This is a genomic window from Pseudidiomarina tainanensis (assembly GCF_900115255.1).
Classification (GTDB): Bacteria; Pseudomonadota; Gammaproteobacteria; order Enterobacterales; family Alteromonadaceae; genus Pseudidiomarina; species Pseudidiomarina tainanensis.
In genome coordinates, this window is record NZ_FOYU01000001.1 from 1,153,038 (window position 1) to 1,268,380 (window position 115,343).

Here is a 115,343-nt window from a genome sequence, read left to right on the forward strand (position 1 = left end):
CACAAAATAAGCAATCAGCACTCGTCGCAATTGCATGGATAACCGGCCATCGTTTGTCTTTTACGCGACGCATAACTAAAGCCGTAGGTGGTTGCTCTGGTGGTGTTAAAATCATCGGTAAAATCATAATCTTCCGATCATATAAGTGCCAAATCTCATTCAACCACTTTAAAAACAGAAATTCAGTCCAAAGCAACCCAATGAAAACAGATATTAACCAAACACTTGGTTGATAAATGACTCCAAGCGCAAAATAAACGGTAAATAAAACGATTGCTGTTGGAGCGACTAAAAACAAAGTCGTTAACAAAAAATTGGTACCAAGACCCATATCACGATGCAACAGCCGTTGCTGCCAACGAGGCAATGCCTTACGTTCCCAAATACTGTATCGAATGTGCCCTTTTGGTATTTTATCCTTTGCCACCGTCGCTGTGCTATCGACCTCAAGAGCGTCGATTTCCAAAACCCGAACAGTTTCAGGCTTAGAAACCTTACCCGTTAGATAAAACTTGAATCCATTATCAATTGCCACTTCGTTGAAGCTCTCAGCCCAGCTCTCGAGGATGTCACCAAACTCGGAAAATATTTTATTAGCTTGGCTACCAGAATCATGATCTTTTTCAGAATCATAGATTTCCTTTGCTATGAACGAGGACACAGTACCATCGCTATTAATAATCGCAGTACAAACCTTATCTAAAATCTTGTGCTTGCGCTGACTGGCACCTTTTCGCTTAGCTTGAATCTCCAACCACTTCAAGCCGCAACGCGCCGCCTCCACAAGCCTTTGTTTATCTGAATCCATAAAGACTCCCTGTGATTCCCTCTCACTCTCTCGTTTTACGCATGCCATTCGCGAATGATGACTTGCACTAAGTTACACCGAATGAAGGTAGAAAGTCATGCACGAAGCCATCTGTGTTCAAACGCAAGTGTTAACACATGTCAGCCACACTAAACCAAACAGCCAATACGTTTGCAGTGTATGCCGAAGCCAAGTATTCGCTGTTCGGGGAAAGCATAAAGCCCACCACTTCCGACATAAGGCGGGTACACCAAAACACGGCTCATTCATAAACGAGACAGAAGTTCACAAATTCGCAAAGTTATATATCAAGGATGCGGGGCATCTGATATCGCCTAATGGAGCGCTGCTAATTTTCGATAGAGTAGAACTTGAAAAGGAAGTCGTCGGTCTGCGAATCGACGCCGTGGGATATGTTGGAAATAAAGGTTATTTCATTGAGGTGTGCGTTAACAACCCTGTCGGTAGAAGTAAGCTTGAAAAGCTTCGGCAACTTAATATTGATGTGATTGAGATTCACCTTGAACACTGGGTGATGAATCCAAGGCACCTTACTGGCGGAAGAGAGTTCGCGCGAGATGTGCTATTTGAAGCAGAGCGCAAGTGGTTAGCACGCTCAGGATGGGATTTTTGGAAGAGAAAGCTCATTGACTGGATAGAATGTCTGATGAAAGCAAGGAACTCGCAGTTAAACTACGACGACACTACGGGCCAAGCGAACTTTGATTTTTATTAGCCCGTTGCTCCAAGTTAGAGAAAGTTATTTTCGAACTCGATCGCCACTGCCTTTACCGGCAACCGTCATAAAGATGTATTTGAAATAATTTTTCAAATTCAATGACTGAAGCATTCGAGCATCTGTTTCAGCCAGAAGTAACGGAGTAGACATGTCAATTTCATTCACTTGCGCCAATCCTGTAATTCCAGGGCGTGCTTCAAGAACCCCACGAGAACGGCGCTCTTCAATCAATTCTTCCTGATTAAACAAGCACGGTCGAGGGCCAACGAGGCTCATCTCGCCTTTAAGTACATTCCACAGTTGCGGGAGCTCGTCGAGTTTGGTGCGACGCAAGAAATGTCCGAAGCGAGTAATTGCGGCAGAGCTCGCAAGGTGAGAAGCGACGGAGGCTGTGTCAACACGCATAGTACGGAATTTAACCAAAGTAAACGCCCGCTCATGACGTCCTACGCGCTGTTGGCGAAACAGTGGCGAACCGGTATCAAACAGTCCAATAACAAACAAAATTGCCAAAACAGGAAAACCGACAATTAATCCTACCAACGAAAAAAAGAAATCAAATAACCGAATCACGTACCATCTCCTTGAGTACATCATCAAGCTTAACGCGCGGCGCCCAGCCTAAAACCTGTTTGGTATGTTCTATATCAACTTGTAACGAGCCTAAAAGTCTCTCAGCAACAGCGCGCTTGCCGAGTAGGCTGGCACCTAACGAAAGTATTGAAGGTGGACATGGCAACAGTCGCGGCTTTTTATCATATGCTCTGGTCATCGCCGACAACAATTCTGGTGTCGACACATCCGCGTCATCACTGACCATAAACGTTTGATTTCCTGCGAGAGGATGGGTGATGCATGTTGAAATCAAATCGATTAAGTTGTCCAAAGCAACCATACTTCGCTTATTACGGATCGAAGCTAGTGGTAGCGGTAAGTTGCGCCCAGCAAGGCGCATCATTGCAGCGAAGTTAGCCTTCACCCCGCGGCCATACACCAACGGCGGACGAATAATTGTGACTTCCATACCTGTCCGTGCTGCAATGTCACGAAGGCCATCTTCGGCGCGGGCCTTAGAAACGCCGTAATCATCTTCTGGTGCTAACGGTGAATCATAGGCAAATGGCTTTCCTATTCGTGTTGACTCACCCAACGCCTTAACTGAACTCAAATAGATAAACCGCTTAACGCCAGCAGCGGCGGCTTGTGAAGCCAAGCGTAACGTAGAATCAGTATTGAACTGGAGGTATGCGTCCAATGGCTTCTCTAAGGTTTCATCCATTACGTGCGCGCGAGCTGCACAATGAATTAAAACGTCAATCTCACGCAACGATCCCTGAACGTCAAACGAAGTATCTCCAAGATCAAAGAACGCATGCTCCATTACAGAGCCAATACCACATGATCGCCCCATATTTAATACCGATAGTTCTTCAGAGCACAAACGCTCCAGCAAATTCGATCCAACAAATCCCGTGCCACCGGTGAGTGCAATACGCGAAATCGAGTCAGTCACGTTGGTCGCCTCTCATAAAAGAAAGGATATCATCGGCCATCTCATTCATTATCTGCGTGCGTGCAAATCGTTCTACAAATTCAATTCGAGGCTCTTCACGCATACTCAGTTGCTCAAAACCCCTAACAGCACCAGCAACATCACCAGGCTCAAAAACTGCGGCGTTCGATACATGTTCACGTATAAAATCAGCGGCATAGCCACCTACGCCCGCTAAAATCGGTTTACCTAAGGCTGCATATTCAAAAATCTTCGATGGTAGAACTTTTTTAAACGCGTCATAGTCATTCAAGTGTAAAAACAACACGTCTGCCTTACGATAGGCGTCAATCAATGCAGAGCGAGATACAGGAGGTAATAACGAAACATTTTCAACGTCAGAACAAGCATCCTTCAATTGCTCTAATCTACCGCCTGCGCCAATAACTTCGACCTTGGCTTTGCCAGCAAGCTCTAACGCCAAAGTTGGTACAATCTTATGCAACCCCTGCCCCTCACCGATATTCCCAGCATAGAGAATAGTTAGCTGATTACCGCTACCTAAATTACGCGAGTCAACCGGGGCAGCGCTCAAAAACTCTTGATCAATTCCGTTCGTGAACCAACTATAACCTGCATTCGGATAGCGAGACCTGAAATATTCAGCAAAGCCTGCTGATACCAAATTAATTCGGCCTGCACGGCTAAACGTATAGCGCTCAACTAAGTTTAAAACCGGTGACGCTGCCCAAGTAACTTTCTTTGGTAACACATCGTTTAGTGTATCGACAAAAATATCTCGAATATCCAAATACAAAGGTACATTCAAGGAACGCGCAATACGTGCGCCAAGAAATGCTGTAAACAGCCGAGAGGAGGTAGCAAATACGCCATCAAAGCGACGTTCTCGAACAAGTCGGCGAGCAGCTCGATAGAAAGCTCCGAAAGCGCGTGCTTGATCAGCCATACCACTATCATGGGCAGGTAATGCCACACGATGAATCGTCACGTTGCCGTCTTGCTCAAACTTAGGTGCCTCCGCACTAAATCCGGCATAACGATTCGGTAATGTAGTGATTACTTCGATTTCAATATCACGCTTACGCAGTTCTTCAACTAATGCTGTGCACCGAAACGAGCCCGCACACAAATCGGGGGCGTAATAAAACGATAAAATTAATAACTTCAATTTAAGATCCGAGAGTTAATTCGCAAGTAAGGTAAGAGCCCGGAATAACGAGCACAAGTCTAGTAGAAGGAATCGATTTCCCGAACTCGGGATGCCACGTTGTATTCTCGATTTTTATCGGTACGTCAGCATGGAATAGCAGAAACTCATCCGAAGACAACTTTAAACGAACCGAATTATCATCAACAATTTCAGTATGTATATCTGGATGTAAATGAAAATGAGCCATAACGGTTTTAGAGCAACGTGCCCCTATCTCATCTTCAATAAGCACCCTATCTGCAGAGACTGAGCAGGTACGCGAATGTGTAAACCCCTTTACCAGATGTGTAAAACCATCATGCTCAGCTCGCACAACGACGGTATCTTCATTTTCACAGTACTGAGGCTCAGAAACGTGCGCACGTTGACCTACGCGGAATCCTGCCCAAACATCCGAAGAGTTTTCACCATTAATAAATACGGTGTTGTGTGCTGCGGTAGAACGTTGTCGCTGTCGTTCAGCTCCAGTTCCATATTCAGAAGTGCCTGAATTAACGAATACACGGTGTCGACCATAAGAGAGCTCAACGCTTAAAGTATCGGCATGCGCATGACCTGGTAGATAACTAGGGCCAACTTCAGCATGATCAAAGAATAATGTGAACGGGCCGCGCACCAACCGTGAGTAACCCGACTCAGGCAACATAACTGACGATGACACCGAATCAGATTGATTGGTTATTCCGACCGATCGAGCAAAGCGAAAAATTTCATGAGGTGCTGGAGCAATCCCAAATGCTGCGTCATTAAAGAAACTAATATCGCCATCTGGATGACACATTTTCGAAAGCCACGAGAGCCCACGCTCAATTACGTCCGCCCATTCATCTCGATAGCGATTTATTTGAATATTGTTACTAGCTACAGCCAAGTTTAAAAGATCAATCAAATCCCAAAGTAAAATACAGTGGTACATTGGGCTTAATTCGAAATGACCGCCATCTTCTAAGAACTGTTCAGAGACTTCACGTTCCAGTAGTGCGAGCCCTTTCGTAAGGTAATCGGCAGAACGGGAGCTGTTAAGGAAACAACCCACAAATACAAGTGCTTTAGCATTAGCAAACAGATGATTACCTAGTATGTGAAATTCTAGCTGCGCCATAAGAGCATCAGCTTGTTGTTCCATGCTACGAAGTATTTCAACATCGTATTCTTGATTAAATTGGCACCATTTTATCCAGTTCACTAGCCTTAAAGAGATTGGATAAGGCTCCCAACCGTTTCCATGCGGCGCTGGATTTTCGTCGATCCATTTCAAGATAAAATGCTTTTGTAGCAGAGAACGGTTTTCTGAATCTGGAGAGTTAAGATCGTCAAAGTAGTGCAAGTTGTATAGCCAAAGCTTTGAATGTGTTGTCTCGTCATTCCAATCTGGCGGCGTTTTTATAACTGCAAATTTATTCAAAAAACGAACTTCGTGGTTTTCAAAAAGGCTTTGTTCACCAACCTTTGGCGTGTAAAGTGGCCAACTATTTGCTGAAATCTCTTGTGTGGAAGAATAAGATTTTGGTTTAAATGGAAACAGTCGATATATGAGCCGATAGAAGACCTGCTCAAATTTCAGCGGTCTGACCGTGTGATAAAAGCGAACGATTTTTTTCATTGAGTAATAGGTTAACGACTACCTAGGAAGTCACAAATACGCGAGCATGCCTGCCCGTCCCCATAAGGGTTATGCGCATGCGACATTGTTGAATACTCGTCCGAGTTAGTTAGTAACGATGATACTGATGAAACAATGGCGTCAACGGAGGTGCCGACAAGGCGCACGGTGCCTGCTTCAACGGCCTCAGGGCGCTCGGTTGTATCACGCATGACGAGTACCGGCTTGCCGAGGCCCGGAGCTTCTTCTTGCACGCCGCCACTATCGGTTAATACTAAATGACAACCTTGCATGAGCCAAACGAACGGTTCATAGCCAAGGGGCTCAATCAGATGCACATTAGTAAGCCCACCTAGCAGTGAGCGCACAGGCTTTTGCACATTCGGATTTAAGTGAACAGGGTAGACAAAATGCACATCAGGGTGCGCTACAGCCAGCGAACGAAGAGCAGCACAAATATTCTCAAACCCTTGGCCAAAGTTCTCGCGACGATGCCCTGTAATCAACACGTAGCGTGATGATGCCAAATCAATAGTCAACCCTGCGGCAGTCAAAGTCGACGAAATCGAAGAGCGCAACTCAGTAGAGTCCTCGATTTTCGCAGTTACCCACTGCAGGGCATCAATGACCGTGTTACCGGTGACCAAGATAGAAGAATCAGAAACACCCTCTGCCAATAAATCACGACGATTACGCTCAGTCGGAGCGAAATGCCACTGCGCTAAGCGCCCGGTTAATTGGCGATTGGCTTCTTCCGGCCATGGTGAATAGAGATCATGCGTGCGCAATCCAGCCTCAACGTGCCCCACTGGAATTTGAGCATAGAATGCCGCCAACGAAGCCGCAAAGGTAGTCGCTGTGTCTCCGTGTACCAGCACTATATCGGGCGACGACTCAGTCAATACTGACCGCATGCCTAGTAAAACAGAAGACGTTACGTCATACAGGTCTTGTCCTGCTTTCATGATATTTAAATCATAGTCTGGCGTAATTTCGAACAATGCTAGCACTTGGTCGAGCATCTCACGGTGTTGTGCAGTTACTGCAACAACAACTTCAAAACGCGAGTCAGCTTGCAACGCTTTTACTAGTGGTGCCATTTTGATCGCTTCAGGTCGCGTACCAAAGGCTAATAAAACTTTCATGAGCAACGAATACCTATCACAAATCAGAAATAATTAAGCGCGAGTTACGCCACAGAAATCCAAAACCTGACCGTTCACGGATAGGTGCTTAAACTCATTGTGCGCAACCAAGTACACGACGATATCGGCAGATGTTGTAACCTCATGATAATCATGCAAAACGATACTCTGATGGCGTTTTAAGTTCGGCTCAACAGCTAACGCTTGCACATTTTCCATAACTAGCGACTGGAATACGGAAAGCGCTGGTGATTCACGCAAATCATCAATATTTGGTTTGAAAGAAAGACCCATGCACGCAACGGTAGGCTCACGTCCTTCCTTTTCTCGGAAAGCCTTAATGTCAGTTAGAATTCGCTCGACTACCCAAGACGTTTTATAATCGTTGACTTCACGTGCCGCACGAATGATGCGCGCATCTTTGCCGCCGGCGTGCACGATAAACCATGGATCAACAGCAATACAATGGCCGCCGACACCGGTTCCGGGCTGCAAAATATTCACACGTGGATGACGGTTGGCTAAACGAATAAGTTCCCAAACATCGATGCCAAACTTGTCACACAAAATAGAAAGTTCGTTCGCGAATGCGATGTTAACGTCACGGAAGCTGTTCTCTGTAAGTTTAGCCATTTCTGCAGTACGAGCGTCGGTGGTTAAAACCTCACCAGAGACAAACGAACGGTAGAAGTCGGCGACAATTTCTGTCGCTTCAGGCGTAATCCCGCCAACAATACGGTCATTTTCAACTAGCTCACGCATAATATGACCAGGTAATACACGTTCGGGACAGTGAGCGATATGAATTGATTCGATATCAACACCCTCTTCACGTAACACTTCTGCGACGCGATCTGTCGTACCTACCGGGGAGGTTGATTCTAGAATTACCATATTGCCAGCTTTAATTACCGGCGCAATTGATCGAGTTGCGGCCTCAACGTAATCAATGTTTGGTACATGGCCGTCATGAAATGGTGTCGGTACCGCCAAAACGAAAACATCTGAAGGTCGCGGTTGTAGCGCTGCCGTAAGCGTTTTCAGCTTCACTGCTTTGGCTACATATGCATCAAGCTCGGGCTCAACAATGTGAATATCCCCTTTATTTACGATATTTACTACGTTTTCTGAAACGTCAACCCCGAGTACTTGGTAGCCTTGATTAGCAAGAAGTGCGGCGGTGGGGAGCCCTATATAACCTAAACCTACAATACAAATATCCTTTGTCACACTACGTCCTTCCTCTTTATTCATCACACGCGTTTGCCAATAAAAATAGCACCGCTTGGTGCCTCATCGAGTTTGATTTTTAACTTCCCAGAATCTGTCAGCACCGGTTGACTTAACGCATAAAGTGTAAAGCCTAAACCGACGTTCTTAAAATCCAATTTATCAATCAATTCAGAGTTAACTTGGTGAGATTTCGGTACAATGTATAATGAAATTAATCCCGGTTCTTCCTGCAATACTTGTAACGAATAAATATCTTCAAAGATTTTGTGATGGCGACCGAATATTAGAGCGGTTAATTGAATTTTATTTTTATCTAGATCTAAGACAAAGTCTGAAGCGCGCCCTTCATCAAACGCAAAGCAATCTATTATTGTTGTATTGGAGTCACTAAAAGCTCTAATGCGATCTCCTGTGTTGTATCGTATAAACGGAAATGCAACATTGTGGAAAGATGTAGCCACTAATTCATCTTCAACAGACTCAGTCAATCCGTAACTCGAACTGGCTTCATATATGTATGAGTTCTCCTCAGTTTCTTGGGCAATACAAGCTCTCTCACTGTGCCCATAAAAACAAAAACAACTACTCCCAAGCGTCGCACTAATTTCATTTCGAATATGTAATGGCGCAAATTCAGAACATAGAAGCACACCACAGATCCGTTCCCTCAGAACTTCAATTTCATATCCATGGTTCAACTCATTCACGACTTCGTATACTAAACTAGGATATCCATGCAAAATAAATGCTTGATTAGGGTTACGGTGAAAGATTTCTAGTAAGCTTTCTATTTGCTGACTTATGTTTTTATATGTATTGATAAAATACGCATCACGAATAACATCGTACTCTAAATCGCTCCTTAAGTTTACCTGACCAACAAAGCAAATACGTGTAGTGTTCCATTTTAATCCCCAGCGCTTGAAAAAAAAGTGAAGATTTGCCCATTCAACACCTAGTTGATTGCTGCTAATTGAAAATGATAGAGGTGTACCAGAGGTGCCCCCTGTATTGACTCTCAAACTAGTCTTCGTATTTTGGCATTTGACGCTATTAAATGAAGCGCTTTGAAGCATTCCTTTGGTCACAATTGGCAAACTACGAACATCGTGAAGTTTCTGAATTGAGTCTAAAGAAAGTCCATTCGCTCTATATAGACACCGATAAAAGTCAGAGTATTGAAACGCATAAGATGCTATTTCCTTCGTTTCAGACAGTCTCCACTTAGTCAAGTCGCTCTTCGTCATATTATCCAGTTTTTCCAAGCGCTTTGTTTCTCGAATATAGCTTCTAGCTATGCCGGGACGAAGAGAATATGGAATATTTTTTAATACATAACCAACAGAAGGTGAACGAAGGATTCTCCGACTATTATTCTTTAAATAAAAGGCAAGTTTACTCACTTAACACCAATTTTTACTAGCAAATTAATCAATGACGTACGAAAGAAGTTAAATATATCTTTAAAAAAAAGAGAATTTCGAGACTCTTTGGTTCTATAAATGGGTAAAAATTTAGTTTTGACTCGGTTCTTTTTAAAATAAGCATCGTATTTTTGGTCTGTTATTTCTTCAAATTCACCGAAACCAATTAATTTATTGAGCTCTTCAACTGAGTATTTACCTATATATAGGGTTTTACAATTTCTTTTTTCGTACAAATGTACTATGAATTCTAAATCATGAGTAATTTCAAACATAATTTGCAAACTACAATAATCTGGAAATCGAAGTTTACCCGAAAAAAAATAACTCTCTTTGAAAAACCAGTTACCAAGACTATAAACTATTACCCCGTGCTTGTATCTTTCGATTGGCTGCACACAGTGAGGATGACAACCAATAATAAAGTCACAACCTAAATCTACAAGCGAGTGCGCAAGTGTACGATGATATGGTAACGGTATGACCTCTAATTCATAGCACCAGTGCATTAGAACAACAAACTTAGAGTTTGGAAATTGCTTTTTTTCCTTAGCAAACTCACTCAGAACCCACGAAGCATTCAGAGGGTTCACTCCTGAACGGTTGCGACGAGCTTTATTGCACTCAATAACGTCCCACCCAAAAGACATAAATATATAATCCGTCTCACCAATCAAGCAGTGTTTAACTTGAGAAGCTTCAGACAAATTATCGCCGGCTCCTATTGTGATGTGACCTTTTTCTTCAATCGCCCTTTTCGTTCTATTAATTGTACCGACATCATCAATATGGTTGTTTGCTAGATTAAATAGTAAATATGAATCACGGAATAGACTATTCAATAGGTTAACACTATTGAATACAGACTTAGTTTTTCGATAGGAGTTTAACTCTTCTTCTCTGGCTAGCCCGCCTTCAAAGTTAAGTACGACAAGTTGTTTCGCTAAACTAGTGTGATGGTGTTTTTCAGTGTAATCATCAATACTCGCTACATCGCCAACAAAAAAAACGGAGGTCACTTTACTTAAATTGTGTTTAGACTCGAAGAACTGCGTTTCTATCATTATTGTTCCTTAATTTTTGACAGAAAAATGTTTAGCACCCTTTCGGACTCAAAATTTGCTAGAAAAAAGCACCTTGCTCGCTCTCCCATTCGCTCTTTTTCGCTAGAATTTAAGTTCTCGAAATTAATAATTGCGTGAAAAAGGGAGCTCAAAGAGCCAACCTCTGTAAGATAACCGGTAACACCTTCTTCGACGATCTCTGGAATGCTCCTCCAGCGAGTAGTGATCACTGGGAGGCCTATCGAGTAAGCTTCTAGTATGACGCCAGGATATCCTTCACCGAAGTGTTTTGTTGGTAAAATTAAACAAGACGCCCCTGATAGAAACTTATAGATATTGTTTGAATCTACCACTCCATAATAGTTGCAATTATCGGCATTTTGGATAAGCTTTAATAAGTCCTGCTCAATAATAGGTCCCGCAAACGAAAAGTGTGCTTGTGGAAAATCCTTGGCTACTTCCAGCAAGTCTAATACTCCCTTCGACCGCTTAATTGCACCGACGAAAACGTACCTACTCATTATACTATAGTCGCACTTCAGCTTCGATTTTGGTCTAGAATTAGGGAGTTTGACTATTTTAGTGTTTGGGAACCTATCCCTAAAATAATTAACAACAAGATCTGTCTCAAAAAACAACGTATCGGATCGGTTTAGTAACCCATTCATTATCTCTCTTTTGAATACGCCATATTTCTTGTAAGTATCATTAAAAATCCCGCCAAACATACGAAGCATAAATCTTTTACGAAACAATCTAACAAAAAATAATAGGATCGGACCAAAATATAGAGCGCCATTTGCGCTTGTATTCAACACCGTAACTTCAGAAATCGAGCAATAATATAAGCATCTAACAAAATAATAGACCTTTTTGAGCAGACCAGCCTTCTTAAATTGTGTTGTATCTGACACGGACAAATCTATAGTGTTATGATTTCGCAACTCGGAAACTAGCTGCTCAAACAAAACTGTGGTCCCACCAAGAGGCCCAGGTAAAGCGCCTATTACATGCAATTTCAATTTTCCCATTCCCTAGTAATCTATTCTTAATATAAAGGATCATGCAGAGCGAAGCGTTGGAGGATAACTTTTTCTTGGTTGATATCTTGGATTTTAACTAATGACTATCATAATTTACTGCGTAACCTGCGTGTGAATTGACATTCAACTTCTTAAATTCACGCATAAACACTAATTACATCAAACTACTCATTGAGATGAAATCTTACCAAATGTATAACTTTTTAAATTAGTGATTAAGTCACAAACCGAAGTGTTAACTCATATTAAATCGTATATACTTTCTATGTTTTTAACTTTCTTCGCGGGAATGCCGGCATAAACAGAATTAGAATCAACTGTAGTCAGTACAACCGAATTAGGTGCGATAATAGAATTTGAACCAATTTTTATAGGCCCGAGTACCTTAGCACCACTCCCAACATATATATCATCACCCAATACTGGAACGTTAAATTTCTTCGATCTTCCTCCGATTGTCACTCCTGTTCCTATAGTGCAATTGGCTCCAATAACAACTCTACCATGTATCACTACACCATTTCCCCCATAAGCGAACTTTACATTCTTTCCGAGTTGTACTGTCGGGGGAAGGTAAATCCCCCATATAACTCTATTCAAAATAGTGAAGAAAGACGGTAAAAGTGGGATTTTTAACTTATGGAACGTATAAGCTAACTTAAAGAGAATCAGTGGAGCCTGGGCCAGTGACATTTAAATCCTCCAGTTTCGACTTTCAATAACTAAAAAGTCTCTAGTTTTCTATATTCTCTTGATACCCAAAGAGCACCAAAGATCATTCTCTAGAACCAAAAAAACAGGCCCTAGTTTAGAATTTTACAAGTAAATAATTGACAAAATTAATTTGATAATCGATGCATGTACGCTACCAAGTAAGCTCTGAAGCAGCATCAAATAGCGCCGAATACGAACGGGCATTCAATAAGTCTTTCAACCTATTAAAATCTAACTTTACCTCTTCATCTTCAACTATATACATTAATCGAGCAAAGTCTTGAGAGTAATCGCCAATATATCGCGTTCCAATGGGAATCACACCTCGAGATATATATTCTGCGAATTTGAGGGGTGAAGCCGTAGTATTTACGATATTATTATCTCTAAGAATGAATCCGAAATCGACCTCATCCAGAGACGATATAACAACCTCTCTCGGGAGCGAGTTGCATTCGTAGTTAACTACACCGTAGTCATACAAAATCTTTTCAGCAGCAGCTTTATCGGGCGTAAAGACTTTAAGCACAGTGTTCTCGGACTCAATGCTCTTATAAAGGCAACAAACACGTTCGAAACACTGCCACACGGACATTGATCCAACATATCCAAATCTTAATACGCTTCGCCGTGAATTCGTTACCTCTCTATTTTTAAGAAGATCAGCTCTGATTTTACACGGCTCTACTATGACCGGTCTTTCGTGAAAAACTTTCTTCAAATACTCTTTCATATTTTGAGAGACACAATATATTTCGTCGGCGTTTCTATATACAAACGACTCTATAACTTGAATTAAATACCGGCGTACAACGGACTTGTTTCGAAGATAACTCTCTTCGGATGGTAAGCCGCGGAAATCAAATTGGATATAAAAGTCATTAAATGGTAACTTATCCAAAAACCAGACCAATAAAAAGTCGAATATCGATCTTGTATAAACCGTTGCCTTCCCTTTGAGATGTTTATTTATGAAAAATGCTCTCAAGAACTTAAATTTTGACTCACTTTGCTGCTCAATTATAGTCACATCCTTTTTAAAGTTGAATTTATCTCTTATTTGTGAATCGACAATCCCTTTATGCAAGCCATATGGCACTATAACTAAATATTTTTTCATAAACCCCTCAATAATTGACTCTAACTTTAAGCTTCTTTACATCCTGAATCATGAGGTTGATACAAATACAGTAGTGTAGTGAATAACACAAAATCAAACTTCCCAAGAAAAAAGCCAATATCAAAAGCTGCTCTCACGACAATTATTAACATGAGAGAGCCTATGAAATATCGACCTACAATAAAGGAATATAAAACGGAAAAAGAAAGAAATAAAAACCAAATAAAGGCTGCAAACCCAAACATAGAGTGTGCATATATATATGAATTGTGTGGATTATTATTAAAACTACTGATTAAGGGAAGCCTATCTAAATTGACTCCAATAAAAAAACTCTCGAAATCTATACTTTGTATATACTCACGCCACATTTCATATCGTATCGATTGCAACCCTTCGGAAAGTCTAGTCCCACTCAAATACGAATACCAAACCTCTGTTGATAAAGTCGTCAGGCCCACTAGAAGCAAAGCACAAAAGAAAGCTAATTTTCGAATTCTATAATTTCTTGTATTATAGATAAATACCATCACTGTCAATACAAAGGATAGAATCAATGCTGTTCGGCTATTAGCCAACAACGCAATTGAAAGCAAAGATGCGGGGTAAAAGTAATTTATCTTTGCTTCAGCCCTCTCTGAAAGTAGGCAAATAAATACGAATAAATAAATTGCAATACCGCTCACTACATTTCGGCTTGCTCCATCGATAATGACATTAATACCATTAACACCAACCGCTAAGCTTTCTAGATTTAGAAAAATTAAGAGCAAATATAATACATATGCAACTTTTACAACAGAAAGAAGGCTTGTAAATTTCGAATGATAAAAGAAAAATCCGACCAAGTATGTTATGAATAAATTCCAGAGAACAAATAAAGATAAAGGTTTGTTATAGGAAAAAAGAAAAATGAAGATACTTGTGAAAACGAAAAGTAAGAATATAAAAAACTCAAAGGAGCTAAATTTAAGACCATTATTTGAAATCCTACATTTCAAATAAAAAACCATAAAAAAAATAAGACTTAATGAAGAAACTATAAAGTTAGCAAGATTACTAAAGAAGAAAGAACCGAAAGAAAAAATCAATGATAATGCAAAACCTAAAAATACAAATAGGTCTTTCTTATTCATTAGATAAACTCTCAGCAATGACAATTTTGCGAGACGCGAGGTTTCTTACGACAATATCATCTTCAAATCCATATCTTGTTAACTTACAAATTAGCTTTGCCACTAATTCAGACTCTCTGCCTTCTAATGGTGTACCAAATGTGTCACTGTAATATTGAATCGAATTTTTGTTTATTTTCAAATTTCGGATACCGTTTATAAGCGTCAACAATTCTTTCTGATCACTAACTGCGTATGCAAGGCCTGATTTAACAAACCCATAATAGTCCTTAATTTTAGAGTCAAATGATTCATTGTAATAAACAGGATATACTCCAGATAAAGCCGCTTCAAGGTGTATACCGCTATCACCTGCCACAATTATAGAAACTTTCTCAAGATAATCTGATATATTATCTTGGTATGGATCGCTTAGTTTAACACATGAATTATTTTCGCCTAATTCTAATATCTTTTTTACATCTGATTTGGACTGGTTTGGATGCCATCGAACTATCAAACTAAGTCCACTTCTAGTGAGAAATATAATTAATGAAATGTAGCTATCCAAATTATCAAGTTTGTTTATAGCTATTCCTATAGATTTCTGTCTTCTAGATTTTGAAAATTTTAGTTTTTTTTGTTGCCCTGTTAAATAGACTTCTGTAGAAAATTCTCGTTTCAAATAAGGCGAAATATTATTGACACAAGTTTTATAGATATCAAAAGAGTGCTGTCCATCTAAAAAAGCATAATCGACAGTTAAAGCGGGGAAAAATTCACTAACAGATGCATGCTGAACATAAGCCGTTCTAACTCCTAAATATCGAGATACAGCGATTAAACATCTATTTGGAACGTTATGATCATTTGAGATCAAAACCATTTTTGGATTGATCTTCGGTAATACTCTTAGAAAATAGATTAAATAGATATGAGACGCGATAAATAGATTGAAGTGCCGATTTGGCGATAATACCGGATGTTTTGATAGCGTCCGATATAATTTTGGACCTCTAAAGATAAGTAAATATAAAGCTTTTAGTGCATCGCTAATTGAAAAAGTTACTCTCGTTATCTGTTTTTCTCTTAATCTATTTACAGTTGTAATGCATATTGTTTTTTTATTTAGTCTAACAAGGTGCGTAAAAATTTCGTCAATTGCCCGTTGCTGATTCAATGAACTTGAAAAAAACAAAAAATTATTTTCACATGAATCATCAGTTTTCTTACTAAAAGAGATAAGACGGAATATGTATCTAACGTAGGCAAATATCCGAATAAATGTATTGTAGTGCTTGTGATCTGTTATTTTTTTCGAAGGTAATTTACCAGTTTGTTGTCCGTCCAAATAATTTAGCCATAACTCGGACTCTTCATTTAATATAGAGATAGCATCTTTTACCGATTTCATTTATTTATTCTCAGTTACTTTTCTCTTTTATTAGCTAAATTTCAACTCAGCTTTTTCGAATAAAAATTCATCTGATTTATGATTGATTTTATATCTCTACACAAGACACACATTGTTATTGTGATTTATAAGTATAACCGTAGTGGTAATTATAGCCATATCCATAATACGAGCTCGCTTTACGCTCCACACTATTAAGAATAACGCCCTTCACTTCAACACCGTTCTGATTGAAGCGTTTTACCGTGTGAATCATTTCTTTTGCTGGAGTTAAGCCAAATCGGGCAACAAGTAAAGTAGTACCAGCGTAACTCCCAACAATTGCGGCATCTGTTACTGCAAGAATTGGTGGGGTATCAATTAATACATAATCGTATTCTTTCGATACTTGCTCCATGAAGTTATTCATTCTTGGATGCATCAAGAGTTCAGCTGGGTTTGGTGCAGCTGTGCCTCGCGGGATGAAATCGAGGTTCTCTATGTAGCCGGATTGAACATACTGGGCATAGTCAACATCACGTGAATTCTCAACATTAACGGCTTCGCCACCCGTCGTGGAACGACGGGCTATTAATAGGTCAGCTAGGCCCTTCTCATTGTTGGCTTGGAGCATGCTGTGCAAGTAGCCGCGACGAATGTCGCCGTCAATAAGTAATACTCGCTGACCTGCTTGGGCTAGAACGGCTGCTAGGTTGGCGGTTACGAAACTCTTACCAACTGCAGGGCTAGGGCCTGAAATCATGATGACATTGTTACGCGCCTCTAACATGGCAAAATGCAAGCTGGTTCGCAAACCACGCAAGGCTTCGATCGCTAAGTCTGTTGGATCTTCTTTTGCTAATAACGGCGCTTTAATCACTTCATGCGTTTTTCGTTTAGCCATTCTTACCAAACGCTGATCCATAGTCTCTTGCACGTCTGATTTTGGCACCGACGCGTAAACATTAATACCTTCGTTCTCTAACTGCTCGGCGCTCTCAACGCCGCGGTTGAGAGCCGCTTTCACAAAAACAAGGGCAATCGATAACATACCGCCAAGCATTGTAGCCAAAACAACAATTAGAGATTTCTTAGGTGCAACAGCGCCTGGCTTGGTTGCCGCATAATCAAGGATACGAACATTCCCTACGGTGCCGGCCTTTAAGACATTGAGTTCTTGCATACGGTTGAGTAGTTGTAAGTAAATCTCTTGATTCACTTCAACATCGCGTGTGTAACGCAATACCTGTTGTTGTGTTTCAGGTAATTCTTGAATCTGTGAGCTCAAACGTTTTTGGTCTGCTTCTAAGTTTGCTTTTTGTTCAATCAACGCCTGATAGCTAGGGTGCTGTTTGGTATATAAACGGCTGATTTCAGCTTCTTTGAGCGTCAAGTCATTAATGCGCTTCTCTAATTCAACCAATTGCTCAAGTAACCCTTGCGTCTCTAGGCTTAAATCGACTGACTGACTCTGTAACCGATAAGAATTTAGCTTCTCTTCCGCATCATTCAAGTTTTCTTTAATCGTCGGAATTTGGCGTTGCAAGAATTCCAAACTGTTTTCGGCTTCAGCGGCATTGCGGCGGATATTTTGTAGCATGTACTCAGTAGCAATCGCATCAAGCACGCGCTCAGCAAACGTAGGTTCCTGATGTTGAATATTTGCGCTCAAAATTCCTGTTTGTTTTCCACGTTCACTGACAGTTAATGCCTCCTGCCAATTATTAATGGCTTTCAGGCGGTTTAGTTTCACCAACGTAAAGCTATTGGTGTTTTCTGTGACTGCATCTGAAATGTGAACTACCCAGTTTCCGTTTTCGGCTGGCGTTCCCACCACACCAGAGACAACTTCCTTGCCGTCAGTATCAATTAACGTGAACACGTTGTCTTCAATACGAAGTTCAAGTGCTTTACCTACTTGGCTTTCAGGTACTTGCAGTGCTTCTAGCACTACTTGATCAGTTTCACCTGAACGGCGTGCTAAAAACTCACCAATAAATGGCATGTAGTTTGGCTTAACCACATTGGTGAGCTCGAGTTGGTCAACAACGGCGCCAATCACCATCCGTGATTTCATGATTTCGATTTCAGTCGCAGCTTGGCTCTCGGTTGCGAACATTTCACTCATTTCACCAAGCGCAGGCATGCCCGAAGACTTCTCTTCAACCTGAAGCAAGGCATCCGCTTGATAAATCGGTGTGGCAAGCATCGCATACACAACGCCAGCAAACATGAAAATCGCGGTGATAACAGCAATCAGCCATTTGTGATCAATCAGTAAACCAAAAAGTCTGCCGAGATCGATCTCATCATCGTCGTTACGTTGCGGTTGGTTATTCGGGGTCGGCATTGTCACAGTTTTGTTTTCCATTGATCACAACTCTTATTAATTAATTCGAAGACATGCTGATACACCTCTTCGCTTTTTTTGTATGGGTCCGGAATTTCTTTTCCGCTTTGCTGAAGCCACTGACCTAACAGCATGGTTTTGGCATGCGCTTCGGGGTAACGGTTTGCAATATGGCTACGATTTTTATTTTCCATCACTAAAATTAAATCATAGTGGCCGATGAGTTCGCGTGTTAGCTGTTGCGCTTCATGCTTTGGAAACTCAAAGCCATTTTTTGCCGCAATTTCGCGTGCGGTTTTATCCATGTCATGGCCTTTGCCATCACGCACCATGGCAGTTATGCCGGCGCTGTGGATGGTTTTGTTTGGCAAGTGATGCTGCAGCAGGAATTGGGCTGTTGGGCTGCGGCAGATGTTGCCTAAACAAACTACGAGTATTTTATTGAACAAATTTGTAAACCTCGGATATTAACAGCGCTTTGCGCTACCCGGCGTGCAACGCCGGGCTACAACAAAGGGCGCGTAAGCGACCAACATTAGTTTCGTACGTCATCTTGGAATCTACCCAGTGAGTAGAGGCCGGTGATGGACGGGAGTAGTTGGCTGATGACGCGGTTCCAGCGGGCGACTGGGGCTGCGGTGACGTAAACGATGTCGCGTTGTTGCAGCTTGAACTGTTCCGCCAGTACCAATGCGGTCGCGTTTTTGGCGTTGAGTTGGTACACCTCTGCGACACGTCCTGTCGCAGGGTTGGCTGCGCGAATGACGAAAACGCCTTCGGCATCGGCGGTTGCTTCGAACCAGCCGCCTGCATCAGCAAGCGCTTCGGCTAACGTCATGCCGCTGCGGCCCATCATGTAGCTCTTCGGTTGGCGTACTTCGCCTAGCACAAATACTTTATTCTGATCATTGCGGGCAACGTGCAACACATCGTTTGGTTGCAGCAAAATGTTCTGGTCGGTGTTGCCCTGCTGGTATAGCTCTCGCAGGTTAAAATCGAATTCTTGGTTGTTACGTGTGAGAGTTACCGTTGTCCAATCGGCTTCCGGCGTTAAGCCGCCTGACGCGCTGACGGCTTCAATAAGGGTCATGGGTACGTTGGTGACTGGCAACACCCCCGGTTTTTGTACTTCACCGGTAATGTAAACGCGCTGGCTACGGAAGCTCGCCACAGTGACATCCACTTGTGGGCTTTCAATATAGGTAGCAAGGCGCTTCGCAATAATGTCGCGGATTTCACTCACCCGCATACCTTCCACTTCGACTTTGCCAATGTACGGATAAAAAATAGTACCGTCGTTGTGAACCCAGTTACCCGATTCTTGTGCGCTGCGCATAGAGCCCGCTGGAATAGTCAGCTCGGGGTGGTTGTATACAGTGATATTTAAGATGTCGCCTTTACCCACACGGTAGTCGTACTGTTGGCGTTGGTTTTCCAGTTCGTTGTTAAATTCGGGTTTGGGTGTTGCAGCGTTCAGTTCAGCCAGAAGCATTGGGCTAATGGTGTAGGTGCTGACTAACTTGCTGAAATCGGCTTCACTAAATTCTTGTTGGCTGGCGTTGCGGTTATTGTCGCTAAAGAGGTTGCCATCGGTTGGAATGTGGCCGCCTGGGGCGAAGGCGCAACTTGTTGTTAGTAGTGAGGCTGTGAATACTGTTATTAATTTTAGGTTCATTTTTTGAGCTTCTGTTTTGAATTCTAGAATTACAGCGCTTTGCGCTACCCGCCGTGGAACGGCGGGCTACCATAAATCCGCTACCTTCCTTCGGTCATGGGGTAGAGTTGGCGGCTGCGGTTGAGCATTTGGCCGCCATCACGGGTGATTGGGTTCCAACCCACGGTACCACGCATTTTTGTATGTTTTACAAAGAATAAATCAAAAGGAATGTTTAAGTAAAAGCCTTTTGTGAAACCACCTTCACCGTAATCTTCTGAACTCACGTTGGTAAAGGCGGCATAGGCGCCAGCAATTACGCCGGAATCGAATTCATGAGCGAAGTTAATTTGCACGCCCTTGTCTCCTGCTAAGAAGCGCCCCGCTTTTAACGTAAGCAACGTATCATCGATAAATGGCAGTTGCCAATACATAGCGGCGTGACCGGTCAGCACATCGTAATCTTCTAATGCCGTGTAACTATCTGGCTCGCGTTGCTTCACGTAATTTAAATCGAAGCCAAAAGCGATATCGCTATTATGCGGACGATACAAAATTTCGCCGCCAACACCTGCGAACATGCGCTCTAAATACCCACCGTAGGCTAACCCATACCAGTTACGACTAAATTGATGCGTGTAGGTTGCTTGTAGGTTTTGCAGCCAGATGTCGTTCGCAACTGAGTACTCGCGAATGCGGGTACGTACTCGGGGTATCGGCGTATCGAGGTTATCCACCAAGAAGTTAAACTCATCGTAGTTGTTGATGAGGTTTAAACCCACCGAGCTGTTGATACTGAAATTGGCGCTAGGTTGCCAGTCGGCGGTGCCAAACAAACTCAGTTGGTATAAGTAAAATGTTTCTGGGTTACCGAACGCTTGATCTAAATCGGGGCGTACGGCGAATTTCCATTTATCTTGCTTTGATGTTGCCGCTTCACGGGTGTAGAGGCGTTGAGTTGAATCAGCTGAGCTATATCGTACATCAGATTCACTGAGCGCTTGTTCGGTGGTTGCAAAGAACCGCTCACCGCGAGCCGCTTGTTTGAAGCGTATGGCATCAACGTTGTGTTGGGTTAATGCCAAACCGTTATCGGTTTGCGCCAGTTCATAACGCGCAACATTTTCAGGCAAATTATTAGCGAGAATACGCGCACCTTTTTCGGCGGCCTGCTCGCTATTTCTGTAGCGTGTTTGCGTGGTATAGAGCGTTACGCGTTGCTCATTTTTATCAGCTTCAACCGCATGCACTTTATAGCCAGCTTCGCGCAATAAGTCTTGGCTTAACCTTTCGTAATCAACTTGGTTGAGTTCGCGCGTTTCGCTGTAACCGACTTTTTGTGGCGCTGGCTCGTACTTGGCTTGGTTAATCGTCGCCAAGTTGAAATGGAAAGTTGCCCCAAACATGAACGTGTTACCGCGTTGATAACTGAGTTTTAAGTTCAGGTTTTCGGATACTGCGTAATTTGCGCCGAAATTCCATGGGCTATCGACTTGAATGGGGAACTCGACTTGCTCGTTTTCGTAATTATTGCCTTCGTACTCGGCGACAAAGTTCAATGCATCAATTGGTGTTTGGTACTTAATGCCTCCGAATACTGCAGCTGGACCACGAAACATTTCTTTGATTTCAAACTCGCCACCACTTCCAGTAGTACCAACTGGGCGTTCACAAAATTTATCGGTTATCTTGCAAAAAGGATTCGCTATATTGTTGCGCTTTCCAATATATCCCCAACCTAAACCCAAACTGATGTCAAAATCACCAAAGCGCTTATTCGCAACGACATATTCAGCCGCAAAGTGTCCAGTACCACCCATATCACGCAATCCAAGCGCCACCTGCGGTAAGTACTCACTTTCTTGCCACATCCTGAATTTGGCGTCGAAGCCTTTGTCTTTATTGGTTTGGTTGTTACTAAAGTCGGGGCCACCGCCCCACTTCACTTCGCGCTCATCCGTATATCTAGCCGTCGCTTCCAACCAAGGAAACACCTGCAAGCTCACCGACATTCGACGAAACTGCTCGTTATCCACATAGTTTAACGAGAACTCACCTTCATCATGCATGCGCGCAGTTGGAGTTTGCATTAAACCAACACCACCAAAATCACTCTGATTGACTGTCTCGGGCTGAAAGCTCATAGGCTGCCAAGCGCTACTTGCCAATATCACCAATGCCGAGCTAGTTAATGCCATTTAGTGCTGCCCTGCTACTTCGGTGAAGTGCCAGTATTGCATGAACAACCGTAGTTGCTGATTCACATCACGAAAGCCTTTCGGTAATTCATGATCAGCAATTGGTAATGTCGGCAACTGCGTTTGGTCGTAGTGCGCGCTTAGCGTAATAGTGTAATGCGGCTCATTGTTTAAACGGTGCTCACCAACCTGCGCGTGATTTAGCAGCGGATTCTGCGACAAATCCTGTCGCGCCTTAGCGCGCGAGAAATCTGTGACGTAACTTGGCTTTAATGGCCAGGTCAAAAAGTCACCAGCTAGTGCGTCAGATTTTGACGCAAGTTCTGTTTGGCCATCATATCGGTATGTTTGCGCCAACATTTTTAAGCGAACATACATACCTTGCTTACGTGCTTCAAATTGCTGATTCAGCGCAGGGCTGCTGATCTTCGTTTGCGGCCACATTACCGATTGCGCTGTTGGCACGGTATCAAGTAACTGACTTATGCGTGGCTCACCATCGGTGACGATATCTACTTTGGTGCCATTACTGCGCTCAAGGCGCACCCACAGTTGCTGATTGGTTAGTTGAGGTGGTTCGCTGAATAGCTGATCTTGCGAAAACATGTCATTTGACAGGTTTTTAGAGTCATTTGACACATCTTGCTCTTGAGATATGTCTTTTGATTCTTTTTCGTCACTATTTGCGTCATTTGACTGCATCAACCTGTCATTTGACAGGTATTCGCCATATGCCTTGACTTCTTGCTGCTGCAACATACCCAATTCAGGACTAATCCATTGGGTTGACTCTACCGGTCGGAAGGTGTCGTTATACTCGGCATATTCGAAGGTATTCGAAATTGAAATCGTCTTTGGCTCTATCGTGTCAGCGTTCGGTGACACGAGCACTGCGGTGCCGTTCTCACGAACGAAGCGATTCGCTTGCGTTTCTTCAACTTGAAATGTGGTATCTACCAGCCACTGACGTAATTGCCCATTGTGCTCGGTAGTAATCGTACGTTGCCAAGCATTGTTGCATTGCTGTGCTAGCTCAAGCGAAGGCGCGAACTGAATGCAGCTCAGTGAGTCTGATTCTGAGTCAGCAACATGTTCAAGATTGCTCAGCAAACTATCGGTGCGAATGACGCGCCCTGCGAAACTGGTGGTCAGTACCTCGCTATTCGCCGATACCCATTGCAACGAATGATTATCGTCATAGCCCAGTACAATCAGCGCGCGCGCCTGATCATCAAATTGCACATAGTTGGCTGCGTATGGCAGCTCGGCAATTTCTTGCTCCGTCAGTTCAACGTCAGGTTGACCAGCAATTGCATAGTACAAACTTTGTGAGGCAGCACTGGCAGATTCATCCAGCACCTGGGTTGAACGCATTAAGCTACAACCTGAAAGAGTGGTCATAGCAGCCAACGCGAAACAACCATAAAAAAGGCCACTTAAAGAAGTGGCCGTTTTGAATTGCTTTATCACAGTTTAGTTGTTCGTCACCGTGGTTGGTGTTTCGTCATCATCATCTGATGCAACGCTGGCGACAACGCCAACAGCTACAACCGTTGCAACAACTGCAGCAACAGTGACGCCACCGATGGCGCCACCAGCGGCTGCGCCACCCGCAGCAGCACCTGTTTGTGGTGCAGGCGCTGGAGCCGGTGCTGGCTTCGGTGCCGGTTCAGGATTTGCTAATGCGATTGGTGTTGCTGTCAAAGCAACGGCTGCCATCACAGCAGCGAAAGACGAAGTCAATTTTGTCATCTGTTGTTGTCCCTAAATGAATTTGAATGTTGCAGAAAGAATAGCAGGCTGTAGGAAATTAGCAAAAGAAATTGTGCGAAATTTATTCAGCACTATTGCCCGGAATTCGAACACGCTACCGCCCTTAGGTTACAGCTCCCACTTTGCTCCCTGGTCAAAGGCTCTTCATTATTGTGTTATTTAGCGCTTTGAATTGTTGTATTTTTATTAGCGACATTGGAGCATTTTAATTAAATTTTTACAACTGGAAAATTAAATTAAATTTATGTGAATGGCTTGTACGGTGCGGGGTTGCGGGGAGTATTCTTTGTCTAAAATGTAAACAGTTATTGCTTAAAGTAAGGTTAAATTTTCTTCACTTCCGTATACGAAAACGAGGCTTGTACGTCTTTTTGTAGCCAGTCGAGTAGAACAATACAACGAGAATCACCCTCTAAATCAATGATCTTCGCGATAAACCCGGCAAACGGGCCACTTGCAATTTCAACTTGATCACCAACTTGCGGCGATGACTGATGTTCCGCTGTCGCCTGAGTAATTGGGTCGTGTTCAAGTGTTTTTAATTCCTCAATTAGTGCGTCAGGAATTGTCGCAGGCTTATCACCAAACATTAACAACTTCTGTACTCCAAACGTGCTACGTATTTTATGGAAGCGTCCAGCAAAATCATCTAGCTGCGCAAAGATATAGCCAGGAAACAACGCCTCGGTTACCGGCACACGCTTGCCACGACGCACTTTGCCGACAGTAATTTGCGGCAGATAAGCCGCAATATCCTGATTCTCGAGATTCACCAACGCGCGCTGTTCTTGCCGCGGTTTGGTGCGGATGACGTACCATTTCATTAAAGTAGACCTACTTTAAACCTAGCTTTTTCATTTTTTCGATGCAAAGCCATATGCATGTTACTAGAAAAGGATAACTCATCAATAAATCATACTTCCGACTCAGTTGAATGTCTTTTCTGTTATTTAATTCCAATTCGATAATATGGCACCAATGCCTAATAACAGATATTTTTTTTGTTTTTAAGGCAGTAGCCAAAGTCGCTTGATACAGTCTTTTTAACACTGAGAGGTATACAGAATACGAATCTTCGTTTAAGCGAGCTTGAATATCTTTTTCTAAGCCTTTCGCTGAGTAAAAGTACCCTTCAATATTTCTACTCGATATCGAGGTCGTCGTGATCGAGCCTTCCCTGACACGCCGTTTGTATAATTGATTATCAAGTAATTTTATTTTATCTGCTAAAAGTAACAATGCAGGGGTAAAATGATTATCTTCGTGAATAATGCCATTAATAAAACGCAACGAAACTGCTAACTCACGTTTAAATGCGTACAGACAAGCAGATACAATAAATCTATTCGTCGCCAAAACGCGATCTAAATAGTCGACACCTCGTAAATTTTCTGGATAGTCATTTGCATGTCGAGAATATGCATCCATATTAAATTTCAAGCGCGTCGAATCGACTCCATCCTCAAAGATTCCAGCGGAATAGAGAATCACATCGGCTATACTGTCTTCGATGATTGACGAGAGTACTTCGATTGCGTTTGTCGACAGCATATCGTCCGAATCAAGAAACAGCACATACTCCCCTGTTGCCTTCTCAAGCCCTGTATTCCTCGCTGCCGATAAACCTCCATTAGGTTGGTTTATAACCATGACATTTGTCATCTGCGCGATCCATTGCTGCGCTTTAGCCATAGACTGATCTTGGCTACCGTCGTTTACGATAATAAGTTCGAAGTTTTGGTTTGACTGTTGAGCGAGCGACTCTAGACAATCATCAATATATTTTTCAACATTATATACAGGTACGATTACACTAATCATTGAAACTCTTTAAATATAAAGGTTGAACACGACTCAGTAATTCTCTTTGAGCTGAACTTAGAACAATATTTCGTTCAAACTCAGGCAGTGGCAGTCTATAAACCGTCGATTCGGTTAAATATGGTAGGGTGAGAAGCGCACTCGATAAGAATGATATAAATTCGTTACGAGGATTATTTACTCCAAACTCTTCGATAACACCATCAAAATCTAATGCAGAAAAGTTATTGGCGAAATACCAGTCAACATCTTCAGCTGGATGCGGTTTAACTAAAAATGCTAGTCGTTTTTCTCTAGCCCTCTGTTCTAGATGTTTTAATAGTTCTAAGTATCTTTCTTCAGTTAAAACACCCAATTTAACAAGTGGTTGCGATATAAATATTAAATGATTTACAAGTTCGTCGTCTTTCGAGCACCTTAATTCTGTCATACTTATTTTGAATTGCTCGACAAAAGATTTATCAAGTTTAAGAGATGCCTTATCAAAAATCATGTAGCTATGAACACTTGAAAAACGCTCAGCGACATTACTCATCAGCATATAGTTAAATATTTTCCGCTTTTCATTTAAGGTTGGTTTACCTCGCTCGCGAGTCACGGCGTTGATTTTCGAAGCGCAATTAACGTAGGTACCAAGGCCATCAGCAATTAAAACGACTCTATCCTGTCGGCGCAACAATACACTCTTAAGGCTCACATTATTCACGTAGAATCTTAATAACTTACACCCAGCTTCTTTAATAGCTTTAGAGTTTGGAAGAGCTCCAGCAGTTTTCACAAAAATAACATTATATTTTTCACAGTAGTTTGTATAACGGGATGGTATCTGGTTTGCGTGCCAGTACGGATCGAGAAACACATATGTAGCTTTGATCTCATTATGGTTCGCGCGAACATAACTCAAGAGAGACAACAACTGATACGAAGAGGCTATTTTAGGTGCGACGGCAATAAACTTAGTCATAAAAATAGCCTTGAATGCATTCTCAGTAATAACTATCAGTTTTTACTGGAGTGTTAGCAGCAATATCTGTACTCACTCGCTTTCCAAGAATCGACTCTAAATATTTAGGAGGCAAACCAAATCCAGGACGAACACTGCGTATACAATCAGGAGTAATGATATCACCAGCTCGTAGGTCTTTAACGAAATATAATGAACGTCTAAATTGTGCATTTCCTTGCTCACTAGATTTACGACCATAATCGATGCTTCCCAGAGCTTTCCAAGCTGTTTTACTATCTCGACACAATGCTGCTAACTCAGGTGGTTCCAAGGAAAATGAATCATCCGGACCGCCGCCTTGTCGATTTAAAGTGAAGTGTTTTTCGATAATAGACGCACCCAATACGACACTTGCAATTGCTGTGGTATTGTCCAAAGTATGATCTGACAAACCGGTAACTAAACCAAACCGCTCTATCATATCTGGTATAGTGCGCAGATTATAATCTTCTGCCGGTGCGGGATAACCACTCACACAATGTAGTATCGCCAGCTCTTTACAGCCGCCGTCTTTCGCCGCTTGAATCGCTTCAGCAATCTCTTCGGCATCAGCCATTCCAGTTGAAATAATCATTGGCTTACCTGTCGAGGCAACATATTTTATTAATGGAATGTCGACTGCTTCAAAGGATGCGATTTTGTATGCCGGTGCATTAAGATCTTCAAGTAGATCAACTGCTGTCGTATCAAATGGTGAGCTAAAAATAGTGATGCCAATTTGTTTAGCATGCTCAAATAGAGGTTTGTGCCACTCCCAAGGCATATGCGCTTCTTCGTACAGCTCATACAATGTGCGGCCATCCCACAACCCACCTTTTATTCTGAAATCATCATTATCTGAATTTAGTGTAATAGTGTCTGGACGATAGGTTTGAATCTTAACTGCATCGGCTCCAGCTTTGGCAGCTTCTTCGATTATTTTCTTCGCAGTTTCAAGCTTGCCATTATGATTCGCCGATAACTCAGCAATGATATATGGAGATTCCAAACTTGAGATTTCTTTTCCAGCAATGTTTATTTTAGGCTGTCGCATCTATCCACCTAGTTATTTAAATTAATATTCTGTGCGTCTCTGCTTAACAAGCCAAAGCAAATGACATCATGAAACTTGGAACCGTCAAAATGCTGCTCTCTCAACTGTCCTTCTTCGACAAAACCTAGCGAACGATGAAATTTTACTGAACGTTCATTAAACGCTAATGCCTCACCGCAAATTTTATGCAGTTTTAATTGGTTAAATCCAAATGAAATAGCCGATTTCCCAAATCGATGACCGGTTCCCTTTGGCGCTTCAGGATTCAAATAGAAACCCCAATTCGCAACGTCCTCAGTTCGAGTCGATGTAAAATTGAGAAAGCCTAGAGGCTTTCCATTTTCTTCATAAATGAATATCTTGATACTCGGATCGGACACGATTCGGTTGTACCAGTCCACGTGTTCCTTTTCGCTAATTTCATGCGTTGTATACATAAACCGACGAACACTAATATCATTACGCCAACTGCGAATCATCGGTAAATCATCAATTTTGACATCTCGAAGTTTAGACTCGATTAACTCAACCATTAAAACATTCCAACATCAAAGTTTCAGTTACCTTCCGTACACCGTTACCGTCCGTTATAGAACGCGCAACCTCTGAAATTCTTTTTAGCTCATCAGTCTTCATTAGATCGTTTACGATTGGAGTGATTCGATTTCTGAGAGACTGTCGCTCTGAAAGCACTATGGCTATTTCTTCTCTTGCCAAGGCTGCTGCCCCTGCCTTTTGATTCTCGGCTAAGACAATCACTAAACTCGGTAAACCTAAACAACACCTTTCCCAGGCACTTCCTCCAGCGGCTCCAATCGCAAAATCCGCAAGATGCATTCGCTCTGCCATATTTTTAACATTAACCGAAACAGTCGTATTGAATCGTAAATTAGCGATGCGCTCCCTGATTTTGTCAACATGTGGAGCAGAAGAACCCATTACGATATCAAGTTCTACGAATGAAGGTAATTCTGAAAAGTCGAGAGCATCAATAACGTCAGCTGTTACGTTATCTATATCGACCCCTCCCAGAGAAATCAGAATACGCTGTATTTTGGGAGAAACTCTTCGAGCTAAACTTGCCTCTCGAAGTTCCGTGAATTCTGATCGTAATAACGCATAACTGGGACCTACTAATCTAATACAATTTGAAGGTACTAGTTTTTCATAATGGATAGCCTTTCGACCCAAATTTTGGTCCAGTAAGACATCACAATCCAAAAATCGATTAGCTAAATCGTCTATAACCATAATGTTGTTGGTAGCTTTCCTTAAATCTCGGTGCCACCTATGATCAAGCGCATAATGATCGACAACTAGCCAATCAACGACTCTATTACCTAGGGACTGTCGCGTTTGTTGAGCATCTATGTCCCAAGGAACAGCCAACCAGTCGTGTACTCCCTCATTCGATTCTTTATGGAGATCTTCGTTTCGGTAACCTGGAGTCGTTAACAAATGAACAAAAAAATCTTCACTCTCAACTAATGACCGTAAGTTTCCAATATGATCTCGACAGACAAATTCACAGTCATGTCCTCTTTCCCGTAGAAACTTTGCTAACGTCAAACAGCGCATAATATGACCTGAACCAATTACTAGCGAGGCATCGGCTCTAAATACGAATAGCATCAGTCAATACCATTTGGGTTCATAATTTTGAAAAGAAGTTCAGCACGCGTCCAGTCTTCTGGCGTGTCGATATCTTGCACACGATGTCGTGGTAATACAATTGGGGCTGAACTCGTTCCAAAAATTGGTTTGTTTTCTTTCCAAGCTAGAGAAGTTCCCCAATAGAATTGACCAGCATCATGCCATGCTTCCTCAAGGTCTTGAGAGCGAACATTAAATAATTCGGGATGAAACATCTCAACGCGATTAGTTGACGAGATCTTTATTGCTCGCTGAATCGGAAACGCATAGCTCGTAACTGTGAATGCAAAGTCCAGAGATTCTGACTCCATCACATTGAGACCAGTTTTGATATCGTCAGCAGACACAAACGGTGCCGTCGCATAGATACAACACGCTAAATCAACATTTTCATTCTGTGCTTCAAACCATTCTATAGCATGAGCAATAACCGGCATAGTACCCGTGTAGTCATCCGAGAGCTCTCTAGGTCGTAAGAACGGAATTTCTGCACCGTAATCTTTTGCAACTTCGGCTATTTCCTGATCGTCGGTAGAAACGATAACTTTATCAAAACATCCGCTTTCATATGCTGCTTCGATGGAGCGAGCAATCATTGGTTTACCGCAAAATTCTTTAATATTCTTTCGCGGAATTCGCTTACTTCCGCCGCGCGCCGGTATAACTGCGATTTTCACCGAATAACCTCATGCAAGATTTCGATGACTTTAGACTGCTCTTCAAAAGTCATTCCATGGAACATTGGAATGCTAATTGCCTCACTGTAGTATCGATTCGCTTCAGGGAAGTCACCTGGTTGAAAGCCCATCGCTTGATAATACGGCTGAGTATGAACAGGTATATAATGTAAATTAACTCCTACTCCAAACGCTCGTAGTTCATCAAACACCTGCTTGTGACTTTTCGAAATATCATTCAAACGTAAACGAATCACGAACAAATGTAACCCTGAATAACTATCTGGATGCTGGTACGGGAGTACAATTGGTAAATCAGATAACTCATCATAATAGCGTGCTGCTATTTTATGACGAGCGACAATAAAGTCATCAAGGCGGTGCATTTGACTTACCCCTAATGCCGCTTGGAGCTCTGTCATACGATAGTTATAACCCAATTCGATTTGCTGATAATACCAGCCACCATCCGACTCTTTGGTCATTTGCTGAGGATCTCGAGTAATTCCATGACTTCTCAAGAGCGCCATTTTATTAGCTAAATCATCAGAATTAGTTACTGCCATCCCACCTTCAGCAGTGGTGATGATTTTTACAGGATGAAAACTAAAAACTGTGATATCGCTGTACTGACAATTTCCGATAAATTCGTTCTTATACTTCCCGCCAATTGCATGTGAAGCATCTTCAATTATTTTAAACCCATATTTCTTCCCAAGATTATAGATTGCTTCCATGTCACATGATTGGCCACACAAATGCACTGGAACAACTATTTTCGGAAGCTTACCCAATCGTTCTGCTTCAATTAATTTGGCTTCTAACTTCTCAGGACATAAATTGTAGGTTCTTGGATCGATATCAACGAAGTCAACTTGCGCACCACAATAGAGTGCGCAGTTTGATGAAGCCACAAAAGTAACTGGAGTCGTCCATAACCAATCACCAGGCCCTAAACCAAGTGCCAAACATGCGATATGAAGCGCAGATGTTGCACTATTTACTGCTAACGCATGTTTGACACCAACATGGTTTGCAACGGCTGACTCGAACTCAGGAACCTTGGGCCCTTGAGTTAAAAAGTCCGACTTCAATACATTGATGACTTCATCAATGTCCGCTTGTGTAATTGATTGGCGACCGTACGGAATCATTTTAGATTTTTCCAATTTGGTTGTAGTTACTTTCTATCCATGCTTGGAGGGCTTCGTCGGTCATCCACTCGGTGTTATTGTCACTTGAGTATATAAAACCATCGGCCACCTTTTTCCCGTCTTTTATGCGTTCAGGACTTGCGCCCCAGTCATTAATATTCGGCAAAATTTTAAAGTGTTCCGGATATTCGTAGGTAAACGGCGAGTCTTCTGCACCAATCATCTGTTCATGAAGCTTCTCACCCGGTCTGATACCCACAATTTCCTGCTTCGCTTCTGGTGCCACTACACGAGCAAGATCGGTAACTTTCATTGATGGAATTTTCTTAACGTAAATCTCGCCACCTACCATGTCTTCGAATGCATGCCAGACAAGTTCGACTCCCTCTTCTAAGGAAATCATGAAGCGTGTCATACGTTCATCAGTAATTGGAAGTACACCCTTTTCTTTAATCGACATAAAGAACGGAATAACACTGCCGCGTGAACCCATAACGTTTCCGTAACGAACTACTGAAAACTTCGTTGTATGCCCGCCTGAGTATGAGTTGCCTGCAACAAAAAGCTTGTCTGATGCCAGTTTGGTAGCGCCATATAGGTTAATTGGGCTACTTGCTTTATCTGTAGATAAAGCAACCACCCCCTTTACGCCTTTATCAATTGCCGCGTCAATGACGTTCATGGCACCATGAATATTCGTCTTGACGCACTCAAATGGGTTGTATTCTGCGGTAGGAACAATTTTCGTGGCTGCTGCGTGAACAACATAATCAACACCGTCTAGAGCTCGGTAAAGTCGGTCTTTATCACGAACATCGCCGATGAAGAACCTTAGTCGGTCATCTCCTTGAAAAAGTTTCGCCATTTCCCATTGCTTCATTTCATCACGAGAAAACACAATAATTTTCTTAGGATTATATTTTTCGAGGGTCATCGGGATGAACTTGTGGCCAAATGAACCAGTTCCGCCTGTCACAAGTATTGTTGAATTTTCAAACATTTATATTCCTTTAATTCCTAAAATCAAACCAAGGCATTGGGTGCTTCAGCTGAGCGACAACCCATGTAAATAAGAATCGGACACCCATGGCAATACAAAATGCGAGTGCAGCTCCTTGCAAGCCCCATATCTTAACAAAATTTAAAAGTAAAATAACATTAAAAAGCCCAGATAAAATCGTTACTGTCGACAAGAGGCCCGTTTGTTTCGAGTAAAAAATATAGTTGGTCACCATTAAATACATGCCGACAAACACATTGCCTAATACGAGTAAGCCTATTATTTCGCCTGAGCGAGCAAATTTTTCGCCTGTTAAAAAAATTAATAATGGAGGTCCAGCAACGAACGATAAAGCGGCACCGAATAGAATTACTGCGAACCACTTGTAAGTTGTTCTCACAATAAACTTATTTTGCTGCAAATTATCTTGCTTTAACCTCTCGAACAACCATGGAACAAACGCTTGATTAATTGCTGTAAAAATAAGCATTAATGCTCCGGCGGCTTGAGCAGCAACGGAATATATCCCGGTTTCTTCAAGTCCAAGTTCAGTTGTAATAACGAAACGGTCAATTGAAGAAAGCAAATAAATGCCGGCTATATGAGGAATTAACGGAATACCAAAATTGAGCACTTCAGAAAAATATTCTCGCTTAACATGCTTCAAATTAATTAAACTATCTTTTAGCAGCAGCGCAACGGCTATCAAGCCAAACAGAATGATAACCGCAACTTGAGCCCCAATTCTTCCGAAAGCTCCATACGCAAATACCACAACCAGTATAAGAGACAAACTTCCGTTTGCTAGGCTCTGAGTTATTTGAAATGCGCCATAGTTCGATGCTTTCTTGCGAATTTGCCACTGCCCGAGACGTATATTAATAGCCATAGTTCCAGCAGAGACAATTAATGAATAGAATATATATGGCTCAGGTATGCTCAACCAATGCGCTAGATAATTAGAGAAAAAAGCAAGAATGAATAGGGTTACTACGAATGAACCGAAAAGTACAATAAAGCAAGTAGCAATGAACCCAGCCATTTGTTCTTTGGATTGATCATTATCGTAAAATTTTCGGTTTGCCGCACCGGCAACACTAAGACCCACAATTGACGAAAAAAAACCGACTAAAACTTGAAACATTGCGACTTCACCGTACTCTCCTGGAGATAGGTAACGCGTCATAATCGGTAATAGAATAAATGGAATTGCTGCGACAATAATATTAGATAACATGTAAATTGCAGCGCCAGCTGCAAATGAACCTTTTAAACGATTACTTAAATTCATCGCCGTACACGTCTAACTAAATCGTCAGTTGATGCGTCAAATTCTGTCGCAGAATTGCCATCTAGAACTTGCAGAACTTCTTTCGCAAGCTTCTTACCTTTCTCCACACCCGGCTGATCAAAGCTATTCAAATTCCAAATCACGCCTTGCGTAAAAACCTTATGCTCATAAGCAGCAATTAACGCCCCAAAGCTTTGCGGCGTCAGTTCGTCTACGAATAACAAGTTTGATGGGTGATTACCAATATAATGGTTACGCGCTTCACCGTTTTCAGCCCCGAACCACATGAGGCGTCGGTGCGCTAAGCAATTCGCCACAGCAAGGCGCTGCTGTTCTGCTAGACCTTCTTGAACAGCCGGTTCAAAGTCAGGCGCGGCACGTTTTAATACTGCCACGAAGTCAGCGCAGAACTTGTCATAGCCTTGGTGTAAGTGTTGGAAGAACGCATGTTGACCATTGGGTCCAAAACCACCCCAAATAATTGGCCCGGTTGGGTAATCAATAGCATTGCCTTCAAAATCAACCTGCTTGCCGTTACTTTCCATATCGAGCTGTTGCAGGTAGCTCGGTAAGTAACGTAAGCGGCCATCGTATGGCAAAACAGCAAGGTTATTAATCTCGCGTACTTCACGGTTATAAACGCCCAACAGCGCCATTTGCAGTGGAATGTTTTGCTCGAGCGGTTCGTTGGCAAAATGATCGTCCATGGCTTTTGCGCCTTCAAGCATACGTCCAAACTGGTTCGACCCAACGGTTAGCGCAATCGGCAAACCAATCGCTGACCACAGCGAGAAACGGCCACCAACTGATTCTGCAAAACTTAGTTGTTGTGCTGGCGGAATACCAAAGTCGGTCATGGCTTGGTTGTTTGCTGAAACACCAATGACATGTCGGCTAAGCCACTGCTCTTGGTTGAGCGTTGGCTCAATCCATTTCCGAACGGTATCTACGTTCGCTAAGGTATCAATGGTACCGAAGCTTTTCGATGCAATAATGAATAACGTGGTTTCTGGGTCAACAATCGGTAGCACCGCATACAGCTGACCGCCGTCCATTGAGCTGACAAAGTGGACACTCAAGTGGTGAAGGCTGTTGTCGTCAGCGAACTCTTTCAGGGCAAAGCTACCCATCATAGGGCCTAAGTCAGAACCACCTACGCCAATGTTCACTACATCTTTAATGGGTTTACCTGTAGCGCCGAGCCATTTGCCTGCGCGCAGTTCACGTACTATGGTGCAGAACCGATTTTTACCGTTACCTGCAGTGACAACGTTATGGATTGAACGATTCAAACAGTGACTGACATGTCTATCTTCGGTTGCGTTATAAAACTCGCCACGCAGTAATTGCGTACGCAACTTGTCGAAGTTTTCCGGTAAACGCTTTGCAGCAAAGTCACGCAAGGCGTCGATATCGACGCCTTGGTAAGTGGTATCCAAGTTTAGAAAATCACTTTCTATAATCATTGTTCATCCATGTCTACTAGATAGCAGTTAGTGCAGCCAATGCGACGCCAATCTGATACAGAATCTGGGTTGCATCACGCCATAGTTCCATGTTGTTGGTGTACTCGGTATCGAGTGGCACCACAATGGTATCACCAGGCTCAAGACGGTTGTCTGATGCCAAGCTGAACCATCCGCCGAGCTCCACCATTTCAACGGAACCGTTTGCTTTCACGATAAAGATACGTTCTTCGTCGGCTTTCTTACGCGTACCGCCGGCACGACGTAGATAGTCTTCAACATTCAAGCTTCCGTCATACAAGAACGAGCTTGCCAGCTGAACTTCACCAATCACATTGATTGTGTTGCGCTGTGCAGGAATAACCAAGCGGTCACCGTCTTTCAACTGAATATCGGCATTCATACTGCCGCTCATCACGTAAGGCAGATCAATGACCAAGCGGCCTACTGGCTCCACTTCCATCAGATCTTGTAATAACTGACGCGTTTGCGAGTAACTCATACTGCTTTGGTTGTTACCCGTAATACTGTTAGTTGCAACTTCGTGCTGCAGTTCACGAGCTAATGTTTGCATACGCTGACGCTCAAGCTCTTTCAATTCTTCACGCGTAAAAATAGCACCTCGAGGGAACGCATATTGCGTAAGTCCGCCCGCACGTTCAATCAATGCGGTTAGCGTTTCGCCACGGCGAATGGTGTATTTACCAGGGAATCGAACCTCACCTTCAAGGGTAACTTCTAAGGTATTTTGCCAATCTGGAATCGCGAAGATATTTAAACTATCGCGACCTTTTACTGGCACGTTTTGCTTACCCATTAAGGCATCAAACAAATTAAAGCTTAAGTAATCCGTGACCGTTTCGCCGCCTTTTACTTGTGTACGCGTGATTTCAGCCCGAGCCAAATAAGCTGATTCTTTCAAGCCACCAGCCGCTGCGACAAGATCTGACGCATCCGCATTTTCAACTAACGGGTAGACGCCAGGATACTTCACTTCACCAGCCACATACACTAACGGCAGGTTACCGCTTTCGCTGAACTGATGGCGCAGTTTAGTGAGAATTGGCTCAAGCAGATTATTACGCGAATATTCAGCGTACTCCTGAATTTTCATCGCATTCATTTCATCGTCTAACGTGCGCTGGGTAAACAAACCTTGCAGCTCTTGCTGTGCTTCAGATTCACCCGTTTCAGCATCTTCATCAGCGAAGTCGCGTTGCTGTTGAATTACTAAGCCACGCAGATAATTCTGACGATAATCTTTCAGCAACTGCTCACGTTCTTTGCGTTGCTTCTCGGTTTCGCTCACAATCCAGTCTGTTAACTGCAGCTCTTGCAGTTTTTTATCTTCGTAGCGCGAAAAAATAACCAATTGGTCATGCGCTTTTAGTTGTTTGTTATGTTCAGCGTCACCCTCAACCGCAGCCGCCACATCAAATTGGTGCAACTCGATATTGCCGCGGTTATCACGTTCACGCACAATCAGGCCGTAGCCTAAATCAGCGTAGCTCAGCAAACTGGTTTTAACGTCAGTGATAACGTCTGACACTCTCATGCCAGCATTGAATTCATAGTAGCCAGGACGTGCAACCGCACCGACTAACATGATTGAATCGACAATTTCATTGGATACTTGTGGCACTTCAACAATGTCACCATTGCCTACGCTCAGCGATTTTGCGTTGGCAAGATCAACGGTGCTGACTAAACGACGTCCATCGCGTACTCGCTCGATGCGCGTCGCTTTCTTATATGCGGTTGGTAACACTCCACCGGCAAGCTCAAGCACTTCGGCTAAGCTATCTTCATCTTTTAATTCATAAATTGCAGGGCGAACCACTTCACCCTGAACAGTCACCATGTCGCCGCGCGATGGAATGAATACCATATCGCCGGATTGTAATAAGCGGTCGTTACCCATGTTGCCATGAATGAGAAAATCGTAGAGGTCGAGCGTTGCAATGGTCTCCCCATCGCGTTTCAGCTGTACATTACGCAACGAAGCGATATCTGAAACACCACCACTGACAAACAAGGCTTGAGTAATGGTGGTGAGTGAACTTACCGTATATGCACCTGGTTTGTGTGCTTCACCCATCACAAAAATTTGAATAGAGCGCAGTTCGCCCATGCTTACCGCGGCTTGCATACCAATAAGGCGCTGTGATACTTCTTGTTGAACCAGTTCGCGCATTTTGTCGAACGTTAAACCTGCGACCTGAATAGGGCCGAGATCAGGCACAGTGATTAGGCCTTGGCGGTCGACTTTTAACTGATGTGATTTAGATTCTTTGCCATATAGCTGTACCGAAATGGTATCGCCTACACCAATAATGTAGTTGCTTGGAACAGGTGCACCCGTTACTTGCGCAAACGTACTTGGCTCACCGGCAAATAGTTTATAACCGAATGGCTTCGGTACGCCTTCTTCTTCGGCAAACTGACTACGAATATCTTCAGGAATAATCGGGGCGCCATTTACATCGAACGTGGTACCACGCGGAAACACAGTTTGCGGATCTTCGTTCGTGCGACTGCCCGTGGTACTACCTTGTGAATCGAGTAACGACAGATCAAAACCATATTGACGCGCCAGCATTTCCTGCTGAGCGCGAGGCAATTGCTTGAATTGCTCGAGCTGCTGCGGGGTAACGCCGGCAACCTGTGCCTGCGCAGAATAAGAAAATGCAAAAAGGCCTGTCCATAGCATGACCATGGCTAGGCCAGTAATTGAGAGAATGCGGCGCACTACCGTCTCCTTCCTATATGTTTGTACTGCGATTATTTTTCTAGTTGAGCTTCGCTTAATGCGCGGGCTTTGCGTTTTAACATCTTAAACTGACGACAATATACCGCATATGCGCCTAAGAACAAGAGTAATGACGCCCATTCTGGGGTCTGAAGCTGATTCAATACAACGCCAATTGCCGCCAATACAATCGCTTGACCGCATAGAATGACTAAGGTTTGACGTGGACAATATCCGGCACGCATGTAGAAGTGATGAATGTGGTCACGGTCTGGCGTTGTTGGGTTGACGCCATTTTTCGCGCGACGCACCATGATGGTTACCATGTCCATGATTGGAACGGCCACTAACCACAATGAGGTCACGGGACTGATAACTGCTGTTTCAGCACTTGTGAATTGCGATTGCGTAGCTAGAGTAAGTAACCAAACAACGGCCAAACCGACGAACATAGAGCCAGCGTCGCCCATAAATACTTTACGGTAGCGTTTAGAAATCGAAAGGTTGCAGAATAAAAATGGTACTAACGCAAATCCTGCTAATGTCGCGATAAGTTGCAACTCGGCGTGACCATTTAAGAAAGCTAGAGAACCAATTCCAAAGAATGAGATTATGCCCATTGAGCCAAGCAGACCGTCAATGCCGTCAATCATGTTGTAGGCATTCATTGCTGCTAACACGGCAAGATAGGTGAAAACGATACCGGCCATGCCCATATTAACTGGTCCGTAACCGAACAAGTTACCTAAGTTTGAAATATATAAATCGCCACCGAAGATAATAACGCTGGCGGCAATAATTTGACCAATTAGGCGAAGGCGCACACTTAAATCGTATTTATCGTCTAGCATTCCGATAAATACCATCATGGCCGCACTTACCAAAAATAAGCGGCTGTGCAGGGCTAGTTCTGCAGAAAATAGCATCGCGACCGCAAGCCCACCAAACACGGCAATACCGCCAATAAGCGGTACTGAGCCGGTGTGCTGCTTGCGATTGCATGGTTTGTCCAATAAATCGATCAATACGGCTACAGGATGCATAAGCCGCAACATTAGAGCCGTTGCTGCTAACACGATCAGAATCGGTAAAACGGACATATTTTAAGCCATCTCCAGCGCACAATCTTTTTTTAACATTTTAACCAGCTGATGATCTTACCGCATGGTACGCTTTCATGCAAAGTTGTAATAATTATAGATAAAATCTCAGCAGATTTGAATCGAGACGTATTGTATATCAATTTCTGTACTTGAGTAGCCCATTTACACAGTAAGTTACAAAATAGTAACACGAGCGCAAGAGGGGTAATTTCTCGACCTGTCGGTAGACGTACCATTGATATCTTGCTGCTTTGAATTTGTTCTGCGATAGAGAGCCGCCACCAATACTATATTGCGCAAGCACCTCTTGAATACCATGGCACTCGCCACCCTTTCTAAGGAGTTCTAACCAAAGCCCATAATCTTGCCGACGTTTAATTAAAGGCATCATGACTTTGCCAAATACTTGGGTGTCGTACATTGCCGTCAAGCAGCCGACTGAGCAGGTTCTGAGCAAATCGTAATAACTTGCACGTTTTGGCGGCATAAATTCTGCGATTTTAGTGCCATCAACATTCACCACATCGTATCCGGAGCATACGAAAGCGACGTTGTTGTTTTCCATATATCCAAGCTGCGTCTCAAGCTTTTTCGGCAACCAGCGGTCATCGCTATCTAAAAATGCAATATAGCGACCTTTCGCTTGCTCGATGGCGAAGTTTCTTGCGGCTGCAGCACCTTGATTAGTTTTTAGTTGATGTACTTTTATACGCTCGTCTTGTTGAGATAAATCCAGCGCTAACTGATAGGTTCCATCTTTCGAGCAATCATCAACAATAATCATTTCCCAATCTGAGTAACTCTGAGCTTGCACACTGGCAACAGTTTTAGCTATTGATTTGCTTGCATTGAATGCTGGAGTAACAATTGAAACTAACGCCATAAAATATTTCTCGTGAACCTTAATAAGCTTCGATTTTTGATAACTATCGGCAATTTCTTTACCCAAAATAATAAGCGGTATATGTAGTGCGACTTAGGAAAGCAGCGCACGAACATTTCTCGCTTAGCAATTGTTTTATTCGGCGTACTAAAGAAATCATGACCAGACACTTCATCAGGGTGATATGCGAGAGTGATAGGATAATATTTTACTCGCAGTCCTGCTTTCAGTGCATCGTTGATAAAAATATACTCTTCACCACTTGGCAGTTCAGTACCCAGCCCAAATCGCTCATCAAAGAAAACGTCGTGTTCTCTAATCGCCTTCACGTCTAAAACCATATCAACGGAAGAAACACTTGCCGCGGAAATTTTGTTTAGTATGAACGACTCAGACTTGTAGCTTTTAGCCATTTGACCAGAAAAAAACTGATGTCGGCCCGAGGCAACTTGGATGCTCTCTTTGGACATTCTCTCGACCATTTCAAATATACCTGAGTAGTTGAATTGAATGTCATCATCAGCAATCAATGCATACTTATTTCGACTAGCTTTAATCGCACGGTTTCTGCTTTTAGATAGCCCTTTTTCTATTACCTTCAGGTAGCTTATATCTTCACGCTGCTCTAATAGTTGACTTGCTTCGAGAGCGTTATGAGAGAGTACAAAATCGGGAAAAACTTGGTGCACAATAACATAGTGCACGTTGTCTAGTGGTCTCAAGTCAGCTAAAGCAATAATACGATCATTACTCGTAGAAATTAAAATGTCTATCATACTAGTCACGTTTTAAATCGCTCTCTTGGTTCACCCAGACGACTCTTGTTAGCATTGCCGAAACGAGCGGTATCAAGACGAAAAGCAATGGGAATCGGTGTCGAACTGCCCCGCCGATATAAAATTCCCAGAGCGAGAATAATACTAAACCTGCCAATACCATCATGACGATGCCGCGAGCCTGTTTAAACATGACTATTGCCGCCAGATATATAGGTAAACAATACAATAAATCAAGCACTAAAGCCTTCATCTGTAAGGGAGGATTACTGTGAAGAACTGGCAGCGGTGCTAATATGAACTGCAAAAATAATAACGGTAGTGATAGTGCCATTTCCAAAAAACTTGTCCATGCGAAATCACCGCCATACACCATTCCCGACTCACCATATCGTTCAAAAGCCGCAGCACGAACACCTGCGAAAAACTCAGGTGTAATTGGGTACCCGGTTAACGCGCCAAATAAAGCGATAGCAATGCCGCCAGCAATTGGAAGAGCAAGAATTATTGCTAGCCATCTTACAGGAGTTGGCTTATTGAAAAAGAATCTATAAACAACAAAGAAGATCGGAAAAACCAGGATCAGTTGAGGTCGTACACATACAGATAGGACGACTCCGACGAAGATGAGCCACCAACCTTTACCATTAATACTTTTTGCGAGCCCGAGCATAAAAATCGATATAGCGAAGATGAGTAAAAACTCTCGCAACGGTATGGTTATAAATAGCAATGCAGATGGGTAAACAACGACTAACCAAATAAATCCACTAAACCTTCCTGTGACGATTTCCTTCTCTTTGCAGTAGAGTTGCCATGCTCGCCAAAGTATCAGTGCCGCACACAGATACAGGGTTCCCTGCAGTACTAAAAATGCGAAGACCCCATTCCAAGCTAATATTCTCAATGGCGCCGAGACATATTGATATAAGACGACGCCCAATGAGGGATGCGTTGCACCATCTAGTTTTATAATCTCAACGAATAAGGCTGTATCTGGGAAAGTTGGTAATAGTGAAATAAAAGGAGAAATCAGTATAAAACCCAAGAAAAAAAGGTAAGCAAGCCCGAAATGAATAACACTCTCCTGATCATAACGATTATGTTTCGTCATATAACCAAGCAACAGCGCTAAGGAAACCGCCCCCCAAAACAGACCGATTAATAAATCGTGTGAAGTAAAGTAGGCAGCGGCTTTAGGAAACTCTGTGGTTACTAAGTCAGCGCGCATAAACCCACTTCACCAGATTCTTAGAGGATTGAAATAGACTTTTTACAAAAATTCGTAGTGGTACTTCGGTTAAATTCTTGAAGTACAATTTTAATGCCGTGGCAAACTTTCCATCCAGAACAGCTATAGGCGCAGCAACTTTGATCAAATAAAGAGCTTTCTCTTTTACCGTAAGGTAATTTTTCATTTGCTCTAACCAATAAAAGCAGTAACTTGTCGATGCTCCTTTGGTAATCGTGGTTGTCTTACGCTTTTCTGGTTTGTGCCAAACTGCTAAAGGTTTCGGAATATAAACAAAGTCAGTTCCTAATGCAGCTGCACGAAGCACGAAGTCGTAATCTTGATGACGCCTAAAGTCAGGGTTGAATTCGATTTTATGAAATACCTCTCGTGGCATAACAAGGGTGCTAGTTTGCATTAACCCACTGTTTCCAAAAAGATATTCACCCACCGTAATATGCTGCGGCTTGCCAATTAATGGTCTCAATTCAAAGTTGCTGTTACCGCGAGCCTTAAATTTCAACTGGGTATAGATGATAAAATTTTCATTTGACCGCTGCGCAATTTCGTCACGACACACTTGCAGCTTTTCCGGTTCGAATAAGTCATCCGCATCTAAAAATGCAATATATTTACCGTGACTTAACTCAACACCGAGGTTTCGCGCTCCCGCCCCGTTTATATTCTTTGCCGTTCGAACTAACGTTAACGAAAGCTTATCTCGAAAGTTTTCAACAACCGATTGCAATTGCGCACTATCAGACGAGCAATCATCGATGATCACCACCTCGAAATCTTTCTCGGTTTGCTTGACCAAACTGTCTAATGTTTCGGAAAAATATTTAGCGGCGTTATGGCAAGGAATCACAACCGAAAATAACGGCTGTGATTCAATATTTGATGAAGATAAAACTAGTGTGTATTGCATCGTCGTGTTTACTTTAAGTAATTACGAATCAACACAAACATCACACTCAAAATGCCACCGAAAAAGGTAATAATAATGCATATCAACGGGCGCGACGGACCAGACTTACCGAGCGGAACAACTGCTGGATCAACAATCTGAAAAATATACTCAGGGCGCGCATTAGCTAACATAATAGTTTGCGTTTGCTTTTCGATAAGTTGATAAAACACCTGCTGCATATTTGCATAAACTGTTTTTTCCAATTCACTATTCAAGAAATCTAAACTGCGCTCTGCTTCTTGAATATCTCGAATGCGCATGACGCTATTAATATCATTTATTAAGTTAGTAAGAATTTCGTGAGCTACAACTGGTGATGGATGTGTCACTGAAATCGTCACAACACCTGCCTGCCCCGGTAAAACCTCAATCATTTCTTTAAGAATTGGAATATATTCCCACGGGTTAGGTTTTGGCTCCCATGGCGCTTCTACTTCGCGCAGCCACTTTTGAGTATTTTCATCATAGATTTCAGAATCGAGAGAACCTTCTTGTGCCCTATGGTTCCACTCGCCGTAAGCCATGATGTAAGGAAGTAAACTATGTTGTTCAACAAAGTTTGTTAGAAACTCACGCGACATCATAACTTCTAACGCTAGCGCTTGTTTGTCAGTTTCTTGAAACTGAGTAGACAACCCAGCCAAAGATGCTAAGCCTTGCAACTGCCCTGTCATGCCAGATAAACCGCCGCCTCGCGCTTCTTCTGTCGCGACAACTTTCGTTTCAGCAGTATAGACATTTTGCAAGCTCATTGCATACATAACCGAAATCACAGCAAAGGCGAAGGTTATACCGATAATCCACAGTTTGTCTTTCCAAAGCGTCATAAAAATGTCGCGCAGATTTATTTGATCATTTTCGGCTGTCATCTTGTTGTCCATTTCGGTTTTTTTAGTTAGTCACTACCAAACAAATCACGCGTATACACTTTATCGGCAACGTCGTTCAGCACGTCTTGACGGCGATTACTCACAATCACATCGCTCATCTGCTTGAACTCGTTTAAATCACGAATCACACGCGAATTAAAAAATGTTTCTTCTTTCAGCACTGGCTCGTACACGACCACTTCAATGCCTTTGGCTTTCAAGCGCTTCATGACACCCTGCACCGCCGAAGCACGGAAGTTATCTGAACCTTGCTTCATTACCAAGCGGTATACACCAACTACTTTCGGGTTGCGACGCAGAATATCTTCGGCAATAAAGTCTTTACGCGTACGGTTGGCATCAACAACCGCCCGAATCATATTCTGCGGCACTTCATCGTAGTTTGCCAGTAACTGCTTGGTGTCTTTCGGTAAGCAGTAACCACCGTAGCCAAAACTCGGGTTATTGTAATGGTTGCCAATACGCGGATCTAAGCATACGCCTTCTATCACTTGGCGGCTATCTAAGCCATGTACCGCTGAATAGGTGTCTAGCTCGTTAAAGTATGCCACGCGCATGGCTAAAAAGGTGTTGGCGAATAGTTTAATCGCTTCGGCTTCAGTGGCATCGGTGAATAATACTGGTACGTCTTGCTTGATGGCACCTTGCTTCAGCATTGTTGCGAATGCCTCAGCGCGTGGTGAGCGCTCACCGACAATAATCCGTGACGGATACAAGTTATCGTGCAGAGCTTTCCCTTCACGCAAAAACTCTGGCGAAAAAATGATGTTGTCGGTTTTGAATCTCGCTTTTAACTCGTTGGTATAGCCCACCGGAATGGTCGATTTAATCACCATCACGGCTTGTGGATTATGCTTTAAAACCGTTTCAATCACCGCCTCGACTGAACGCGTGTTGAAGTAATTCGTTTGTGCGTCGTAGTCTGTCGGCGTTGCGATAATCACCCATTCTGCTTGCGCATAGACGCTTGGGTCGGTGGTTGCTGTTAAATTCAGCTCTTTCTCGGCTAAAAACGCACTGATTTCTTTATCTTCAATTGGGCTTTTGCCCGCGTTAATCAGATCAACTTTTTCTTGCACAATATCGAGCGCATGCACTTGGTTGTGCTGCGCCAATAACACGGCATTAGAAAGGCCGACGTATCCGGTGCCAGCTACCACTACTTTTGCCATTTAAATTCCCTCTTAGTCAACGTAGTAAGGACTACGCTTGTCGGTTGCACCGTATAAGTTAAACTCACGACCCAATTTTTGTCCGCCGTCACGCGTTAGCGGGCTCCAGCTAATGGCGCCACGACCTGGGCTGTAACGTAACTGCAGTATGTCAAACGGAATGCTGATATAGAAGCCCTTGGTGAAACTACCCTCGCCGTATTCTTCGGCGGAAACGTTGGTTTTCGCAGCATATGCGCCAACAATAATGCCGCTCTCGAATTTATGGTCAACCGATACTTGCACACCGCGGTCGCCAGCCAAGAACTGCCCAGCCGCAACGGTAATTAAGGTGTTCGGCATAAAGCTTGGGCGCCAATAGCCAGTTAAGTGGCCAGTAATAACGTCATAATCGCGGAAGCCAAAATGGTTTTCCCAATCGCGCTGCTTGGCGTAGTTCACGTCTAATCCGACCGCCCAGTTGCTATCAAGCTCACGATATAATACTTCACCACCAAAGCCACCAAACATTTGCTCTTGGTAACCCACATAACCCGCAGCAAACCAGCTATCAGCAATTTGGAATCGGTGCACAAGTTGCAAGTTACGCAAGAATACGTCACTGCTTGTCACGTACTCACGCACATAGGTACGAACGCGCGGTAAGGCGCCAGTTTCGTTACCCGTGGTGTAGTTGAACTTGTCGTAACTGTCAGCCAGGCGCAAGCTGGCGGTACTGAAAATATAGGTATTCGGACTCAGCGAATAAAATACCCGTGCATCAACACCCAGTTGGTACATATAAAATGATTCAGGGCCACCAAAGCTTTGGTCTAAGAATGGCTTAACACTCACCGTCGGCAACTTGGCGAATTGGAATTCTTGTTCGTATATTTTTTCACCCGGCTCATCAGTCACTTCGCTGCGGCTGTACGACTGTTGTGTGGTGGCATTAATGGTTCTGCGCGCAATCGCATCTTTGAAAATTTCAGCGTCAATATTGTTCTGCGCGAGGTTCATGTCGCCCGACTGGTCCACAAACTGATAGGTTTTAATGGAATCAGGGACTTCAGTTGCTAGCACGCGCCCCATTTTTTCTAGACCCAGCTCACTGTCGCGGTATCGATATTGCGTGCCATATAACGTCAACGTTTCTTCGTCATCACTCAGTGCAATGTCACTCACCCAGGTGCTGGCCTCAGCGTTCAGCGCATTGCGAATTGTGGCAATTTCTTCCGGTTGTTTTAATTGCTCAACCGTTTGCAGTCGCGCCGGTGCAGGTGGACGCTTCGGTGAGTAGTCGAGTTTTGGCTGCGTTGCATTGGCTAAATTGGTACGGATGGTAAACCCAAACATGAACGTATTGCCGCGCTCGTAGCTGGCCTTAATGCTCATGTTGTTACCGAGATCGTATTCTAGGCCGTAGTTCCAACGAGAATCTTGCGGCATGACGACCGTCGATGGCTCGTTTATGTAATTGTTACTGTCATATTCCACTTTAACGCTTAGCGGATCCCACGGTGTTTGGTATTCAAGGCCGGCGAACCAAGCACTGTTGCCTCGGAACCACTTATCGACTTCAAAGCTACCACCACGACCGCCAAATCCGTCGGTACGGCTACAAAACTCGTCAGCGAGCTCACAGAATGGGTTGTCTACGTTGTTGTTTTTACCAAGGTAGCCCCAACCCATGCCAGCCGAGAAATCAAAGTTACCGAAACGTTTACTGGCAGCGATATATTCGCCCGCAAATAAACCGGTACCAGCAAGATCACGAATACCGACACTGGTTTCCGGAATCCAGCGACTTTCTTCGGTTAAGCGGAATTTAAAGTCAACGCCGCGGTCTTTGTAGGTTTGATCGCCGGAGAATTCTTCGAATTGGCTATAGCGTCGCGTGCGAATGTCGTTATACCGTATGGTTGCCTCTAACCATGGGAATAGCTGCAAGTTTAATGCCCAGCGGCGATACTCTTCTTGGTCGTAATACGTGAAGCTGAACTCGCCTTGCTCGGCATGGCGGCCGCTTGGCATTTGTAAAAGGCCGATGCTACCGAAATCACTCGTGCTTGGTCGCGGCTTTTTGTCTGCTTCACCAAATAGCAGTAGCGGCGGCTGCTGATCTTTCTCGCTTTGGGTGTACTGACCTAACGTAGTGAAATGGCTCGTTTCTTTTAACGTCGGTTGCAATGGGTTCCAGTATTTCGCCAGCTCGGCCATTTGCTCGTTAATGTTTTTAAATTCTTCCGGCAACTTATTCGTATTGAATAACGCGATTATTTTTGCGCCAGCTGAGAACTTTTGGCTGTAGGCGTTATATGGGTCAATCGCGATTTCTTGCACGTCGCTTTGTGCGGTGACTTGTAAGACTTTGTCTTTGTGCGCAATCGCTTCCAAGCGCTTGCTGAAGTTCTCTTGGTAGGTTGTTTCACGCGCAGTGAAATGCGGATGATAGGCCATCGTAAACGGCATCCACACGGCGCCGATGACTTGTAAGTTAGTAGTTTGATGCTCTTTGATAGTTGGCATCAACAATTGGTAACGCGCTGGTTGCTCGGCGGTACCTTGCGGTAACTGCGGATTGGCATTGATGTTTAAACGCGCTTCGTCGTAGTGGCTGGTTAAGCTACTCTTTTTGTTGATATCAACGCCAAGGGTGATGTCCTTTGGGCCTTGCTCAACATGACCACGACCGATTGGCTCGGCTCCTACCAACGGCCAGACGGCAACTTGGCTTGCAATACGATTGGCTAATTGCGCGTAGCTTCTCTCGTCTTCTTGTTGGAAGTAGCGCTCGAGTTGATACAACTGCTGAGTTAACTGCTTTTGCTTTTGAATAATTTCGCTGTGTTTAGTCGCGCTCACTAAACGCACGGCCGGCCAGAAGATTTCTTCGGTTTTAATTTGCGCGTTATCGTACACCTGACTAAGCCGCGGGCTGCCAGCAAATTGGATTTCAGGCTCTTTGCTAGGGCCTTGAATTTTGACGGCGACAGTTGGTTGCTGCTTTTGTTGCGTTTGGGCTTGAGCCGGTGTTGTGATGGCGGCTAACGCGGCAGCAATGGCAGTAAGCTTCAGAGTACGCGTAATCATCCGTTGGTCTTCACTTTTTCTAAGGTGTACGGCTTCACTTCTTCTATTTCAGCGAAGATGCTCGGTGGTGCAATCAGCTGATTCGATTTGACGATACGACCAGTATCGGTATCGATATAAAAGCTATTGGTGATGCTGGGTTGATTCGTCGCTTCGTTGTGCTCTTCGATTTTTATTGCGGTGTGCGTCTTGCCATTTGCTAGCGTAATTTGTTCAGTGGCGCCTACGCTGAATGTCGACGTATAGGTGTAAGCTTGGTCTTCAATATGTTCTGGGGTTGCGCTCGTGACCCAGATATCGCGCTGCCACATGGTTGGGCAGTTGATGAGATCTTGCTTGTTTATGACCGCTAAGCGGAAGCACTTTAGTGGGTCGTTGCTTAAATTGCTGGTATTGGCAATTGCGCCACTCATGTTGTTAGTGGCGATAATGCGGCCATGTTTGGTATGGATGATCTCTTCACCGCCGGTACGCCATTTGAGTACACCATTATCATCGAATGCCAATGCCATAAATGCGCGCGGGCGCTCGGTGACGCGTATGTAGCTACCAGCATATGGGAATTCTTCAATTTCTTGTGCGCTGAGGGTCACATCTTCTGGGGTATTGAAGAGTTCCGTGACGATTTCTTTGTAGTTTTGCAGGCGCACGCTACAGCCGCTCATAAGCGTGCTGATGAGAGCCAAAATGATAATTTGGATATAAAGCGTTTGTTTGGCTTTCATTTTTTGTTCTGTTTTGGTGTTGATTGCTGGGGTTTGGCGTTCTAGTTATGCGGGCGATATTAACATATTTATCACGTTCACAAAATAAAAAAGCCGCAAGCTTGCGCTTGCGACTTTTATTTTACTTCAAACTAACTTACATACCTGCAGTAGAGGTAGTGGTGCTAGTAGAAGTAGTAGTACCTGGATCTGGACCTGGGCCTGGACCCGGACCTGGACCTGGAGGCTCTGGAGTTACGAAGTCATCGTCGTCGTCAGTAGCAACAACTAAAACTGTAACTGCAGCAACACCAGCTGCTACCATTGCGCCAGTAGAGAATGCTGCACCTGAACCAGATGCTTCAGCGCCACCAGCTTGACCAGATGCCATTGCAGTTGGCGCTAAAGCCAAAGCTGCCGCAGCAAATAATGCTGATAAAGTTTTCATAGTATTTCCTCTTCCTTACTTCTTTGATTGGCCAATCAGCTCACGTCTATGTGAGTGATCACTTGTAAATCTATCAGTTAGTTAGAAAGCTGTCCAGCCGAATTTTGTAAATCAGAGGTGGGGTGCAGTCCAAGGACTGCACCCTCTTCCTTTAGAAGTGGAAGTTGCCGCTGAGCGCGACGTAGTTGTTGTCAGAGTCAACGAGCGTATAGCCGAGACCGAGGCTGAAATCGCGGTTGATGTAATACTGCCCGCTGATGCTCCACTCTTGGTCGCTGTCGTCGTAGATGTCGACGTGGCGCACGTTGGCGTCAACTTCGAAGGCGTCGGTTAGGCGGGTACGCATACCAATTTGCGCGTTCCAGCCAGTGTCGTCTTCGCTGAAGTTGCCGGCACCTGACGTGTCGATGTCAATTTCGTTATAAACCAAGCCACCGCTGGCATAGGCCACCATGTTGTTCATTTGGTAGAACTTGAAGCCAAGGTTGCCGTAAAGCGTGCTGGAGGTCGCGTCGACGTCGAAGCCGCTGACGGTGTAATCGTCGGTCGCGTAGATATAGTTGACATCAAAGAACCAGTCTTGGTTGATTGAGCGGTTGAACTGCAGGCCGGCGCCGTTGAGGGTTTCGCCATCGAGATCGTAATTGATGTAGCTAACGCCGAGCTTATCGAAGCTTGGCTGCTGTTGAGATTGTTGGGCGTGCGCGCTTGTCGCAGTGGTTAATGCGGCAATTACAGCTGCGGCTAATGACATTTTTGTTACGAAGGGTTTCATTGCTCTCTTCCTTTTGTTGAAGTCCTGGCTTCAGCATAGGCGAGAGGAGGGGTGCAGTCCAAGGACTGCACCCCTCTTTTGCTCAGAATTTACGTGCCTTTTTAGTCTTGCTTGTGCAAGTGCACATCCATTTGAGGGTATGGAATGCCGATATCGTTTTTATCAAGCGCAAGCTTAATTTCACGCATCAAATCCCAATAGACACCCCAATAATCGGTGCTTTTCACCCACGGGCGAACAATAAAGTCGACCGATGAGCTGTTTAACGCATGCACCTGAATATTCCAAGCCGGATCTTTCAGCAAGCGGCTTTCGGCTTTCAACACGCTTTCAAGCACTTCTTTGGTTTTGTGCAAGTCGGCATCGTATGACACGCCGATGAGCAGATCGACGCGGCGCGTATCTTCTCGGTTGTAATTGGTGATCGGCGAGCCAGTAATCTGTGCGTTTGGCACGAAGACCACTTTGTTATCTGGCGTTTTCAAGATAGTTTGGAAGATGTTTACTTCCTCAACGGTACCTGACACACCACCCGCATCGACGTACTCGCCAGCTTTGAACGGACGGAACAAGATGATCAACACGCCAGAGGCCATATTTGACAGTGAGCCCTGCAAAGACAGGCCGATTGCCAAGCCGGCAGCACCTAAAATGGCGATAAACGAGGTGGTTTCAACACCTACTTGCGACAATGCCATGAGCACTGCAGCAATAAAAATAACTGAACGTACAATGGCGCCAAGGAAACTAATTACGGCTTTATCGGTGCCGCGTTTTTCCATGCCTTTGCCCATTAATTTGGCAACCGAATTCGCCACAATCTTACCGACAATTAAGATGATAATTGCGACGATGAATTTCACCGTGTAGCTGAGAATTAGCTCTTGATTGTCGCTAATCCAGGTCATAACTTGATCCATAAATACTCCTTTTTACCATTTAAAGTTGTAGCGGCCTTGAGCGTCTGGTTTTCCGATGAAAACTAACAACTCGGAAATTGGCTGTGGTGTTTGCAGCGTTGGTTTTAGACTGCCGGTTAAGCTTACTTGCAGCGCATCGATACGCCCATTTACTTGTGCGTCTAAACGTAAACCGACGATGTTATTATCGTCGATTCTAACATTTATGCCATTTTCAGCGTTGCATGTGAGCGTTGCTAAATAATCACCAAGCTCATGCCACTGTTGATTGATGCGCATTTCTGTTTGCCGTGTGTTGATTGTACCAGCTAACGCATCGCAGATCTTTCCGCTATTAAAATCAGATACTTGATAATCATTGATATCAAGTTCGAAGTTACCAGCCATAGTGATTGGTACGGGCAGCTTTAGTTGTTGGATCGCCGGCTGCATGGCCCCTTTGAGATTACCTTTGAGTTGCGCTTGCGAAAGGCCGGCATGAATTTCGGCAGTGCCGTAAAGATAATTCTTCGACGGAATATCGAGTGCGATTTCAGCTTTCGCCAAGAACAACTTCCACGGGTTCAGTTGCCACTGCACATCTTCAAGAACTAATGTACCGCCGGTTGGCAATTCGGCACTAATGTTCGCCTTGCCGTTCCAAATCGTTCCGGCGGTGGAGGAGACGTGCAGTCCCTGCTCCGGAGCTAGGCCTGCACCCCACTTAACCACCGAAGCTGGCGTCAGCGCCACCAACGCGATTACGTACAACGGGATTAACCACAATAACCAACGCCACGACATCATTCAGCCACCTGCAAACGGCGCACGCGCACGATACCTGGTTCGCCGCCTTCTGTTGCATCAAGATGCTCAATAACGAGTCCGGCTTGCGTTTCGAGGTTTTCAATCAGCTGCAATAAGGTGTTGAACGGCACTTGGTCTATCACGACGACCAAACTATCCGATTGCGGTTGCATGCGTGTGACTTCAATTTTGGCGGCGCTGGCGAGGCGCGTGACGCGCTCGCTCATGCTACCTGACATGCTGGAAGTTGGGGTGCTGTCCTTGGACTGCACCCCTCCTGTTTGCGCGAGGTAGCGGCCGGTGTTTTCACGCACCCACTGCAATAACTCTTGCTGCGCATCGATTTTCGCTTCACGCTCGGCGATGCCATCAGCTAACGGCTTCCACGCAATGAAATACGCCAGCGTAATCACAAAGAGCACTGCGGCGACACTTACCAGCAGCTTCTCGCGCTGATTCATTTGATTTAACTGCGCTTCGAGACCCGGTACGCGCTGCACAAATTGCTGTAACAAATGAGCCATTACACGTCCTTCTTCACAGTTAATGCGCCGCTTACGGCACCGCTTTGATTAGTCACAGGACCTTGCTCGACGACCACTTGGCCGCCTTGATTCGCAACTTTTCGGAAATTCTCTAAGCTTGCGAAACTAGTCGCTGTTACTTGCATGCGTAGCGTCTGATCGTCGTACCGAATCAGCTCAACTCTGACATCGCGATTCGCTTTAAACGCACCTTCAAGATGCGCCAATAACTCAAGTGGCGATGATTTCGTGCCCTGCATCCCGATCGTCTCCAAATGACGATTCAACTGCGAGCGAACATTCACGATGCGTTTTTCATCTGGAAACGCATCGCGGTAAGTTTGCTCGATGGCCTGCTCAAGTTGCTCACTTTGCTGGCCTAGTTGGACGTAATTAAAAACCTGCGCGCTATAGGCAATCGCCAACAGCACGCCAGCCGCAATCGCCGCCGGTTTGTAAGTGCTCGCTTTCACGCCTTTGCCCTTTTTCCGTTGTGAACGGAAATCCTGCTGACGCAAATTAATCATCGGTGGCGCAGCTTTGCGGGCATTATAGGTTGTTGCGACAACACTCAGCGGCACCTCGATGTCCATTTGCTCGACTGGTTGCAGCAACATGCCTTCGGTCACCACAGGCGCCAGTGCTGTATCGGTTGTGAAGCCGGTGTATTGGCCAGTGCGCACTATAACGGTATCGCCGAGCGTGAGCGAGGTGGCGTGCAGTCCTTGCTCCGGAGCGCGATCTGCACCCCCTTCTTGGTTAGCTTCTAACGGTTGTGTGGTAGGTGCCGGCACCATAAAAATATCGGGGTACATTTCATCACATTCAATATCAGCCGAATCGAGGGCTTCCAGCCATTTTTGCATGGCGTCGCGGGCAACGACAGCAACGTGCAGTCCAAGGACTGCACCCCCCTTCTTCGCCGGAGGCCAAGCAAAGTGCAACTCGCCAATATCCTGCGCCAACTCATCTTCAAGCGCATTCGGCACCACCTGCGGCAACATGCGAATCGCACTAGTTGGTAACTCCACTTGCGTGAGCAGCACGTCGGTTCCCGGCGCATAACAAATCACCTCACGACTGCGCGCATGATCGGTCAGTTGGTTCAACTCGGACAAATCATTCAGCGTTCCGCTTGCAATTAATTCGCTTTGCGCTGGGTTCCAAATCAGCCAGTGCAACGGCTCGCGTTCTGCTGAGCCCAAGCGGATAAATAATTGTTCCATAATCTAAGGTTCTCCTGCGCCGCGATACAATATTTCTGCGGTCTCGCTGGTGATTAAAAACTGGCTCTCGGCAGCCATCACGAGGTCACCATAAGCAATTTTTGCATTTAATTGGAAATACTTACTCTTCACATCTAAATCGTCAAGCGCCCCACCGATGGTTTGCGCGGTCACACCTGCTGGCGTCACACCCCCACCAAAACTAGGCCGCGGCCCGCGAGTCGCAGCATCATTCAATGCACCATTATTACGCGCATCATCCATACTTTCATAGCCATCTTGCCGACGCGACGCCAAAAAGCTCGCGGCATCGCCCCTCGACATGGCACCCACGGTGACTGCTTGCAACAGCTCTGGTTGATTTTTAGCCACTGTATTGATGTTTAGTTTTAATGTGTTATCTCGCGGAATGACGCACACATACGGCTTTATTTGGTTATAAATACGCGCTGTCACACCACGCACCAAGCGCAATTCGCTCACATGAACCAGCCAACTGTTCGCTGCACGATACGGAAACTGCAAACTTTGATAATCGACTGATTCAGCGCCATAACTACCATCGATATCATCATCGCTGTCGAGCCAATCGGCCAAGGAATCAACGATCACATCGGCCGCATACGGCTCCATGTTTTCGTCAGTCGCCATCAATAGCATACGCAATTGTGCTTTGCGGCGCTCGCGTAATACGTCTGGCGCAATCGTGCCGCCGGTATTGCCGCTCGTATTAGCATTTGAATTTGTGTTCGCACCGCCGGTGTTCCCCGATGTGCTGCCCGAGTTTGGCGCTTGCGGAGGTGGGGGTGCAGTCCCTGCTCCGGTCCCAGCGCCGGAGCGTGAGCCGCTCCCATCCTCCACCCGCAACGAATTCAAGTTAAAGCAGCTTTGCAAATCTTGAATTTCACCTTTTATGGCACCGCCATCAACCGGATAAATACTGTCGCTTTTGCTCTGCTGATACCACATTTGTTGTTGGTGAACCACGCCATCGCTCTCGCTAATTTCTCGTTGTAGCAGTTCGCGTACAATTTCTTCAGCGCTTAACCAATACCAATAGGCTTGTTCAGCCTGTTGAAAATTCGCTGTTCTCAACACGGTGGTTTGTAAGCGCCCACTCAAGGTGACCGCCATGACGGACACTAATGCCACGACCAGCAACACCATTAACAAAGCGACACCACGTTGGCGTTTTGCAGTCGGTGCTCTTGCGCCTGTTAGACATGCTTCCACATTACGGCGACGGCTGTTCATTTAAGCCCCCGTCATTAATCAAGAACACCCGCGTAATGGTGCCCCAAGCTTCGGTTTCGATGGTGATTTCCAGCGCGGGTGGTAAGCCTTCGATGTCGGCATTGTCGCCCGAATTATTCCGCTGCGAGGTGGGGGTCTGTCCTTGGACTGCACCCCTCCTTAGCGGTTTCGCGGTGAACGCGGTCACGCCTTCAAGCACAACGCGTGATTTGGGCTCGGACGATTCGGTTACATCCACAAAGTTAAAATGTTCGCGCACGAGGTTACCCTCGCGAATCACATAAGCAACCGGCTGCAATTCACTGCGCGGAAATAAACCAAGCGGATTAAACCATCCAGAACGCACAAAACCTAAGCGACCGTCGTCGATAAAAATATAACGCCCTGTCGGATTATCTCGGGCGACCATTTGGCGGATATCTTGCTCTAAAATCAGCATACTGTACTGGAGCTTTTCAAGCCGCTCGATGGCCTTTTCACTCTGCTCGCTAGTACGCATAATCGCATTAATCACTGCTGCCGAAGCCAAACCAATCACCGCCATAATCACGACGGTAACTAACACTTCCACTAAGGTAAATCCGCGGCGGCGTTGCATCATGGTTGTGCCTCACCAGCACCAGCACCCGTATCCGGCCCAAGATAGCGGCTTAACACCACCAACGCACCATCATTGTTTTCAGCTGACTGAGGTTGTTCTTCGAAAACTCGCACAGTTACATAAAACACATCTTCGGTTTGTGTTTTCAACACTTCCGTGCGCCAAAACCATTCCCGCGAACCAACCATTTCCACCCCCGTCGCGCCGTTTTCTGGTGGATAATCCAAACTCACCCGCGCCATAGCATTGGCGGCAGCATATTGCGCCATCGATTTATCTTGCATGTAGTTTAAGTCGTTCAAGTGTTGGCTGGTGGCGGCGACAGCGGCCAGGGCCGCGAGGGCGAAAATACCCAGCGCAAACATCACTTCAACTAAGGTGAAACCGTGCTGACGCTTAGCCATTAGTCGCCACGCCCCTCATCTCGTTTCAGTTCGATCTCAATGCCATCGGTACTGGCAATACGCCAACTGACCGGCTCACCGAGCAAACCCACGTTACGCACAAACAATTCAAATGGTGGAAGATCGCCGCTACCAAAAATAAACAATTGGGGTGTGGGTTCACTGGGTGGTTCGTTATCTTCAGAACGCGTACCGAGATCGTCTTCTTCCACCGCGAATACTTCGTTGAGGTCGGTGTCGTCTTGCTGTAGGAGTTCAAGATCACCGGCTTCTACCAAAATCTCAATGTCGGTATCCAGTTCGGTTCGGCGCAGGCCGCGGTGTGTGATGTTTTGCCAGCGGCCATCGGTGAACTGCAAAAAACGATAGGTATGACCGTCGTCAATGCGCAAGCCTAGCACGGCATGACGCACTAAGGCGTATTCGCGTGCATAGCGGATGCGTTCGTACAATACGCGGGCGCTGTCAGCGGTTTCGTCATCCTTTTTATCAGGCACCACGAAGCTGACGGTGAGCGCCAGCATGCCGATAACCGCCATGGTGACCATGACTTCGACGAGGGTGAAGCCTTTTACGCGCAAGGTTTTACTCGATGTTCCAGTTGCCGATGTCGTCGTCGGTGCCGGTTTGACCGTCAGGGCCAGCCGAGAAGATGTCGAAATCGCCGAATTCCCCTGGGCTTAATAATAGGTATTCGTTACCCCATGGGTCAGACGGTAAGCGCTGAATATAGCCTCCACGACGGTAGTTGCGCGGACGCGGGTCAACGTTTGGCTCGTCAGTGAGTGCTTCAAGGCCTTGTTCTGTGGTCGGGAAGGTGCCGTTATCGAGGCGGTACTGTGCCACTGCATTTTCCAATGCAATGATATCAGTGCGCGCTTTTTGACGGTTGGCTTGGTCTGCCGAGCCGAGCACGTTAGGCAGAATTAATGAAGCCAACAGGCCAAGAATGGCGATAACGACCATTACTTCCATAAGGCTGAATGCGGATTGTTTTTTCATGGTGTTCCTCTAAAGTCCTACGCTTTGGTTGAGCGCTAATATTGGTTGAATGATGGCGAGCACGATAAGTAAGACCACGCCAGCCATGACAACGATCAGCGCCGGCTCGAATATTTTTAGCGCAATGTTCATGGTGGTTTCAAAATCGCGGTCTTGGTTATCGGCGGCGCGGCCGAGTAATTGTTCAAGTTCGCCTGATTTTTCGCCGGCGGCAATCATATGTAGCATCATCGGCGGGAATAATTTAGTTTGTGCGAGCGCGGCGCGCAGCGATGAGCCTTCGCGTACGCGGTCGCATGCTTCTTCAACCGCAATTTGCATGGCGCGGTTGGATAACACGCGGCCGGTTATACGCAAGCCATCTAGTAGCGGTACCGCTGAGGCCGCCAAAATACTCAGTGTGCGGGCAAAGCGTGCGGTATTCACGCCTTTTATTACGCGCCCAAACAACGGTAATTTTAATAGCCATCCGTCAAATTTGTCGCGGCGGGATGGTTTACGTAACAACTGTCCGCCAACGACTAAGCCGACTAAAATTATCCCCAGCAGGAATAACCCATAATTTTGTAAGAAACCACTGACTGCTAACAAGAACGTCGTAGTTGGCGGTAGTTCTTGGTCGAGGCCACTAAATTGCTCAACAATTTGCGGCACCACGCTGACCAGCAAGAAAATAATCACACCAATGGCAACCAACGTTAAAATGGTCGGATACACTAAAGCCTGCACTAACTGACCTTTGAGGCGGTTACGTTGCTCGGTGTAATCCGCTAGACGGTTCAGCACTTCATCGAGATGCCCAGAGCGCTCGCCGGCTGCTACCATCGCAGTAAATAACTTATCAAATACATGTGGGTATTCGGACATGGCTTCGGCCAAGGAGTAACCTTCAACGACTTTCGAGCGCACTGCCATAATCAATTTTTGCAGGCGTGGCTTATCGGTTTGTTCCGACACAGCAAACAACGCTTGCTCAATAGGCAATGCCGCTGACACTAGGGTCGCCAACTGGCGCGTGATTAAGGCTAAGTCGGCCGCGCCGACACCACGCGTTTGCAAGCGCTTTAGGAGGGGTGCAGGTCCAGCTCCGGACCCGGCTCCGGCTTTGGGACTGGTCCCCTCCTCGGCTAATTCAACGGCAACAGGTATCAAGCCCTGCTCACGCAGTTGCGCGCGCACTTGGCGCTCGGTGTCCGCTTCAATGACGCCTTTGGTTTTGCGGCCGCTGGCATTTAACGCTTGAAATGCATACGCTGCCACCGGCTACTCCTCGCGCGTCACGCGCAACACTTCTTCTAACGTGGTGACGCCGGCGATGACTTTCGCTAAGCCATCGTCACGAATGGACGGAGCCGCAGCGCGCACATATTTCTCAATCGCTTGCTCACCATGGCCGTTATGAATCAGTTCACGAACGCGCTCATCCACCACCAATAATTCATGAATACCGGTACGACCGCGATAGCCGGTGTGATTACACTTGTCACAACCCACCGCACGATACAACTGCGCACCGCCATCGACGGTGCCATCAGCAACATATTCCAATTCTTCGGCAGACGCCTGATACGGCTCTTTGCAATCGTCACACAAGGTTCGCACCAAGCGTTGCGCCAACACAGCTAGCAACGACGATGACAGCAAAAATGGCTCTACGCCCATATCTTCTAACCGGGTAATGGCGCCAGCGGCGGTGTTGGTGTGCAACGTCGACAATACTAAGTGACCAGTCAATGACGCCTGCACGCCAATTTGTGCGGTTTCAACATCACGTATCTCACCCACCATCACCACATCAGGATCTTGACGCAGAATCGCCCTTAATCCGCGGGCAAAGGTCATGTTCACCTTCGGATTCACCTGCATTTGGCCAATGCCTTCAATGGAATACTCAATTGGATCTTCCACTGTCAAAATATTACGGTCGCGTGAGTTGATCTCCATCAAGCCCGCATACAAGGTGGTCGATTTACCCGAGCCGGTCGGGCCGGTTACCAAAATAATGCCGTGCGGCTTTTTAATCAGTTGCGAGAAGATGCGGCGATTGGCTTCGGTCATGCCAAGCTGCTCAAGGTTCAAACGCGCGTTGTTTTTATCGAGTAAACGCAACACCACCCGCTCGCCGTGATTCGATGGCATGGTGGATACCCGCACGTCAACCGCACGCCCAGCAATGAGCAAGCTAATACGACCATCTTGCGGCACCCGCTTCTCGGCGATATCCAACTGCGCCATAACCTTGATCCGCGACACCAGCAACGAGCTCAATTTACGGTTTGGTCGAATCACCTCGCGCAACACGCCATCGATACGAAACCGTACCAACAAATCTTTCTCAAAGGTTTCAATGTGAATATCGGAAGCGCCTTCTTTGATGGCTTCCGATAGCATGGCGTTGATGAGTTTGATGATTGGTGCGTCATCTTCGCTTTCCAGCAAGTCTTCGGTTTGTGGCAGCTCATCGGCCAACGAAAATAGGTTACTTTCGTTGCCAATATCTTCCATTAACTGCTTCGCTTCAGACGAATCGCGTTGGTACGCCTGCGTCAAAATTGCTTCGAATGCTTCCGCGCTGTGCTCTTGCAAAACGAATGGGGTGCCGAGTACTCGGCGCACTTCGAGCAAGGCTTGTGGCGTGACGCCGTGACGCGCATGCACCACCGCATCATTCGCTGTACCATCATCTGCGGCACCGGCGTAAGCTACCACCACGCCGTGGCGTTTCGCAAACGCAAATGGCAACCGTCGCGGTGCCACTTGCGCGGCCACATTCGCGATATCAGTCATTGCCACTGCCCTTTTTCTCTTCTTCCATATATTTTTCAAACGAAGGCGGCAACGTTAACGGGCCATCCCACTCCGGCAATACCGGCTGGTCGGTTAATGGCATCAATGAAATGCCATCTTCGTCGGCTTTAATTTGTTCAGCCCGAATATAATTGTATTTCCGTGACGAGATCTGCGTTGCCGCTCCGCTATCACGTACAATGGTTGGGCGTAAAAACACCATCAAGTTGCGCTTTTGACGTGATGTTGAGGTGCTCTTAAACAGATGTCCCAAGAATGGAATGTCGCCTAAAATCGGCACCTTTGATTCTGACTCTTGCACGTCTTCGTCAATCAAGCCGCCTAATACAATGGTCTCGCCGTCGTCGGCCATCACCACAGTTTTCAATTCACGCTTATTGATGGTGATATCTACTGCGGTAGCGCCGCTAATACTCGACACTTCCTGCTCAATCACCAACTGCACGCCGCTACCTTCGTTAATTTGCGGGGTAACTTTTAATTTAATACCCACATCTTCACGCTCAACCGTTTGGAACGGATTATCGTTGTTCGAACCCGTCGTCGCACCGGTAATCGTCGGCACAGATTGACCGACCAAGAACGATGCTTCTTCGTTATCTACCGTCATAATTGACGGCGTCGCCAAAATATTCGAGTTGGTATTGGTGGTCACGGCTTGCAAAATTGCGCCCCAGTCATTTTTCACCACGCCAACCATCATGCCGTTCACATTCTGCAGCACCTGCGCCAACAACGACACGTCACCCGGACGATCCGGTTCGCGCGTGGTTACCATGTTGCCATCAACAATCGTGGTGGTTTCCGTACCCGGTTGCTCACGGGCTAAATATGCACCCGCCGCAACCTGACCAATCGGCGCCTGACGACCGTTGTTATATTGCACCATGCCGCCGTCTTCACTAATCCATTGCAGACCGAAATCGACGCCATCGCCTTCCATGATTTCAACAATAATCGCTTCGACGTGTACCTGCGCACGACGAATATCGAGCTGGCGGATCACGCTTTCTAAGCTGGCTAGCAAATCTGGCTGGGCGGTGATCACCAAGGAGTTGGATGCATCATGCGCACTAATTGAAATCTGCCCATTGGACGAACTGACACGGCGCGCCGCGGCAGTGGTGCCAGCGGCGGCCGATGCTGACTCTTTTTCAGCCTGCAAGCTTTGGCTAACGCCCTGCAATACTTCCACTAATTCTTCTGCTTTCGCGTATTTCAAGTAGTAAACGCGGGTGTTGCCTTCGGTTTTCAAATCTTGGTCAAGCTGGTTAATCAGCTTCATCACGCGCTCGCGGGCACGCGGCTCGCCGCTGATCACCACGCTGTTGGTGCGCTCGTCGGCAACGATTTTCGGAATCAATAACGGTGGTGTGCCATCGTTGGCTTTTTCAAACAAGCTCAAAGCAATGCGAACAACTTCTGAGGCCGATGCAAATTCAAGCTTCACCACGGTTACGTCTTGGTCACCGGCCCGGTCAACGCGTTCGATAATCTCGACCAAACGTTGCACGGTTTCACTGCGGCCGGTAATCATAATCACGTTCGACGGGTCATAGCTCACCACGTTACCGCCGCCACTCTGGTCGTTCAGCAAACGTAATAGCGGTGCGAGTTCACGTACACTGACGTTGGCGACCGGCACCACGCGAGTAATCAGCGTATCGCCGCCTAACGAGTTGTCATCGACCACTGGAATCGCACCGTTGCGGGCGTCTTTATCGCGCATGACTTTAATCACGCCCGACTCCATTTCAATGGTAGCGAAGCCGTACACATCCAACACATTCAAAAAGAACTGCCAGTACTGGCTTTCATTCATCACGTCGTAGCTACGCACATCAATACGGCCCCGTACGTCGGGGTCGATAATAATGGTGCGACCAAGGTTACGACCAACCACTTGAATAAATTCGGTAATATCAGTGTTTTTAAAGCTGGCGGCGTATTCAACTGGCTCATCCGCCGTTTGGCGTTGTTGCTGCGTTGCTTGGCGTGATTGCTGTGCGCTCACATCGTGGAATGTTCCCGAGAGCGCGGCGCCGAGTGTGATGGCCAATGCCAATGAGGTTTTACGCATACTTATCCCTTAATTTCCTTGCTCTTGGTCTTGCACAACCTCAGCAGGTAAATCTCGTATATCGAGTTGCAAGTCGACCGATTCATTGCCGCGTAGCACGGTTACCGTCGCTTCTGTCATGTCGCCGAGCTCGCTGGTGATTTTCATTGCGGTACTTATATTGGTTAAATCTTGGCCATTGATCGCCACCGCCAAATCGCCGTCACGAAAACCGGCTTGGCGAAATAATTCTGGGTTTTTGCCAGGGCTCAAACGATAACCGCGAATACCGCTACCGCCGCGTACAGGCATGATTTGAATATATTCGAGTAAGCTTTCTGGGTTCACTGCCGACGCGGTGACTTGTGTCGTCGTATCGCTGCGACGTGGGCTTGAACCTCCTTCACGCACTGCTCGACCTGACGTACGCACGTCAGCTCCGGTCATATTTGCCATCGTTAACGACAGGCCTTCACTTAGCTCGCCAATGCCTTCTAATTCAAGCGTTTCAAGACGGCCGTTGTTATCTAGAATCACACGATCCGCGTAGATTTCTTTAATAAGTACTTGCGTGCCCTCAAGCTTATCGCCCACCACATAAACTTCTTGATTGCCGCTACGTTCAATAATTGCCGCGGAGCGCTCCGGTACATTCGAAGCGGATACGCCGAGCAGACGGATATTCAATGACGTTTTTGGGGCATTGGAAGACGCTTGTGGCGCGGTGGCGATCGCGGCACCGAATAGATCGAGCGCAATAATCGAGCGCGCTGAATAGGAGATATCAGCACCTTGGTTGGCGATTTGAATGGGCCCCGAAGGCACCTCGCTGGCGGGCGTTATCAGCTGCCAGGTAAGTTGCGCGCCAAACCAAACTGCCGCGACTGCGCAAACCGCAGTGATCAGTGCGTTGACGTGCGTGTTCTGTATCTGCATGGGTTAATACTACGCTTTCGTTATAATTATGTGACAATTGCGTCTTTTGGTCATTCTAGCCTTACTATACACAAGAGAACAGATCAAATTCGAGGATTCTGGTATAATGCCGCCACTTTTTTACACAAGTATGACAGACGTATTATCACCATGAGCAAAAACGATACCCATTACCCGACCGATAAGCTGTTGCGCTATACGTTTTTAGAGCAAGACGTGCGTGGCGAACTGGTGCAATTGAGCACCAGTTATCAACGCATGATTCTAGGACATGATTACCCGGCGCCAGTTCAACGCTTGTTGGGTGAATTAATGGCGGCGACGTCATTGTTAACAGCAACGCTGAAGTTTGAAGGGCACATTTCGATTCAAATTCAAGGTGATGGCCCAGTGAATTTTGTCGCGGTAAACGGTTCGCATCATCAGGAATTGCGCGGCATTGCGCGCGTACGTTCAGACATTGCTGACGATATGAACGACTTGCGTACGTTGATGGGCGCCAAGGCAGTGATGGTTATTACATTAACACCACTGGAAGGCGAGCGTTATCAGGGCGTGGTCAGCGCCGATAACGATTCGATTGCGCGCGTTGTCGAAGATTACTTTATGCAATCTGAGCAATTGCGTACACGTATTTGGGTGCATGCTGATGGCGAACATGCTGCTGGGATGATGTTGCAAGTGATGCCAGCTGCTGGCACCACGTTGGAAGCGTTCGAGCACCTTGAACATCTCACCGACACCATTACTGCTTCGGAGTTGTTCACCTTGCCGGGTGAGCAAGTGCTGCACCGCCTGTATCATGAAGAACACGTTGAGCTGTACCCAGCGCAACCGGTGAGTTTCAAGTGTGGTTGTTCGCACGAAGGCACTTTAGAGGCGCTGGCTTCTGTGTCACCCGAAGAGTTACGCGAAATCCTCGCCGAAGAAGGCGCCGTGGTCATGACCTGCGACTACTGCCAAACCCAGTACCGCTTCACCGAACAGGACCTGTAGCCCGGCGTTCCACGCCGGGTGGCGCGAAGCGCCGTTATTGCCTGGGGCTTCCGCGATGGTGGTAGCCCGGCGTTCCACGCCGGGTGGCGCGAAGCGCCGTTATTGCCTGGGGCTTCCGTGATGGTGGTAGCCCGGCGTTCCACGCCGGGTGGCGCAACGCGCCCTTATCATCCGGGGCATCCCCAATGTTGGTAGCCCGGCGTTCCACGCCGGGTGGCGCAACGCGCCGTTATTACCCGGGGCATTCTGCAATGCCATACATTTCACAAAATTCGAGATTAACGGCACTACGTGCCACCCGGCGTAAAACGCCGGGCTACGCTATCTGGCGCGCAGCAACGTAAGCCAATATCCCACAGCAATATAAACTCGCCCAACCCGCCTTTCTGCGCAACACTCAACCTATGAGAAACGTTCGCAGATTTTTCGAGCGCGGTTACTACTTTTTCACTGTATGTACCTATCGCCGACAGCCAGTGCTAACTCGCCCCGACGTCATCGCAGCGCTACGCAATGCCGTGCGCGAAACAATGAAAACACATCCATTTGAAATTGAAGCCTGGACAGTAATGCCTGATCACATTCATTGTGTATTAATTATCAAAGATGATTTCGTTCCATTACGCTGGGGAAAAATAAAAGCGTTAACCACCAAGGCCCTTCCGGAATTTTCCTCAAAGTCCCGAAGAAATGCTAAGAATACAGAAGCTAGACAAGCACATGGGTATGGAAAATTATGGCAACATAGCTATTGGGAACATGAGATTCGCGATGAACGCGAATATATGATGTATATCCTCTACTGCTGCTTCAACCCAGTAAAACATGGTTACGTAAAGAATGCATGCGATTGGCCTTATTCAACCCTAAATCGCTATTTGAGCGAGGGGCGTTATCCAGATGATTGGAAATACATTACGCCGGCTTGGCTTGACGATAATTTCAGTGATTATCAAGAACCTTAATTAACTATTGGTTCTTAAACTTAATTAGTTCGCGACGCTCTTTTTTATCGGGTTTATGATCAGGGTGCGGATTGTACAACGCATTCATTTTACGTAGTTCGGCTTCTTTTTCGCGGCGTGCAATAGAGTCTTCAGTTTCACGGTAGAGTTCTTGAGCTAACGGCGCGCTGAGACGGTTTTCGCTTAAGCCCAAAACTTCCACCTCATAGATATCATGGCCGCGTGGGGCTTTGACAATTTGCCCGATGGCGATGGTTTTTGAGGGTTTGCAACGTTGGCCATCAACAGACACTTTGCCCGCTTGCACGAATTGGCGCGCAAGCGAACGTGTTTTGTAAAAACGTGCGGCCCAAAGCCATTTGTCGATTCGTACGGGGTCCATGTTTAGTACCTCGGCGTCGTAGCCCGGCGTTTTACGCCGGGTGGCACGTAGTGCCGTTAATCTCAAATTTTGTGAAATGTTTGGCATTGCAGAATGCCCCGGGTAATAACGGCGCTTTGCGCCACCCGGCGTAGAACGCCGGGCTACCAACATTGGGGATGCCCCGGGTAATAACGGCGCTTTGCGCCACCCGGCGTAGAACGCCGGGCTACCAACATTGGGGATGCCCCGGATAATAACGGCGCTTTGCGCCACCCGGCGTGGAACGCCGGGCTACTTTTTCTTCTTGAGGAATTTCATTAGGCGCTTGCGCTTGCGGGTTTGCGAGAGCGTCAGCTGGTTTTTGCGGCCGGCGTATGGGTTGACCGATTCGCGGAACTCGATTTTGATTGGGGTGCCCATCACGCCTAATGATTTACGGAAGTAGTTCATCAAGTAGCGTTTATACGAGCCTGGCAGCGAGTCAACTTGATTGCCGTGGATAATCACGCGTGGCGGGTTGTAGCCACCAGCATGAGCGTATTTAAGTTTGACGCGACGACCGCTCACCAATGGTGGTTGGTGATCTTCAACGGCGGTTTCCAAAATACGGGTGAGCTTCGCAGTGCCGACGCGAGCCGATGCTGAGGCATAAGCTTCAAGTACCGATTCGAATAGGTTACCAACGCCACTACCATGTAACGCCGAGATAAAGTGTACGCGAGCAAAATCGACAAAGCCTAGGCGACGGTCGAGTTCACGCTTGATTTCTTCACGGTGATCATGCGACAAGCCGTCCCATTTGTTCACGGCAATCACGATTGAGCGACCGGCGTTCAAGGCAAAACCAATCAAGTTTAAGTCTTGATCAGAAACTGTTTCGCGCGCGTCAATCACAGCAATCACCACGTTCGCGTCTTCAATCGCCTGCAAAGTTTTAATCACTGAGAACTTTTCAACGGTCTCGTCAATACGGCCACGGCGGCGTACACCGGCGGTGTCGATTAAGATGTATTGGCGGCCTTCACGCTCCATCGGAATATAAATTGAGTCGCGCGTGGTGCCCGGCATGTCATACACCACCACTCGTTCTTCACCGAGAATACGGTTAGTGAGCGTTGACTTACCGACGTTCGGGCGGCCGACAATAGCGAGTTTTAATGGCAGCGCATCGTAGTCGATTTCGTCGTGACTACGGTCTCCCAACTGGCCAATGATATTACCTTCGTGATCGATGATATTGCCATCGGCATCGACGATATTGCCGTCGCCATCGTAAACGTTGCCGTCTTCGTCGGGTTCGACAATATTACCATCGGAATCAATTGGATTACCTTCAGCGTCGAGGTTGACCGCCACGTCGTCCGAACCGGCGTTGCGAATGCGAACATCCGGGTATTCATCCAGCAACGGGTCAAAACATTCTTGCAGGAGCTGTTCGACGCCACGACCATGCGCGGCGGCGATACCATGCACATCACCTAAACCGAGTTCGAAGAAGTCGGCACGAGCCGCGTTGGCGTCAATGCCATCGATTTTATTAGCAACCACGTAAGCTTTTTTGCCAAGGCGACGCAAGTGTGTCGCAATGCCCATGTCAGCCGCCGTGATACCGTCACGTGCGTCAACCATGAAAAGCACGACGTCTGCTTCATCGATAGCGCGCAATGACTGTGATGCCATTTCAGCATCAATGCCTTCTTCGTCGCCATGAACACCCGCGGTGTCGATGACGATAAATTGGTAACCGTCGTAGTTGGCCTGGCCGTATTTTCTGTCTCGCGTTAAGCCAGGAAAGTCTGCAACCAAGGCGTCCCGGGTACGGGTAAGCCGATTAAATAAGGTTGATTTGCCCACATTTGGGCGCCCTACCAGGGCAACTACGGGTAACATATAACGTTAAATCCTTACCGCGAGTAAACTGCCGTCGCGTAACTGAACATAAAGGGTGTCGTCAACCACAATTGGTGCGGTATATACGTCTTCACCCACTTCTAAACGGCCTTCGGTTACGCCGCTCAGTAAATTAATAAAATGCAAATAACCGAACCGATCGCCGACCACAATGTAGTCACCAAAACGCACTGGCGCGGTGACGTTACGGCCGGTGTAGTCGTTGTTGGACCACAACTCTACGCCGCCTTGCGCGTCTAATGCAGACACTGAATCATCGGCATCGGTGACAAACAAGCGACCGCCAGCAAACAACACGTTTTGGTACGAGGAATAATCCCGACGCCACGCGATTTCACCGGTGTTGGCCTCAATTGCCGCTAATGCACCGTTGTATGCCACGTTATAAACAAACCGACCGGCTAAAACTGGGCGTGAGTCGACGTCGACTAGGCGTTGTAATTCAGTGGTACCGCTTGGAATTGCTAACCGTGCTTCCCAAGCTGGTTGACCGTTTTCGGCAATTAATACAATTACTTTACCGGTTGAAGTACCGACGAAAATACCGCCCTGCTCGTACACTGGCGATGACGTTCCGCGCAATGACAATGCTGGTGTTTCTGAGGTGTGCTTCCACAGCTCTTCGCCGGTTTCTTCATTCAACGCGATGACTTCACCGGTCGAACCTTTGACCACGACAAAACCACCGCCAATCGCTGGGTCAGACATGATCTCAGAGCGCACCACTTGATGCCACTTGACGCTACCGTCAGCGGCATTCAGCGCAACCACGTCACCGTTTTCGCTACCTAAGTACACCACGCCATTGAGCGCTGACAAACCGCCTGCAATACGCATTGGTTCACCGGCACTCCACCATGAGCTTTTTTCTAAATCTAATACCGAACGCAAATCAACGCGCCATAGTTCGTCGCCGGTTGCGCGGTCGAATGCTTCCACCACGCCACGACGGTCAGCGGCAATAATGCTGTCACCAACAACCACTGGATTCAGATGCGAGAAGAACGTGTCGATGCCGTCACCCACACTGGTGTCCCAAACGACGCGCGGGTTGATTTGCGCGTCAAATGTTTGCAACTCTTTGTAGGTGATCTCTTCGGTGCTAAATAGCGAACAACCACTGACGAACAGAGTTGCGAGCGCTGCTAGACCTAAGGTTTTTACTTGTTTCATGAACCCGCCACAATGCTGTTGAGTTTGATCTCGGCGATGCCTTGCGCACCAGCGTCGAGAGCGGCTTGATAAGCGGCACGTGCACCCGCGTTGTCACCTTTCGCTAACAAGATATCGCCTTTTAGCTCAGCGGCTTGTGCTTTGAAAGCTTCAACTGATTCAGCCGCTTGGGCTGCAGCTAGCGCAGCGTCGTACTGCTCTTGCGCCAACAATACGCGCGCTTGGCGAATATCGGCGACAGCGCGAAGTGCGGGTTGCGCGTTGTCACGTACCGTTTGCAATGCACTGACGGCCGTCGCTAAATCATTGTTATCCACGGCATGCTTAGCAAGCTCTAACGCTGCTAAAAGCGCGTAGGTGCTATCGCTTGAGTTCACGAACTCTTGTGCTGCCGCTGTGCTATTTTCTTGATCAGCTTCAAGTTGCACTAAAATGCTCTCAAACTTTTCAGAAGCAGCTTCTTGGTCAGCACGCACTTGGGCGTCGTAGTAGCGCCAGCCGTAGAATAGTGCAAAGCCTACTACGAGGCCGGCGACGATGCCTTTGCCGTGTTCGTTCCAAAACTGTTTAATTCGTTCGACTTGTTGTTCTTCAGTTTCCATTTTTAACTCCCGGTAGCCCGGCGTTTCACGCCGGGTGGCACTAGGTGCCGTTAATCTTAATTTTTTCTGCAATGTTTATAATTGCGACTTCCGCAATCTTTATAATTGCGACTTCCGCAATCTTTATAATTGCGACTTCCGCAATCTTTATAATTGCGACTTCCGCAATCTTTATAATTGCTAAGCACTGACACCGCTTAAGCCCATATATTTACGGCGCTGCGCGCCACCCGGCGTGAAACGCCGGGCTACAGTTCCTCTATGCTGTTTAGCAGCTGCGAGGGGGTGGTGCGGTCGCGCAGGTGCTTTAGTTCGAAATCGGTGTCGCGGACCAGTAAGGCGTAGGTGGCGCCTGACTTATCGGCTTTGGCCAATTTCTTTTTCATGTTCTGGGTGCCGCTGTGCAACTGAACTTTCAGCTGCGGCTTGGCACTTCGAATTTGTTCGGCAACGGCTGGGGCGATTAGTTCCGCCGTTTCAGTTGCTGCAATCACGTAAATATCAATGGCTTGCTCTGCTGGGATTTTACCTTGCGATTCCAACAATAAAACCAAGCGCTCCATGCCCATAGCGAAGCCAACGGCTGGGGTTGGTTTGCCACCGAGCTGTTCCACTAAGCCATCGTAACGCCCGCCGGCACAAACAGTACCTTGCGCGCCTAGTTCGGTGGTCACCCACTCAAACACGGTGCGGTTGTAATAATCGAGACCACGTACCAAGCGCTCGTTCAAAACGTATTTAACGCCAGCAGCATCAAGACGCTTACATAGGCCATCAAAGTGCTCGCGTGATTCGTCGTCCCAATACTCCGATAACTTCGGCGCATCTGCAAGTACCGCCTGAGTTTCTGGCGATTTGCTATCAAGTACACGCAATACGTTGGTGTCTAAACGGCGCTTCGAATCTTCGTCCAGCTTGTCTTCATGGGCACGCAAAAACTCACGCAACGCCTCGCGATAACGCGCACGCGCTTCATTTGAAGCCAATGAGTTCAGTTGCAATTCGACTTGCTCGCTAATGCCAAATGCTTGCCACAACCGTGCTGAGAGCAGAATCACTTCAGCATCGATATCCGGGCCATCCATACCGAAGGCTTCGATACCAAACTGATGAAATTGGCGATAGCGGCCTTTTTGCGGGCGCTCATGACGGAACATTGGCCCTAAGTACCACAAACGTTGCGTTTGGTTATACAGCAAGCCATGTTCATTACCGGCGCGTACGCAACTCGCTGTGCCTTCTGGGCGCAGGGTCAGGCTGTCACCGTTGCGATCATCGAAAGTGTACATTTCTTTTTCGACAATATCGGTGACTTCGCCAATGGAGCGCTTAAATAGATCGGTGCTCTCGAGCACCGGCATGCGGATTTCTTGGTAAGTATATTGGGCTGCGACCTGACGGATCACGCCTTCAACGTATTGCCACGCTGGCGATTGATCCGGCAGGATGTCGTTCATGCCGCGAATTGCTTGAATATTTTTTGCCACGTTCGAGTTCTTTTCTGCTTAGGGTCTACTTAAGACGGAAATTTATTACGAAAAATGGCGCATAGTATACCGCAGCTTTACGCTTGCTTCACGGGAATCTGTTCAGCTTCTAAACGTTTTACCTGTTCACGGATACGTTTTTCGAGCTCATCAACCAAATCGGCGTTGTCGAGACGGTCTTTTTGACGCTCACCATTGAGGTAAAAACCGCTCTTGTTCTTCGCACCAGCTAGGCCGACATGCGAAATCAGCGCTTCACCTGGGCCGTTCACCACACAACCGATAATTGATACATCCATCGGCACGGTCACGTCTTCAAGGCGTTGCTCCAGCGCATTGACGGTGCCAATCACATCGAATTCTTGGCGTGAGCAGCTTGGGCACGCGATAAAGTTAATGCCGCGGCTACGAATACGCAGTGATTTTAGGATATCAAACCCAACTTTGACTTCTTCAACCGGGTCGGCCGCCAGCGAAATACGCAAGGTATCGCCAATGCCTTCGGCCAATAGCATGCCAAGGCCAATGGACGATTTTACTGAACCGCTGCGCAGGCCACCGGCTTCGGTGATACCTAAGTGCAACGGCTGCTCAATTTGTTTTGCTAATAGACGATACGACTCAACCGCTAAAAATACATCAGAGGCTTTCACGCTCACTTTGAAATCTTGGAAGTTCAAGCGATCGAGAATGTCCACGTGACGCATGGCTGATTCTACTAACGCGGCAGGTGTTGGTTCGCCGTACTTTTCTTGCAGATCTTTTTCGAGCGAGCCGCCATTCACACCAATACGAATTGGAATCCCGCGGTCACGTGCCGCATCGACTACTGCGCGAATGCGCTGCTCATTACCGATGTTACCCGGGTTAATCCGCAAACAGTCGACACCGTACTCAGCCACTTTCAAAGCGATGCGATAATCAAAGTGAATATCGGCCACGACTGGAATCGGGCTTTGCTGTTTAATGAATTTAAACGCTTCAGCGGCGTCCATGGTCGGTACGCTTACCCGCACCAAATCAGCACCGGCATTGGCAATCGCTTGAATTTGCTTAACCGTCGCAGCCACATCGGTGGTCTCGGTATTGGTCATGGATTGCACAGCAATGGGTGCGCCATCGCCAATCGGCACGTTACCAACGTAGATACGGCGTGAAGGTCGACGTTTGATGGGGTTTAAATGCATTGTTTAAAACCTTAGTGCGATACTAGCTATTGGATATTAGATATTAGCAAAAACTGCCTTGTTCTAATATCTAATATCCAATAGCTAATATCATAGTTGTTCTTACTCAAGAGTCATGGTGACGCTGCGGTTGCGGCGATAGTTGCTCAAATCAACCGGTTCACCATTATACGTCAATTCGACGAATTCTGGTTTGCATAAAATGATATCAAATGGAGGCTCGCCCGTCAGCGGCATTCTGTAGCCGGCTTCTTTGACACCAATGGCGATATCGGTACCGGTGCCGTCGGTGACTTTAATCCAGCAGGCGCCGCTGAATTCCATGATTAAGCTAGCTTGATTCGCAGCAACATTTTCGCTTACAACGGGCGCTTCACGGCTGGTGTCGGCGACGACTTCTGGTTCATCATCGGCATTCGATGTTGGGGTAGAACGCGAGGTTGGCTCCGGCTCTTCGGTCACCACTGGCGATTCTTGTTCGTTATCGACTGCGGTGACGACTGGGCTGTTGGTATCCGCCGTATTGTCAGCTTGACTATTGGTATCAGTGTTACCAGCATCATCAGCTGTGCGAACCGGTTCTGGCTCTGAAGTGGTCTGCAATTGTTCGCGTACTTGTTCTTCGGTGCGACGCATTGGTTCACGCTCGGTGATTTGCTGACTTGTGCCGTTATTACTGCTGCCATTCGCGTTGGCAAACATGTCGCCGGCGTTGCTGTCTTGCCACCACCACACCACTGCCATGGCAATCACAATCGCGATAATCAAATAGCTAATGAGCATCAAACGATTATCGTTGCGCTCACGCACTTTGCGCTTAGAGAAGCTTTGCATGGTAATCGTACTTGGCGCTACCTCACCAAAGCCCATTTTGCTGTAAGCCTCGAACACGCGCGCTTCGTTGACATCCAGTGCCTTACTAAGCGAGCGCAAATAGCCACGCACGTACGTTGGCGACGATAATTTGTCGTATTCGTCGGCTTCCATATACTCAACCACGACCTTGCGTAACCGCAGATTATCGGCCACTTGCTGCGTAGTTAAGCCTTTCGCTTCGCGCGCTTCACGGAACATTTGCCCCGGTGTTTCGCCGGTATATGGCTCCGGCTGTGGCGCAGCCTGTTCTTCGCTATTTTCATCAAATAAGTCTTTATCTTGTGCCATGGGGTATCGCTATTTAATAAGTTTTAGATAATCAGTCGCTTGCTGCGATGCAGGAAAGCGCTGCACAAGCAGATCGCCAAACTGTTGTCGTTTATTCTTCTGGTTCTGGACATGGGCTAACTGCACTTCTAACCATAGATACTGTGCCGATAACTGGGGGTAATTACTGCGACGCTCGATCATGGTTGCCGCTTTGTCGTAGCGCTTTTGCTGCATTAACAAAGTAGCGTAATTCTCTAATATGGTGACGCCACCACCGCTGTGATTTAGCGCCAATTCATAATATCTATCCGCGTTGGCCATATCGCCCTGCTCGGCAGCACAACGAGCAGCGTTCTCGTAGGTGCTGGCAACCTTGACATAGCCTGGTTGCGCGACGGCTTTGCGAAACATTTGGTCGGCATCATTGTAGCGCTGCTGACCACATAACAACACGCCTAAATTGTTGTAGTTGTCACCATCTTTCGGTTTTAAATCAATAGCTTTACGGTAGTGCGCTTCGGCGCTTTTGAAGTCACGTACTTGCTGATAGTAATACGCAAGGCCGGTATAAACGTCGGCGTTATCGGGAGTATATTCGCGGGCGCGCTCTAAATTGGCTTTCGCTTGTTCGAAGTTGCCACTGCGCAAATACTGCAAGCCCAACGCGAGCCGAGTTCGTGACGCTTCTTCGGCATTGAACTGTTGAGCTGGTTGTTGCTTGCCATCGACAGTGCGCTGACTGACGCAACCGGTTGTTGCGAGCACAGTAAACAGCACAAGCAGTAGTATCCGCATGTAAATCCCCCTGTAAAGAAAGCTATCTTAACCTTTATCAGCGGCAGATCAAGCTGTGCGGCGTCAAAGGCGTGTTAAGTTTGTCTTAAGTAGGGGTTTTGCGGACGTTTAAACGGCTTTGACTTGAATCCCGTCGCCACCGCGTTGCGCTTGTTGCTTTTTCAAGATGCGTTTGGTGCGGTCAATCACATCTCCCACTAACTGACCACAAGCAGCGTCAATGTCGTCGCCACGGGTGCGACGAACCACCACAATGTAGCCTTTTTCCATCAGCACTTTGGCGAATCGATCGATACGTGAATTGCTCGAACGACCATAGTCTGAACCTGGGAATGGATTAAACGGAATCAGGTTGATTTTGCACGGTGTGTCTTTCAACAGCTCGGCAAGCTCGGCTGCCTGCTCCATGGAGTCATTGATGTGATCGAGCATTACGTATTCGATGGTGATGTTCTTGTTGGCTTTGCTACCGTCAATGTAATCGCGGCTGGCTTTTAGGAATTCTTGAATGTTGTACTTTTTATTGATGGGTACAATTTCGTTACGCAGCTCATCGTTTGGTGCGTGGAGTGAAATTGCTAAGGCCACATCAATTTCTTCTTTCAGCTTGTAAAGCGCTGGCACCACACCTGAGGTACTCAGCGTGACGCGACGCTTGGACAATCCAAAAGCATTGTCATCCAGCATCAAGTCCATCGCTGGCACCACGTTGTTCAAGTTGAGCAATGGTTCACCCATGCCCATCATCACCACGTTCGTCACGGCTTTCACGCCAGTGTCGCCAAAGGCTCCAAGCAATTTGTTGACGCGCCAAACTTGACCGATAATTTCCGCTACTTTGAGGTTACGGTTAAAGCCTTGTTGTGCGGTCGAACAGAACGTGCACTCGAGTGCACAACCTACCTGTGAGCTCACGCACAAGGTCGCACGGTCACGATCCGGAATCCAGACGGTTTCCACATCCTGACCATCAAATAAGGTCATCGCGAACTTAATGGTGCCGTCCGATGATTGCTGCTGCATGCGTACTTCAGGCGCACGAATTTCGGCAACCTGCTTGAGCTTCTCTCTTAGAACCTTGTTGAGGTTGGTCATTTGATCGAAGTCGTCGACGCAATAGTGATACACCCACTTCATCACCTGATCGGCGCGAAATGGTTTTTCACCCAACTCTTTGAAGAACGCGCGCATACCTTCGCGGTTCAAGTCGAGTAAGTTCACTTTTTTGTCTACAGCATTCATATAAAACCTTAAGGCGATATAAGATATTAGATATTAGATATTGGATATTAGATATTGGATATTAGAAAAAGCTGAAACATCAGGGCTAATATCTAATATCGAATAGCTAATATCTCAAAGGCTCGGCCTGCCGAGCCTTTGAGCTTTTTGTTCTTAGCGAGTGCGGGCGCAGAGTTCTTCTTCAGTGAAGAAGTATGCAATTTCGCGAGCCGCTGATTCTAACGCGTCAGAACCGTGAACCGCATTCTCATCAATAGATACAGCATAGTCTGCGCGCAAAGTTCCTGCCAATGCGTCAGCTGGGTTCGTTGCACCCATGATGTCGCGGTGACGTTTTACTGCGTCTTCGCCTTCAAGTACTTGCACCATGATTGGGCCAGAAGTCATGAAGTCAACCAAAGCGCGGAAGAAAGGACGCTCTTTGTGTTCAGCGTAGAAGCCTTCTGCTTGCTCGGTGCTCAAGTGCATCATTTTCGCTGCAACGATACGGAAACCCGCAGTTTCAAAGCGGTTGTAGATAGCGCCGATGACGTTTTTGCCAACTGCGTCTGGCTTGATGATTGATAAAGTGCGCTCTAAAGCCATGATTTTCTCCAATCGAAGTTAAATATAAAAGGGTCAAAATTTTAGTCGCGCGGATTATACATAAAACGTATGACAAGCGAAAGGAGGGGTGCAGTCCTTGGACTGCACCCCTCCTTTTACTTTTTCGAACAAGGTAATCGAATTTTCGAGTTATACGAACTCTTACATACATTCGTGCATGTATGTAAAATATCGCCTTGTGTTGGATAGAGTTTTTAGCGCTTGTTGTAAGGATGTAGGCGTATGAAAAAAATACAAAATATTGCATTTGGTTTGTTGTTTTTTGGGGTTGTCTTGATGGCGGCGATTGTTCCTAAGGCACATGCCGATGAGGCGCATCTGGCGGTGAGCTACTCAACCGAGCATCTCAATGGTTTGCGCGCAGGCTATCGTTGGACCGATGGCCCGAAATTTTTGCCGCAAAGTTGGTTCGATTTGATTGGTTCACCGCGGGTACATTGGGAAGCGGCGGTCAATACATGGGTCAATTCGCGCAACTCGCATGATCGTATCAATGCGGTGACTTTTAGTCCTGTTTTGCAGTGGTCGCTGACCGCTGGTTCACAGCCGCTGCTATTGGAAGCTGGAATTGGTGTGTCACTGCTTGATGATCAGCGGATTTCAGACCGCGAGTTGTCGATTTCATTTCAGTTTGAAGATCGAATTGCACTGGCGTGGCAGTATGATCCAATCAGTAAGGCGCGCTTGAGTTTTGGCTATTCGCACTATTCGCAAGCTGATATTAATCGCCCGAACGACGGTTTAGATTTGTGGGTTCTCACTTGGCACGTGCCTATTTAGAGAAAGGAGGGGTGCACTCCAAGGACTGCACCCCTCCTCTTGCGCTTTGGGTGGAACGGGCGTAAAGTGTGGGCATCTAGACGTCCATATAATTTAATGAGGTAGTTATGACGCAGCAAATTACATTAGGCGGTGGTTGCTTTTGGTGCCTTGAAGGCGCCTTCAAGCAAGTTCGTGGCGTACTCAAAGTTCAGTCCGGTTACGCTGGTGGTCATAAAGCGGAACCGACTTACGAAGAAGTCTGTAAAGGTGATACGGGTCACGCTGAAGTGGTTCAAATTACTTTTGACCCGACCGCGCTGAGTGTGCGTGAAGTTTACGAAATCTTCTTTGCGTTGCATGATCCGACGCAGGTGAACCGACAAGGAAACGATGTCGGTACGCAATATCGCACCTCGATCTTCTATCAAACTGACGAGCAAAAGCGTTTAGCAGAAGAAATTATTGCTGAAATGGAACGAGAGCAAACGTGGGATGCGCCGATTGTGACGACCATTGAGCCGCTCGAGAAGTTTTGGCCGGCCGAGGAATATCACGAGAATTACGTGGAACGTAATCCTGAAAACGCTTATTGCCAGGCGGTCGTGCATCCGAAATTGGCGAAATTCAAACGTACTTTTGCCGAAAAGCTCGACGGCTAATTTGGATGAAAAGGAGGGGTGCAGTCCTTGGACTGCACCTCTCCTATTTAATAATACTGCGCAGGATTTCGATGTCGCCCGCACCCACGCCGTGGTGTTTGAAGTAAACCTGCCATTCTGCGACTAACTCTTGTACCTCTTTCACAACCGCCCGAGCTTTATATGGCTGTAGGCCAAAACGACGCGACTGCGATAATACGTTTTCCACCGTGCCGGCACGCCCGTCATCACCGATTCCAAAACCATGCTCTTTGCTATTGCTAATGGGGAGAACGTCATACGCCGGCGCCAAGCGCCAGTGACGCTCTTGTAAATGCCACAACATGGCATGATTTCGTGCATGGTCGTCGGTATTACCAATCAGCACGTTAAATACCATGCGCTTGAATAACTCCGGGGCGTCGTCTGCTGACGCACTGTGCTTACGCAATAATTCTGCGAGCGCGCCATAGGAATACCAACTGCGTAATGCTGCCTCGTTGACATGGTCGTCCATCAATAGCGAGTTTGCACTAATGAAGTGATGCGATACTGATTCGCTCTCGCCATCCAGTCGTCGATCGAAACGCTTTACCATCAGCACATCTTCTTCACCTTCAAGCAACCGCACGTCAGCAGTGCGAACACCATCGAGCTCTGCTAGCATCTGCATGGTGGCGTACTCAACTCGAGCCACATTATAAAGATCATCAGCTCTATTAAACTTCAATAAATACGTCTGATTGTTATCTACCAATAGTGTTTTAGGCCGGGCTCCGCCCATTGAATCGCCGAATTGAAATGCTTTTTTTACTTCAATACTGACGTCTTCAGCATTCAGAATCGCTTTTTTACCACGTAGCAATAAGTCTAAATCTGCCAACGTATTACGAGATTGCTTCGCCTTTGCTTTGCTACGCGACAAACTAAAGCTTATTGCACCGACACCCATCGTGGCACCGGCTATCAAGAACTCGAGCTCGTTTTGTGGCTTGGTTCGGCGTAATTGCAAGATGAGTTTGCGCCCCCAAGCATCGGCGCCGGCGTCACTTAATACACCGAAGATACCTTTGTTGAGTTTGGTGGTAAAAATCTCTTGGCTTAGTGGCAAGTGAATGGGATCAAGCGGGAATGCATCCTTGCGTGCTAAATATGACTTTCCGTAACGCAATTGGCCTACTTTACGCGTCACGTCATAACGAAACTTCGCGCAGATGACTGGCTCTTCCTCCAAGCCTTCAATAAACACGTAGGCTTCAGAAATCATTGGAGAAGTCCTCGATCGGTTTACGACGCTTGCGCTCTGGCGCATCGACTACTTGCGCGAGTTGCTCATCAACCACATCAGTGAATTCTCCCAGCAAGCCGAGTAATTCAAGCGCAGATACGAGCGTCATTGCATTCACGCCCTGCCCGTTTTCCATTCGGTAAATGGTATTCACGCCACAGCCCAAGCGCTTAGCGAACTCTTCTTGATCCATAGTTTGCGTGCGGTGCTTCTTGATCAACTCACCGACGGATTGCAGGAATTGCTCTGAATTCATAAACCACCAAATATCATCGATAAATAGCTAATAAATGAATTATGGTGGATAAATTAAAATCGTGCAAGTTTTGAGCGGCAGGAGGGGTGCAGTCCTTGGACTGCACCCCACTTACTTAGTGATTTTCTTTGGCGTGGTTAATGCTGTACTTGGGTATTTCAACTACAAGATCTTCGCCGTCCACGCGCGCTTGGCAGCTTAAGCGTGAATCTGGATCGAGGCCCCAGGCTTTGTCCAGCATATCGTCTTCGTTTTCTTCGATTTCATTCAACGAATCCATGCCTTCACGAATGTAAACGTGACAGGTGGTGCAGGCGCACACTTTCTCGCAGGCATGTTCGATGCCGATGCCGTTGCGTAACGCAACGTCTAGTACGGTTTCGCCGTCGGCGGCCTCAATGGCTGCGCCTTCTGGACATAATTCTTCGTGCGGTAAAAAAATAATCTTCGGCATAAAAGCAACCTCTTGTAGCCCGGCGTTCTACGCCGGGTGGCACATCGTGCCGTTAATCTAAAATTTTCCTGCAGTGTCGGTGAATTAGCATTGGCTTTGAATTCGGTTATAACGGTGCTTCGCACCACCCGGCGTAAAACGCCGGGCTACGGCACTACAGTTCGTCGACTTTGCTGCCGGAGAGGGCTTTACGAATGCTCTCGTCCATGCGGCGGGCTGCGAAATCATCGCTGGCTTTATCGACGGCTTCAATAGCTTTTTCAATGGCGTCGGTGTCAGTACCGTTGCGGGCAATACGTAAAGCTTCCATAGCATCATCCAATGCACGACGCTCGCTGTCGCTTAACAAGGCACCATCTGCGGCTAATGCACTGCTCAATGCTTCCAACACGCGGTCGGCTTCCACTTGCTGTTCGCGCAACATACGCGCCGCCATGTCTTCTTTGGCGTTGGTCATCGATGATTGAATCATTTTGGTGATGTCATCATCGCCTAAGCCATAAGAAGGTTTAACCTGTACCGATGCGGTAACGCCGCTCGATTTTTCCATCGCGGTAACGCTTAGCAAACCGTCGGCGTCCACTTGGAACGTTACCCGAATATGTGCTGCGCCCGCTGCCATCGGAGGAATGTCGGTTAAGACGAAACGGGCCAAGCTTCGGCAATCATCGACTAACTCACGTTCGCCCTGTACCACGTGGATCATCATGGCGGTTTGGCCATCTTTAAACGTGGTGAATTCTTGTGCTTTTGCCACTGGGATTGTGGTGTTGCGCGCCACAACTTTTTCGACCAAGCCGCCCATGGTTTCAAGACCGAGTGATAACGGAATCACATCGAGTAACAGCATGTCTGAGTCTGGCTTATTGCCAGCTAAGATATCGGCTTGCACTGCGGCACCAATTGCCACAACTTGGTCCGGGTCGATGGAGGTTAATGGCTCACGTCCAAAGAACTCGCCAACCGCTTCACGAATACGTGGCACGCGGGTTGAGCCGCCGACCATGACGACATCGAGGATTTCATCGGCACTGACGTCGGCATCTTTTAGCGCGCGACGGCAAGCTGCTAGTGTGCGACGCACTAATGGCTCGATGAGCTCGTTAAATTTTTCAACAGACAATGCAATGGCTGCCTTCGATTCAACACCGTTGACTGGTTCGATATTGACGGCTTCACCACCCGGCGAACCTTCTGCATCTATTCGAGATTCACGGTGCTGCGCACCACCCGGCGTGGAACGCCGGGCTACGTCCGTCAATTGCTCTTTTGCGGCTTTGGCAGCGTTGACGAGGTCGCGTTCGGTGCGGGCGTCGACGTTGTCGGGTAGTTGCCACTCTTGCTTGAGCCAATTGACAATGAGTTGGTCAAAGTCGTCGCCACCAAGGGCACTGTCACCGCCGGTTGCTAATACTTCGAACACACCGCCTTGCAGGCGCAGAATAGAAATATCGAAGGTACCGCCGCCTAAATCGTACACGGCAATCAGACCTTCGCGGCCAGAATCTAAGCCATAAGCGACAGCGGCTGCGGTCGGCTCATTTAATAAACGTAATACTTTTAAACCAGCTAATTGCGCTGCATCTTTGGTGCTTTGACGTTGTGCATCATCAAAATAGGCTGGGACGGTGATAACGACGCCCGTCAGTTCACCGCCTAATGAAGCTTCGGCACGCGCGGCTAAAGTGCGCAAGATATCGGCTGATACTTCAACGGCATTTTTTTCACCAGCAGCAGTGTGGAATACGGGTACACCGTTGTCCGTCTCGCTCATACGATACGGTAAATTCGAGAAATTCTTTTGCACATCGGCAATCGTACGGCCGATAAAACGTTTCACAGAAACGATGGTGTTTTCGGTTTCAATGCTTTTGTCAGCATGCTTCGCCAGTGCTTCGTGCCCAGTCAATACTTCATCGGCACCGTAATAAACAACGGACGGTAAAATGGCGCGGTCTTGCTCGTCACGCAACACTTTGGCTTCGCCACTGCGAACGCTGGCAACCAATGAGTTGGTGGTGCCTAGGTCGATGCCGGCGGCAAGTCGATGTTGGTGGGGGGCGGTGCTTTGGCCCGGCTCCGCAATTTGTAGTAAAGCCATTTAAAACCTCTTTTTAAATTACAAGAGCGATATTAGCTATTAGATATTGGATATTAGAAAAAGCGCTAAACATCAGATCTAATATCTAATAGCTAATATCGAATTCGCTCTTCAATCTGTTCGAGTTCGTGGTGCAGCTTGTGCATAAACTTCAACTTACGCACCGAATTCGCCGCATTCTCATTGTCGTCGCTGTTTAACTGCTGCTCTAGCTCACTTTGCAAATCGCGCATTTGCTCTTGCAAGTCTTTGTAGGCGGCATCAAGTGATTCCCAATCGTCGACTTCGGCGATGCGTTCGCGCCACTCCATTTGCGCCATGAGAAACTCAGGATCTTGCAATGTGGTTTGCTCATGCGCGAGTTCGAGACCGCGTAATTCCAGCAAGTATTCTGCGCGGGATAACGGTGAGCGCAGGGTTTGATAGGCATCGTTCAGCTGTGCGGTGCGTTGCACCGCCATCAACTTGTCACGTTCGCTGCCGTTGGCGAAGCGATCGGGATGCAATGTTTGCTGTAATTTTCGGTAGCGCTGTTGTAATTCCGCCGCATCCAAATTGAATGCGGCGGGCATATCAAACAGTTCAAAATGATTCATTTTTTACCTGTTATACGTTGAAGCTCTCACCGCAACCGCACTCGCCTTTGGCGTTAGGATTACGGAATTCGAAACCTTCGTTCAGGCCTTCTTTGACGAAGTCGATTTCAGTGCCATCAAGATAAACGAGGCTTTTGCCATCGATGACAATGTTGACACCTTTGTCTTCAATGATCGTGTCGGTATCGTCAACCTCGTCAACGAACTCCATCACGTAAGCGAGGCCAGAGCAGCCGGTGGTTTTAACACCTAACCGTATACCCACGCCTTTGCCGCGTTGTTCCAGAAACGAACGAGCGCGCTGCGCCGCCGCTTCAGTTATGGTAATTGCCATTTGTGAACCCAATTAACCTGCGTGTTTCTTTTTGTAGTCAGCGATTGCTGCTTTGATTGCGTCTTCTGCCAAGATTGAGCAGTGAATCTTCACTGGCGGCAACGCTAACTCTTCAGCAATTTGCGTGTTCTTCAATTGCTCAGCTTCAGCAATAGACTTACCCTTCACCCATTCGGTGACCAGCGAGCTTGAAGCGATTGCAGAACCACAGCCGTAGGTTTTGAATTTCGCATCTTCAATGATGCCTTCGTCGTTAATTTTCAATTGCAATTTCATCACGTCACCACAAGCTGGTGCGCCAACCATACCGGTTGCAATTGACGGGTCGTTTTTGTCGAACGCGCCTACGTTACGCGGGTTCTCATAATGGTCGATTACTTTTTCGCTATATGCCATACCGTGTTACCTCTTTTAGTGTGCCACCCATTCGACCTTGGTTAGGTCGACGCCGTCTTTGTACATTTCCCAAAGGGGTGACATGTCGCGTAGACGACCAATTGAATTATTAATTTGCTTAATGGCGTAATCCACTTCTTCCTCGGTGGTGAAACGACCGAAGCTAAAGCGAATTGAGCTGTGCGCTAACTCATCGTTGCGCCCTAACGCACGTAATACGTACGACGGCTCAAGACTTGCTGAGGTACAGGCAGAACCTGATGATACCGCTAAGTCTTTCAATGCCATGATCAAGCTCTCGCCTTCAACGAAGTTAAAGCTGATGTTGAAAATGTGCGGCACCGCATGTTCTTGGTTGCCGTTCACATATACTTCTTCGATATCTTTTACACCGTTCCATAAACGGTCGTGGAGCATTCTGAAACGCTCGCTTTCGGCAGCCATCTCTTCTTTCGCAATGCGTGCTGCTTCACCGAAGCCAACAATTTGGTGTGTCGCTAATGTGCCTGAACGCATACCACGCTCATGACCGCCACCGTGCATTTGCGCATTCAAGCGCACCCGTGGCTTACGACGCACGTACAACGCACCGATACCTTTCGGGCCATACATTTTGTGCGCTGAGATACTGAATAAATCGACAGGTAATTTTTCCATGTCGACATCGATTTTGCCGCAGCTTTGTGCGCCATCAACGTGGAATACGGTTTTGTTTGCGCGACACAAGTTACCGATGGTTTCGATATCTTGAATCACGCCGATTTCGTTGTTAACGTGCATCACGCTTACCAGCACCGTGTCTTCACGCAATGCGGCTTTGAATGCGTCGATGTTAATCAAACCGTCTTCTTGCACATCTAGATAAGTGACTTCAAAACCTTCGCGTTCCATTTGACGGCAGGTATCAAGTACCGCTTTGTGCTCGGTTTTAATGGTAATGATGTGCTTACCTTTTTTGCTGTAGAACTCTGCTGCACCTTTAATCGCAAGGTTGTCAGATTCAGTCGCACCTGAGGTGAATACGATTTCACGCGGGTCTGCGTTGATGAGTTCTGCGACTTGATTACGGGCAATATCAACCGCCTCTTCAGCTTGCCAACCGAAGCGATGCGAGCGCGATGCTGGGTTACCGAACTGCCCGTCTGGGGTCAGAAACTGCATCATTTTCTCAGCAACACGCGGATCAACCGGTGTGGTTGCTGCATAATCAAAATAAATCGGTAATTTCATCAAGCTACTCCTCTTGCCAGACTGCTTACTGGCTCAATGCAATTTGGTTTTCGCGTTTTTTCTGGTCGGAAATTATCTTGTTTTGACGTAAGGCCACTTGCGCAATGTCTTCTTGCTTGACCAGCTCTGCCAACGTGATGTTAGCCAGAAAATCTTCGATACGTTCACTCAAGTCGGTCCACAACGAGTGCGTCAGACACCGACTTCCGCCTTGGCAGCCGCCTTTACCTTGGCAGCGCGTGGCATCAATGCTTTCATCCACCGCTTGAATGACTGCACTAATTGAAATTTGATGGGCTTCTAAGCCTAAACGATAACCGCCACCTGGTCCGCGCACACTGCTTACCAGACCTTGTTTACGCAAGCGCGCAAATAATTGTTCAAGATAACTCAGTGAAATACCTTGGCGTTCAGATATATCCGCCAACGGTACTGGACCTTGTTCTGTATGTAGCGCGACATCAATCATCGCGGTAACGGCGTAACGGCCTTTTGAGGTTAAGCGCATAGCGGTGTTGCCTCCATTTAGTTAGGCCACAATTTTGCCATTCCCGAGTGTTTTAGTCAAGTATTAGCGACAAAGTCGCTAATACCGTAGCCCGGCGTTTCACGCCGGGTGGCGCGCAGCGCCGTTATTGCCTGTTATCAGGCGATGTTTGTATGTTATTGCCTGTTATCAGGCGATGTTCGTAAATTATTGCCTGTTATCAGGCGATGTTCGTAAATTATTGCCTGTTATCAGGCGATGTTCGTAAATTATTGCCTGTTATCAGGTCATATTTATGACCAGACAATTACCGCCTGCGGCGTCCCGGCGTGGAACGCCGGGCTACTTTATTTTCTTGTCGATTGAAGTCAGGATGCCGCGCAGGATATTGAGTTCCGCTGATTCTGGGCGCGCCCGATTAAACAATCGACGCAGCTTTGCCATCACCTGACCGGGGTGGTTTTTGATGATAAAGCCCGTTTCACCCAAGGTTTCTTCAAGGTGCACATAAAAGCGCTCCAGATCTTCAGCGAGTGGGTACTCACTTTGCTCACGGTCTGGTTGCGTGTCGGCTTCTAAAAATTGCATCCGCACTTCGTACGCCAGCGTTTGCACCGCCATGGCAAGGTTCAACGAGCTGTAATCAGGATTCGATGGAATGTGCACATGGTGTGTGCACTGCTGCAATTCTTCGTTGGTTAAGCCACTGCTTTCGCGGCCAAACACCATCGCCACCGGATAATTCGGCGCTTCCGCTAGCACTTTGGCGGCCGCTTCTCGCGGGCCCAACAATGGCCAATCTAATGTTCGGTTACGCGCACTGGTACCTACCACTAAACCGCAATCCGCAATTGCTTCGCTTAGCGTGCTTACGACCTTCGCGTTATACAACACATCGGTCGCGCCAGCGGCGAGTGCCGATGCATGACTATCCGGCTCCTGCACTGGGTCGACGAGATAAAGTTCGCTTAGCCCCATGGTTTTCATGGCGCGAGCCACGGAACCGATGTTACCGGTGTGGCTGGTGTTGACTAGCACAATTCGAATTTTTTCCAGCATGACTTAAACCCCAACTTCGATATTAGCTATTCGATATTGGATATTAGAAAAAGCCTATCACAGCGCTAATATCTAATATCCAAGTGCTAATATCGTTTTTGCTCTTAACGAAGTGATTCAGGTAAGTGCGGGCGGGCTTTGGTTAACAAGTGCTGCACCACTTTCGGATTACCCGCAACCACGTGACCACTGCGCATAAAGCTATGACCGCCCGCGAAGTCAGTCACGATACCGCCTGCTTCGCGCACGATCAGTTGACCGGCGGCGATATCCCACGGCTTCAGGCTGAATTCCCAGAAACCGTCGATACGACCGTTGGCAACATATGCAAGATCTAATGCGGCTGAGCCGTCGCGACGCATGTCGGCAGTGTGCTCGAATAGCGATGCGAATACCGCCAAATAATCTTTGGTCATGTCTTTGCGTTTAAATGGAAAGCCGGTTGCTAATAAAGCACCGTTGAGGTCGCGTTGTTTGGTCACGCGTAAACGCTTGCCGTTAAGCTGAGCGCCTTGGCCTTTGGTGGCCGTGAATAGCTCTTCGCGTAGCGGGTCATAAATGACGGCTGCATGCACAACACCTTTGAATAAATAGGCAATTGAAACGGCGAAGTGAGGAATACCGCGCAGGTAATTGGTGGTGCCGTCGAGTGGGTCAATAATCCACTGATGGTCGCTATCTTTGCCAACCACTTCACCGCTTTCTTCAGCTAAGAAAGAGTGATCTGGGTAGGCTTTTTGAATGGTGCGAATGATGGCACTTTCAGCCGCTTTGTCGATTTCAGTGACGAAATCGTTTTGGCTTTTTGTTTGAACGTTAAGGTCAACTTCTACGCCAAAGTTTTTGACTAAAATTTTGCCGGCCGCACGCGCTGCGCGCACCGCTATGTTTAACATCGGATGCATACCAATTACCTGTGCTGTGAAAGAACAATTTTGTGGGCGCGGATTATACGCAGAATCAGGCAGCTACGCAAGTGTTCACTTTTCAAACAGCTCGTGTTATAAGGTTGTTGCGCTATGCAAAAAACAGGCGATTGATTAGAACAACAACATAATAAAAGCCGGAGGATCCAATGGATCATTCAGAAGAGCTAAAGCAAGTTGAATCTAAGTCTAGCAAGAAAGCAGCCCCGCGAAAGTGGCGTGAAATTGAGATGCTCAAAGAAAAGTATCGATTACGCGACGAACTCCAAGATATTGATTTCGAATTCGACGCCGAACTCGATGAATTAGACCTGTAAATTCGTTACTCGCTGTTCGTTATTCGTTATTCGGAAAACCTAAACAAAACTTCGTATAACCAATAACGAGTAACTAATAACGAATAACGCCTTTGCCCTGCTGCGTGAGTAGGTCGTTGGTGTGGCGGAAGTGACCGGCGGTTAGAAAACCTCGATGCGCTGACAAAGGCGACGGGTGTACCGTTTCTAAAACATGATGGCGCTTGCGATCAATCAATGCGCCCTTCTTCTGCGCATGCGCGCCCCACAGCAAGAACACGACGCCCTGACAATGCTGATTGATTTGTTCCACCACCTTATCGGTAAACGTTTCCCAACCCCAACTAGCATGCGAATGGGCTTTGCCTTGCTCGACTGTTAATACGGTATTCAACAACAACACACCTTGCTGTGCCCAATGCTCGAGATTACCTGACTCCGGTATTTGAAAATCAGGATAATCGTGTTGAATCGCTTTGAAAATATTGCGCAATGACGGCGGGTGTTTCACGCCATCTGGCACCGAGAAGCATAACCCATGCGCTTGCCCCGGCCCATGGTATGGATCTTGTCCGAGTATCACCACGTTTAAATCAGCCAATGCCGTGAGCTTAAACGCTTGAAATACCTGATCGCTTGGTGGGTAAATTTGCTTGCCCGCATCGCGCTCAGCTTGCACCCGTTGCATGAGTTCGAGAAAGTAAGGTTGCGTCTTTTCATCGCCGAGCAGGTCGCTCCAGCTGAGTGCCTGTGCTGTCATTTATGGGCTAACCTTTGTATTATTGTGTCAATGTCTGTTCGATATCCTATCATCGACACGAATGATGATACCAACAAAAGAGAGCATTTGATGAGTAAGCCCTACCCGCCACTAAGTGTATTTGTGATCACCCTCAATGAAGCTAAGCATTTAGACGAGGTGTTGGAGAGCGTGCGTGGTGTCGAAGAGATTGTAGTCATCGATTCGGGTTCTACGGATGGTACGTTAGAAATCGCCAAGAAGCATGGTGCGCGTATTGTGCACAATGACTGGCCGGGTTATGCCAAGCAAAAAGCGTTTGGTATCGAGCAGTGTACGCACAATTGGGTGCTGAACCTCGATGGCGATGAAGTACTCCCGGAAGGTGGCTTACAGATGATTCGAGAGCGCATTGCTGAAGGTGATATTAATGGCATCTGGATTCATCACGATGACATTTTTATGGGACATAGCCTAACCAAAGCACGTCACCACAAATACCGTCGCGTATATCGAAAAGATCGTAGCCGCATGGATACGTCGGTTTTAGTTCACGAACATATTCATGTGGACGAGCCAACGGCTTATTTGCCGATTTATCTCAAGCATTATGGTTATGACACAGCCCACGGCTACATGGACAAACTCAATAAATATTCTAAGCTCAAAGCTGAACAACGTATGGAGCAAGGCCGTCCATGCAGTCTGCCGCGCTTGTTAGTAATATTTCCGTTAATGTTCTTGAAGTTCTACCTCGGCAGGCAGATGATTTGGTCGGGCTGGCGAGGGTTTATCAAGGCAAACATCGACGCATTTCATTTTTTCTTAACCGAAGCGAAACTTTATGAAATGCATTATCGTCAAAAGCACCAGCAAGACAAGTCAAAAAATGAGTAGTTAAATGTCATGAGGGGGTAGTGTGAAACAGCCTGTTCAGCCTAAATTCAAAATATTTATCATTAACTTGGCACATTCAACTGAACGTTGGCAGCATGTTTCACAGCAACTCGACAAGCTTCAACTTCCCTATGAGCGCATTGATGCCGTTTACGGCAAATCCCTCACCGACTCAGAGATTGATGCTGCATTTTCGAAAACTCTTGCAGATAAGTATTTCCACTATCGTCTAACACGCGGAGAAATTGGTTGTTATCTCTCTCATGTCAAGGCTTGGCAACGCATCGTTGATGAAAGCCTAGATTTCGGCATTGTGCTTGAGGACGATATCAATTTTAACGCCCTATTCGCTGAGGTTCCGCAACGTATTGCAGCCTTTGAGAATGCATGGGATGTGATCAAGCTCGCGGCGCCATTTAAAGATCAACCGTACGACATCATTGAATCCGATCGGCAACTTAACGTGGTTCATTATCGACGCAAACCACCAATGGGGGCTTGTGCTCAAGCAATTAGTTATGCCGGCGCACGTCAGCTGTTGCGTTTGCGTCCACCGATTTTCAGACCTGTTGACGTTGATCTTCAGTGGTCGTTTGAACTTGGCATTCAAACGTTCGGGTTGGTGCCTTACACAGTGGATAACACGCACCAGCATGGCAGTGAAATATTTGCCGTCGAGAACAGACATGATGTTCACAAAAGTGGTTGGCGCCGCTTGAAGCATCAGGTTGGTTTGTATTTTGATAACAAAAAAGCGCGACGTCGAACGCCGCGCTTGTAATATATCACCGTTGCTTCTTGGTTATTTGTGCTCTTCAAACCAATGCAGAATATAAGCCACTTTCGACATCAAGTTTGACGGACGACCAGCAATCCCATGAGGGGCATCTGGAATACGCACCATGGCTGTTTCCACACCCGCTAATTTCAATGCTTGGTAATACTGTTCAGACTCTGAAATTGGCGTGCGATAATCCGACTCTCCGGTTAACAACATGGTCGGTGTTTTCACGTTGCCGACGTAACTAATTGGTGAATACTTCATGTAGTGCTCTTGGTTTTCCCAAGGTAAGCCTGGGAACCAATACTTCGTGAAGTAATTGTACATATCGGCAGTCAGCACAAAGCTGTACCAGTTTATTACTGGTTTGGCGACGACGGCACCGGCGAAACGGTCGGTATGACCGACAATCCAAGCTGTCAGCACACCACCACCACTGCCACCGGTAACGTACAAACGTTCTTCATCGATAAAGCCTTTTTCGATGACAGCGTCAACGCCATCCATCAAATCGTTGTAATCTTGGCTTGGGTAGTTGTGATGAATTTCTTGTGCAAATTTTTCACCGTAGCTGGTGCTTCCGCGCGGATTGGTGTACAGCACCACATAACCTTTCGCGGCCATCAATTGGATTTCAGCAGCAAATGAACCGGCATACGCAGTGTGCGGACCGCCGTGAATTTCCAAAATCAGTGGGTATTTCTTGGTTGGGTCGAAGTTCGGAGGATACGCAATCCAACCTTGGATTTTGTAATCATCTTGACTGGAGTCATACCAAATTTCCTCAACACGACCGAGCTCTTTGTGAGCCAATGCGTCATCGTTTAACGCGGTTAACTTACGTTTGATTTTACTCGTTTGCAGCATTAAATCTGCTGGGCGATAGGGGTTCGCCATGGTGAATACCAGATCACCATTTTTGCTCACGTCAAAGTCACCGCCACTATACGGACGGGTGTAGCTCAAGCCGCCCATTGCGTCGGTTAAAACACGACGGCTACCACTTAAGCTCTGGTAAACAATATTGCCTTTACCTTCTTTGTCGTAGCTAAAATACAGACCACGGCTATCATCCGACCATTTGACGCCGTCAACTGAATAGTCGAGCTCCGTCGTCATGAGTTTTGGCGAATCTTTACCGTTCAAATCCATCACATACAAATGGGTTAGCTGGTAACTCTTATAGTTATCGTCGTAACCCAACCATGCGAGCTTTTTACCGTCAGGGCTAACTTGTGGTGAACGGTCTGGGCCAAGTCGGTCGGTAAGCTGCTTGATTTCGCCATTTTCTAGCGCAACTTGATAGAGCTCAGAATTATTCGGTTGCTCAAAGGCATCATCACGACGATTCGCTGAGAAAATAATATTCTGGCTATCACCTGTCCACGTCAACTGGCCACCGTGATTGAAATCGTCATGGGTGATTTGGCGCGGCGTACCGCCACTAGCTGGAATCACGTAAATTTGTGTGAAGCCTTCTGGCGCATAGCCCGCACCATCAAAACGATAGTTGTCTTTGTCAATATAGCGCGCTGGCTCGGCCCACTCCGCGCCTTTTGGCTTGCCCGGCAAGCTAACCGGTGCTGGCTTGCTGCTCGGGGTAAACATGGTAAACGCTAGCCATTTACCATCTGGTGACCAAGTTAGGTTACTTGGGCTGCCGGTTAAGCGTGTAACTGGCGCATGATCACGCGTGTCCGTCCAATACAAATGGATTTGGTTAGCACCTGTTCGGTTCGATACAAATGCTAATGTTTTGCCATCAGGTGACCAGGTAGGTGAGTGATCATTGGCGGTACCGCCGGTTAGCGGGCGCAACTCACCTTTATTATCCACGCGCCATAGATTACCTAAGCGACGGTCGCTCATGATATCCATGTAATTGCGCACAAATACGGTATAGGCACCGTCTGGATGAATGGTGGGTTGACTGGCGTATTCGAGCTGAAACACGTCTTCAAGCTGAAGGGTGTTGTCGGTGTTGGCGAAGGCGCTTGTCGCTGCCAAAGCCAAGCTAAGCGTTAAGAGTTTTTTCATCGCTGAAACCTCGTTGTTCGTTATTCGTGCGCTGCGCTGTTCGTCCGTGCTTCGCACTGTTCGTGTATTAAAGATAACGAAACAATCAGAAAGTAAAACAATAAACCCGCCGAAGCGGGTAGATAATGCGCCCAAATACACTCCCGAATAGCGCAGCGCACGAACAGCGCAGCGCACGAAAACCGAACAGTGTAACGGACGAAAAAAAACCCGCCGAAGCGGGTTTTTTCTTAGAAGCTGTAGCTGAAGCTAACGGCTGCGAAATCGCGGTCATCAGCTGGGTCAAACTCAGCACCGTCGGTGATGTTATAGCCGACACCAACTTTGTATTTGCTCAGGTAGCTGAAGTCAACACTCAAACCGATAGTCTTACGACCTTCGATGAAGTTTGAGTTGGCTGAGTAACCTTTCACGTCGTGACCAAATGCTAGGGTTGGCGTCATGTTCCAGCCAGAAAATACGTTGTTGTATTCGCCGACGATACGTGCGCGATAACCCCAAGAAGTTGCGGTTACGAAACCTTCACAGTTGATATCAGCTGTAGCAGTTGGGTTGCCTAAAGCTGCTTGATCAGCAACTGTTAAGCATTTACCGAATACTGGGTTACGGCCGTAACGCTGCTCATCTAAGCCTGCTAAACCATGAACTTTGCTCACTGCAACTTCACCGATAAAGGTGATACGGTCAGCGCCAAGTGCGCGGTCAAAGAAACGCACACCAGTTAACTGCCACTGGCTCACGTCATACTTATCGTAACCTTCTTGGAGTTCGCCCAAGTTGGTGATTGCACCCGTTTCATCGCGCTGGATACGATTAGAGAACGTGCTCGGTACGCCTGCGCGTAAACCGGCCGTCAAGATTTCAGTGGTGTTGATTTGCACTGGCATGTCGAAACGATGGCTAACTTCACCACCAACAGACCATTCACCAACCAAGGTTGAAGCACTGAAACCAAGGATTTCTTGGTCTTCAGGGAATTGCAACACATAGTCAGGACCAGCAATTGGAATACCATCTGGGTGGCTTAGCGCAGGTGATGGCTGCTCAACCCAGTTATACGCAGAGATAATTGGAGTCTGCGTGTGAATGTTCATGTAGTACACACCGAATTCAGTGTCGATGTCGGTTGCATAGTGACGCAACGCAAAACCGTACTGACCGCCATCGTCTGGCTCGATATCAGGGCGACGCTCAAGATAAGTACCAAATTGGATTGATTCCAAATCGCTCAAGCTTGAGCTTGGCACACCGGCTACCAGAGTCGGGTTAAGGGTAACTTTGTTACAGCCTTCACCGCCTAAGATATCAACCGTAGAGAAGAAAGTACCACAACCATCGAGTTTGTAGTCGTCCCACTCATATTGATAGAACATGTCTAAGCTGGTTTCGCTGGTCAAACCTAAGTTGACGTTCAACATACCAACTGGCAATAACGCTTCTTTAATTTCAACACCAGGACGACGAATCGCGTTCACGTCTACTGGGTTAATGGCGTTCACGCCGTTGAAGATGAAAGTACTTTCACCCCAACTGAGTACTTGGCGACCTAGGCGCACGTTAACTGGCACATCGCCCATGTCAAAGTAGCCATAAACGAAAGCGTCAAGCAACTTGATTCCTGAACCGGTTGACCAATCGTCAAGACCGTCGTTATCAAGCGTTACGTTTGGATAGTAATTGGTAGAAGTATGGCCGTGTGCAACTTCCTCATTCTTGATGACATCGTCATACCAGTATTTGAAACGAATGAAAGCACCGTAGTCGCCACCATCGATACTTAAATCGTGCACACCTTTAATAACAGAAGAGACCATGTCGCCTTTGTCATAGTTCAGGTTACCGTCATCGGCTACACCTGACTGACCCAGACCACCTGCCATGTTACCTGGGTGGATGAAGCGCATGTCACGCTCTTCCATACGCCATGCGGCACCATAGGAAATAATGGAATCGAACTTAACGCGGAAGTCACCTACTTCAAACTCCGCTGCCTGGACGCTTGCTGTTCCTGCTATTGCCAGCGCGATAGCTGACGCGATAGGTAATTTTTTTAGCATAGTTGTTCTTCTTTTCATGTTAGCCACCTAATCCGATTAGGATGTTATAGGTTCAATCATGTCCGATGAGTTACAAATATGCAAGTGATTCGTTAGGAAAAAAACAAAGTCGATATTAGCTATTAGATATTGGATATTGGAATGGCAAGTTCGATATTAGCTATTAGATATAGGATATTAGATAGAGCTCGACATTTCAGGGCTAATATCTAATATCCAAGTGCTAATATCATTTTTGAATTCAAAGGTGGCGTAGGAGTGCGCCGTGATCAGAGTTACTCATCACTCCCTCAGTGCGCAACTGCTTCGCCAAATGACTTACGCAGGAAACATAATCACCACGATTTCGCGCATCTGCTTCGCAGGCTAAAACTTTATCAGTCACAGAGCAGCCGACGCTATCGACACTGTTCGTCACCCTAGTATCGTTGGCGCCGACTACCACGCTGCGACTGATATCTGACGCTGGGCAGGCATCAACATCATCATTAATGCCATCGCCATCGTTATCTGCCGTGAGATAATTCACTTCGGTTACTGGCCCATATAAATAGACGACGTCGTCACCCTCGGCTGTTTCCACGTTTGAAAACAAAGTAGCGTTCACGTACCGGGGAGTGTTTACGAAACGTGGAAACTCAGCCGTGGATTCGAACAGGCTATTACTTGGACCGCGTAAATTAAGGTTAAGTTGACTATTCATACCATCTGGTGTCATGACAGTCATTGCCCAACTGGTGTAATTTGAGCGATTCCCGTAATCAAAATACAGCGTATTGGTGGTCGGTTCATTTAACTGACTAGCGCTGAGCGGTTGACGTACAGTTAAAGCATTGCCCGCACTATCATAGACGCTCACGGAAACGCGCTCGATTGCATTAGAATACTGGCGCCATGTGCTGGCTTGATAAACCAACGGCATTTGCGCACCTTGCACAATTTCAAGGATATATTCGCCGCCGTCATACTGTGTGACGCCAGCTGGATTGAGGCTATAGCCAAAATTGATTTGGCCGCGCACTTCGATTGTTTCGGCGTGCGCTTCTGGTGCATTGATTAAAGTTAGGGCGGTGGTCAGGGTTAATGCTGTCAGAGACTTTATTGGTGTTATTTTCATGCCTTGAGCATCCTTCAATATTAACGTTGATATATGATCATTGACGTATACAGATGTTATAGCAACGGTCTCGAGAACTGTCCACGCACTTTGCATAGTTAAAAAACCGCAAAGACGATATTAGCTATTGGATATTGGATATTGGATATTTAGAGAGGATGGATATTAGATATTTGAGGGGATGGGTATTGGCTAATGGTTGAGCGAATGAGATAAAGCCCGAATCATCGGGCTAATATCTAATATCCAATAGCCAATATCGCTTTTGTCGTTTTAAAGCTTTTGCTCTAACTCTGGCAATACATCGAACAAATCAGCCACTAAACCATAATCTGCCACTTGGAAGATTGGGGCTTCTTCGTCTTTGTTGATTGCCACGATAACTTTTGAGTCTTTCATACCGGCTAAGTGCTGGATAGCACCGCTGATACCCACTGCGATATAGAGTTCAGGGGCAACGATTTTACCGGTTTGGCCAACCTGCATGTCGTTCGGTACGAAACCTGCGTCTACCGCGGCACGTGATGCACCTACTGCAGCGCCAAGTTTATCAGCGACTTTTTCAAGCAAGTGGAAGTTCTCACCGTTTTGCATGCCGCGACCACCTGAAATCACGACGCGTGCTGCGGTCAGATCTGGGCGTTCGGATTGGGCAAGCTCTTCGCCAACAAACTCAGATTTTTCGTTACTTACGACGTTGTCGATTGACGCAACGCTACCGTTACCGCCTTCAGCTGCGACCGCATCAAATGCAGTTGCACGAACAGTGATCACTTTGATGGCGTCTTCAGACTGTACGGTTGCAATTGCATTACCGGCATAGATTGGGCGCTTAAATGTATCTGCGCTTTCTACCGCGATAATGTCCGAGATTTGCGCAACATCAAGCAGTGCAGCAACACGCGGCATGAAGTTTTTGCCGGTAGTTGTTGCTGGCGCCAATATGTGCCCGTAGTCTTTTCCTAAATCAGCAACCAGCTGACCTAAGTTTTCCGCTAAGAAGTGGCCATAAGCTGCATTATCGGCGAGCAATACTTTGCTTACGCCGTCGGCTTTGGCAACTTCGTCAGCGACTGCTTGGCAACCTGCGCCAGCAACGAGTACGTGAATGTCACCGCCAATTTGCTTCGCCGCAGCTAAAGTTTTTAGCGTAGCGCCATTGAGTTGTGCGTTGTCATGTTCGGCAATAACGAGAATGCTCATATCACTTTTGCCTCATTTTGAAGTTTTTCAACCAATTCTGCGACGTCTGCTACTTTGATACCGGCGCTGCGTTCTGCAGGCGGTTCAACTTTGAGCAATTTCACAGTACGAGTCACGCTAACGCCCAATTCATCTGGCGTGGTTACATCAAGCGGCTTCTTCTTCGCCTTCATGATGTTCGGCAATGACGCATAACGTGGTTCGTTCAAACGTAAGTCGGTAGTGACAATAGCTGGCAATTGCAACTTCACAGTTTGCAAACCACCGTCAACTTCACGCGTCACGTTCACGCTGCCATCAGCAACGTCTACTTTTGATGCGAAGGTGCCTTGCGGCATGCCCGTCAGCGCACCCAGCATTTGACCGGTTTGATTGTTATCAGAGTCGATGGCTTGCTTACCCAGAATAACCAATTGTGGTTGTTCTTTTTCCACCACGCCTTTTAGCAATTTGGCTACCGCAAGAGAATCTGGCAGTTCGTCAGTTTCAACTTGAATGGCGCGATCAGCGCCCAATGCCAACGCTGTACGCAATTGTTCTTGCACCGCTTTCGGGCCGATGCTCACAACCACGACTTCTTCAGCAATGCCTTTTTCTTTGAGTCGTACTGCTTCCTCGACAGCGATTTCACAGAACGGGTTCAGGGCCATTTTCACGTTGGCCAGATCAACGTCTGATTGGTCCGCTTTCACGCGAACTTTCACGTTGTAATCAATGACGCGTTTGACCGCCACTAATACTTTCATGTTGTCGTTCCTGTTGTTTAAAGTTCTGTTCAAATGAATTAGAGACCGAGCAAGATTAACATTTTTCGGCACAAAAATGGTACTCTTACAGGCGTTTTTATTGACTAACCTGACGAATTAGCACTTTTCACTAGGAATGACATGTACGGTATTTTGAGCGAATCTGATCTGTTGGCACTGCGCGAGCAACTTGGCTCACGGGAAAATCGTATGCGTTATTTGGTGCAGTTGGCGAAGCAAGCGGAGATACCTGATGGCTCTCGTGCCGATGCCAACGAGGTGTTTGGTTGCGAGGCGCGGGTTTGGGTGAAAGCTGACTGGTTGCAGGGCCGGTTGGCGTTAACCGTCGATAGTGAGTCACGCACCGTGTTGGGGCTATTGATGGTGATTCGTAAAGCCTTGCATGGTGCTAACGCAGAACAAGTTTCTACTTATTCGTTAGATGAGCACTTTGATGCGCTTGGCTTAGCTGACTTCGTAACGTCTTCGCGCGGCAATGGCCTGCGTAAAGTTATCGCTAAATTGAAAAGCAGATAACGGCGCTACGCGCCACCCGGCGTAATTGGCATCCGATAAGCCCCGAATATTAACAGCGCTACGCGCCACCCGGCGTAGAACGCCGGGCTACAGTTTTTTCAGGAGCAGTGCGGTGGCGTGCATGGCGAAGGTGGCGGTGACAGGCATCGCGGCACCGAAGCCTGTGGCACAATTCATGCGCATACTGCCAGCGCCAGGTTTGGCGTGCGACCATTCGCCATCACCCGTTGGATAGCGCAATTGCTCGGTTGAGTAAACGGCAGTGACGCCAAACGAGCGTTTCGGGTTCTTCGAGAAATTAAAATCACGACGTAGCATTGAACGCACTTTCGCTAATAGTGGGTCTTGCGTCGCTTTGGCTAAATCGGCTGAAGTAACCTGACTTGGATCAACCTGTCCGCCGGCTCCGCCACAAGTTACCAGTGGCAATTTTCGCCGTTTACACCATGCAATCAATGCCGCTTTTACAGTCACACTATCAATGGCATCTAACACAGCAGTGACGGGGTCGCCGAGATATTCATTAAGATTTTCCGCCGAAAGAAAATCGTCAATGACGCGTACGTCGCAATCGGGGTTAATATCTTTCACGCGTGCAGCTAACACCTCGGTTTTTAGTTGACCAATGGTGCTGCTGAGGGCCGGAAGCTGACGGTTGATATTCGTCACGCATACATCATCAAGATCAATCAGTGTAAGCGCGCCAATACCTGAGCGCGCCAAAGCTTCCACTGCCCACGAGCCAACGCCACCAAGGCCGATTACCGCAACGTGGTGGTGCTGAAATGACTTTGCCGCAGTAGCCCCGTAAACACGTTGAACACCTGCAAATCGCTCTTTACTCATGAACTGGATAACTCAGCTGACTAAAAACTGCGGCATTCTACCAGTTTTGTCTCGATTTTCACATGTGTTGGTAACAACGCTTACGCGTCGACTGGCACCAATAAACTCTCGTGAATATAGCCCTGTGTGCCACTTGCTAAGCGGACAAAAAACCAAGCTTCAAACGGCTTTTTCTTTAATATGATGACGCGTTCATTTGGTCCCACCGAGGCAACCACTGCCGTTTGTGTTGAGGTGCCAGCTCTCACGTTGACGTTACTATTTGCTTCAACACGATACATCACGCCTTGGGCAACGAGTGTGTCATTTGTTACCCATTGCACGTCATTAAAACTTGTGAGTGAGCGGTAGTAGTCACCGAGCGGCAACTCACCAAGCACTTCACCGAGTTTACGCCCCCAGCTGTCTTGGGCAGCCGCCGGCGCACTTGCGATGAAACCTATCGCCACGACCATAGCAGATGTCAATTTCATTATTCCGCGCATTAGTCATCGCCTCCAAATAAACTCAAGCCAGCTTCCAATAAACTCGCCGCGTGCTCCAATGATTCAAATACAAGCGTACTCATCTCGCTATCGACGGTCGCTTCGAATTGTAAAATCGCATTACTGCCGTTGCCGGCGATAATCTGATTAATGAGTTCCAACGCAAGGTCTTCGCCAGCTCCTTGCGCCAACTCCTTCATGGTCTCATTTAACTCATCGAGAATATCTTGTTTGACTTGCTCTGATACACTTTGACGCGATGGAGGCACCTGATTTTGGCGAGTATTAAAGGTGTCACGAAGCATCGCCGTGGCACTAATATGGCCAAAGGCGTCGGCACTGGCTTTAAAGTTACTCGGTAACTGCGGTTGCCGTAACCCTGCGCGCCATACTTGTTGCTGATTAGCTCGGTAGAATACTGTGGCTTCAATCGTTGGAGCCCCAGATGTCAAGCGGCCAACCGGTAACAAATGAAACTGTAACTGTTGCTGCGCAAAATTAGCGAGTGTGGTATCACTAAATAGTGCCGTACCCTGTCCGCCTTTGCTTTCTTCAGGAAAGTACGCGGACATGATGGTCGCCAGGGTGTGACGTAGCTGCTTCGAAAAGGAGCGGTGGAACACATGATCTTGCGACCGATCAGAGATTTCTTGAAAGAGCCGTTGAATAAAATAAGAGTGCGCCAATTGTCGCACTATCGGTTGTTGTTGCTCGGTTAATGTTCCGTGCAATAACTGCTCTACGAATGCCAAAAACTGACCAATTTGCTCGTTGACAAATTCTTGGGCGCTCTCAACTTTCGCTAGCTGTTGGCGAATCGTAGCAAAACTGGTGCGCTCATCTGCATATCTCTCAGCGACGTCACGTAGCGTGAATGCGTTGACACCAAGCGCACCCCAGCGCTGCTCATATTCCGTAAGTTTTGCGCGTTCAAGTGCATTCAAGCTGTCGTATTTGGTCAGTTCATTATCTGGACCAGTATAGCTATACCAACCATCTTGTACTTGAATATCGAGCGCTAATCCCGCGGTTTGTTGCGTTTCACGCTGCTCAAGTTGACGATTTATGAGGTGCATAAAATTGGCAACCAGATACAGCTTGCCATAACGCTGATAGGCGCTGGCGTCACGTTGTTGCAAGGTACTACCGGCATTACGATATAACCGCTCCAGTGTTTGCACACGCTGACGATAGGTTTGGAAAATGGCTTGATGCTCGTGCTGGATGATTTCTACTATTTTTCGCGGCGGCCAGCGATAACTTTGGCAAAACTTAAGCGCCTTTTCATAAGCCCAAACGGTACCGTGTTCACGCGCGCTATCGAGTTGCTCTTGGCACAGTCGGTTGCGCCGCGGAAAATACAAGATTCCACCCAAATTGGACAATCCGCCGAACTTACGCTGAATGAAAAACGCGAGATAGGTTGCAGGGAAAATCCACCACCAAATATGCAATAGCCAGTTGGCACCAGTTGGCGGTACAAAAGCTAAGTTTGCACTTTTGGCTAAGTCATCATTAAAACGTCGAAACTCTTTGGTTGTTGGGTTGTAAAGCCCAACTCTCGCACGCTTCGCCTCGGTGGGTGCTAACTTGTTGATTGCCCAAGCATAGTGATATCGGGTGCCACTGGCATCATCGCGTAAGGTGGTGGTGTAGTCGGTATGCACAACATACGACGGCGGACCAAAGAGCATACCGAGCAATGCGGCGAATGCCGTCAGCAGGATAAAGCCTCTAAATTTACGGGATTTGAAGAAAAAGAATACTGCTAGAAATAAAACCGCTAAAGCTATCCAAGCTATTGCTGACATCCGGAGCTCTCAATTGTTGTTATTATGAACTTACTTGGATGTTAGCAAATTGTTTTTGAAGAGATAAGAGCTAAGACGATATTAGATATTAGATATTAGATATTGGATATTAGATATTGGATATTAGATATTAGATATTAGAGGTCGAGGCGGTGGTTGTTCGCGATCTCGCTAATGAGATCGTTGGGTACCAGTTGTTCTTTGGCGAGCTTTGACCACAGCGATACCGCCTGTGTTGTTTCCTCCAGAATTCTATCAATGCGCTTGCGAGTAAATAGCGGACTCACTTTTTCGAGGCTGTACAAGTCGGTGCGGGTGAAATCCTCACGTTTGCCATTCAGTTGCATCCAGTGTTGATTGACCCATTTACTGCCAGGCTTGTAGCTATAAGCGACATCATACGCTGGCGCTAATTGCCAGCGGTTTTGATGGTATAGAAATGCAAAATTTTTCGCATGATCGTCATGATTGCGAGCCACAATATTAAACACCATACGGCGCAGTAACTGTTCTGCCTCGTGAGCATTCAGTTTTAGTTGGCGAGCAACAGCAAATAACTCGGCGTACGAGAAACTACCCGGCTTTTTGAAGTCGACATGTGCGATTCCTGTCAGCGTTTGCACATGGAGTTTCTCGTTTTCGCGTCGGTCAAACCGTTGGGTGAGGAAGTGGCGCCGATCACCTTCGTCAAGCAAATGACATGGCATCATCTCAATTCCGCACTCACGCGCCATGAGGTAATAGACGTACTCCATTGCACCGAAGCCTTGTGGGTCGTCGAAGGTTTCACGCTGGATATTGCGCTCGGTCACCCCGTCAAACTTCATGATGTAATGAACGAAGCCTTCAGGCGCGTCGGTTTGACCAGAGCACACTTCAGTGAAGTCGCCACTAAATGCCAACACCGCTTTAGGCCGGGCGCCGCCGGCACTCATCCCAACCGAAAGTAGTGATAACATGGCTTCTTGATCAGCTTGACCACTCGGATCAAGTTCGACGTGAAATTGTGAGCGCTTGTTGAGTACTTCTTGCGCCACTTTAATCAGCTCTTTGATCTCAACGTCTTGCGATTTTTCAAACCCCCGCAGTCGTGTTGCCGGGCGGTACTCTAGCGCGCCCATGCCGCGCTTTCCGGTATATTGTAAACGTTGCAACGGCGTAATATCGCTAGGTTGTCTGCCTTGGCTGGCAACCCAGGCATTGAGCACTGCGTTTCCAAAATCATCGGGCAGTGAATCGGCCGTTAATCCCGGAAGCCCGTGAAACGTTTCAAAGTTTAACTCTGGGAAGCTATAAATTTGTTTTCGTAATGGCATTTTCAGCGGTGCCAACTCAATACCACTGGCTAGAAAGTCTGGCGTATATTCAAACGCACCGACACCTCTTTCGGTATCGAAGCTTAACGCCCCGACTTCGTGGTCTTGGTACCATACGCCAATGACTTCCATTACCATGCGTCAACATCCAGTTCGTCGTCATATTCTTTGCCACGGCTACCCGTTGCGCGTTGACGCTTTTTTCCCTGCAGCTTTTTCAGTTGCACAGGCGAAATAGGCTGTGGCGGTAAGAAATTGTTTAATTGCTCGGTTAGTTCGAGTGCCTGCATTAATGCCACAAAATTCTCAAGCGTGGCTTGGCCTTTCTCAGCATTCAGCACAATCTTACGTGATACCCCCGCCTGCTCTGCAAGCTCTACTTGGGTAATATTCGCGTTAAGTCGCGCTTGTTTGAGGCGTTCGCCGAGTTGTTCGGCTTGGGCTGACGGTGAGAGCATGACTTTACGTCCGTTATTGGTTATTCGTTATTGGTTGTTCGTTAAAGCGTAGACCTTAAAACACTTATTGTAAAGTTACCTATTCAGAACTTTTATGAATAAAAATAGATATAAAATTCTATTTTTTGCACTTAATTCTTTAATAAAACTAATTATTAAGCGATGGATCCTAGCTATGTACGTGGTGGGGTCTGATTAGAAACACAAAGATACTTAGGTGATTGTTTGGTTACCAAGAATGGACTTTATATAGATTATGCTGGCACTTGATGCAGATATATGGACTTTATAATGTTCGATGATCATACTTTTGAAATTTTCAAATAATTCTTTAATGACCTTATAACTGCACATTAAATTAATAAAAATGAGTTAAAGTTACGCTTTCGTTACTTAATGTATGATAATGAGTTTTGATATTTTAGAATAAGGGGGCATACATAGGCGCTCTCCCTTCGAGTAACGAATAACCAATAACGAATAACGAATCGCTAGTAGCCCCAGATATTCACGGCGCTTCGCGCCACCCGGCCTTGCCTTACAAAGGGACGCCGGGCTACACGCTGAATGGGTAGGCAATTGGTGGGTGGTGTTTGTAGTTGTGAACGGCGAAGTCGTCCATGGTGACCCAGGTCTCGAGGTCTTCGAGAGTTTTGATGTCTGGGTTAATTTCTAATTGTGGCGCTGGGTATGGTTCGCGCTTTAACTGCACGTCGCGCATCAATTCAACTTGGTCTTCGTAGATATGGGCGTTGACGATTTTATGGTAAGCCACGCCGGCTTTGTGGCCGGTGATTTGCGCCATGAGCGCTAAAAATGTAAACACTTGTACTTGGTTAAAGTTAAGGCCCAGCGGTACATCGCATGAGCGCTGGTAGCTAGTTAAGTACAAGGTGTCGCCCAGCAGTGAAAAGTTGTGGGTGTGCATGCATGGGCGCAGGCAGCCCATGTGGAATTCGCCTGGGTTATAGAAGCTAATAATTTCGCCGCGATCGTCAAGGCCACGTGACAGGTTGTCGACCACTTTACGTAGTTGATCAACGACGCCGCCATCAGGCTTTGCCCAGGCTCGACCTTGCACGCCATAAACACGGCCCATGTCGTCTTCGCCTTTGCGGTGCGGGTTAGCCAACCAAGCTTCGTTTAAGTTCGCGTTCGCGTCCCAAGTGGGTGTACCGATTGCGCGAAAGTCTGCTGCATTTGAATAGCCGCGAATGTAGCCGAGTAGTTCTGCAATCGCCGCTTTCCAATAGCTTTTACGGGTAGTAATTAGCGGAAACTCATTACGGTCGACGCGATATTCAAGGTCAGCGTTAATCACAGTTAGGCAGCGTTTGCCGGTACGCTCATTTTCAATCCACACGCCTTCATCGACAATACGTTGGCATAACTCGAGGTACTGTTTCACGCTTTCGCTCCGTTTTTATTATTTTTATACGCTAACAACATTAGCACGGCGCCAGCCAGAATCATCGGCGCGGACAACCACTGCCCCATCGACCAACCGAAGGTTAATAATCCCAAGTGGCTGTCTGGTTCACGAGCATATTCCACCACGAAACGCGCCAAACCATAGCCAATCAAGAATAAGCCACCGATAGCGCCAACCGGGCGCGGTTTGCGGCTATACAATGCCAATACAATAAATAACACCAGCCCTTCAAGCAACGCTTGATAAAGCTGTGAAGGATGGCGCGGTAATGGCCCCGCTGCAGGGAAAATCATCGCCCACGGAACGTCGGTAACACGGCCCCATAACTCGCCATTAATAAAGTTTCCGATGCGTCCGGCACCCAAACCGACCGGCACCAACGGCGCGACGAAATCACCGACGGCAAGGAGCGATTGCTTCGTCTTTGCCGCAAATATCCAAAGCACCGCGATAACACCAAGCATACCGCCATGAAACGACATGCCGCCGCTGGTGATATCGAATAAATAAAGTGGATTTTGGATGAAATACTCAAATTGGTAAAACAGCACATAACCGATGCGGCCGCCCAAAATGACACCCATAAACGCCCAAAATAACAAATCGCTGAAGCGCTTCTCGGTCCAGCCTTGGCTCTCGTAATGTGGCATCCGACATTGACGGTTACCCCACCACCAAGCAAATAGAAAACCAACGAGATACATTAAGCCATACCAGCGCAAATCAAGCGGCCCGATGCTCACAATAATCGGATCAATATTGGGATGCACCATATAGTCGGCTGACAAATTCGCTGTTTGCATGAATTATCCTATCGCTAGTTTTATTGAAATAATAACCAAGAACACCGCAAATCCGCGCTGTAAATGTTTCACCGGAAGACGCTGCGTTAAACTGGCGCCAAGCGGTGCACACAGCATGGAGGTAATTGATATCGCTATCCATGCCTTAACATGCACGTAGCCGAGCAGCCCGTCGGCGCCTTCAAGTTGTTGGCCTAGCACGATAAACGCGATAACTGCGCTTAGACCAATGCTCAAGCTACCAATGGAGGATACCGCAATTGCCTGACGGATGGGAACTCTTAAGCGTTGTAATAGCGGTACCGTCAGCGATCCACCACCAATACCTACCAACGCAGATAAAGTACCCATAGCGGTGCTAATCAGTGCCATCAAACGCTTTGATACGTCGGTAAGCGGTTCACCGCCGCGTTGCGGAATCAACATTCGAATCGACAGCAACATGAGCACACCGGCAAAGATACGCTGCAGCCACTCAGGGTGGATTAACGTGGCCAGCCAAGCGCCCAAAACGGCACCTACCATTAACCCGGGAATTAAACGGCGTACCCAAAAGAAACTGACTTGCCCATGCTTTAAGTGAGAACGCGCTGAACTACTGGTCGTCATGATGATGGTTGCGAGCGAGGTTGCCACAGCCATTTGCACCACCAAATCGGGGGCGACACCCAGCAACGGCAGTAAATAGATGAGTAAAGGAACAATAACAAGGCCGCCGCCAATGCCGAGCATGCCGGCAAGTAAGCCTGCCACCATGCCTCCGGCTAAACACCATAACCAGCCCGTTAAGAGCACTGCTTCTCCTTAACCACCGGCACGAACAAAACCGCCGAGGCCGGCGTTTTCCAGTGCCATGATAACGTGTTGTTTCACTTCTTGCGGGGAACGCGCGGCCAGTGCGCGCTGTAAAACCTGCTCTAAATCCGCCGCTGCAATATGCCGAATAATCCAGCGGATACGATCTATATTATAGCTATTCATGCTGAAATTGCGGAAACCCATAGCAAGTAATAACAAGGCACCACCTGGTTCACCGGCTAACTCACCACATACCGATACCGGCTTGTTCAGTTCATCGCAACGTTCAATAATTTGCTTCAAAGCGTGCAATACCGCCGGATGGAACGCGTCATAGAGGCTTGCTACACGTGAATTGTTACGGTCGACTGCCAGCATGTATTGGGTTAAATCATTGGTGCCCACTGAAAAGAAATCGACTTTATCGGCCACACAATGTAACTGATAAATCAACGCAGGTACTTCGATCATTACGCCAATTTGAGGCTCAAATAATTGCTCATCAACGCTGCATTGCAATTCTTCGGCAACTTCATGGTAGGCCTGATGAATCATGCGAACAGCTTCATCAACTTCTTCCGCACTCGTGATCATCGGTAGCAAAATACGTAAATTATTGCGCCCCACAGATGCCCGCAGCATGGCACGAATTTGCACCAAGAAAATTTCTGGATGATCAAGTGTCATCCGAATACCGCGCCAGCCTAAAAATGGATTCTCTTCATCCATGGGTAGATATGGCAACGGCTTATCGCCGCCGACATCGAGCGTTCGCATAACGACCGGTGCACCGCGGAACTGCTCGAGCACCGCACTGTACAATTCTTCTTGTTCATCTTCTGTTGGCAAGCGCTCACGCATCATGAACGGAATTTCGGTACGATAAAGCCCAACGCCATGCACGTTCAAATCGTTTAACCAATCGCGCTCGGTGTTTAAGCCAACATTCAAATTAAGTTGAACACGCACACCATCGGTAGTTTCGGCTGGCAGGTCACGCGCCTGCATTACTTTTTGCCGCAGCGCTAATTCTTCATCCGCAAGTTGGCGGTATTCATTTTCGACCTGTAATGGCGGGTTAACAAAGACATCACCGTTGTAGCCATCGACAATCAGTGTTTCGCCACTGACTTCATTCAGCTCGATGTCGTCAACCCCAAGTACGGCTGGAATACCCATGCTACGCGCCATAATAGCAGCATGAGAATTACCCGAACCGCGTAGCGATACCATGCCAATAATTTCAGCCTGCGGTAGCTCCGCTAACATGGTTGCGGTGACTTCGTCAGCAACCAAAATACACTGCTTCGGCGGATTAAATTTGCGCGCTTCGCGGTTCTGCAAATGAGCGAGAATACGATTCCCTAAATCACGCACATCACTGGCGCGCTCACGAATATATTCGTCATCGAGGTTCTCAAACTGATTGACCAACTGCTCAACCACCAGTTTTAAGGCCGTTTGCGCACGCCAGCCATCATTAATCGTTTGCTCAACCTCTTTACCAAGGCTCGCCGAATCCATCATGGCGTGGTAGACGTCGAAAATCGCTAACGTCTCTTCGGCTACCTGCCCTTTCATGCTATCGCTAATGGTTAATAGTTCTTGGCGAGTGCGGGCAACAGCGGCGCGAAATGCGCGGATTTCATGTTCCGGCATATCACTGCGTTTGGGCGTCACTTCACTAAGACGTGCCGGTGGTTTCACTACAAACGCTTCACCGATAGCAACGCCAGGTGCCGCAGGTAATCCTTTAATTGTCTGTAACCATGGGGACTGCTTAGCGGTTCTCAACAAGCCTTTTGCCTCAGCGTGAGCAATCACCACAGCTAACTGTGCTGCGAGTGTTACCACAAAGGCTTCTTCATCGCGGGTGAAGGCTCGTGCCTGCTCTTGTTGCACGGCCAGCACACCAAGCACGCGGCGACGATGAATCACCGGCGCTGCCAGCATCGCTTTGTAGCGATCTTCAACCACGTGTTCCAAGCGTAAGAAAGCTGGGTGCTCCGACGCGTTGGCAATATTCAACGGTTCTTCACGCGAGGCGGCAAGGCTGATCACACCCTCACCAAAGGGAACATGAATCGGTTTATCGGAGCGAATTTCTAGGCCATCAGTTGCCGCTAGGGCAAATTGATGTTGTTCGTGATCAGCAAGATAGACGGTACAGGAGTCAGTGTGCAGGGCTTCTTTAACTTGGCGCACCATGGTTTGTAGCGCCAGCTCGAAATCTGGCGCTTGATTCACAGCTTCAACGATGCGTTGTAGTACTCGAAGCATAGGCTGCCTTGTAGATCACCAACGGTTTGTTTAAGAACGACGGCGGCGCGGTGGCTTTGAACGGCGTGGCATTGCGTTCATCACAACGGCAGAAAACTCTTTTAGAACCCGTCGATAAACTTCTCGTTTGAACGACACAACTTGCCGCACAGGGTACCAAAAACTTACCCACCGCCAATCATCAAACTCAGGATGTGACGACTGCATGACGTTCACATCGCTCTCGTTGCATTTTAACCGCAGTAAAAACCATTTCTGCTTTTGACCAATACAGGTTGGTCGTTGTTCGCGTCGTACCAAACGCTTTGGCAGTCGGTAACGAAACCAATTGCGACTGGTATAAACAATTTCGACTTGCTCGGGCTTAAGCCCTACCTCTTCCCAGAGTTCACGGTACATAGCTTGTTCAGGCGTTTCGCCATCATCAATACCACCTTGCGGAAATTGCCAGCTATGTTGCCCGAATCGACGCGCCCAAAAGACTTGTCCCTGCTCGTTGCAGATAATGATTCCTACATTGGCGCGAAATCCTTCTGCGTCTATCACGCGAGCGCCCTCATAAATTCGACATATGGCTTGGATTTTTCCATAATCGCGGCATGAATGAAAGGATTAATCCGTTTAGACGAGGTAATTGTGCAACTCAAACAGCTCTTTGATCAGGCCAGCGCGCTCGCTGGGCTTAGTTTTGCAGAGTTGGCGACGCAACTGGGCATGACCGTGCCTAATGATCTGCGCCGCAACAAGGGTTGGGTTGGACAACTTCTCGAAGCTGCGCTCGGCGCCAGCGCAGGTTCACAAGCATTACAAGACTTCCCCGAACTCGGTGTGGAACTAAAAACTATTCCGCTTGATGCCCAGGGCAAACCGCTCGAAACAACCTTTGTGTGCACCACCCCGCTCATTGATGTGCATCAGTTAACTTGGGAGACCAGTAACGTACGCAACAAGTTGCAGTGTGTACTTTGGATTCCCATCGATGGCCGCCGCGAGGTGCCATTAGCGGAACGCACCATTGGTACCGCCTTTTTGTGGCAACCCAATACCAAGCAAGAAGCGCAATTGCGCGCGGACTGGCAAGAGCATATGGACAAAATTGCACTGGGTGAAGTGGAATCGATTACTGCACACCAGGGCGAAGTATTGCAATTACGCCCGAAAGCAGCCAATAGCCGTGCGCTCACTGAAGCGATTGGGGCGAACGGTGCGGTCATTCAAACCTTGCCACGCGGCTTTTATTTAAAAACCCAATTTACCGGTCAAATCATTCGTGAAACGTTTGGTTTGTCCGATCCGGCTCGTGCCTATGAATGATACGTCGACACCCGAACGCATTGTTTATGTGCAGCCGCTCACCCGCTCGCATGGGCTCGGATTTAATGCGCTTGGCGTGGTCATTTTTGCCGTAACCATGTTTTTATGGCTTACTGATACCCCGATTATAGCTGCCGCCTACGGGCTTCTATTTATCACCAGTGCAGTATTGATATTTTTAGGCAGTGCCAAGATTTTTGAGCCCCCAGTTAGTATGAGTATCACGCCGCAGACAATCACGTATTTGCACCGGCGTGGAACTTGGCAAATTCAGTGGGATAATATTCTACGTTTTGATATCCCTCGATTGCATCGCGGTCTTGAGCTCGAATCTATGCCTTATATTGGTTTTCGTCTGCACGATATAGAACCTGTGCTGCAGAGTATTACCCCGCGGCTTGCCGTGTATTTACTCAGCGAACAACGGCATTTATTGATTGCCGCCCTGCGTCATGAGCGACCAGATTTACGTGAGTACTCGCCATATTTCGAAGTTCCAGACCGTTATAAGGGCGCCTCGGGTACAGAGTATCGCGGCGTACAAGCGATGTTCGCGGTAAGATGTGAACACTTTCGCGAATTATTAGGTTATGATTTGTTTGTTTCGGCGACGGCGCTTGATCGCCCTCCGGAAGAATTCATCACGTGGTTACAACAGTTGAAAAACACAAGAACGTAATTCGTTATTCGTGCGTTCACTTCGTTCACTGTTCGTCCGTTCGGCTGCGCCTCTCTGTTCGCGGTTATTATTGTCGAACAGCGCGTAGCGCGGACGAACAGCGAAGCGTACGAATAACGAACAACGCTTTTGATCAGTAAGGGATTTTTTATGCAAACACTTGGATGGCGCGAATGGGGTTCACTCCCCGAGCTTGGCATCGACGCCCTAAAAATGAAAGTAGATACCGGCGCACGCACCTCTTGTTTGCATGCCTTTAAGCTTGAACCGTTTGAGCGCAATGGCGAGAACTGGTTACGGATTTGGTTGCATCCAGAACAACACAGCGACCGTGAATTGATGTGTGAAGCGAAAATTCACGATCAACGCGAAGTGACAGATTCTGGAGGTCATACTGAGCTGCGATATGTTATTCTATCGACATTACATTTAGGTGAGTTTTCGCAACCGATTGAGTTGACGTTGACGAACCGCGACACCATGAAATTTCGTATGCTGTTGGGGCGCCAAGCCATGCGCGGCCACTTTGTCGTGGACCCTGACAAATCTTATTTACTCGGCCAGCCTGGAGCTACCGCATGAGAATTGCAATTTTATCGCGAAACCCGCGTCTTTATTCAACCCGCCGCTTAGTGGAGGCTGGCGAAGCGCGAGGGCATATTGTTGATGTGCTCGATCCGCTACGCTGCTACATGAATATCAACGCCCGCGAAAGCTCCATTCACATGAAAGGTAAAGATCTGCCGCAATACGATGCGATTATTCCACGTATCGGTGCATCGATTACCTTCTTCGGTACTGCTGTGCTGCGCCAATTTGAAATGATTGGCACGTATCCGTTAAATGAATCTGTAGCCATTTCACGTAGCCGCGATAAATTGCGCTCACTGCAGTTGCTGAGTCGCAAAGGCATTGGGTTACCAACGACTGGTTTTGCAAGTCAGCCGCAAGATATCCCCGATTTGATTGAGATGGTCGGCGGCGCACCGCTGGTTATCAAACTACTCGAAGGTACTCAAGGTATTGGTGTGGTACTTGCCGAAACGCGCCAAGCGGCAGAAAGTGTTATCGAAGCCTTTATGGGGCTGGAATCGCACATCATGGTGCAGGAATACATTAAAGAAGCTGGCGGCGCCGATATCCGCTGCTTCGTGATTGGCGATAAAGTTATAGCGGCCATGAAACGCCAAGCTAAGCCTGGCGAATTCCGCTCAAACTTGCACCGTGGTGGTTCAGCTAGCCTCGTAAAATTGACACCAGCTGAGCGCGCAACCGCAGTGAAAGCCGCCAAAACAATGGGCCTGAATGTTGCTGGTGTAGATATCTTGCGCTCCAACCATGGTCCACTGGTGATGGAAGTCAACTCATCGCCAGGCCTTGAGGGCATTGAAGGTGCGACCGGCAAGGATGTGGCTGATCAAATAATCAGCTTCATTGAAAAGAACGCAAAAGCGAATAAAACCAGAACCAAGGGTAAGGGCTAACACCAAAAGCGTTATTCGTTATTCGTGCGTTCACTTCGTTCTCTGTTCGTGCGCTCTTCGCGCTGTTCGAAGTTAACATCGAATAGTAAGGCGAAGCCGAACGGACGAACAGCGAAGCGCACGAACAACGAAGAGCGTAGCGAACGAATTTTATGAAGCATAAATCTTTTCAGTTAGCCAACCAGCGCATTGCTCCTGGCTCGCGGCACAGCGTCAAAATACCTGCTGCGCGGTTATATAACGATACGCCGATGGATTTGCACGCGGAGGTTTTTCACGGTGTGAAGCCGGGTCCAACATTGTTGGTGTGCGCGGCAATTCACGGTGATGAACTCAATGGCATTGAAGTATGCCGGCGTTTAATGGGTGAGCTGGATCCGTTGCAGTTGGCAGGTACGGTGATTATTGTGCCGATTGTGAATGTGTTTGGGTTTATTCAGCAATCGCGCTATTTACCCGATAGACGTGATCTTAATCGATGCTTCCCAGGCTCTGAACGGGGTGCATTGGGTAGCCGTTTGGCGCACTTGTTCAACGAAAGTTTGGTGCAAAATGCCACGCACATTATCGATTTGCATACCGGTGCAATTCATCGCAGTAATTTGCCGCAGATTCGGGTTGATACCGATAATGGCGATGCGCTAGAAATGGCTGAAGCGTTCGGTACCCCGGTTATTTTGCATAGTAAGGAGCGCGATGGCTCGTTACGCTCGTTGGCGTCTGAATTGGGTATTCCGCTGATTCTTTATGAAGCCGGCGAAGCGCTGCGTTTCGATTATGCTGCTATTAAAGCCGGCGTTACTGGCGTACAAAATGTGATGAAAAGCCTGAAAATGTTGAAGGGCCGGCGTAGTCGCAAGAAAGTGAAGCCGATTGTGGCGCATCGTAGCGCTTGGATCCGCAACGAATATGATGGTTTAGTGGTACCCAAAGTAGAGCTTGGGCAGACCATTAATAAGGGGCAAGTTGTTGCGCAAACAGTGAACCCGCATGGAGATGATCTGCATGCGATTAAAAGCCCATACCATGGTATTGTAATTGGCATTAGCAACATTCCGGTTGCCAACGAAGGCGAAGCTTTGTTCAATGTGGCACAATTTGATGGTGAGCGCATTGAGCACGCCAGCGAAAACGTTGATGTTTTCGTGGAAGCGTACGATCAGAAACCAATATAACGTTTAGAGAAGCACATATTGAAGCATTTGAGTCCACCCTCACAACTTGTTCTGCGCCAGCAAACTCGACTCGAAGATGAGCCGTTGCTGGTTGTTAACGCTCCTGATGCGGAGTTAGCCCAGTTATTACCGGTGGTCAGTTGCTGGCAGTGGCATGCAGGCTACGCGCAGAAGTGGCAACGCCAAGCGCCCGAAATTTTGCACCATTTTGGTGCAGACGCCCCGCAAGCCGGCTCTGCTAAAGCTGCACTCGTTTGGTTACCGAAAGAAAAGCAACTCACTTTATATGTGCTCGAAGCACTGCGTCATGTGTTACCCGAGGGTGCAACTATTTGGTTGGTTGGCGATAATCGCGGTGGCATAAAGAGCATTCATAAGCAATTTCCAGATACGGTTGCACCGGCGCAAAAAATGGCCGTGGGGAATCATTCCCTACTGTTAAGAACCAGTGTGAATCAGCACGCTGAGCATTTTAACGTTGACGACCATTTTGCTTACGTGGAGTTAGAACAGCCACAACAAGGCTCGCCGTTGAAATTAGCCAGTTTACCGGGCGTATTTGCGTTCCCAAGTATTGATACCGGTAGCGCAATTTTACTACAGCATCTGCCAGTGTGGTCGCAAGGTAAGGTACTCGACTTTGCCTGTGGACATGGCGTTCTCGGTGCTTGGCTTAATCGGCAATCGCCAGCCCTAGAAATCACTTATTTGGACGTGAGTGCACTAGCCTTACGGGCAACTGAACGTACCCTTGAACTCAACGGTTTGGATGGTTCGTGCATTGCCAGCGACGGCCTCGACAAATCATTAGGGCAATTTAATTACGTGGTAAGTCACCCGCCGTTTCATACCGGCCTATCAACCGATTACGAAATTGGTAAGCAATTTTTACGGCAGGTATATGACCATTTGTATGGGCATGGTGAACTATGGTTGGTTGCGAATCGCTTCCTGCCATGGCCAGAGCTGATCGAACAAGCGTTTGGTCACTGCGAGCGTGTGGCCGAAGATAACAAGTTTGCGGTTTATCGTGCGACTAAAAAAAGCACGGCAAAAAACCATACCAAGCGGCGCTGACGAGGTATGGCTACGATGACGTTTAAAGTCAGTTCAATCAAACGCAGCGTCACCAGCTTAGTCATTTTAATTACGACTATCTCGGTGGCGTTGGCGTGTATTGTCCTGAGCTTTAACTTCATTCTCGATACCCATCAGCGCTTACTTCGTCAAACCGACGAGCTAGCGAGTTTTATTGCCGGCAATGCAAACGCTTTCATGGTTTACAATCAAGCCGACTCGGCGGAGCGCTGGCTGCGCTCATTTCAAAGCTCGCCATTAATTAAACATATTCACCTCTACCGCCACGATCCTGATAACGATTCGCTCAGCTTTTTTGCTAGTTATTACGCCGAGCAAGAAGCCTCTATTCCGGTACACTTTGAGCGCGCTCGCACACTAACTCAAGCGCGCTTTACGGACACCTATGTGGAGACTGCACGCCCATTGATGGTTGAAGATTCGCTACAAGGCTATGTCTACATCCGCACATCGCGTGAAGATTATGACCGGGCACAGTTGTTCTCGCTGGCTATTAGTGCGGCAATTACTACGGCGAGTTTAATTTTAAGTTGGTTGATGTCATTGTGGTTGCGGCGCATTATCACCCAACCTCTCGATGAGATGGTTGAGAGTATTCAAGATATCGCCCGCGATAAAAAATATGGCACGGCGCTGCACGAATTTGAACTGCAAGAGCTCGACCGTGTGGCTATTGCGTTTAACTCTCTCTTGAGCCGTATTCAGCAACATATCAAGCGCCAAGAACAAGCTGAGCGCCAAGCCAGTGACTTGAATGCTGAACTTGAGCTGCAAGTGAAACAACGGACACAAATGCTATTTGAGTCCAACCAAGAATTGCAGCAAGCGCTTGCCACCGCGCACCAATACCAAAATGAATTGGTGCAAGCGGAAAAAATGCAAAGTTTAGCCAAGCTGGTTTCTGGTGTGGCGCACGAAGTAAATACTCCGGTTGGTTTGGCGGTGACGTCAACATCGATTCTGCAAGATAACTTGGTCTCGATGAAACAGAAGTTTGCGGAGAAGAAGCTGACCAGTCAGGAGTTTCAGCGTTACATGACATCCTTTGATGAAAACTTAGCGCTGATTAGTCGTAATATTCGCCGTACCGCTGACTTAATCAGTAACTTTAGTAAGTTATCGATGGATCAGTTCAGTGATGAAGATCGTCCCGTACAGATTGCTAAATTCTGGGATGATATCGAGCAAAGTTTGCGCAGTCGTCATCCCGAGTTGGCGCAGATTCAACTGAGCGCTGAATTCCCAGAAGATCTTACAGTGAATGTGCGACCGGGCCCGCTTAATCAAGTGATCAATCAACTGGTACAAAACGCATTACAACATGCATTCACGCATACCGTAAAGCCGAGCATTAAATTTGAGTTTCGCTATCACGCCCTCGAAGACGATGCTGAACGCGGTGAACTCGAGTTGAATTATTATGACAACGGGGATGGTATTCCAGATGAATTGCTGAAAGTGGTGTTCGACCCCTTCGTAACAACGAAACGTAGCCACGGAGCCGCAGGTCTTGGTTTGCACTTGGTATATAACTTGGTGGTTCATGCGTTACAAGGCCAAATCAGCCTAGCCAGCCCGTCACAGCGCGGTACCGAGTTCCATATTAGCGTGCCGGTAAGACAAGTCGCACCAAGCAAGTAAACTTTTGTAAGAATAGTTGCATGATTATGAAGCTATATATAAAATCGCATGCTACACTATATTTCATTACCAAATTTCAACACATGTTAACAGATTCTTGGAACCCTCTATGAGCGCCAGATTACTAATCGTTGAAGATGAAGTTGTCACACGAAATACGCTAACTCGCCTATTTCAGCAAGAAGGCTATGACGTGTTTGATGCTGCCGATGGGATGCAAATGCAACGCATTATGGCTCGCCAGCAAATTGACCTCGTGATTATGGATGTCAACTTACCCGGTAAAAGCGGTATCGAACTTGCTGAAAAGTTACGCGAGAACGACAACATTGGCTTAGTATTCCTGACTGGTCGCGATGCTGAGGAAGATCGCTTGCTCGCCTTGGAACTGGGCGCTGATGATTACCTCATCAAGCCTTACAATCCGAAAGAATTAATTATTCGCGTACGCAACTTGTATCGTCGAATCGAAGCACTGAAGAGCCAGCAGAAAAACGTTGGTCATGACAGTGTGGTGTATGAATTCAATGGCTGGCGTTTAGAGAGCGACAGTCGCTGCTTATTCTCACCAGACGGTAAAATGTTCCGTTTACCAAAAAGTGAATATCGCGCGATGGAATTATTCCTGACTAACCCAGGTAAAATCCTTGACCGTGAAACCTTAGTGAAGAAAATGCTCGACCGTGAATTGCGCCCGAATGACCGCACCGTTGATGTTGCCATTCGTCGCATCCGTCGTCATTTCGAAGCACAACCTGATTCACCAAATCTGATTACCACCATTCATGGTGAAGGCTATCGCTTCATTGGTGATGTTTCAATTCAGCACCTTGAGCAACCGTCGTTAAATGCCCCGAGCATGTAACCAGCGACGTAATTGATGCTGGTGCAGTGGCAATTCAATCGCCCACTGCTCCAGCAAATCATCTGCATCATCCCAGTACCAATCTTCGCGTTCTAAGCGCTCCATTTGACTTGCTAATTGACGTAACCCAACAGCGCGACAGGCGCCTTTCACTTTATGAGCTTGCCGACGTGTTTCTATTTCGTCACGCTTTTTTACGAGATGTTGAAGGTGGTCTAAATAACCGGCAATGTTGTCACTGAAGGTATCGTACATTTCGTGTACACCTTCATTTCCGAGTAGCTCGTGGTACTGCTCTAATAATTTTTCATCCAACATCGTGGTTTCCTTATCCATATTTTTCGATTCACCTAATCGAAAACTTTTCCTTCGGTTATAAACCCAATCTGGCAAACTACCGTATTGAGCATAATTCTTGTATACTATCGCCCCCTTTCGCAGGGATCAGTATTTTTAACGTTTGGAGCCGTACAAGCATGCCAACAGCTACACCAACAATGATGCCAGACATCGCCAATCAAACTCGCGCACAAACCGAGGGCAAACTCGATTGGGTCGGCATGAGCAATATCGAGATGCCTCTGGTGGTCGGTGCTGCACAAGAACCTGAGCGCCCAGTCAGTGCGCATGTTGATGCATTCGTCAATCTTACCGATCCGAAAGCGAAAGGCATACATATGTCTCGCTTGTATCTATTGTTGGAAGATCTATCAAACAATGATGTATTGAGCCATCACTCACTCGGTAAATTATTGCATGACTTTATAGATAGTCACGATGGGCTTGCAGATCAAGCTTATGTGAAATTTAGTTTCGATTACCACTTGCGCCGTAAGTCGTTGATCAGCAAAAAACAAGGCTGGAAAGCGTATCCGGTGACGGTAACTGGTCGTTACGACAGTGGCAAATTGAACCTCGAACTCGGTGTTGAAGTACCGTATTCAAGCACTTGTC

The 115,343-nt window shown here is 46.9% G+C and carries 112 protein-coding genes (2 of these 112 cut by a window edge); 18 read left to right on the plus strand and 94 right to left on the minus strand.

Translation table 11 applies throughout. The features are described from left to right. On the minus strand, positions 1-808 hold the 5' portion of the coding sequence (locus BM292_RS05590) for a hypothetical protein (RefSeq protein WP_092856148.1). The gene continues 131 nt to the left of window position 1, outside the view; the window shows 808 of its 939 coding nt (coding positions 1-808); it begins with the start codon at positions 806-808; its stop codon lies beyond the left edge, outside the window. A 97-nt stretch (positions 809-905) separates the two neighbouring features. Here BM292_RS05590 and BM292_RS05595 point away from each other — a divergent pair, with 97 nt between their 5' ends. Beyond that, on the plus strand, positions 906-1,544 hold the full coding sequence (locus BM292_RS05595) for a hypothetical protein (protein ID WP_092856150.1): 639 nt from the start codon (positions 906-908) through the stop codon (positions 1,542-1,544). 24 nt (positions 1,545-1,568) lie between these two features. Here the strand turns inward: BM292_RS05595 and BM292_RS05600 are convergent, their stop codons facing one another. The 55 genes from BM292_RS05600 to gspC all read right to left on the minus strand — a co-directional run bounded on the left by BM292_RS05600 (position 1,569) and on the right by gspC (position 62,493). Beyond that, complete coding sequence (locus tag BM292_RS05600; RefSeq protein WP_092856152.1) at positions 1,569-2,120, minus strand: sugar transferase; 552 nt, start codon at positions 2,118-2,120, stop codon at positions 1,569-1,571. Further along, positions 2,104-3,060, minus strand: a complete 957-nt coding sequence (locus tag BM292_RS05605; protein WP_092856155.1) for a UDP-glucose 4-epimerase family protein — start codon at positions 3,058-3,060, stop codon at positions 2,104-2,106. Before BM292_RS05605 ends, BM292_RS05600 begins: the two co-directional genes overlap by 17 nt. Further along, positions 3,053-4,228 (minus strand): glycosyltransferase family 4 protein, encoded by a 1,176-nt coding sequence (locus BM292_RS05610; protein ID WP_092856157.1) that lies wholly within the window; start codon positions 4,226-4,228, stop codon positions 3,053-3,055. The genes BM292_RS05605 and BM292_RS05610 overlap by 8 nt, the downstream gene beginning before the upstream one ends. A gap of 1 nt (position 4,229) precedes the next feature. Beyond that, complete coding sequence (locus tag BM292_RS05615) at positions 4,230-5,873, minus strand: heparinase II/III family protein (protein ID WP_092856159.1); 1,644 nt, start codon at positions 5,871-5,873, stop codon at positions 4,230-4,232. Positions 5,874-5,884: 11 nt separating this feature from the next. Beyond that, positions 5,885-7,018, minus strand: a complete 1,134-nt coding sequence (gene wecB / locus BM292_RS05620) for a non-hydrolyzing UDP-N-acetylglucosamine 2-epimerase (protein ID WP_092856161.1) — start codon at positions 7,016-7,018, stop codon at positions 5,885-5,887. A gap of 33 nt (positions 7,019-7,051) precedes the next feature. Beyond that, complete coding sequence (gene wecC, locus BM292_RS05625) at positions 7,052-8,248, minus strand: UDP-N-acetyl-D-mannosamine dehydrogenase (RefSeq protein WP_092856935.1); 1,197 nt, start codon at positions 8,246-8,248, stop codon at positions 7,052-7,054. A 23-nt stretch (positions 8,249-8,271) separates the two neighbouring features. Continuing rightward, on the minus strand, positions 8,272-9,654 hold the full coding sequence (locus tag BM292_RS05630; protein WP_143434074.1) for a phenylacetate--CoA ligase family protein: 1,383 nt from the start codon (positions 9,652-9,654) through the stop codon (positions 8,272-8,274). Then, positions 9,651-10,739 (minus strand): CapA family protein, encoded by a 1,089-nt coding sequence (locus BM292_RS05635; RefSeq protein WP_092856165.1) that lies wholly within the window; start codon positions 10,737-10,739, stop codon positions 9,651-9,653. The genes BM292_RS05630 and BM292_RS05635 overlap by 4 nt, the downstream gene beginning before the upstream one ends. Then, the gene (locus tag BM292_RS05640; protein WP_092856167.1) at positions 10,739-11,770 is read right to left on the minus strand and encodes a glycosyltransferase family 4 protein; all 1,032 of its coding nucleotides are present in this window, start codon (positions 11,768-11,770) and stop codon (positions 10,739-10,741) included. The genes BM292_RS05635 and BM292_RS05640 overlap by 1 nt, the downstream gene beginning before the upstream one ends. A gap of 252 nt (positions 11,771-12,022) precedes the next feature. Next, positions 12,023-12,475, minus strand: coding sequence for a serine O-acetyltransferase (locus tag BM292_RS05645; protein WP_092856169.1), 453 nt, complete (start codon positions 12,473-12,475; stop codon positions 12,023-12,025). Between the two features lie 172 nt (positions 12,476-12,647). Further along, complete coding sequence (locus BM292_RS05650) at positions 12,648-13,616, minus strand: glycosyltransferase family protein (protein ID WP_092856171.1); 969 nt, start codon at positions 13,614-13,616, stop codon at positions 12,648-12,650. A 26-nt stretch (positions 13,617-13,642) separates the two neighbouring features. Beyond that, entirely contained in the window at positions 13,643-14,752 is a 1,110-nt protein-coding gene (locus BM292_RS05655) for an O-antigen ligase family protein (protein ID WP_092856173.1), read from the minus strand. Continuing rightward, positions 14,745-16,145, minus strand: a complete 1,401-nt coding sequence (locus BM292_RS05660) for a hypothetical protein (protein WP_092856175.1) — start codon at positions 16,143-16,145, stop codon at positions 14,745-14,747. Before BM292_RS05660 ends, BM292_RS05655 begins: the two co-directional genes overlap by 8 nt. Positions 16,146-16,260: 115 nt before the next feature. Continuing rightward, on the minus strand, positions 16,261-18,495 hold the full coding sequence (locus BM292_RS05665; RefSeq protein ID WP_245751823.1) for a polysaccharide biosynthesis tyrosine autokinase: 2,235 nt from the start codon (positions 18,493-18,495) through the stop codon (positions 16,261-16,263). Continuing rightward, the gene (locus BM292_RS05670) at positions 18,477-18,923 is read right to left on the minus strand and encodes a low molecular weight protein-tyrosine-phosphatase (protein WP_092856177.1); all 447 of its coding nucleotides are present in this window, start codon (positions 18,921-18,923) and stop codon (positions 18,477-18,479) included. Before BM292_RS05670 ends, BM292_RS05665 begins: the two co-directional genes overlap by 19 nt. 86 nt (positions 18,924-19,009) lie before the next feature. Beyond that, positions 19,010-20,149: a polysaccharide export protein gene (locus BM292_RS05675; protein WP_092856179.1), complete on the minus strand. Its 1,140-nt coding sequence runs from the start codon at positions 20,147-20,149 to the stop codon at positions 19,010-19,012. An 80-nt stretch (positions 20,150-20,229) separates the two neighbouring features. Then, positions 20,230-22,326 carry a YjbH domain-containing protein gene (locus tag BM292_RS05680; RefSeq protein WP_092856181.1) on the minus strand — a complete coding sequence of 699 codons (2,097 nt, stop codon included), beginning with the start codon at positions 22,324-22,326 and terminating at the stop codon, positions 20,230-20,232. After that, positions 22,327-23,700 (minus strand): YjbF family lipoprotein, encoded by a 1,374-nt coding sequence (locus tag BM292_RS05685; RefSeq protein ID WP_177203786.1) that lies wholly within the window; start codon positions 23,698-23,700, stop codon positions 22,327-22,329. 99 nt (positions 23,701-23,799) lie between these two features. Continuing rightward, positions 23,800-24,078, minus strand: coding sequence for a hypothetical protein (locus tag BM292_RS05690; protein WP_092856185.1), 279 nt, complete (start codon positions 24,076-24,078; stop codon positions 23,800-23,802). A gap of 344 nt (positions 24,079-24,422) precedes the next feature. Continuing rightward, on the minus strand, positions 24,423-24,923 hold the full coding sequence (gene rfaH, locus BM292_RS05695; RefSeq protein ID WP_092856187.1) for a transcription/translation regulatory transformer protein RfaH: 501 nt from the start codon (positions 24,921-24,923) through the stop codon (positions 24,423-24,425). A gap of 10 nt (positions 24,924-24,933) precedes the next feature. After that, positions 24,934-25,920, minus strand: a complete 987-nt coding sequence (locus BM292_RS05700) for a glycosyltransferase (protein ID WP_092856189.1) — start codon at positions 25,918-25,920, stop codon at positions 24,934-24,936. Then, positions 25,913-26,884 carry a glycosyltransferase family 52 gene (locus tag BM292_RS05705; RefSeq protein ID WP_092856191.1) on the minus strand — a complete coding sequence of 324 codons (972 nt, stop codon included), beginning with the start codon at positions 26,882-26,884 and terminating at the stop codon, positions 25,913-25,915. Before BM292_RS05705 ends, BM292_RS05700 begins: the two co-directional genes overlap by 8 nt. Before the next feature lie 22 nt (positions 26,885-26,906). Continuing rightward, on the minus strand, positions 26,907-27,959 hold the full coding sequence (pseI, locus tag BM292_RS05710) for a pseudaminic acid synthase (protein WP_092856193.1): 1,053 nt from the start codon (positions 27,957-27,959) through the stop codon (positions 26,907-26,909). An 8-nt stretch (positions 27,960-27,967) separates the two neighbouring features. Then, positions 27,968-28,492, minus strand: a complete 525-nt coding sequence (gene pseH / locus BM292_RS05715; RefSeq protein WP_092856195.1) for a UDP-4-amino-4,6-dideoxy-N-acetyl-beta-L-altrosamine N-acetyltransferase — start codon at positions 28,490-28,492, stop codon at positions 27,968-27,970. After that, a complete protein-coding gene (pseG, locus tag BM292_RS05720) occupies positions 28,485-29,591 on the minus strand; it encodes a UDP-2,4-diacetamido-2,4,6-trideoxy-beta-L-altropyranose hydrolase (RefSeq protein ID WP_092856197.1) in 1,107 nt (368 codons plus the stop codon). The genes pseH and pseG overlap by 8 nt, the downstream gene beginning before the upstream one ends. Then, positions 29,591-30,289 carry a pseudaminic acid cytidylyltransferase gene (pseF, locus tag BM292_RS05725; protein ID WP_092856199.1) on the minus strand — a complete coding sequence of 233 codons (699 nt, stop codon included), beginning with the start codon at positions 30,287-30,289 and terminating at the stop codon, positions 29,591-29,593. Before pseF ends, pseG begins: the two co-directional genes overlap by 1 nt. Continuing rightward, positions 30,286-31,443 (minus strand): UDP-4-amino-4,6-dideoxy-N-acetyl-beta-L-altrosamine transaminase, encoded by a 1,158-nt coding sequence (gene pseC / locus BM292_RS05730; RefSeq protein WP_092856202.1) that lies wholly within the window; start codon positions 31,441-31,443, stop codon positions 30,286-30,288. Before pseC ends, pseF begins: the two co-directional genes overlap by 4 nt. A 1-nt stretch (position 31,444) precedes the next feature. Further along, positions 31,445-32,443, minus strand: a complete 999-nt coding sequence (pseB, locus tag BM292_RS05735) for a UDP-N-acetylglucosamine 4,6-dehydratase (inverting) (protein WP_092856204.1) — start codon at positions 32,441-32,443, stop codon at positions 31,445-31,447. A gap of 10 nt (positions 32,444-32,453) precedes the next feature. After that, entirely contained in the window at positions 32,454-33,734 is a 1,281-nt protein-coding gene (locus BM292_RS05740) for a lipopolysaccharide biosynthesis protein (RefSeq protein WP_092856206.1), read from the minus strand. Continuing rightward, entirely contained in the window at positions 33,731-35,200 is a 1,470-nt protein-coding gene (gene pgi / locus BM292_RS05745; protein ID WP_092856208.1) for a glucose-6-phosphate isomerase, read from the minus strand. The genes BM292_RS05740 and pgi overlap by 4 nt, the downstream gene beginning before the upstream one ends. A 16-nt stretch (positions 35,201-35,216) precedes the next feature. After that, on the minus strand, positions 35,217-37,949 hold the full coding sequence (locus tag BM292_RS05750) for an SLBB domain-containing protein (protein WP_245751824.1): 2,733 nt from the start codon (positions 37,947-37,949) through the stop codon (positions 35,217-35,219). A 32-nt stretch (positions 37,950-37,981) separates the two neighbouring features. Beyond that, positions 37,982-39,049, minus strand: coding sequence for a UDP-N-acetylglucosamine--undecaprenyl-phosphate N-acetylglucosaminephosphotransferase (wecA, locus tag BM292_RS05755; RefSeq protein ID WP_092856210.1), 1,068 nt, complete (start codon positions 39,047-39,049; stop codon positions 37,982-37,984). Positions 39,050-39,188: 139 nt separating this feature from the next. Beyond that, complete coding sequence (locus BM292_RS05760) at positions 39,189-40,001, minus strand: glycosyltransferase family 2 protein (RefSeq protein ID WP_245751825.1); 813 nt, start codon at positions 39,999-40,001, stop codon at positions 39,189-39,191. After that, positions 39,926-40,711, minus strand: coding sequence for a glycosyltransferase (locus tag BM292_RS05765; protein ID WP_092856214.1), 786 nt, complete (start codon positions 40,709-40,711; stop codon positions 39,926-39,928). The genes BM292_RS05760 and BM292_RS05765 overlap by 76 nt, the downstream gene beginning before the upstream one ends. 1 nt (position 40,712) lies before the next feature. Beyond that, the gene (locus BM292_RS05770) at positions 40,713-41,942 is read right to left on the minus strand and encodes a hypothetical protein (protein WP_092856216.1); all 1,230 of its coding nucleotides are present in this window, start codon (positions 41,940-41,942) and stop codon (positions 40,713-40,715) included. Further along, positions 41,932-42,870, minus strand: coding sequence for a glycosyltransferase family 2 protein (locus BM292_RS05775; protein WP_092856218.1), 939 nt, complete (start codon positions 42,868-42,870; stop codon positions 41,932-41,934). Before BM292_RS05775 ends, BM292_RS05770 begins: the two co-directional genes overlap by 11 nt. An 8-nt stretch (positions 42,871-42,878) precedes the next feature. Continuing rightward, on the minus strand, positions 42,879-43,781 hold the full coding sequence (locus BM292_RS05780; protein ID WP_177203787.1) for a Wzz/FepE/Etk N-terminal domain-containing protein: 903 nt from the start codon (positions 43,779-43,781) through the stop codon (positions 42,879-42,881). Positions 43,782-43,807: 26 nt separating this feature from the next. Continuing rightward, a complete protein-coding gene (locus BM292_RS05785) occupies positions 43,808-44,974 on the minus strand; it encodes a nucleotide sugar dehydrogenase (RefSeq protein ID WP_092856222.1) in 1,167 nt (388 codons plus the stop codon). Positions 44,975-44,986: 12 nt separating this feature from the next. Further along, positions 44,987-48,046 carry a YjbH domain-containing protein gene (locus BM292_RS05790; RefSeq protein WP_092856224.1) on the minus strand — a complete coding sequence of 1,020 codons (3,060 nt, stop codon included), beginning with the start codon at positions 48,044-48,046 and terminating at the stop codon, positions 44,987-44,989. Beyond that, entirely contained in the window at positions 48,043-48,771 is a 729-nt protein-coding gene (locus BM292_RS05795; protein WP_092856226.1) for a YjbF family lipoprotein, read from the minus strand. Before BM292_RS05795 ends, BM292_RS05790 begins: the two co-directional genes overlap by 4 nt. A gap of 136 nt (positions 48,772-48,907) precedes the next feature. Next, positions 48,908-49,198: a hypothetical protein gene (locus tag BM292_RS05800; RefSeq protein WP_092856228.1), complete on the minus strand. Its 291-nt coding sequence runs from the start codon at positions 49,196-49,198 to the stop codon at positions 48,908-48,910. Between the two features lie 151 nt (positions 49,199-49,349). Continuing rightward, a complete protein-coding gene (locus BM292_RS05805) occupies positions 49,350-49,973 on the minus strand; it encodes an outer membrane beta-barrel protein (RefSeq protein ID WP_092856230.1) in 624 nt (207 codons plus the stop codon). 101 nt (positions 49,974-50,074) lie between these two features. Continuing rightward, positions 50,075-50,893: a mechanosensitive ion channel domain-containing protein gene (locus tag BM292_RS05810; protein WP_092856232.1), complete on the minus strand. Its 819-nt coding sequence runs from the start codon at positions 50,891-50,893 to the stop codon at positions 50,075-50,077. Positions 50,894-50,905: 12 nt separating this feature from the next. Then, positions 50,906-51,679 (minus strand): type II secretion system protein N, encoded by a 774-nt coding sequence (locus tag BM292_RS05815; protein ID WP_092856234.1) that lies wholly within the window; start codon positions 51,677-51,679, stop codon positions 50,906-50,908. Next, entirely contained in the window at positions 51,676-52,203 is a 528-nt protein-coding gene (gspM, locus tag BM292_RS05820) for a type II secretion system protein M (RefSeq protein ID WP_092856236.1), read from the minus strand. The genes BM292_RS05815 and gspM overlap by 4 nt, the downstream gene beginning before the upstream one ends. Next, on the minus strand, positions 52,203-53,429 hold the full coding sequence (gene gspL / locus BM292_RS05825; protein ID WP_092856238.1) for a type II secretion system protein GspL: 1,227 nt from the start codon (positions 53,427-53,429) through the stop codon (positions 52,203-52,205). The genes gspM and gspL overlap by 1 nt, the downstream gene beginning before the upstream one ends. Positions 53,430-53,432: 3 nt before the next feature. Next, on the minus strand, positions 53,433-54,683 hold the full coding sequence (gspK, locus tag BM292_RS05830; protein ID WP_092856240.1) for a type II secretion system minor pseudopilin GspK: 1,251 nt from the start codon (positions 54,681-54,683) through the stop codon (positions 53,433-53,435). Further along, positions 54,664-55,284, minus strand: a complete 621-nt coding sequence (gspJ, locus tag BM292_RS05835) for a type II secretion system minor pseudopilin GspJ (protein WP_092856242.1) — start codon at positions 55,282-55,284, stop codon at positions 54,664-54,666. The genes gspK and gspJ overlap by 20 nt, the downstream gene beginning before the upstream one ends. Next, positions 55,281-55,688: a type II secretion system minor pseudopilin GspI gene (gspI, locus tag BM292_RS05840; RefSeq protein ID WP_092856244.1), complete on the minus strand. Its 408-nt coding sequence runs from the start codon at positions 55,686-55,688 to the stop codon at positions 55,281-55,283. Before gspI ends, gspJ begins: the two co-directional genes overlap by 4 nt. Next, positions 55,688-56,269 (minus strand): pilus assembly FimT family protein, encoded by a 582-nt coding sequence (locus BM292_RS05845; RefSeq protein WP_092856246.1) that lies wholly within the window; start codon positions 56,267-56,269, stop codon positions 55,688-55,690. Before BM292_RS05845 ends, gspI begins: the two co-directional genes overlap by 1 nt. A gap of 4 nt (positions 56,270-56,273) precedes the next feature. Further along, positions 56,274-56,690 carry a type II secretion system major pseudopilin GspG gene (gene gspG, locus BM292_RS05850; protein WP_092856248.1) on the minus strand — a complete coding sequence of 139 codons (417 nt, stop codon included), beginning with the start codon at positions 56,688-56,690 and terminating at the stop codon, positions 56,274-56,276. A gap of 9 nt (positions 56,691-56,699) precedes the next feature. After that, a complete protein-coding gene (gspF, locus tag BM292_RS05855; protein ID WP_092856250.1) occupies positions 56,700-57,950 on the minus strand; it encodes a type II secretion system inner membrane protein GspF in 1,251 nt (416 codons plus the stop codon). Positions 57,951-57,953: 3 nt separating this feature from the next. After that, entirely contained in the window at positions 57,954-59,477 is a 1,524-nt protein-coding gene (gene gspE, locus BM292_RS05860; protein WP_092856252.1) for a type II secretion system ATPase GspE, read from the minus strand. After that, positions 59,470-61,578: a type II secretion system secretin GspD gene (gene gspD / locus BM292_RS05865; RefSeq protein WP_092856254.1), complete on the minus strand. Its 2,109-nt coding sequence runs from the start codon at positions 61,576-61,578 to the stop codon at positions 59,470-59,472. Before gspD ends, gspE begins: the two co-directional genes overlap by 8 nt. A gap of 9 nt (positions 61,579-61,587) precedes the next feature. Beyond that, on the minus strand, positions 61,588-62,493 hold the full coding sequence (gene gspC / locus BM292_RS05870) for a type II secretion system protein GspC (RefSeq protein WP_092856256.1): 906 nt from the start codon (positions 62,491-62,493) through the stop codon (positions 61,588-61,590). A gap of 150 nt (positions 62,494-62,643) precedes the next feature. On the opposite strand from gspC, the gene hslO reads away from it, so the two are divergent. Both hslO and BM292_RS05880 read left to right on the plus strand, forming a co-directional pair. Next, positions 62,644-63,489 (plus strand): Hsp33 family molecular chaperone HslO, encoded by an 846-nt coding sequence (hslO, locus tag BM292_RS05875; protein WP_092856258.1) that lies wholly within the window; start codon positions 62,644-62,646, stop codon positions 63,487-63,489. Positions 63,490-63,893: 404 nt separating this feature from the next. Continuing rightward, positions 63,894-64,454 carry an REP-associated tyrosine transposase gene (locus BM292_RS05880; RefSeq protein WP_092856261.1) on the plus strand — a complete coding sequence of 187 codons (561 nt, stop codon included), beginning with the start codon at positions 63,894-63,896 and terminating at the stop codon, positions 64,452-64,454. Positions 64,455-64,458: 4 nt separating this feature from the next. Here the strand turns inward: BM292_RS05880 and BM292_RS05885 are convergent, their stop codons facing one another. From BM292_RS05885 to ndk, 10 genes are all read right to left on the minus strand, one after another. Continuing rightward, the gene (locus BM292_RS05885; protein WP_092856941.1) at positions 64,459-64,836 is read right to left on the minus strand and encodes an Hsp15 family ribosome-associated heat shock protein; all 378 of its coding nucleotides are present in this window, start codon (positions 64,834-64,836) and stop codon (positions 64,459-64,461) included. Positions 64,837-65,109: 273 nt separating this feature from the next. Then, entirely contained in the window at positions 65,110-66,708 is a 1,599-nt protein-coding gene (gene der / locus BM292_RS05890) for a ribosome biogenesis GTPase Der (RefSeq protein WP_092856263.1), read from the minus strand. Between the two features lie 6 nt (positions 66,709-66,714). After that, the gene (gene bamB, locus BM292_RS05895; RefSeq protein WP_092856265.1) at positions 66,715-67,902 is read right to left on the minus strand and encodes an outer membrane protein assembly factor BamB; all 1,188 of its coding nucleotides are present in this window, start codon (positions 67,900-67,902) and stop codon (positions 66,715-66,717) included. Continuing rightward, the gene (locus BM292_RS05900) at positions 67,899-68,504 is read right to left on the minus strand and encodes a YfgM family protein (protein ID WP_092856267.1); all 606 of its coding nucleotides are present in this window, start codon (positions 68,502-68,504) and stop codon (positions 67,899-67,901) included. The genes bamB and BM292_RS05900 overlap by 4 nt, the downstream gene beginning before the upstream one ends. A 248-nt stretch (positions 68,505-68,752) precedes the next feature. Continuing rightward, positions 68,753-69,991, minus strand: coding sequence for a histidine--tRNA ligase (hisS, locus tag BM292_RS05905; RefSeq protein ID WP_092856269.1), 1,239 nt, complete (start codon positions 69,989-69,991; stop codon positions 68,753-68,755). 77 nt (positions 69,992-70,068) lie between these two features. Beyond that, positions 70,069-71,178, minus strand: a complete 1,110-nt coding sequence (ispG, locus tag BM292_RS05910) for a flavodoxin-dependent (E)-4-hydroxy-3-methylbut-2-enyl-diphosphate synthase (RefSeq protein ID WP_092856272.1) — start codon at positions 71,176-71,178, stop codon at positions 70,069-70,071. Between the two features lie 102 nt (positions 71,179-71,280). After that, positions 71,281-72,342 (minus strand): RodZ domain-containing protein, encoded by a 1,062-nt coding sequence (locus BM292_RS05915; protein WP_092856274.1) that lies wholly within the window; start codon positions 72,340-72,342, stop codon positions 71,281-71,283. Positions 72,343-72,351: 9 nt separating this feature from the next. Continuing rightward, entirely contained in the window at positions 72,352-73,119 is a 768-nt protein-coding gene (gene pilW, locus BM292_RS05920) for a type IV pilus biogenesis/stability protein PilW (protein WP_092856276.1), read from the minus strand. Between the two features lie 108 nt (positions 73,120-73,227). Next, positions 73,228-74,361 carry a dual-specificity RNA methyltransferase RlmN gene (gene rlmN, locus BM292_RS05925; protein WP_092856278.1) on the minus strand — a complete coding sequence of 378 codons (1,134 nt, stop codon included), beginning with the start codon at positions 74,359-74,361 and terminating at the stop codon, positions 73,228-73,230. Between the two features lie 153 nt (positions 74,362-74,514). Further along, complete coding sequence (ndk, locus tag BM292_RS05930) at positions 74,515-74,946, minus strand: nucleoside-diphosphate kinase (RefSeq protein WP_092856280.1); 432 nt, start codon at positions 74,944-74,946, stop codon at positions 74,515-74,517. A 243-nt stretch (positions 74,947-75,189) separates the two neighbouring features. Here ndk and BM292_RS05935 point away from each other — a divergent pair, with 243 nt between their 5' ends. Both BM292_RS05935 and msrA read left to right on the plus strand, forming a co-directional pair. Further along, a complete protein-coding gene (locus BM292_RS05935) occupies positions 75,190-75,747 on the plus strand; it encodes an acyloxyacyl hydrolase (RefSeq protein ID WP_092856282.1) in 558 nt (185 codons plus the stop codon). A 107-nt stretch (positions 75,748-75,854) separates the two neighbouring features. Beyond that, positions 75,855-76,388: a peptide-methionine (S)-S-oxide reductase MsrA gene (gene msrA / locus BM292_RS05940; RefSeq protein ID WP_092856284.1), complete on the plus strand. Its 534-nt coding sequence runs from the start codon at positions 75,855-75,857 to the stop codon at positions 76,386-76,388. Positions 76,389-76,431: 43 nt separating this feature from the next. Here the strand turns inward: msrA and BM292_RS05945 are convergent, their stop codons facing one another. The 11 genes from BM292_RS05945 to suhB form a co-directional block, all read right to left on the minus strand. After that, on the minus strand, positions 76,432-77,634 hold the full coding sequence (locus BM292_RS05945) for a type II toxin-antitoxin system HipA family toxin (RefSeq protein ID WP_092856286.1): 1,203 nt from the start codon (positions 77,632-77,634) through the stop codon (positions 76,432-76,434). Then, positions 77,624-77,911, minus strand: a complete 288-nt coding sequence (locus BM292_RS05950; RefSeq protein WP_092856288.1) for a helix-turn-helix domain-containing protein — start codon at positions 77,909-77,911, stop codon at positions 77,624-77,626. The genes BM292_RS05945 and BM292_RS05950 overlap by 11 nt, the downstream gene beginning before the upstream one ends. Positions 77,912-78,026: 115 nt before the next feature. Then, positions 78,027-78,365 carry an ISC system 2Fe-2S type ferredoxin gene (gene fdx / locus BM292_RS05955; protein WP_092856290.1) on the minus strand — a complete coding sequence of 113 codons (339 nt, stop codon included), beginning with the start codon at positions 78,363-78,365 and terminating at the stop codon, positions 78,027-78,029. A 154-nt stretch (positions 78,366-78,519) separates the two neighbouring features. After that, positions 78,520-80,466, minus strand: coding sequence for a molecular chaperone HscA (gene hscA / locus BM292_RS05960; protein WP_092856292.1), 1,947 nt, complete (start codon positions 80,464-80,466; stop codon positions 78,520-78,522). Positions 80,467-80,558: 92 nt separating this feature from the next. After that, on the minus strand, positions 80,559-81,062 hold the full coding sequence (gene hscB / locus BM292_RS05965) for a co-chaperone HscB (protein WP_092856294.1): 504 nt from the start codon (positions 81,060-81,062) through the stop codon (positions 80,559-80,561). A gap of 10 nt (positions 81,063-81,072) precedes the next feature. Beyond that, on the minus strand, positions 81,073-81,396 hold the full coding sequence (iscA, locus tag BM292_RS05970; RefSeq protein ID WP_092856297.1) for an iron-sulfur cluster assembly protein IscA: 324 nt from the start codon (positions 81,394-81,396) through the stop codon (positions 81,073-81,075). A gap of 12 nt (positions 81,397-81,408) precedes the next feature. Next, the gene (gene iscU / locus BM292_RS05975; RefSeq protein ID WP_092856299.1) at positions 81,409-81,792 is read right to left on the minus strand and encodes a Fe-S cluster assembly scaffold IscU; all 384 of its coding nucleotides are present in this window, start codon (positions 81,790-81,792) and stop codon (positions 81,409-81,411) included. Positions 81,793-81,807: 15 nt separating this feature from the next. Beyond that, the gene (locus tag BM292_RS05980) at positions 81,808-83,022 is read right to left on the minus strand and encodes an IscS subfamily cysteine desulfurase (RefSeq protein ID WP_092856301.1); all 1,215 of its coding nucleotides are present in this window, start codon (positions 83,020-83,022) and stop codon (positions 81,808-81,810) included. A gap of 25 nt (positions 83,023-83,047) precedes the next feature. Next, positions 83,048-83,530 carry a Fe-S cluster assembly transcriptional regulator IscR gene (gene iscR, locus BM292_RS05985; protein WP_092856303.1) on the minus strand — a complete coding sequence of 161 codons (483 nt, stop codon included), beginning with the start codon at positions 83,528-83,530 and terminating at the stop codon, positions 83,048-83,050. A 321-nt stretch (positions 83,531-83,851) separates the two neighbouring features. Next, positions 83,852-84,568 carry a tRNA (cytosine(32)/uridine(32)-2'-O)-methyltransferase TrmJ gene (gene trmJ, locus BM292_RS05990; RefSeq protein WP_092856305.1) on the minus strand — a complete coding sequence of 239 codons (717 nt, stop codon included), beginning with the start codon at positions 84,566-84,568 and terminating at the stop codon, positions 83,852-83,854. A 104-nt stretch (positions 84,569-84,672) separates the two neighbouring features. After that, a complete protein-coding gene (suhB, locus tag BM292_RS05995) occupies positions 84,673-85,473 on the minus strand; it encodes an inositol-1-monophosphatase (RefSeq protein ID WP_092856307.1) in 801 nt (266 codons plus the stop codon). 170 nt (positions 85,474-85,643) lie between these two features. Between suhB and BM292_RS06000 the strand changes: the two genes are divergently transcribed. After that, positions 85,644-85,811 carry a DUF3545 family protein gene (locus BM292_RS06000; protein WP_092856309.1) on the plus strand — a complete coding sequence of 56 codons (168 nt, stop codon included), beginning with the start codon at positions 85,644-85,646 and terminating at the stop codon, positions 85,809-85,811. 73 nt (positions 85,812-85,884) lie between these two features. Here BM292_RS06000 and ung read toward each other — a convergent pair whose 3' ends face one another. After that, positions 85,885-86,550 carry a uracil-DNA glycosylase gene (ung, locus tag BM292_RS06005; RefSeq protein WP_092856311.1) on the minus strand — a complete coding sequence of 222 codons (666 nt, stop codon included), beginning with the start codon at positions 86,548-86,550 and terminating at the stop codon, positions 85,885-85,887. A 90-nt stretch (positions 86,551-86,640) separates the two neighbouring features. Between ung and BM292_RS06010 the strand changes: the two genes are divergently transcribed. Further along, positions 86,641-87,426, plus strand: a complete 786-nt coding sequence (locus BM292_RS06010) for a glycosyltransferase family 2 protein (RefSeq protein WP_177203788.1) — start codon at positions 86,641-86,643, stop codon at positions 87,424-87,426. 22 nt (positions 87,427-87,448) lie between these two features. After that, on the plus strand, positions 87,449-88,207 hold the full coding sequence (locus BM292_RS06015; RefSeq protein ID WP_092856315.1) for a glycosyltransferase family 25 protein: 759 nt from the start codon (positions 87,449-87,451) through the stop codon (positions 88,205-88,207). 21 nt (positions 88,208-88,228) lie between these two features. Here the strand turns inward: BM292_RS06015 and BM292_RS06020 are convergent, their stop codons facing one another. The 5 genes from BM292_RS06020 to BM292_RS06040 form a co-directional block, all read right to left on the minus strand. Next, entirely contained in the window at positions 88,229-90,244 is a 2,016-nt protein-coding gene (locus tag BM292_RS06020) for a S9 family peptidase (protein WP_092856317.1), read from the minus strand. Between the two features lie 230 nt (positions 90,245-90,474). Beyond that, a complete protein-coding gene (locus BM292_RS06025; RefSeq protein WP_245751826.1) occupies positions 90,475-92,319 on the minus strand; it encodes a DUF1302 domain-containing protein in 1,845 nt (614 codons plus the stop codon). A gap of 223 nt (positions 92,320-92,542) precedes the next feature. Further along, positions 92,543-93,418 (minus strand): hypothetical protein, encoded by an 876-nt coding sequence (locus BM292_RS06030; protein ID WP_092856321.1) that lies wholly within the window; start codon positions 93,416-93,418, stop codon positions 92,543-92,545. 273 nt (positions 93,419-93,691) lie between these two features. Then, the gene (locus tag BM292_RS06035; RefSeq protein WP_092856323.1) at positions 93,692-94,621 is read right to left on the minus strand and encodes an electron transfer flavoprotein subunit alpha/FixB family protein; all 930 of its coding nucleotides are present in this window, start codon (positions 94,619-94,621) and stop codon (positions 93,692-93,694) included. Next, entirely contained in the window at positions 94,618-95,367 is a 750-nt protein-coding gene (locus tag BM292_RS06040) for an electron transfer flavoprotein subunit beta/FixA family protein (RefSeq protein WP_092856325.1), read from the minus strand. Before BM292_RS06040 ends, BM292_RS06035 begins: the two co-directional genes overlap by 4 nt. A 141-nt stretch (positions 95,368-95,508) precedes the next feature. On the opposite strand from BM292_RS06040, the gene BM292_RS06045 reads away from it, so the two are divergent. Beyond that, positions 95,509-95,904: a SufE family protein gene (locus tag BM292_RS06045; protein WP_092856328.1), complete on the plus strand. Its 396-nt coding sequence runs from the start codon at positions 95,509-95,511 to the stop codon at positions 95,902-95,904. A gap of 87 nt (positions 95,905-95,991) precedes the next feature. Here BM292_RS06045 and tcdA read toward each other — a convergent pair whose 3' ends face one another. The 10 genes from tcdA to rppH form a co-directional block, all read right to left on the minus strand. After that, a complete protein-coding gene (gene tcdA, locus BM292_RS06050) occupies positions 95,992-96,750 on the minus strand; it encodes a tRNA cyclic N6-threonylcarbamoyladenosine(37) synthase TcdA (RefSeq protein ID WP_092856331.1) in 759 nt (252 codons plus the stop codon). Positions 96,751-96,830: 80 nt separating this feature from the next. Beyond that, complete coding sequence (locus BM292_RS06055) at positions 96,831-97,235, minus strand: SH3 domain-containing protein (RefSeq protein ID WP_092856333.1); 405 nt, start codon at positions 97,233-97,235, stop codon at positions 96,831-96,833. Beyond that, a complete protein-coding gene (locus BM292_RS06060) occupies positions 97,235-99,046 on the minus strand; it encodes a hypothetical protein (protein ID WP_092856335.1) in 1,812 nt (603 codons plus the stop codon). Before BM292_RS06060 ends, BM292_RS06055 begins: the two co-directional genes overlap by 1 nt. A gap of 137 nt (positions 99,047-99,183) precedes the next feature. Continuing rightward, the gene (locus BM292_RS06065) at positions 99,184-100,500 is read right to left on the minus strand and encodes a type II toxin-antitoxin system HipA family toxin (protein WP_092856337.1); all 1,317 of its coding nucleotides are present in this window, start codon (positions 100,498-100,500) and stop codon (positions 99,184-99,186) included. Then, positions 100,494-100,820: a helix-turn-helix transcriptional regulator gene (locus BM292_RS06070; RefSeq protein ID WP_092856339.1), complete on the minus strand. Its 327-nt coding sequence runs from the start codon at positions 100,818-100,820 to the stop codon at positions 100,494-100,496. The genes BM292_RS06065 and BM292_RS06070 overlap by 7 nt, the downstream gene beginning before the upstream one ends. Positions 100,821-101,376: 556 nt before the next feature. Next, the gene (locus BM292_RS06075) at positions 101,377-102,228 is read right to left on the minus strand and encodes a thymidylate synthase (protein WP_092856341.1); all 852 of its coding nucleotides are present in this window, start codon (positions 102,226-102,228) and stop codon (positions 101,377-101,379) included. Beyond that, entirely contained in the window at positions 102,225-103,055 is an 831-nt protein-coding gene (lgt, locus tag BM292_RS06080; RefSeq protein WP_245751827.1) for a prolipoprotein diacylglyceryl transferase, read from the minus strand. Before lgt ends, BM292_RS06075 begins: the two co-directional genes overlap by 4 nt. Positions 103,056-103,058: 3 nt before the next feature. Continuing rightward, positions 103,059-103,850, minus strand: coding sequence for a sulfite exporter TauE/SafE family protein (locus BM292_RS06085; RefSeq protein ID WP_092856343.1), 792 nt, complete (start codon positions 103,848-103,850; stop codon positions 103,059-103,061). 9 nt (positions 103,851-103,859) lie between these two features. Continuing rightward, entirely contained in the window at positions 103,860-106,133 is a 2,274-nt protein-coding gene (gene ptsP, locus BM292_RS06090; protein ID WP_092856345.1) for a phosphoenolpyruvate--protein phosphotransferase, read from the minus strand. 30 nt (positions 106,134-106,163) lie between these two features. Continuing rightward, positions 106,164-106,679, minus strand: coding sequence for an RNA pyrophosphohydrolase (gene rppH / locus BM292_RS06095; RefSeq protein WP_092856347.1), 516 nt, complete (start codon positions 106,677-106,679; stop codon positions 106,164-106,166). Positions 106,680-106,736: 57 nt separating this feature from the next. Between rppH and mutH the strand changes: the two genes are divergently transcribed. The 8 genes from mutH to arcA all read left to right on the plus strand — a co-directional run bounded on the left by mutH (position 106,737) and on the right by arcA (position 114,389). Next, positions 106,737-107,447: a DNA mismatch repair endonuclease MutH gene (gene mutH / locus BM292_RS06100; RefSeq protein ID WP_092856349.1), complete on the plus strand. Its 711-nt coding sequence runs from the start codon at positions 106,737-106,739 to the stop codon at positions 107,445-107,447. Continuing rightward, the gene (locus BM292_RS06105) at positions 107,440-108,126 is read left to right on the plus strand and encodes a DUF2982 domain-containing protein (protein WP_092856351.1); all 687 of its coding nucleotides are present in this window, start codon (positions 107,440-107,442) and stop codon (positions 108,124-108,126) included. The genes mutH and BM292_RS06105 overlap by 8 nt, the downstream gene beginning before the upstream one ends. A 150-nt stretch (positions 108,127-108,276) precedes the next feature. Continuing rightward, positions 108,277-108,708: an ATP-dependent zinc protease family protein gene (locus tag BM292_RS06110; RefSeq protein ID WP_092856353.1), complete on the plus strand. Its 432-nt coding sequence runs from the start codon at positions 108,277-108,279 to the stop codon at positions 108,706-108,708. Continuing rightward, on the plus strand, positions 108,705-109,610 hold the full coding sequence (gene rimK, locus BM292_RS06115) for a 30S ribosomal protein S6--L-glutamate ligase (RefSeq protein WP_092856355.1): 906 nt from the start codon (positions 108,705-108,707) through the stop codon (positions 109,608-109,610). The genes BM292_RS06110 and rimK overlap by 4 nt, the downstream gene beginning before the upstream one ends. Positions 109,611-109,762: 152 nt before the next feature. Further along, positions 109,763-110,785 carry a succinylglutamate desuccinylase/aspartoacylase family protein gene (locus BM292_RS06120; RefSeq protein ID WP_092856357.1) on the plus strand — a complete coding sequence of 341 codons (1,023 nt, stop codon included), beginning with the start codon at positions 109,763-109,765 and terminating at the stop codon, positions 110,783-110,785. Positions 110,786-110,803: 18 nt separating this feature from the next. Continuing rightward, the gene (locus BM292_RS06125; protein WP_092856359.1) at positions 110,804-111,862 is read left to right on the plus strand and encodes a methyltransferase; all 1,059 of its coding nucleotides are present in this window, start codon (positions 110,804-110,806) and stop codon (positions 111,860-111,862) included. A gap of 15 nt (positions 111,863-111,877) precedes the next feature. Next, positions 111,878-113,524: an ATP-binding protein gene (locus BM292_RS06130; protein WP_177203789.1), complete on the plus strand. Its 1,647-nt coding sequence runs from the start codon at positions 111,878-111,880 to the stop codon at positions 113,522-113,524. A 109-nt stretch (positions 113,525-113,633) separates the two neighbouring features. Beyond that, positions 113,634-114,389 (plus strand): two-component system response regulator ArcA, encoded by a 756-nt coding sequence (gene arcA, locus BM292_RS06135; RefSeq protein WP_092856363.1) that lies wholly within the window; start codon positions 113,634-113,636, stop codon positions 114,387-114,389. Here arcA and BM292_RS06140 read toward each other — a convergent pair. Further along, complete coding sequence (locus tag BM292_RS06140) at positions 114,369-114,725, minus strand: Hpt domain-containing protein (protein WP_092856365.1); 357 nt, start codon at positions 114,723-114,725, stop codon at positions 114,369-114,371. The two genes, arcA and BM292_RS06140, sit on opposite strands and share 21 nt — an antisense overlap. A gap of 140 nt (positions 114,726-114,865) precedes the next feature. Between BM292_RS06140 and folE2 the strand changes: the two genes are divergently transcribed. After that, positions 114,866-115,343, plus strand: partial view of a GTP cyclohydrolase FolE2 gene (gene folE2, locus BM292_RS06145; protein ID WP_233340177.1) — the 5' portion only. 461 nt of this gene lie beyond the right edge of the window; only the first 478 of its 939 coding nucleotides appear in the window; it begins with the start codon at positions 114,866-114,868; its stop codon lies off the right edge, out of view.

Excerpts from the sequence above, each read along its gene's own strand:
- BM292_RS05595 (WP_092856150.1), top strand. The coding sequence starts at position 906 with ATGCACGAAGCCATCTGTGTTCAAACGCAAGTGTTAACACATGTCAGC.
- BM292_RS05615 (WP_092856159.1), bottom strand. The coding sequence starts at position 5,873 with ATGAAAAAAATCGTTCGCTTTTATCACACGGTCAGACCGCTGAAATTT.
- wecB (WP_092856161.1), bottom strand. The coding sequence starts at position 7,018 with ATGAAAGTTTTATTAGCCTTTGGTACGCGACCTGAAGCGATCAAAATG.
- BM292_RS05635 (WP_092856165.1), bottom strand. The coding sequence starts at position 10,739 with ATGATAGAAACGCAGTTCTTCGAGTCTAAACACAATTTAAGTAAAGTG.
- BM292_RS05640 (WP_092856167.1), bottom strand. The coding sequence starts at position 11,770 with ATGGGAAAATTGAAATTGCATGTAATAGGCGCTTTACCTGGGCCTCTT.
- BM292_RS05645 (WP_092856169.1), bottom strand. The coding sequence starts at position 12,475 with ATGTCACTGGCCCAGGCTCCACTGATTCTCTTTAAGTTAGCTTATACG.
- BM292_RS05650 (WP_092856171.1), bottom strand. The coding sequence starts at position 13,616 with ATGAAAAAATATTTAGTTATAGTGCCATATGGCTTGCATAAAGGGATT.
- BM292_RS05655 (WP_092856173.1), bottom strand. The coding sequence starts at position 14,752 with ATGAATAAGAAAGACCTATTTGTATTTTTAGGTTTTGCATTATCATTG.
- BM292_RS05660 (WP_092856175.1), bottom strand. The coding sequence starts at position 16,145 with ATGAAATCGGTAAAAGATGCTATCTCTATATTAAATGAAGAGTCCGAG.
- BM292_RS05665 (WP_245751823.1), bottom strand. The coding sequence starts at position 18,495 with ATGGAAAACAAAACTGTGACAATGCCGACCCCGAATAACCAACCGCAA.
- BM292_RS05675 (WP_092856179.1), bottom strand. The coding sequence starts at position 20,149 with ATGAACCTAAAATTAATAACAGTATTCACAGCCTCACTACTAACAACA.
- BM292_RS05680 (WP_092856181.1), bottom strand. The coding sequence starts at position 22,326 with ATGGCATTAACTAGCTCGGCATTGGTGATATTGGCAAGTAGCGCTTGG.
- BM292_RS05685 (WP_177203786.1), bottom strand. The coding sequence starts at position 23,700 with ATGCGTTCAACCCAGGTGCTGGATGAATCTGCCAGTGCTGCCTCACAA.
- BM292_RS05690 (WP_092856185.1), bottom strand. The coding sequence starts at position 24,078 with ATGACAAAATTGACTTCGTCTTTCGCTGCTGTGATGGCAGCCGTTGCT.
- rfaH (WP_092856187.1), bottom strand. The coding sequence starts at position 24,923 with ATGAAATGGTACGTCATCCGCACCAAACCGCGGCAAGAACAGCGCGCG.
- BM292_RS05700 (WP_092856189.1), bottom strand. The coding sequence starts at position 25,920 with ATGATTAGTGTAATCGTACCTGTATATAATGTTGAAAAATATATTGAT.
- BM292_RS05705 (WP_092856191.1), bottom strand. The coding sequence starts at position 26,884 with ATGACTAAGTTTATTGCCGTCGCACCTAAAATAGCCTCTTCGTATCAG.
- pseI (WP_092856193.1), bottom strand. The coding sequence starts at position 27,959 with ATGCGACAGCCTAAAATAAACATTGCTGGAAAAGAAATCTCAAGTTTG.
- pseH (WP_092856195.1), bottom strand. The coding sequence starts at position 28,492 with ATGGTTGAGTTAATCGAGTCTAAACTTCGAGATGTCAAAATTGATGAT.
- pseG (WP_092856197.1), bottom strand. The coding sequence starts at position 29,591 with ATGCTATTCGTATTTAGAGCCGATGCCTCGCTAGTAATTGGTTCAGGT.
- pseC (WP_092856202.1), bottom strand. The coding sequence starts at position 31,443 with ATGATTCCGTACGGTCGCCAATCAATTACACAAGCGGACATTGATGAA.
- pseB (WP_092856204.1), bottom strand. The coding sequence starts at position 32,443 with ATGTTTGAAAATTCAACAATACTTGTGACAGGCGGAACTGGTTCATTT.
- BM292_RS05740 (WP_092856206.1), bottom strand. The coding sequence starts at position 33,734 with ATGAATTTAAGTAATCGTTTAAAAGGTTCATTTGCAGCTGGCGCTGCA.
- pgi (WP_092856208.1), bottom strand. The coding sequence starts at position 35,200 with ATGATTATAGAAAGTGATTTTCTAAACTTGGATACCACTTACCAAGGC.
- wecA (WP_092856210.1), bottom strand. The coding sequence starts at position 39,049 with ATGTCCGTTTTACCGATTCTGATCGTGTTAGCAGCAACGGCTCTAATG.
- BM292_RS05765 (WP_092856214.1), bottom strand. The coding sequence starts at position 40,711 with ATGATAGACATTTTAATTTCTACGAGTAATGATCGTATTATTGCTTTA.
- BM292_RS05770 (WP_092856216.1), bottom strand. The coding sequence starts at position 41,942 with ATGCGCGCTGACTTAGTAACCACAGAGTTTCCTAAAGCCGCTGCCTAC.
- BM292_RS05775 (WP_092856218.1), bottom strand. The coding sequence starts at position 42,870 with ATGCAATACACACTAGTTTTATCTTCATCAAATATTGAATCACAGCCG.
- BM292_RS05780 (WP_177203787.1), bottom strand. The coding sequence starts at position 43,781 with ATGACAGCCGAAAATGATCAAATAAATCTGCGCGACATTTTTATGACG.
- BM292_RS05785 (WP_092856222.1), bottom strand. The coding sequence starts at position 44,974 with ATGGCAAAAGTAGTGGTAGCTGGCACCGGATACGTCGGCCTTTCTAAT.
- BM292_RS05790 (WP_092856224.1), bottom strand. The coding sequence starts at position 48,046 with ATGATTACGCGTACTCTGAAGCTTACTGCCATTGCTGCCGCGTTAGCC.
- BM292_RS05795 (WP_092856226.1), bottom strand. The coding sequence starts at position 48,771 with ATGAAAGCCAAACAAACGCTTTATATCCAAATTATCATTTTGGCTCTC.
- BM292_RS05800 (WP_092856228.1), bottom strand. The coding sequence starts at position 49,198 with ATGAAAACTTTATCAGCATTATTTGCTGCGGCAGCTTTGGCTTTAGCG.
- BM292_RS05805 (WP_092856230.1), bottom strand. The coding sequence starts at position 49,973 with ATGAAACCCTTCGTAACAAAAATGTCATTAGCCGCAGCTGTAATTGCC.
- BM292_RS05810 (WP_092856232.1), bottom strand. The coding sequence starts at position 50,893 with ATGGATCAAGTTATGACCTGGATTAGCGACAATCAAGAGCTAATTCTC.
- BM292_RS05815 (WP_092856234.1), bottom strand. The coding sequence starts at position 51,679 with ATGATGTCGTGGCGTTGGTTATTGTGGTTAATCCCGTTGTACGTAATC.
- gspM (WP_092856236.1), bottom strand. The coding sequence starts at position 52,203 with ATGGCTCATTTGTTACAGCAATTTGTGCAGCGCGTACCGGGTCTCGAA.
- gspL (WP_092856238.1), bottom strand. The coding sequence starts at position 53,429 with ATGGAACAATTATTTATCCGCTTGGGCTCAGCAGAACGCGAGCCGTTG.
- gspK (WP_092856240.1), bottom strand. The coding sequence starts at position 54,683 with ATGAACAGCCGTCGCCGTAATGTGGAAGCATGTCTAACAGGCGCAAGA.
- gspJ (WP_092856242.1), bottom strand. The coding sequence starts at position 55,284 with ATGATGCAACGCCGCCGCGGATTTACCTTAGTGGAAGTGTTAGTTACC.
- gspI (WP_092856244.1), bottom strand. The coding sequence starts at position 55,688 with ATGGCTAAGCGTCAGCACGGTTTCACCTTAGTTGAAGTGATGTTTGCG.
- gspG (WP_092856248.1), bottom strand. The coding sequence starts at position 56,690 with ATGAAAAAACAATCCGCATTCAGCCTTATGGAAGTAATGGTCGTTATC.
- gspE (WP_092856252.1), bottom strand. The coding sequence starts at position 59,477 with ATGACTGATATCGCGAATGTGGCCGCGCAAGTGGCACCGCGACGGTTG.
- gspD (WP_092856254.1), bottom strand. The coding sequence starts at position 61,578 with ATGCGTAAAACCTCATTGGCATTGGCCATCACACTCGGCGCCGCGCTC.
- gspC (WP_092856256.1), bottom strand. The coding sequence starts at position 62,493 with ATGCAGATACAGAACACGCACGTCAACGCACTGATCACTGCGGTTTGC.
- hslO (WP_092856258.1), top strand. The coding sequence starts at position 62,644 with ATGAGCAAAAACGATACCCATTACCCGACCGATAAGCTGTTGCGCTAT.
- BM292_RS05880 (WP_092856261.1), top strand. The coding sequence starts at position 63,894 with ATGAGAAACGTTCGCAGATTTTTCGAGCGCGGTTACTACTTTTTCACT.
- BM292_RS05885 (WP_092856941.1), bottom strand. The coding sequence starts at position 64,836 with ATGGACCCCGTACGAATCGACAAATGGCTTTGGGCCGCACGTTTTTAC.
- der (WP_092856263.1), bottom strand. The coding sequence starts at position 66,708 with ATGTTACCCGTAGTTGCCCTGGTAGGGCGCCCAAATGTGGGCAAATCA.
- bamB (WP_092856265.1), bottom strand. The coding sequence starts at position 67,902 with ATGAAACAAGTAAAAACCTTAGGTCTAGCAGCGCTCGCAACTCTGTTC.
- BM292_RS05900 (WP_092856267.1), bottom strand. The coding sequence starts at position 68,504 with ATGGAAACTGAAGAACAACAAGTCGAACGAATTAAACAGTTTTGGAAC.
- ispG (WP_092856272.1), bottom strand. The coding sequence starts at position 71,178 with ATGCATTTAAACCCCATCAAACGTCGACCTTCACGCCGTATCTACGTT.
- BM292_RS05915 (WP_092856274.1), bottom strand. The coding sequence starts at position 72,342 with ATGGCACAAGATAAAGACTTATTTGATGAAAATAGCGAAGAACAGGCT.
- pilW (WP_092856276.1), bottom strand. The coding sequence starts at position 73,119 with ATGCGGATACTACTGCTTGTGCTGTTTACTGTGCTCGCAACAACCGGT.
- rlmN (WP_092856278.1), bottom strand. The coding sequence starts at position 74,361 with ATGAATGCTGTAGACAAAAAAGTGAACTTACTCGACTTGAACCGCGAA.
- ndk (WP_092856280.1), bottom strand. The coding sequence starts at position 74,946 with ATGGCTTTAGAGCGCACTTTATCAATCATCAAGCCAGACGCAGTTGGC.
- BM292_RS05935 (WP_092856282.1), top strand. The coding sequence starts at position 75,190 with ATGAAAAAAATACAAAATATTGCATTTGGTTTGTTGTTTTTTGGGGTT.
- msrA (WP_092856284.1), top strand. The coding sequence starts at position 75,855 with ATGACGCAGCAAATTACATTAGGCGGTGGTTGCTTTTGGTGCCTTGAA.
- BM292_RS05945 (WP_092856286.1), bottom strand. The coding sequence starts at position 77,634 with ATGATTTCTGAAGCCTACGTGTTTATTGAAGGCTTGGAGGAAGAGCCA.
- BM292_RS05950 (WP_092856288.1), bottom strand. The coding sequence starts at position 77,911 with ATGAATTCAGAGCAATTCCTGCAATCCGTCGGTGAGTTGATCAAGAAG.
- fdx (WP_092856290.1), bottom strand. The coding sequence starts at position 78,365 with ATGCCGAAGATTATTTTTTTACCGCACGAAGAATTATGTCCAGAAGGC.
- hscA (WP_092856292.1), bottom strand. The coding sequence starts at position 80,466 with ATGGCTTTACTACAAATTGCGGAGCCGGGCCAAAGCACCGCCCCCCAC.
- hscB (WP_092856294.1), bottom strand. The coding sequence starts at position 81,062 with ATGAATCATTTTGAACTGTTTGATATGCCCGCCGCATTCAATTTGGAT.
- iscA (WP_092856297.1), bottom strand. The coding sequence starts at position 81,396 with ATGGCAATTACCATAACTGAAGCGGCGGCGCAGCGCGCTCGTTCGTTT.
- iscU (WP_092856299.1), bottom strand. The coding sequence starts at position 81,792 with ATGGCATATAGCGAAAAAGTAATCGACCATTATGAGAACCCGCGTAAC.
- BM292_RS05980 (WP_092856301.1), bottom strand. The coding sequence starts at position 83,022 with ATGAAATTACCGATTTATTTTGATTATGCAGCAACCACACCGGTTGAT.
- iscR (WP_092856303.1), bottom strand. The coding sequence starts at position 83,530 with ATGCGCTTAACCTCAAAAGGCCGTTACGCCGTTACCGCGATGATTGAT.
- trmJ (WP_092856305.1), bottom strand. The coding sequence starts at position 84,568 with ATGCTGGAAAAAATTCGAATTGTGCTAGTCAACACCAGCCACACCGGT.
- suhB (WP_092856307.1), bottom strand. The coding sequence starts at position 85,473 with ATGCATCCGATGTTAAACATAGCGGTGCGCGCAGCGCGTGCGGCCGGC.
- BM292_RS06000 (WP_092856309.1), top strand. The coding sequence starts at position 85,644 with ATGGATCATTCAGAAGAGCTAAAGCAAGTTGAATCTAAGTCTAGCAAG.
- ung (WP_092856311.1), bottom strand. The coding sequence starts at position 86,550 with ATGACAGCACAGGCACTCAGCTGGAGCGACCTGCTCGGCGATGAAAAG.
- BM292_RS06010 (WP_177203788.1), top strand. The coding sequence starts at position 86,641 with ATGAGTAAGCCCTACCCGCCACTAAGTGTATTTGTGATCACCCTCAAT.
- BM292_RS06020 (WP_092856317.1), bottom strand. The coding sequence starts at position 90,244 with ATGAAAAAACTCTTAACGCTTAGCTTGGCTTTGGCAGCGACAAGCGCC.
- BM292_RS06025 (WP_245751826.1), bottom strand. The coding sequence starts at position 92,319 with ATGAAAAGAAGAACAACTATGCTAAAAAAATTACCTATCGCGTCAGCT.
- BM292_RS06030 (WP_092856321.1), bottom strand. The coding sequence starts at position 93,418 with ATGAAAATAACACCAATAAAGTCTCTGACAGCATTAACCCTGACCACC.
- BM292_RS06035 (WP_092856323.1), bottom strand. The coding sequence starts at position 94,621 with ATGAGCATTCTCGTTATTGCCGAACATGACAACGCACAACTCAATGGC.
- BM292_RS06040 (WP_092856325.1), bottom strand. The coding sequence starts at position 95,367 with ATGAAAGTATTAGTGGCGGTCAAACGCGTCATTGATTACAACGTGAAA.
- BM292_RS06045 (WP_092856328.1), top strand. The coding sequence starts at position 95,509 with ATGTACGGTATTTTGAGCGAATCTGATCTGTTGGCACTGCGCGAGCAA.
- tcdA (WP_092856331.1), bottom strand. The coding sequence starts at position 96,750 with ATGAGTAAAGAGCGATTTGCAGGTGTTCAACGTGTTTACGGGGCTACT.
- BM292_RS06055 (WP_092856333.1), bottom strand. The coding sequence starts at position 97,235 with ATGCGCGGAATAATGAAATTGACATCTGCTATGGTCGTGGCGATAGGT.
- BM292_RS06060 (WP_092856335.1), bottom strand. The coding sequence starts at position 99,046 with ATGTCAGCAATAGCTTGGATAGCTTTAGCGGTTTTATTTCTAGCAGTA.
- BM292_RS06065 (WP_092856337.1), bottom strand. The coding sequence starts at position 100,500 with ATGGTAATGGAAGTCATTGGCGTATGGTACCAAGACCACGAAGTCGGG.
- BM292_RS06070 (WP_092856339.1), bottom strand. The coding sequence starts at position 100,820 with ATGCTCTCACCGTCAGCCCAAGCCGAACAACTCGGCGAACGCCTCAAA.
- lgt (WP_245751827.1), bottom strand. The coding sequence starts at position 103,055 with ATGCAAACAGCGAATTTGTCAGCCGACTATATGGTGCATCCCAATATT.
- ptsP (WP_092856345.1), bottom strand. The coding sequence starts at position 106,133 with ATGCTTCGAGTACTACAACGCATCGTTGAAGCTGTGAATCAAGCGCCA.
- mutH (WP_092856349.1), top strand. The coding sequence starts at position 106,737 with ATGAAAGGATTAATCCGTTTAGACGAGGTAATTGTGCAACTCAAACAG.
- BM292_RS06105 (WP_092856351.1), top strand. The coding sequence starts at position 107,440 with ATGAATGATACGTCGACACCCGAACGCATTGTTTATGTGCAGCCGCTC.
- BM292_RS06110 (WP_092856353.1), top strand. The coding sequence starts at position 108,277 with ATGCAAACACTTGGATGGCGCGAATGGGGTTCACTCCCCGAGCTTGGC.
- rimK (WP_092856355.1), top strand. The coding sequence starts at position 108,705 with ATGAGAATTGCAATTTTATCGCGAAACCCGCGTCTTTATTCAACCCGC.
- BM292_RS06120 (WP_092856357.1), top strand. The coding sequence starts at position 109,763 with ATGAAGCATAAATCTTTTCAGTTAGCCAACCAGCGCATTGCTCCTGGC.
- BM292_RS06130 (WP_177203789.1), top strand. The coding sequence starts at position 111,878 with ATGACGTTTAAAGTCAGTTCAATCAAACGCAGCGTCACCAGCTTAGTC.
- arcA (WP_092856363.1), top strand. The coding sequence starts at position 113,634 with ATGAGCGCCAGATTACTAATCGTTGAAGATGAAGTTGTCACACGAAAT.
- BM292_RS06140 (WP_092856365.1), bottom strand. The coding sequence starts at position 114,725 with ATGGATAAGGAAACCACGATGTTGGATGAAAAATTATTAGAGCAGTAC.